This window comes from Kitasatospora cineracea, assembly GCF_003751605.1.
Lineage (GTDB): Bacteria > Actinomycetota > Actinomycetes > Streptomycetales > Streptomycetaceae > Kitasatospora > Kitasatospora cineracea.
The window spans coordinates 114377-229719 of record NZ_RJVJ01000001.1 but is presented as its reverse complement, the minus strand read 5'-3'; the positions used below and the strand labels follow the sequence as shown (position 1 = coordinate 229719).

87 protein-coding genes and 1 riboswitch (2 of these 88 running past the window's edge) are annotated in these 115343 nt (G+C 73.3%); of the genes, 58 read left to right on the top strand and 29 right to left on the bottom strand.

The window, feature by feature from the left end; all coding sequences use genetic code 11:
* On the bottom strand, nucleotides 1–4145 hold the 5' portion of the coding sequence (locus EDD39_RS00975) for a hypothetical protein (protein ID WP_123552857.1). It extends 238 nt beyond the left edge of the window; only the first 4145 of its 4383 coding nucleotides appear in the window; its start codon is at nucleotides 4143–4145; the stop codon falls past the left edge of the window.
* A gap of 348 nt (nucleotides 4146–4493) precedes the next feature.
* Nucleotides 4494–4928: a methylmalonyl-CoA epimerase gene (gene mce, locus EDD39_RS00970; RefSeq protein WP_123552855.1), complete on the bottom strand. Its 435-nt coding sequence runs from the start codon at nucleotides 4926–4928 to the stop codon at nucleotides 4494–4496.
* Nucleotides 4929–5171: 243 nt separating this feature from the next.
* Here mce and EDD39_RS00965 point away from each other — a divergent pair, with 243 nt between their 5' ends.
* Nucleotides 5172–6362 carry an acetyl-CoA C-acetyltransferase gene (locus tag EDD39_RS00965; RefSeq protein WP_123552853.1) on the top strand — a complete coding sequence of 397 codons (1191 nt, stop codon included), beginning with the start codon at nucleotides 5172–5174 and terminating at the stop codon, nucleotides 6360–6362.
* 91 nt (nucleotides 6363–6453) lie between these two features.
* A complete protein-coding gene (meaB, locus tag EDD39_RS00960; protein ID WP_123552851.1) occupies nucleotides 6454–7407 on the top strand; it encodes a methylmalonyl Co-A mutase-associated GTPase MeaB in 954 nt (317 codons plus the stop codon).
* 8 nt (nucleotides 7408–7415) lie between these two features.
* On the opposite strand, the gene EDD39_RS00955 is transcribed toward meaB, so the two are convergent.
* Entirely contained in the window at nucleotides 7416–7937 is a 522-nt protein-coding gene (locus tag EDD39_RS00955) for a MarR family winged helix-turn-helix transcriptional regulator (protein WP_123552849.1), read from the bottom strand.
* A 190-nt stretch (nucleotides 7938–8127) separates the two neighbouring features.
* On the opposite strand from EDD39_RS00955, the gene EDD39_RS00950 reads away from it, so the two are divergent.
* From EDD39_RS00950 to EDD39_RS00925, 6 genes are all read left to right on the top strand, one after another.
* The gene (locus EDD39_RS00950) at nucleotides 8128–9108 is read left to right on the top strand and encodes an MBL fold metallo-hydrolase (protein WP_123552847.1); all 981 of its coding nucleotides are present in this window, start codon (nucleotides 8128–8130) and stop codon (nucleotides 9106–9108) included.
* Nucleotides 9109–9159: 51 nt separating this feature from the next.
* Complete coding sequence (locus EDD39_RS00945) at nucleotides 9160–10557, top strand: ATP-binding protein (RefSeq protein WP_123552845.1); 1398 nt, start codon at nucleotides 9160–9162, stop codon at nucleotides 10555–10557.
* Nucleotides 10554–10973 carry a roadblock/LC7 domain-containing protein gene (locus tag EDD39_RS00940; protein WP_030457694.1) on the top strand — a complete coding sequence of 140 codons (420 nt, stop codon included), beginning with the start codon at nucleotides 10554–10556 and terminating at the stop codon, nucleotides 10971–10973. Before EDD39_RS00945 ends, EDD39_RS00940 begins: the two co-directional genes overlap by 4 nt.
* Nucleotides 10970–11338, top strand: a complete 369-nt coding sequence (locus tag EDD39_RS00935) for a DUF742 domain-containing protein (protein WP_123552843.1) — start codon at nucleotides 10970–10972, stop codon at nucleotides 11336–11338. Before EDD39_RS00940 ends, EDD39_RS00935 begins: the two co-directional genes overlap by 4 nt.
* 70 nt (nucleotides 11339–11408) lie before the next feature.
* Nucleotides 11409–11957, top strand: coding sequence for a GTP-binding protein (locus tag EDD39_RS00930; protein ID WP_123560016.1), 549 nt, complete (start codon nucleotides 11409–11411; stop codon nucleotides 11955–11957).
* Entirely contained in the window at nucleotides 11954–13132 is a 1179-nt protein-coding gene (locus EDD39_RS00925; protein WP_123552841.1) for a cytochrome P450 family protein, read from the top strand. The genes EDD39_RS00930 and EDD39_RS00925 overlap by 4 nt, the downstream gene beginning before the upstream one ends.
* A 193-nt stretch (nucleotides 13133–13325) precedes the next feature.
* Here the strand turns inward: EDD39_RS00925 and EDD39_RS00920 are convergent, their stop codons facing one another.
* The 4 genes from EDD39_RS00920 to EDD39_RS00905 form a co-directional block, all read right to left on the bottom strand.
* Nucleotides 13326–14114 carry an AIM24 family protein gene (locus tag EDD39_RS00920; protein WP_244257075.1) on the bottom strand — a complete coding sequence of 263 codons (789 nt, stop codon included), beginning with the start codon at nucleotides 14112–14114 and terminating at the stop codon, nucleotides 13326–13328.
* 215 nt (nucleotides 14115–14329) lie between these two features.
* Nucleotides 14330–14980 (bottom strand): AIM24 family protein, encoded by a 651-nt coding sequence (locus tag EDD39_RS00915; protein WP_123552839.1) that lies wholly within the window; start codon nucleotides 14978–14980, stop codon nucleotides 14330–14332.
* The gene (locus EDD39_RS00910) at nucleotides 14980–15618 is read right to left on the bottom strand and encodes an AIM24 family protein (protein WP_030457688.1); all 639 of its coding nucleotides are present in this window, start codon (nucleotides 15616–15618) and stop codon (nucleotides 14980–14982) included. The genes EDD39_RS00915 and EDD39_RS00910 overlap by 1 nt, the downstream gene beginning before the upstream one ends.
* A 125-nt stretch (nucleotides 15619–15743) precedes the next feature.
* Complete coding sequence (locus EDD39_RS00905; protein WP_123560012.1) at nucleotides 15744–16517, bottom strand: DUF2127 domain-containing protein; 774 nt, start codon at nucleotides 16515–16517, stop codon at nucleotides 15744–15746.
* Between the two features lie 161 nt (nucleotides 16518–16678).
* Here EDD39_RS00905 and EDD39_RS00900 point away from each other — a divergent pair, with 161 nt between their 5' ends.
* Nucleotides 16679–17008: a DUF3817 domain-containing protein gene (locus tag EDD39_RS00900; protein ID WP_035953674.1), complete on the top strand. Its 330-nt coding sequence runs from the start codon at nucleotides 16679–16681 to the stop codon at nucleotides 17006–17008.
* A 79-nt stretch (nucleotides 17009–17087) separates the two neighbouring features.
* Here EDD39_RS00900 and EDD39_RS00895 read toward each other — a convergent pair whose 3' ends face one another.
* Nucleotides 17088–18722, bottom strand: a complete 1635-nt coding sequence (locus EDD39_RS00895) for a M4 family metallopeptidase (protein WP_123552837.1) — start codon at nucleotides 18720–18722, stop codon at nucleotides 17088–17090.
* Nucleotides 18723–19182: 460 nt separating this feature from the next.
* Here EDD39_RS00895 and EDD39_RS00890 point away from each other — a divergent pair, with 460 nt between their 5' ends.
* The 3 genes from EDD39_RS00890 to icmA all read left to right on the top strand — a co-directional run bounded on the left by EDD39_RS00890 (nucleotide 19183) and on the right by icmA (nucleotide 21936).
* A complete protein-coding gene (locus EDD39_RS00890) occupies nucleotides 19183–19722 on the top strand; it encodes a MarR family winged helix-turn-helix transcriptional regulator (protein WP_030909611.1) in 540 nt (179 codons plus the stop codon).
* Nucleotides 19723–19742: 20 nt separating this feature from the next.
* Nucleotides 19743–20075, top strand: coding sequence for a DUF3817 domain-containing protein (locus EDD39_RS00885; RefSeq protein ID WP_123552835.1), 333 nt, complete (start codon nucleotides 19743–19745; stop codon nucleotides 20073–20075).
* 175 nt (nucleotides 20076–20250) lie between these two features.
* Nucleotides 20251–21936 carry a coenzyme B12-dependent isobutyryl-CoA mutase large subunit gene (icmA, locus tag EDD39_RS00880; RefSeq protein ID WP_123552833.1) on the top strand — a complete coding sequence of 562 codons (1686 nt, stop codon included), beginning with the start codon at nucleotides 20251–20253 and terminating at the stop codon, nucleotides 21934–21936.
* Between the two features lie 79 nt (nucleotides 21937–22015).
* On the opposite strand, the gene EDD39_RS00875 is transcribed toward icmA, so the two are convergent.
* Complete coding sequence (locus tag EDD39_RS00875) at nucleotides 22016–22708, bottom strand: TetR/AcrR family transcriptional regulator (protein ID WP_208765440.1); 693 nt, start codon at nucleotides 22706–22708, stop codon at nucleotides 22016–22018.
* Nucleotides 22709–23046: 338 nt separating this feature from the next.
* Between EDD39_RS00875 and trxA the strand changes: the two genes are divergently transcribed.
* The 4 genes from trxA to EDD39_RS39195 all read left to right on the top strand — a co-directional run bounded on the left by trxA (nucleotide 23047) and on the right by EDD39_RS39195 (nucleotide 27235).
* On the top strand, nucleotides 23047–24030 hold the full coding sequence (gene trxA / locus EDD39_RS00870; protein ID WP_123552831.1) for a thioredoxin: 984 nt from the start codon (nucleotides 23047–23049) through the stop codon (nucleotides 24028–24030).
* Nucleotides 24031–24621: 591 nt separating this feature from the next.
* On the top strand, nucleotides 24622–25275 hold the full coding sequence (locus EDD39_RS00865) for a DUF6230 family protein (RefSeq protein ID WP_123552829.1): 654 nt from the start codon (nucleotides 24622–24624) through the stop codon (nucleotides 25273–25275).
* 146 nt (nucleotides 25276–25421) lie between these two features.
* Nucleotides 25422–25988 carry a DUF6114 domain-containing protein gene (locus EDD39_RS00860; protein WP_123552827.1) on the top strand — a complete coding sequence of 189 codons (567 nt, stop codon included), beginning with the start codon at nucleotides 25422–25424 and terminating at the stop codon, nucleotides 25986–25988.
* On the top strand, nucleotides 25985–27235 hold the full coding sequence (locus tag EDD39_RS39195; protein ID WP_162869911.1) for a hypothetical protein: 1251 nt from the start codon (nucleotides 25985–25987) through the stop codon (nucleotides 27233–27235). The genes EDD39_RS00860 and EDD39_RS39195 overlap by 4 nt, the downstream gene beginning before the upstream one ends.
* 88 nt (nucleotides 27236–27323) lie before the next feature.
* Here EDD39_RS39195 and pyk read toward each other — a convergent pair whose 3' ends face one another.
* From pyk to EDD39_RS00815, 8 genes are all read right to left on the bottom strand, one after another.
* Entirely contained in the window at nucleotides 27324–28754 is a 1431-nt protein-coding gene (pyk, locus tag EDD39_RS00850; RefSeq protein ID WP_030457676.1) for a pyruvate kinase, read from the bottom strand.
* Between the two features lie 112 nt (nucleotides 28755–28866).
* Nucleotides 28867–30072: an acetate/propionate family kinase gene (locus EDD39_RS00845; RefSeq protein WP_030457675.1), complete on the bottom strand. Its 1206-nt coding sequence runs from the start codon at nucleotides 30070–30072 to the stop codon at nucleotides 28867–28869.
* Nucleotides 30069–32207 (bottom strand): phosphate acetyltransferase, encoded by a 2139-nt coding sequence (gene pta / locus EDD39_RS00840; protein WP_123560008.1) that lies wholly within the window; start codon nucleotides 32205–32207, stop codon nucleotides 30069–30071. The genes EDD39_RS00845 and pta overlap by 4 nt, the downstream gene beginning before the upstream one ends.
* A 113-nt stretch (nucleotides 32208–32320) precedes the next feature.
* A complete protein-coding gene (locus tag EDD39_RS40515; RefSeq protein ID WP_341869272.1) occupies nucleotides 32321–32605 on the bottom strand; it encodes a hypothetical protein in 285 nt (94 codons plus the stop codon).
* A gap of 396 nt (nucleotides 32606–33001) precedes the next feature.
* On the bottom strand, nucleotides 33002–35443 hold the full coding sequence (glgB, locus tag EDD39_RS00830; protein ID WP_123552825.1) for a 1,4-alpha-glucan branching protein GlgB: 2442 nt from the start codon (nucleotides 35441–35443) through the stop codon (nucleotides 33002–33004).
* Nucleotides 35444–35613: 170 nt separating this feature from the next.
* Complete coding sequence (locus EDD39_RS00825) at nucleotides 35614–37104, bottom strand: maltokinase N-terminal cap-like domain-containing protein (RefSeq protein ID WP_425269626.1); 1491 nt, start codon at nucleotides 37102–37104, stop codon at nucleotides 35614–35616.
* Between the two features lie 270 nt (nucleotides 37105–37374).
* A complete protein-coding gene (gene treS / locus EDD39_RS00820) occupies nucleotides 37375–39093 on the bottom strand; it encodes a maltose alpha-D-glucosyltransferase (RefSeq protein WP_123552821.1) in 1719 nt (572 codons plus the stop codon).
* Entirely contained in the window at nucleotides 39090–41045 is a 1956-nt protein-coding gene (locus EDD39_RS00815; protein WP_030460879.1) for an alpha-1,4-glucan--maltose-1-phosphate maltosyltransferase, read from the bottom strand. The genes treS and EDD39_RS00815 overlap by 4 nt, the downstream gene beginning before the upstream one ends.
* 1068 nt (nucleotides 41046–42113) lie before the next feature.
* On the opposite strand from EDD39_RS00815, the gene glgP reads away from it, so the two are divergent.
* Nucleotides 42114–44798, top strand: a complete 2685-nt coding sequence (gene glgP, locus EDD39_RS00810) for an alpha-glucan family phosphorylase (RefSeq protein WP_123552819.1) — start codon at nucleotides 42114–42116, stop codon at nucleotides 44796–44798.
* A gap of 61 nt (nucleotides 44799–44859) precedes the next feature.
* Here the strand turns inward: glgP and EDD39_RS00805 are convergent, their stop codons facing one another.
* The 5 genes from EDD39_RS00805 to EDD39_RS00785 all read right to left on the bottom strand — a co-directional run bounded on the left by EDD39_RS00805 (nucleotide 44860) and on the right by EDD39_RS00785 (nucleotide 54248).
* Nucleotides 44860–46593, bottom strand: a complete 1734-nt coding sequence (locus EDD39_RS00805; protein WP_123552817.1) for an ABC transporter ATP-binding protein — start codon at nucleotides 46591–46593, stop codon at nucleotides 44860–44862.
* Nucleotides 46590–48311, bottom strand: a complete 1722-nt coding sequence (locus EDD39_RS00800) for an ABC transporter transmembrane domain-containing protein (RefSeq protein ID WP_123552814.1) — start codon at nucleotides 48309–48311, stop codon at nucleotides 46590–46592. The genes EDD39_RS00805 and EDD39_RS00800 overlap by 4 nt, the downstream gene beginning before the upstream one ends.
* 155 nt (nucleotides 48312–48466) lie before the next feature.
* On the bottom strand, nucleotides 48467–50428 hold the full coding sequence (locus tag EDD39_RS00795; protein WP_123552812.1) for a discoidin domain-containing protein: 1962 nt from the start codon (nucleotides 50426–50428) through the stop codon (nucleotides 48467–48469).
* Nucleotides 50429–50574: 146 nt separating this feature from the next.
* The gene (locus EDD39_RS00790) at nucleotides 50575–52407 is read right to left on the bottom strand and encodes an ABC transporter ATP-binding protein (RefSeq protein WP_123552810.1); all 1833 of its coding nucleotides are present in this window, start codon (nucleotides 52405–52407) and stop codon (nucleotides 50575–50577) included.
* Nucleotides 52404–54248 (bottom strand): ABC transporter ATP-binding protein, encoded by a 1845-nt coding sequence (locus EDD39_RS00785; RefSeq protein ID WP_123552807.1) that lies wholly within the window; start codon nucleotides 54246–54248, stop codon nucleotides 52404–52406. The genes EDD39_RS00790 and EDD39_RS00785 overlap by 4 nt, the downstream gene beginning before the upstream one ends.
* Before the next feature lie 324 nt (nucleotides 54249–54572).
* On the opposite strand from EDD39_RS00785, the gene EDD39_RS00780 reads away from it, so the two are divergent.
* Nucleotides 54573–55982: a family 2B encapsulin nanocompartment shell protein gene (locus EDD39_RS00780; RefSeq protein WP_123552805.1), complete on the top strand. Its 1410-nt coding sequence runs from the start codon at nucleotides 54573–54575 to the stop codon at nucleotides 55980–55982.
* A gap of 46 nt (nucleotides 55983–56028) precedes the next feature.
* On the opposite strand, the gene glgX is transcribed toward EDD39_RS00780, so the two are convergent.
* Nucleotides 56029–58230: a glycogen debranching protein GlgX gene (glgX, locus tag EDD39_RS00775; RefSeq protein ID WP_123552803.1), complete on the bottom strand. Its 2202-nt coding sequence runs from the start codon at nucleotides 58228–58230 to the stop codon at nucleotides 56029–56031.
* A 214-nt stretch (nucleotides 58231–58444) separates the two neighbouring features.
* Between glgX and EDD39_RS00770 the strand changes: the two genes are divergently transcribed.
* The 7 genes from EDD39_RS00770 (at nucleotide 58445) to EDD39_RS00735 (ending at nucleotide 65963) form a co-directional block, all read left to right on the top strand.
* Entirely contained in the window at nucleotides 58445–59677 is a 1233-nt protein-coding gene (locus EDD39_RS00770; RefSeq protein ID WP_123552802.1) for a L,D-transpeptidase, read from the top strand.
* Nucleotides 59678–59975: 298 nt separating this feature from the next.
* The gene (locus tag EDD39_RS00765) at nucleotides 59976–61229 is read left to right on the top strand and encodes a L,D-transpeptidase (protein ID WP_123552800.1); all 1254 of its coding nucleotides are present in this window, start codon (nucleotides 59976–59978) and stop codon (nucleotides 61227–61229) included.
* Between the two features lie 175 nt (nucleotides 61230–61404).
* Nucleotides 61405–62607: a L,D-transpeptidase gene (locus tag EDD39_RS00760; RefSeq protein WP_244256551.1), complete on the top strand. Its 1203-nt coding sequence runs from the start codon at nucleotides 61405–61407 to the stop codon at nucleotides 62605–62607.
* A gap of 187 nt (nucleotides 62608–62794) precedes the next feature.
* Entirely contained in the window at nucleotides 62795–63277 is a 483-nt protein-coding gene (locus EDD39_RS00755; protein ID WP_425269625.1) for an ATP-binding protein, read from the top strand.
* Nucleotides 63278–63893: 616 nt separating this feature from the next.
* Entirely contained in the window at nucleotides 63894–64718 is an 825-nt protein-coding gene (locus tag EDD39_RS00750; protein WP_148089373.1) for a hypothetical protein, read from the top strand.
* A gap of 416 nt (nucleotides 64719–65134) precedes the next feature.
* Nucleotides 65135–65464, top strand: a complete 330-nt coding sequence (locus tag EDD39_RS00740) for a hypothetical protein (RefSeq protein ID WP_123552793.1) — start codon at nucleotides 65135–65137, stop codon at nucleotides 65462–65464.
* Nucleotides 65465–65693: 229 nt separating this feature from the next.
* On the top strand, nucleotides 65694–65963 hold the full coding sequence (locus EDD39_RS00735) for a hypothetical protein (protein WP_123552791.1): 270 nt from the start codon (nucleotides 65694–65696) through the stop codon (nucleotides 65961–65963).
* Between the two features lie 385 nt (nucleotides 65964–66348).
* Here EDD39_RS00735 and EDD39_RS00730 read toward each other — a convergent pair whose 3' ends face one another.
* From EDD39_RS00730 to gcvT, 4 genes are all read right to left on the bottom strand, one after another.
* Complete coding sequence (locus tag EDD39_RS00730; RefSeq protein ID WP_123552789.1) at nucleotides 66349–67716, bottom strand: L-serine ammonia-lyase; 1368 nt, start codon at nucleotides 67714–67716, stop codon at nucleotides 66349–66351.
* Nucleotides 67717–67875: 159 nt separating this feature from the next.
* Nucleotides 67876–69144 carry a serine hydroxymethyltransferase gene (gene glyA, locus EDD39_RS00725; RefSeq protein WP_123552786.1) on the bottom strand — a complete coding sequence of 423 codons (1269 nt, stop codon included), beginning with the start codon at nucleotides 69142–69144 and terminating at the stop codon, nucleotides 67876–67878.
* A 15-nt stretch (nucleotides 69145–69159) separates the two neighbouring features.
* On the bottom strand, nucleotides 69160–69534 hold the full coding sequence (gene gcvH, locus EDD39_RS00720; protein ID WP_030919412.1) for a glycine cleavage system protein GcvH: 375 nt from the start codon (nucleotides 69532–69534) through the stop codon (nucleotides 69160–69162).
* Between the two features lie 81 nt (nucleotides 69535–69615).
* A complete protein-coding gene (gene gcvT / locus EDD39_RS00715; RefSeq protein WP_123552784.1) occupies nucleotides 69616–70734 on the bottom strand; it encodes a glycine cleavage system aminomethyltransferase GcvT in 1119 nt (372 codons plus the stop codon).
* A 151-nt stretch (nucleotides 70735–70885) separates the two neighbouring features.
* Nucleotides 70886–70989, bottom strand: a riboswitch (glycine riboswitch).
* Between the two features lie 139 nt (nucleotides 70990–71128).
* Between gcvT and EDD39_RS00710 the strand changes: the two genes are divergently transcribed.
* From EDD39_RS00710 to EDD39_RS00665, 10 genes are all read left to right on the top strand, one after another.
* The gene (locus EDD39_RS00710) at nucleotides 71129–71896 is read left to right on the top strand and encodes an enhanced serine sensitivity protein SseB (protein WP_123552782.1); all 768 of its coding nucleotides are present in this window, start codon (nucleotides 71129–71131) and stop codon (nucleotides 71894–71896) included.
* A gap of 117 nt (nucleotides 71897–72013) precedes the next feature.
* Nucleotides 72014–72838 (top strand): enhanced serine sensitivity protein SseB C-terminal domain-containing protein, encoded by an 825-nt coding sequence (locus EDD39_RS00705; RefSeq protein ID WP_123552780.1) that lies wholly within the window; start codon nucleotides 72014–72016, stop codon nucleotides 72836–72838.
* Between the two features lie 589 nt (nucleotides 72839–73427).
* A complete protein-coding gene (locus EDD39_RS00700; protein ID WP_030460860.1) occupies nucleotides 73428–74426 on the top strand; it encodes an ABC transporter permease in 999 nt (332 codons plus the stop codon).
* 28 nt (nucleotides 74427–74454) lie between these two features.
* The gene (locus tag EDD39_RS00695) at nucleotides 74455–76230 is read left to right on the top strand and encodes an ABC transporter substrate-binding protein (protein ID WP_123552778.1); all 1776 of its coding nucleotides are present in this window, start codon (nucleotides 74455–74457) and stop codon (nucleotides 76228–76230) included.
* Between the two features lie 115 nt (nucleotides 76231–76345).
* Complete coding sequence (locus EDD39_RS00690; protein WP_123552776.1) at nucleotides 76346–77344, top strand: ABC transporter permease; 999 nt, start codon at nucleotides 76346–76348, stop codon at nucleotides 77342–77344.
* Nucleotides 77341–78405 carry an ABC transporter ATP-binding protein gene (locus EDD39_RS00685; protein WP_123552774.1) on the top strand — a complete coding sequence of 355 codons (1065 nt, stop codon included), beginning with the start codon at nucleotides 77341–77343 and terminating at the stop codon, nucleotides 78403–78405. The genes EDD39_RS00690 and EDD39_RS00685 overlap by 4 nt, the downstream gene beginning before the upstream one ends.
* Before the next feature lie 28 nt (nucleotides 78406–78433).
* Nucleotides 78434–79483 (top strand): ABC transporter ATP-binding protein, encoded by a 1050-nt coding sequence (locus tag EDD39_RS00680; RefSeq protein ID WP_123552772.1) that lies wholly within the window; start codon nucleotides 78434–78436, stop codon nucleotides 79481–79483.
* 106 nt (nucleotides 79484–79589) lie between these two features.
* Nucleotides 79590–80501 carry a DUF6891 domain-containing protein gene (locus EDD39_RS00675; protein WP_123552770.1) on the top strand — a complete coding sequence of 304 codons (912 nt, stop codon included), beginning with the start codon at nucleotides 79590–79592 and terminating at the stop codon, nucleotides 80499–80501.
* A gap of 162 nt (nucleotides 80502–80663) precedes the next feature.
* Nucleotides 80664–81443, top strand: a complete 780-nt coding sequence (locus EDD39_RS00670; RefSeq protein ID WP_123552768.1) for a ferritin-like domain-containing protein — start codon at nucleotides 80664–80666, stop codon at nucleotides 81441–81443.
* Nucleotides 81444–81488: 45 nt separating this feature from the next.
* Nucleotides 81489–82148, top strand: a complete 660-nt coding sequence (locus tag EDD39_RS00665) for a trimeric intracellular cation channel family protein (protein ID WP_162869910.1) — start codon at nucleotides 81489–81491, stop codon at nucleotides 82146–82148.
* Here EDD39_RS00665 and EDD39_RS00660 read toward each other — a convergent pair.
* On the bottom strand, nucleotides 82084–82905 hold the full coding sequence (locus EDD39_RS00660; protein WP_123552764.1) for an IclR family transcriptional regulator: 822 nt from the start codon (nucleotides 82903–82905) through the stop codon (nucleotides 82084–82086). The genes EDD39_RS00665 and EDD39_RS00660 overlap by 65 nt on opposite strands.
* 102 nt (nucleotides 82906–83007) lie before the next feature.
* Between EDD39_RS00660 and EDD39_RS00655 the strand changes: the two genes are divergently transcribed.
* The 4 genes from EDD39_RS00655 to mnmA all read left to right on the top strand — a co-directional run bounded on the left by EDD39_RS00655 (nucleotide 83008) and on the right by mnmA (nucleotide 87417).
* Nucleotides 83008–84189: a cysteine desulfurase family protein gene (locus tag EDD39_RS00655; protein ID WP_123552762.1), complete on the top strand. Its 1182-nt coding sequence runs from the start codon at nucleotides 83008–83010 to the stop codon at nucleotides 84187–84189.
* A gap of 54 nt (nucleotides 84190–84243) precedes the next feature.
* The gene (locus EDD39_RS00650) at nucleotides 84244–84735 is read left to right on the top strand and encodes a MarR family winged helix-turn-helix transcriptional regulator (RefSeq protein ID WP_123552760.1); all 492 of its coding nucleotides are present in this window, start codon (nucleotides 84244–84246) and stop codon (nucleotides 84733–84735) included.
* Between the two features lie 94 nt (nucleotides 84736–84829).
* Nucleotides 84830–86242, top strand: coding sequence for an MFS transporter (locus tag EDD39_RS00645; RefSeq protein ID WP_123552758.1), 1413 nt, complete (start codon nucleotides 84830–84832; stop codon nucleotides 86240–86242).
* Between the two features lie 41 nt (nucleotides 86243–86283).
* Nucleotides 86284–87417, top strand: a complete 1134-nt coding sequence (gene mnmA, locus EDD39_RS00640; protein WP_123552756.1) for a tRNA 2-thiouridine(34) synthase MnmA — start codon at nucleotides 86284–86286, stop codon at nucleotides 87415–87417.
* Between the two features lie 6 nt (nucleotides 87418–87423).
* On the opposite strand, the gene EDD39_RS00635 is transcribed toward mnmA, so the two are convergent.
* Entirely contained in the window at nucleotides 87424–89052 is a 1629-nt protein-coding gene (locus EDD39_RS00635) for a hypothetical protein (protein ID WP_148089372.1), read from the bottom strand.
* 127 nt (nucleotides 89053–89179) lie between these two features.
* On the opposite strand from EDD39_RS00635, the gene EDD39_RS00630 reads away from it, so the two are divergent.
* The 19 genes from EDD39_RS00630 to EDD39_RS39185 form a co-directional block, all read left to right on the top strand.
* On the top strand, nucleotides 89180–89527 hold the full coding sequence (locus EDD39_RS00630; RefSeq protein WP_123552751.1) for a hypothetical protein: 348 nt from the start codon (nucleotides 89180–89182) through the stop codon (nucleotides 89525–89527).
* A 46-nt stretch (nucleotides 89528–89573) separates the two neighbouring features.
* Nucleotides 89574–90110, top strand: coding sequence for an LOG family protein (locus tag EDD39_RS00625; protein WP_030919470.1), 537 nt, complete (start codon nucleotides 89574–89576; stop codon nucleotides 90108–90110).
* Nucleotides 90111–90121: 11 nt separating this feature from the next.
* On the top strand, nucleotides 90122–90811 hold the full coding sequence (locus EDD39_RS00620) for an SDR family oxidoreductase (RefSeq protein ID WP_123552749.1): 690 nt from the start codon (nucleotides 90122–90124) through the stop codon (nucleotides 90809–90811).
* Nucleotides 90812–90931: 120 nt separating this feature from the next.
* Nucleotides 90932–91903 carry a methionine synthase gene (locus tag EDD39_RS00615; protein WP_244257069.1) on the top strand — a complete coding sequence of 324 codons (972 nt, stop codon included), beginning with the start codon at nucleotides 90932–90934 and terminating at the stop codon, nucleotides 91901–91903.
* Nucleotides 91900–94257, top strand: coding sequence for an NAD-dependent DNA ligase LigA (gene ligA, locus EDD39_RS00610; protein ID WP_244256550.1), 2358 nt, complete (start codon nucleotides 91900–91902; stop codon nucleotides 94255–94257). Before EDD39_RS00615 ends, ligA begins: the two co-directional genes overlap by 4 nt.
* Before the next feature lie 302 nt (nucleotides 94258–94559).
* Nucleotides 94560–96149 (top strand): putative bifunctional diguanylate cyclase/phosphodiesterase, encoded by a 1590-nt coding sequence (locus EDD39_RS00605; RefSeq protein WP_123552746.1) that lies wholly within the window; start codon nucleotides 94560–94562, stop codon nucleotides 96147–96149.
* A gap of 192 nt (nucleotides 96150–96341) precedes the next feature.
* Nucleotides 96342–96638 (top strand): Asp-tRNA(Asn)/Glu-tRNA(Gln) amidotransferase subunit GatC, encoded by a 297-nt coding sequence (gatC, locus tag EDD39_RS00600; protein WP_030460841.1) that lies wholly within the window; start codon nucleotides 96342–96344, stop codon nucleotides 96636–96638.
* A 5-nt stretch (nucleotides 96639–96643) separates the two neighbouring features.
* On the top strand, nucleotides 96644–98137 hold the full coding sequence (gene gatA, locus EDD39_RS00595; RefSeq protein ID WP_123552744.1) for an Asp-tRNA(Asn)/Glu-tRNA(Gln) amidotransferase subunit GatA: 1494 nt from the start codon (nucleotides 96644–96646) through the stop codon (nucleotides 98135–98137).
* Nucleotides 98134–98373 (top strand): hypothetical protein, encoded by a 240-nt coding sequence (locus tag EDD39_RS00590; RefSeq protein WP_030919494.1) that lies wholly within the window; start codon nucleotides 98134–98136, stop codon nucleotides 98371–98373. Before gatA ends, EDD39_RS00590 begins: the two co-directional genes overlap by 4 nt.
* A gap of 27 nt (nucleotides 98374–98400) precedes the next feature.
* Nucleotides 98401–99900, top strand: coding sequence for an Asp-tRNA(Asn)/Glu-tRNA(Gln) amidotransferase subunit GatB (gatB, locus tag EDD39_RS00585; RefSeq protein ID WP_123552742.1), 1500 nt, complete (start codon nucleotides 98401–98403; stop codon nucleotides 99898–99900).
* A 192-nt stretch (nucleotides 99901–100092) separates the two neighbouring features.
* Nucleotides 100093–100296, top strand: a complete 204-nt coding sequence (locus EDD39_RS00580) for a hypothetical protein (RefSeq protein WP_123552740.1) — start codon at nucleotides 100093–100095, stop codon at nucleotides 100294–100296.
* A gap of 74 nt (nucleotides 100297–100370) precedes the next feature.
* On the top strand, nucleotides 100371–103406 hold the full coding sequence (locus EDD39_RS00575) for a helix-turn-helix transcriptional regulator (RefSeq protein ID WP_244256549.1): 3036 nt from the start codon (nucleotides 100371–100373) through the stop codon (nucleotides 103404–103406).
* A gap of 277 nt (nucleotides 103407–103683) precedes the next feature.
* The gene (locus EDD39_RS00570) at nucleotides 103684–106692 is read left to right on the top strand and encodes a putative bifunctional diguanylate cyclase/phosphodiesterase (RefSeq protein WP_123552736.1); all 3009 of its coding nucleotides are present in this window, start codon (nucleotides 103684–103686) and stop codon (nucleotides 106690–106692) included.
* A 275-nt stretch (nucleotides 106693–106967) separates the two neighbouring features.
* Nucleotides 106968–108818 carry an acetolactate synthase large subunit gene (locus tag EDD39_RS00565; protein WP_123552734.1) on the top strand — a complete coding sequence of 617 codons (1851 nt, stop codon included), beginning with the start codon at nucleotides 106968–106970 and terminating at the stop codon, nucleotides 108816–108818.
* Between the two features lie 31 nt (nucleotides 108819–108849).
* Entirely contained in the window at nucleotides 108850–109374 is a 525-nt protein-coding gene (ilvN, locus tag EDD39_RS00560) for an acetolactate synthase small subunit (protein WP_030460834.1), read from the top strand.
* A gap of 110 nt (nucleotides 109375–109484) precedes the next feature.
* Nucleotides 109485–110483, top strand: coding sequence for a ketol-acid reductoisomerase (gene ilvC / locus EDD39_RS00555; RefSeq protein WP_030460833.1), 999 nt, complete (start codon nucleotides 109485–109487; stop codon nucleotides 110481–110483).
* A 214-nt stretch (nucleotides 110484–110697) separates the two neighbouring features.
* Nucleotides 110698–112278: a phosphoglycerate dehydrogenase gene (gene serA / locus EDD39_RS00550; protein WP_123552732.1), complete on the top strand. Its 1581-nt coding sequence runs from the start codon at nucleotides 110698–110700 to the stop codon at nucleotides 112276–112278.
* A gap of 279 nt (nucleotides 112279–112557) precedes the next feature.
* Nucleotides 112558–112728: a hypothetical protein gene (locus tag EDD39_RS39190; RefSeq protein ID WP_162869909.1), complete on the top strand. Its 171-nt coding sequence runs from the start codon at nucleotides 112558–112560 to the stop codon at nucleotides 112726–112728.
* A 95-nt stretch (nucleotides 112729–112823) separates the two neighbouring features.
* On the top strand, nucleotides 112824–115343 hold the 5' portion of the coding sequence (locus EDD39_RS39185; protein WP_162869908.1) for a S8 family peptidase. 576 nt of this gene lie beyond the right edge of the window; the window shows 2520 of its 3096 coding nt (coding positions 1–2520); its start codon is at nucleotides 112824–112826; the stop codon falls past the right edge of the window.

Here is a 115343-nt window from a genome sequence, read left to right as displayed (position 1 = left end):
TTGGCCTCGGACTTCGCCTCGGCGAGGATCCGCTCGCTCTCCTCCGCGGCCAGCCGCAGCTGCTCCTCGGCGTCCGAACCGGCCCGGCGGATCCGCTTCTCGGCCTCCTCGTCGGCGCGCTTGAGCCGGGACGCGGCCTCGTCGGCCGCCGCCTCCAACTGCTCCTCGGACTCCATCTCGGCGGCCTTGAGCTTCGCCTCCGCCTTGATGATCAGCGCCTCGGCCCGGGTGGTGGAGTCGGCCAGCTTGTTCTCGGCCTCCTTGAGCAGCGTCTCGGCCTTGCGCACCGCGGAGATCCGCACCCGGCCCGCCTCCGCGGACGCCTCCGACGTCAGCTCGGACACCCGGGACTCGGCCGCCGCGATCAGCTCCGCCGCCCGCTCCTCGGCCTCCGCGACCTGCGCCTGCGCCTGCTCCTCGGCCTCGGTCAGCTGCTCCTGGGCCGCCGTCACCAGCGCGTCCACCCGCTCGCCGGCGGACTTCATCGCCTGCGCGTTCTCCTTGCGGGCCCGCTCGTGCAGCGCCTCGATCTCGGCGTCGGTGCGCTCGCGCAGCTCCTCGGCCCGCTCGCGGATCGCCGTGGAGTCCCGCCGGGCCTCCGAGAGCAGCGCGTCCGCGTCCGAACGGGCCTTCTCCACCGCGGACTTGCCCCGCGCCTCGGCCTCGGCGCGCAGCCGCTCCGCCTCCTGGCGGGCCGCCGACACCATCGCGTCGGACTGCTCCTCGGCGGCCGCGGCCACCGCCAGCGCCTCCGCCTGGGCCTCCTCGCCGAGCTGCTCGGCGTCCGCGAACGCCTTCTCCAGCACCGACTTCGCCTGCTCGCGGGTCGCCTTGTCGTACGCCTCGGCGGCCTCCCGGGTCTCCCGGTCGAAGGACTCGGCCCGGGCGCGGATGTCCGCGTCGAAGTCCTCCGCCAGTGTCCGGGTCGCCAGCGCGTACTCCTCGGCGTCCGACCGCAGCGCGGCCGACCGGTCCTCGGCCTCCGCCAGCGCCGCCGCCGCCAGCTCCTCCGCCTCGGCCAGCACGCGCTGCCCGGCGGCCTCCGCCTCGGCCCGCTGCTGCTGCACGAACTCCGCGACCGCGGCCCGCAGTTCGGCGCTCTCCCGCTCCGCGGTGGCGCGCAGCTCGCGGTCGTACGCCTCGGCGCTCTCGCGCAGCTCGGCGCTCTCCCGCTCGGCCGCGGCCCGCAGCTCGGCGATCTGCCCGGTGGCCTTCTCGTGCATGCCCGCCACCGACTGGCGGACCTCGGCGGCCTCCTGCTCGGCCGCCGCGACCAGCTCGGCGGCCCGCGCCTCGCCGTTCGCCCGCAGCTGCTCGGCGGCGTGCTCGGCCCGCTCGCGCAGCTCCGCGGTCTCCCGCTCGGCGCTCGCCCGCAGCTCGCGGTCGTACGCCTCGGCGCTCTCCCGCAGCTCGGTGCTCTCGCGCTCCGCGGTGGCGCGCAGCTCGGTGGTCTCGCGGTCGGCGGCGGCCCGCAGTTCGCGGTCGTACGCCTCGGCGGCCGTGCGCTGCTCGGTGGTCTCCCGCTCGGCCCGCTCGCGCAGTTCGGTGCTCTCGCGCTCGGCGGTGGCGCGCAGTTCGGTGCTCTCGCGCTCGGCGGCGGCCCGCAGTTCGCGGTCGTAGCCCTCGGCCTCCTCGCGCAGCCGGGCCGCCTCGGCCCGGTCGGCGGCGGCCTCGGTGCCCAGGGCGGCGGCCTCCGCGCGGGCGGCGGCCAGGGTCTGCTCGGCCTCGGTGCGCAGCCGCTCGGCGTCCTGCTCGGCGTCGGCGCGGGCCCGGGCGGCGTCGGTGGCGGCGCTCTCGCGCAGCGCGGCGGCCTCGGTGCGGGCGGCCTCGCGGACCTGCTCGGCCTCGCCGTCGGCGGCCTCCCGGACGGCGGCGGCCTCGGCCAGCTTCTCGGCGGCCTGCGCCTGGTCGCGCTCCAGGTCGGCACGGGCGGCCTCGCGGGCGGCGGCGGCCTCCTCGCGCAGCGCCTCGGCGGCGGCCTCGGCCCGCTGGGCGACGGCGCGGGCGGCGTCCTCGGCGTCGGCGCGGAGGATCCGGCCGGCCTCCTCGGCCTCGGCGCGGTGCTGCTCGGCCCACTGGGCGGTGTCGGCCCGCAGCGCCTCGGCGGCGGCGTCGGCCTCGGCCCGGACGGTGGCGGCCGCGGCGGCGGCCTGCTCGCGCAGTTCGGCGCCGTGCCGTTCGGCGGCGGCCCGGGTCTCCTCGGCGGCGGCCTCGGCCGCGGCCAGCTCCTCGGCGCGGGCCTGCTCGGCGGCGGCGGTGATCTTCTCGCCCTCGGCGCGGGCCCGGGCCAGGGTCTGCTCGGCCCGGCCCTGGACGGCGGCGGCCTGCTCGCGGGCCTCGGTGCGCAGCCGCTCGACCTCCTCGCCGGCGCCCGAACGCAGCGCGTCCGCGTCGGACTTGGCGCTGGTCAGCAGCTCCTCGGCCTGCTTCGCGGACTCCTCGATCTGCACCGCGGCCTGCCGGCGGGCCTCGGCCCGGACCCGTTCGGCCTCGGCCTCGGCGGTGGAGCGCTGCTCCTCGGCCTGCTCGCGGGCCCGGGCGGCGTCGGCCTGCATCCGCTCCAGCTGCTCGCGGATCGAGGCGGCGTCCTCCATGGCGGCGTTCTGCGCCTGCTCGACGGCCTCGCGGGCCTGTTCCAGCAGGGTGCCGGCCTCGGACTTGGCGTGCTCGACCAGCCGTTCGGCCTCGGCGGCGGCCTCGCCGCGGGTGGACTCGGCGTCGTTGCCCGCCCGGGTGAGCACCTCCTCGGCCTGCTTGGCGGCCCGGGCCAGCCGCAGCGCGGCGTCCTTGGCGCCCTCGGCCCGGCCGGCCTCCTCGGCCTCGGCGCGGATCCGGGCGGCCTCGGCGGCGGCCTCCTCGCGCAGCCGGGCGGCCTCGGCCTCGGTGGCGGCCCGGCGCTCGGCGATCTCCGCCTCGGCCTCGGCGCGCAGCCCGCTCGCGACCGCCTCGGCGGCGCCGCGCAGGCGCTCGCTCTCCTCGCGGGCGGCGGCCTTGGCGGCGTCCGCCTCGGCCTGCACGGTGGCGGCGGCGGAGCGGATCAGCTCGGCCTCGCGGGTGGCGGCGGCCACCATCTTGGCGATCTCGGCGCGGGCGGTGGCGGAGCGCTGCTCGCTGGCGGCGGCGCCGTCGGCGACCTTGCGCTCGGCCTCGCTGGTGGCCTCGGCCTGCAGGCGCTGGGCGGCGGCGGTGGCCTCCTCGCGCATCCGGGCGGCCTCGGCGCGGGCCCGCTCGGTCTCGGCCAGGGCCTCGGCGCGCAGCCGCTCTATCTCGGCCTGGGCGCCGGCCAGGGCGGCCTCGGCACGCTCCTGGTCGGCGCGGGCCTGCTGCTTGAGGGTGGTGATCTCGGCCTCGGCGGCGGCCAGCTTCTGCTCGGCGGCGGCGTGCGCGTCGGCGAGCTGCTGCTGGGCGGCGCCGAGGGCGGCGGCGCGGTGCTCCTCGGCCTGGGCACCGGTCTGCTGGGCCTGCTCGGAGGCGGCGCGCAGCAGGCGCTCGGCGTCGGTCTGGGCGCGCAGCAGGGCGGCCTCGGCCTGGGCCTGGGCCTCGCCGCGGGCGGCGTCCACGTCGGCGGCGGTCTGGGCGCGGGCCTGGTCGGCGAGGGCGGCGGCCTCGGCGCGGACGGCGGCCATCATCCGGTCGGCCTCGGCGCGGGCCTCCTGCAGCAGGCGCTGGGCCTCCTGCTCGGTGCCGGCGCGGGTCTGCTCCGCCCAGTTGACGTTCTCGTTGACGTGGCGCTCGGCGGCGGCCCGGAACTCGGCGAGCTCCTCCTCCAGCCGGCGGCGCCGGGCGTTGAACTCGGCCTCCAGCTGGGCGGTGCGCTCGGCGGCCTCGGCCAGCATCCGCTGGGTGGCGGCCTGCGACTCGCGCACGGCGCGCTCGGCGTCCGCGCGCAGCGCCTCGGCCTGCATCTCGGCGTTGCGCAGGACCTGTTCGGCCTGGCCGGAGACGGAGTCGAAGGCGCGCGGCTGGGCGAGCTGCCGGCGGGCCTCGTGCAGCTTGGCCCGGAGGACCTCCACCTGGTAGGCGAGGTCGTCGGCGTGCTCGATGGTCTTGTCCCGCTCCTTGCGGGCCTTCTCCAGCTCGGCCTCGAACTTGGAGAGGTGATCCTCAGCCTCGTAGCGGTCGTAGCCCCGCACTCCGCGGTCCATCCATCTCCTGGTCGCGTCCTCGACCGGGCCGCTCCGCCCCCGTGGTCCACGGGCGGATCGGTTGGTCCTTGCCATCGCTCCGCCGTCCGGGTGGACTCGGGAGCGAAATGTTGCCTCTGGAGAATGGTGACAGATCCGAACGGCGACCGTCCGGCCGTGCCCGCGTCGTGGACTCCCCTGCGGTGCGCGGACCGGCGGTACCAGCGCACCTGGGCATTGTAGTGGGAGCCGCTCCCGGGGGAATGGGGGCGAGGTGCTTTTCGGAAGTTACCGACCGGTTCGTTACCGGCCGGACGGCCCCCGGACCCGCCCCGTACCCGGTGCGTACCCGCGCTCGGCCGGCTCCGGTCAGTGCTCGGACGGCTCCGCGCCGGTGACCAGTTCGGTCAGCACGCCGCCGCAGTCCTTGGGGTGCAGGAAGGTGATCCGGGAGCCCATCGACCCCCGCCGCGGCTCGTCGTACAGCACCCGCACGCCCTTGCCCGCGATCGCGGCCGCGTCGGCGTCCACGTCGGCGGTGCCGAACGCGATGTGGTGCACGCCCTCGCCGTTCTTGGCCAGCCACTTGGCCACCGTGGAGTCCTCCCGGGTCGGCTCCAGCAGCTGCAGGTAGGAGGCCCCGCCGTCCCCGGTGTCGTTGATCTTCAGCATGGCCTCGCGCACCCCCTGCTCCTCGTTGACCTCGCTGTGGAACACCTCGAAGCCGTACGCGGAGCGGTAGAACTCGACCGTCCGGTCCAGGTCGAAGCAGGCGATGCCGATGTGGTCGATGCGGGTCAGCACGGTGTCCTCCGGAGGGTGCGGACGGTGAGGGATGGCACCCAGTGCAGCGCATCGCGCCGACCGGACGCCAGCGGGCCGCGCTGCGAGCCTGCTCACACGTCCCTGCCCGGATCCGGCACGGTGTTCACTGGTAAGTGCCAGTAGCGCTGATCACATCGTCCCGGCGGTGACGCAGAGGTGACCGATCAGTACATTGACCGCATCCCCCGTACCCTCTGGTCCGACGCGCGAAGGGGCTCGTCCATGACTACTTCTGTGATCGTCGCAGGTGCCCGCACCCCGATGGGGCGGCTGCTCGGCTCGCTCAAGGGATTCTCCGGCGCCGAGTTGGGCGGCTTCGCCATCAAGGCCGCGCTGGAGCGGGCCGGGATCACCGGCGGGCAGGTGCAGTACGTGATCATGGGGCAGGTGCTGCAGGCCGGCGCGGGGCAGATCCCGGCGCGGCAGGCGGCGGTCAAGGCCGGCATCCCGATGAGCGTCCCGGCACTGAGCATCAACAAGGTCTGCCTCTCCGGGCTGGACGCGATCGCGCTGGCCGACCAGCTGATCCGGGCCGGCGAGTTCGACATCGTGGTGGCCGGCGGCCAGGAGTCGATGACCAACGCCCCGCACCTGCTGCCCAAGTCCCGCGAGGGCTTCAAGTACGGCGCGATCGGCATGCTCGACGCGATGGCGCACGACGGCCTGACCGACGCCTACGAGAACATCCCGATGGGCGAGTCCACCGAGAAGCACAACACCCGCCTGGGCATCGCCCGGGACGTGCAGGACGCCATCGCGGCCGCCTCCCACCAGCGGGCCGCCAAGGCCCAGGCCGACGGCGTGTTCGAGGCCGAGATCACCCCGGTGCCGGTCCCGCAGCGCAAGGGCGACCCGGTGATGTTCTCCCAGGACGAGGGCATCCGGGCCGACACCACGGTCGAGGGCCTGGCCAAGCTGCGCCCCGCCTTCGCCAAGGACGGCACGATCACGGCCGGCACCTCCTCGCAGATCTCCGACGGCGCCGCCGCGGTCGTGGTGATGAGCCGGGCCAAGGCCGAGGAGCTGGGCCTGAGCTGGATCGCCGAGATCGGCGCGCACGGCAACGTCGCGGGCCCGGACAACTCGCTGCAGTCGCAGCCGTCCAACGCGATCAAGCACGCCCTCGCCAAGGAGGGACTGGAGGTCGGCGACCTCGACCTGATCGAGATCAACGAGGCGTTCGCCGCGGTCGCCCACCAGTCGATGAAGGACCTCGGCGTGGACGACTCGATCGTCAACGTCAACGGCGGCGCGATCGCGCTCGGCCACCCGATCGGCATGTCCGGCGCCCGCGTGGTGCTGCACCTGGCGCTGGAGCTGCAGCGCCGCGGCGGCGGGGTCGGCGCGGCCGCGCTGTGCGGCGGCGGCGGCCAGGGCGACGCGCTGATCGTCAAGGTCCCCGCGCAGGGCTGACCTGAACCCCGGGAAACCCCAGGACCCCCGTCGGGCCGTGTCACGCGGCCCGGCGGGGCGTCCGTCTTTCTGCTGCGAGGAGCGATTTTCGATGGCCGATGTGGCGACGCTGGTCGAGCAGGCCCGGCAGGGCCGTCCCCGGGCGGTGGCCCGGCTGATCACGCTGGTGGAGAACGCCGCGCCCGAACTGCGCGAGGTGATGGCGGCGCTCGCCCCGTACAGCGGGCGGGCCTACACGGTGGGCCTGACCGGCTCGCCCGGGGTGGGCAAGTCCACCTCCACCTCGGCGCTGGTGAGCGCCTACCGCCGGCTCGGCAAGCGAGTCGGGGTGCTGGCCGTCGACCCGTCCTCGCCGTTCTCCGGCGGGGCGCTGCTCGGCGACCGGGTGCGGATGCAGGAGCACGCCACCGACCCGGAGGTGTTCATCCGCTCGATGGCCACCCGCGGCCACCTCGGCGGCCTGGCCTGGGCCGCCCCGCAGGCGCTGCGGGTGCTGGACGGGGCCGGCTGCGACGTGATCCTGGTGGAGACCGTCGGCGTCGGGCAGTCCGAGGTGGAGGTCGCCGCGCAGGCCGACACCTCGGTGGTGCTGCTGGCCCCCGGCATGGGCGACGGCATCCAGGCCGCCAAGGCGGGCATCCTGGAGATCGGCGACGTGTTCGTGGTCAACAAGGCCGACCGGGACGGCGCGGACGCCACCGCCCGCGAGCTCAACCACATGCTCGGCCTGGGGGAGTCCCGGCAGGCGGGCGACTGGCGGCCGCCGATCGTCAAGACCGTGGCGGCCCGCGGCGAGGGCGTGGACGAGCTCGTCGAGGCGCTGGAGAAGCACCGCGGCTGGCTGGCCGAGACCGGCGAGCTGGACGCCCGCCGCCGGCGCCGGGCCGCCCAGGAGGTCGAGGCGATCGCGCTGGCCGCGCTGCGCGCCCGGATCGGCGACCTGCGCGGCGACCGGCACCTGGACGCGCTGGCCGGGCAGGTCGCGGCGGGCGAGCTCGACCCGTACGCGGCGGCCGACCGGCTGGTGGCCGAACTGACCTCCTGAGGCTGCCGTCAGCCCCGGCCGCGGAGCCCGCGCAGGTGCTCGGCGATCGGGGCCAGGGCCGCGTACAGCGCGTCCAGCTGCTCGTCGGTGAGCCGGTCGATGAAGTGCTCGCGGACGCTGCGGACGTGGTCCGGGGCGACCTTGCGGAGCGTCTCCCAGCCGTGCTCGGTCAGGTGCGCGTACAGGCCGCGGCGGTCGCCCGGGCACTCCTGGCGCAGCACCAGGCCGGCCGTCTCCATCCGGGTGATCTGGTGCGAGAGCCGGCTCTTGGACTGCAGGGTGGCGGTGGCCAGGTCGGTCATCCGCATCCGGCGGTCCGGGGACTCGGAGAGCACCACCAGGATCTCGTAGTCGTTGATGGCGAGGTTGTGCGCCTGCAGTTCCCGGCTCAGCTGGTGGTCGAGCAGCTTGCCGACCTCCAGGTGGGCGCGCCAGAACCGCTGCTCACGGGCGTCGAGCCACGGGGCGTCCGCCTCCCCGTCCCGGCGGGAGGCGGGGACCGCGGGCGCTTCGGTCACAGGGTTGTCCATGCGGCCGAGTATAGCCGAAGTTGTTCAATGTTGTACGAATTCACCGTCCGGACCACCGCGCTCGACCGGGGTCCGAGCCGACTGCTCCGCCCACGCACCACCGTCACCGCGGGCGGCCGGATCCGGCCGCCCGTGGCCAATTCCCGGCCCGGAGTCAAACGGTGACACAGAGTTGGGCATAATCGCGCCCATGACGACGCGGAGCGCGCACTTCCATTCGATAGCCGACGGTATATACGCATGGCAGCCGCAGCAACGCGGCTGGGGACTGGCCAACTGCGGCCTGGTCACCGCCGGCGGCTCCGCGCTGTGGATCGACACCCCCTACGACCGCACCCTGGCCGGCGAGTTCCTGGAGCGCACCCGCGCCGTCCTCGCCCCCGGCACCGAGGTCGGCCGGATCGTGGTCACCCACGCCAACGGCGACCACCTCTGGGGCGCCGGCGTCCTGCCCGACGCCGAGGTCATCACCACCCGCGAGGCCCTGCACCACATCGCCTACGAGCCGACCCCCGAGCAGCAGCACGCCCTGCTGCAGAACCTCGACAAGGACGACGACACCGGCGCCTACCTGCACGAGCACTTCGGCTGCTTCGACTGGGCCGACACCCCGCCGGTCGTCCCCGACACCGTCTTCACCGGCGAACTCGAACTGCGCGTCGGCGACATCCCGGTGCAGATCAGCAGCCTCCCGCCGGCCCACACCAGCGGCGACCTGATCGTCCACCTGCCCACCCGCTCCACCGTCTTCACCGGCGACATCGTCTTCGGCTCCACCGCCGAGAGCCCCGGCGACCACCCCGTGCACTGGGCCGGCCCGCTCGGCAACGTCATCGACGCCGTCGAACGGCTGCTCGACACCGGCGCCGAGACCGTCGTCCCCGGCCACGGCCCGCTGCTCACCCGCGCCGACCTGCGCACCCACGCCGGCTACCTGCGCTACGTCCGCGACCGCGCACACGCCCTGCACGCCGCCGGCCGCACCGCCGCCGAAGCCGCCCGGGCCGTCATCGACGAGGCCCGCTACCCCGAACTCGGCCTCCCCGAACGGCTGCTGGTCACCATCGGCACCGAGTACCGGCACCTCGACGGCGCCGAACCCCCCGCCATGCTCGAGGTCGTCGGCCGGATGGCCGGCCTGGCCCGGCAGCGCGCCGCCCGCACCGCCTGAACCGACCCCAGCACCCCCTCCGACCCCAGCGACGACTTCCCCGAGGACCCCATGGTCGAGATCGTGCTCGCCCTGCTGGCCGGTGCCGCGCTGACCGCAGGACCCCTGCTCTGGTCGGCCCGGCGGGCCACCCGCACCGCCCGGGCCGCCACCCAGCGCGCCACCGAGGCCGAGACCCGCGCCCAGGGCGCCGAGGTCCGCGCCCGGGCCGCCGAGGACCGCGCCCGCACCGGCGAGGACCGCGCCCGCACGGCCGACGGCCGGGCCCACGCCGCCGAGGCCCGGCACACCCTCGCCGAAGCCCGGCTGGCCACCGCCGTCCGCGAACTCACCCACCTCGCGCACGAACGCCTGCCCGCCGCCGCCACCGCGCTCACCCACCCCCGCACCCCCGTCCCCGGCCCGCTCGACACCGGCACCGGCCACGAGGAACTGCACCGCGCCCTGGACGCCGTCCTGGGCACCGCCGTCCGCGCCGCGCTCGCCGAACGCGAACGCACCGACGCCGCCGCCCGGGCCGCCCTGCGCGGCGCCGCCTCCAAGATCCAGGCGCTGCTGATCCAGGTCCGCTCGCTGCTGGAGGAGCTCCAGCTCACCGTCGACGACCCCCGGATGCTCGCCCTCGACTTCCGCAACGAACTCACCCTGCGCCGGGTGCAGTCCCTCGCCGTGCTCTCCGGCGCCTGGCCCGGCATGACCCGGGAGGACTCCCCGCTCGCCGAACTCTGCGTCGGCGCGCAGTCCCGGGTGGCCGGCTACGCCCGCGTCGAGATCACCAACCACCTGCGCGAACCCCGGCTCGCGGTGGCCGCCCGGGCCGCCGAACCCGTCGCCATCGCGCTCGCCGAGATCCTCGGCAACGCCACCGCCTACTCGCACCCCGAGACCCGGGTCGTGGTCTCCGTCGAACAGGGCAGCTCCGGCGCCCTGGTCGTGGTCGACGACATGGGCGTCGGCATGGAGCCCGACCAGCTCGAACGGGCCCGCGACCTGCTCGACGGCCAGGCCGAGGTGCTGCTCACCGAACTCGGCGACCCGCCGCAGGCCGGCTTCGCGGTGATCGGCCTGCTCTGCCGCCAGTTCGGCTTCGGCTGCCGGGTCGAACCCTCCCCGTACGGCGGCGTCCGCGCCATCCTGCGGCTGCCCGCCGACCTGCTCACCCTCACCGACCCGGCCGCCCCGCTCTCCGCCCTGGCCCCCCGCCCGATCACCCAGACCGCCCCGGTGTTCGACGCGGGCGACGCCCTGCCCACCCGCAAGCGCCGCGCCCCCCGCGTCCCGCACCAGGACGCGCCGTCCCCCCTCCCCGCCCCGGCGGGCACCAGCCCCGACCGGGCCCGCAGCGCGTGGTCGGCCCTCCAGTCCGGCACCGCCGCCGGACGCAGCGCCGCCGACCGGCCGGCGCGCCCCGCCGGACCCGCCGCACCCGAAGGAGTCGAAACCCCGTGACCGCCCAGCTCCGCCGCCACACCGAGGACCTCTCCTGGGTCCTCACCCCGCTGCTCGACCTGCCCGGCGTCCAGAACGCCGTCATCGCCACCGGCGACGGCCTGGTCACCGGCCACTCCGCCGACCTCGGCCGGGACGGCGCCGACCGGGTCGCCGCCATGACCGCCTCGCTGCACGCCGCCGCCCGCGCCTTCACCACCGCCTTCACCGGCGCCGAGAAGGTCAAGCTCAACCAGACCGTGGTCGAGTCCGAGCACGGCTACGCCGTGGTCACCCCGGCCGGCGAGAACTCCTCGCTGGCCGTCTTCGCCCTCCCCGGCGCCGACCTCGGCACCATCGCCTACCAGATGCAGGTCCAGGTCGCCGCGCTCGCCCGGGCCCTGGCCAGCCCCGCCCGGGAAGCGAGCCACACATGACCGCCTCCCCCCGCCCGCAGGGCCCCCGCCGCCGTCTGGTGCCCGCCTACCTCGCCACCCAGGGCCGCACCGCCGCGGCCGGCACCCACCGCCTGGAACGGCTCAGCGTGCTGCACGCCGCCGCCGACCTCCCGGCCGGACTCGGCGGCGAACACCGCCAGTTATGGGAACTCGTCCGCCCCGGCGCCCTGACCGTCGCCGAGGCCGCCGCCCACCTGCGGCTGCCCGTCAGCGCGACCGTCTTCATCGCCGCCGACCTGGCCGAACGCGGCGCCCTGGCGGTCCGCGCGCCGATCCCCTCCGCCCAGCCGGTCAACCGGGACCTCGCCGAAAGGCTCCTCAGTGGACTTCGCGCCCTCAAGTAGCACCGTCACCCTGCCCGGTGACGGACCCTCGGGGGCCCCGGCCTACCTGCCCCCCACCGACCCGATCCTGATGAAACTCATGGTCACCGGGCCCTTCGGGGTCGGCAAGACCACCTTCGTGCGCACCCTGTCGGAGATCCCGACGCTGCACACCGAGGAGACCATGACCGCCGCCGGCGCCCCCGTCGACGACACCAGCCGCACCCCCGGCAAGACCGCCACCACCGTCGCCGTCGACTTCGGCCGACTCACCCTCTCCGCGGGCGAGTTCGTCCTCTACCTGTTCGGCACCCCCGGCCAGCGCCGCTTCCTCCCGCTCTGGGAGGACCTCGCCCGCGGCGCCCTCGGCGCCCTCGTGCTGGCCGACACCCGCCGGCTCGCCGACGCCTTCGACGCCATGGACCTGATCGAGGAAGCCGGCCTGCCCTACGCCGTCGCCGTCAACCGCTTCCCCGACACCCCGCCGATCGCCCTCGACGCGATCCGCGCCGCCCTCGACCTCGACCCCGCCACCCCGCTGGTCGAGGTCGACGCCCGCGAACGCGAAGGCTGCGTCGACGCCCTGATCGCCCTCACCGAGCACGTCCTGGACCGCCTCCCCCAGGAGACCTCCCCGTGACCCCCCGCACCGCCCTCTACGGGCCCCAGTTCGCCGCCGACCCGCACGCCCACTACGCCCGGCTGCGCGACCGCGGACCGCTCGCCCCCGTCGAACTCGCCCCCGGCGTCGACGCCTGGCTGGTCACCGACTACCACGTCGCCCTCGAAGTCCTCCGCGACACCGACACCTGGACCCGCGACCCGCGCCGCTGGCAGGCCACCCAGCCCGCCGACTCCCCGCTGCTCCCGCTGTTCGGCTGGCGCCCCACCGCCCTCTTCTCCGACGGCCCCGCCCACACCCGCTACCGCCAGGTCATCACCGACAGCGTCGGCATCCTCGAACCCCACCTGCTGCAACGCGACACCACCGCCGTCGCCGAACAGCTCATCGCCGAGTTCGCCGGCAGCGGCAAGGCCGACCTGCTCGCCCAGTACGCCTACCGGCTCCCGCTGCTCATCCTCACCTCCTGGTACGGCGTCCCCGACCCGGACATCGACCGGATCAGCACCGCGATGAACCGCTCCTTCGAAACCTCCACCGGCGCCGCCGCCGCGTACGCCGACCTGGTCGCCGTCATCACCGAACAGGTCGCCGACCGCCGCACCGCGCCCCGGCACGACCTGATCTCCGCCTTCCTCGGCCACCCCGCGAAGCTCGCCGACGACGAGGTCGTCCGGCACATCACCCTCACCCTGATGGCCGGCCACGAACCCACCGCCAACCTGATCGCCAACGCGCTGCTGCGGATGCTCTCCGACGACCGCTACGCCGGCTCGCTGCACAGCGGCGCGATGACCGCCCACGACGCGGTCAACGAGGTGCTCTGGAACGACCCCCCGCTGTCCAACTTCTCCCCGCACTACCCCCGGCACGAGATCGTCTTCCACGGCACCCCGCTCACCCCCGAGCAGCCCGTCCTGGTCTCCTACGCCTCCGCCAACGCGCAGGCCGTGCTCACCCCCGCCGAGAGCGAGTCCCTCGGCGGCTCCTACGCCCACCTCGCCTGGGGCGCCGGCCCGCACCGCTGCCCGGCCCGCCAACCCGCCGTCCTGATGGCCGTCACCGCCGTCGAGTACCTGATCAGCCGCCTCACCGACCTCCGCCTCGCCGTCCCCACCCCGGACGTCTTCTGGCGCCCGGGCCCCATTCACCGGGCCCTGGTCTCCCTCCCGGTGGAGTTCACACCCGTGTGAGAGCGCTGCTCGCGCCCCGCCAGATCACGCACCGCCAGATCGCGCACTGGCAGGGGCGCGGGGAACTGCGCGGCCGAGCGAGCACGCACAGCCAGACCGCCTCGCAGGACAGTGTGCTGCACTGTCTCGCGACCTCGCTGACGCGCTCCTCCGCTGCGCGCAGTTCCCCGCGCCCCTGCTTTCGCATCCCCACCTACAGCCCGAAGCGCCGCCCCAGGTCTCCCAGGTTGCCGAGCCCCGCCGCCCCGCCGCCGTGCTGCTGCTGCGGGACGTTCGCGCCGGGGATGCCCGGCTCCGCGCCGACCACGCCGACGGACCTCTCGGCCATCAGCGTCTCGGAGGACTGCATCAGCACCTGCCCGGCCCCGATGAACTCGAACTGGTGCTCCTCGCCGCTGGCGCCGCCGATCCCGGTCAGGTGCCGCAGGCCGCCGAGGACGCCGTGCAGGTAGCTGTGGTCGTAGTGGTGGCAGGGCGCGGGGCAGTCGGCCCAGCCGACCAGGGCCTGCGGGTCGACCCGGATCGGGGGTTCGACGAAGTGCACCGGCCCGTTGGACGCGGCGACGAACTTGCCGGTGCCGATCAGGGTCAGGAACCCGGGGATGATCGACTGCTTGAGCCGCAGGGTGGGCTCGAAGGCGAGCAGGTTGCCGGAGCGGACGGTCAGGTTGCCGTCCTCCAGGTCGTACGAGTTGAGGTCGTACGAGCGGTCGGCGAGCAGCAGTTTGCCGCGGCCCTCGGCGACGACCCAGTCGGCGGCGTGCAGCGGGGAGTTGAAGTTCTGCTCCAGGACGCGGTCGAGCGCGCCGCGGCCGATCCCGGAGAAGCGCATCTCGCCGTAGTAGGCGATCATCTTGCCCTTCTGCAGGTAGTACGCGCCGTTCAGGTCGACCGAGAAGCAGTACGGGTTGACGTTGTCGTTGGCGGGCAGCGTGCCGGCGTCCCAGACCTGCGGGCCGTCGCCGCCGGGCGGCTGGAACACCGGCGCGCCGAACTGCCCGGCGGGGGGCGCCTGGTGGGGCGGCGGGGGGACGTGCATCCCGGCCTGGGTGGCCTGGTGGGACTGCTCGTACTGCTGCTGGGAGTACCCGGGCGGGGGGCCCTGCGGCGGGTACGGCTGGGGCTGCTGGCCGTACGGCTGCTGCCCGTACGGCTGCTGGCCGTAGGGCGACTGCGGGGGCTGCGGGGGGTAGGACATCAGAGCTTCACCTCGCTGGCCTGCACGTACACCGTGCCCTGCCCGGACAGTTCGAGCTGGAACGCCTCGCCGGAGCCGCGGCCGACCATGTCGCGCCAGCCGAGGGCGGTGGAGAGCTTGTTGGTGACCTCGCCGCGGTGCGCGACGTAGGCCTGCGGGTCGACGTGGACGGACTGGCCGGGGAAGATCGGGAGTTCGATCACCCCGCCGTGGGCCATCACGGCGACCGCGCCCTTGCCGGTGAGCTTGGTGGTGAACAGGCCCTGGCCGGTCACCTGGCCGCGGACCACGCCCATCAGGCCGCCCTGCTGGCCCATGAACATGGTGGACTGCTGCAGGCTGCCCTCGAAGGCGAGCAGCCGGTCGGCCTCCACGTACAGGGTGTCGCCGACGAGGTCGATCACGTGCACGTGGTGGCCGCCGTGGCCGAACATCACGGTGCCGTGGCCCTCGACGGTCATCAGCGGGGTGTCCTCGTTGGCGACCCGGCGGCCGATCATCGACATCACGCCGCCCTGGCCGCCCATCAGGTTGGGCTGGAAGGAGACCTCGCCGGTGTAGCCGAGCATCGAGCCGCGCTGGGAGAGGACCCGCTGGCCGGGCACGATCTGCGCGGAGATCATCTTGCTGTTGATCCGGGTGAAGGCCATCAGACCTCGCCTCCCAGCGTCCTGCGCTCGGAGGGCTGGACGTAGACCAGGCCCTCGCCGGTGAACTCGACCTGCATGGCCTCGCCGCCGCCCTCGCCGATCAGGGTGGTCCAGCCGGCCCCGGACTTGAGCGCCCGCTGCAGGTTGCCGGTGTGGGCGATGTACGCGCCCGGGTCGACCCGCAGCGGCAGCCCCTGGGAGACCCGGAGGATCACTGCGGGGCCGTCCGAGGTGACCGCGGCCCAGCCCTGGCCCTCGACCTTGGTGGTGAACAGGCCGTTGCCGCTGGCCATGCCGTTCAGGCCGGTGAAGGAGGTGCCGGTGCGCAGCGTCGCCTCGGTGGCGAGCAGGTTGTCGGACTCGACGAACAGCGTCTCGCCGTTCAGCCGGACCAGGTTGATCTCGGTGGCCTTGTCGGCGAAGTAGCAGGTGCCCTGCCCCTTCACCTCCATGACCTCCATGCGTTCGCCGGTGAGCCGGCGGGTGACCATGCCGCGCAGGCCGTCGCCGCCGCCGGTGAGCTTCTTGAAGCCCATCTGCCCGGTGTAGGCGACCATCGAGCCGTTGCGTGCCTTGACGGTGTCCCCGGCGAGATCGACGGCGAGGACTCTGGACCCCTGGAGTCGGAACTGTGCCACGTCCGGGAATCTAGCGGCCCCCTCCCCGGCTGGGGAGGGGAACCGGGCGGGCTGGTACCCGTTCGGTACGAAACCCGTACATCGGACATACCGTCAGGCGGACATACCGGACGAATTGCCGGCGGTCAGACCGCCTGCGGCAGCGCCCCCGCGGAGACCTCGACCTCCAGCAGCGAGGCCGAGTGCCGCTCGGCCTCGAACGCGGCGCGGCCGCCGCGCAGGCCGAACAGGCGCTTGGAGAGCATGATCCAGAGCACCGCGGCGATGTTCAGCAGCAGCGTGCAGATCTTCAGCGCGCTGACGTGCTCGGTGAGTTCGTAGCCCTCCAGCGGCAGGAACGCGGCGGTGGCGACCACGGTCAGGTACTCGGCCCAGCGGTGGCCCCACCACAGGCCGAACGCCTCGACGATCTCGATCAGCGCGTACACCACCAGCGCCGCGGCCACGTAGACCAGGGTGGAGTGCTTGTAGTCGAAGGTCTTGCGGATGGTGTCGACGATCGGCGAGTGCTCCAGGTCGAAGTGGAAGTGGTCGGTGACCGGCTTGAAGACGGTCAGGTTCTCGTCGAAGATCCGGCGCACCGCGTCCTGGCTGTTGGAGAACTTCCACACGCCCCAGGCGACGATCACGATCAGCAGGCCGCGCAGCAGCCGCTCGACGGCCAGGAAGCGCAGGATGAACAGGTCGCGCAGCGCCTTGCCGCGGGGCACCAGCGGCGCGTCCCCGGCCGGGCCGGAGCCGTGCGGGGCGCCGAGGGCGAAGTCGCCGCAGCGCAGGCAGCGCCAGGCGGTGCCGACGGCGGTGGCGGTGTGCAGGCGCTCGCGCAGCTCGGGTTCGTCGGGCGCGTAGGTGATGTGGCCGCGCTTGGCGCAGGTGTGCCGGTCCCAGTCCCGTTTCAGCATGGTGCGTTCCCCCGTGGGTCTGCGCGGCCCGGCGGTCGGGTCGCGCGCAGCACAGCAGAATAGGGGGTCCGCGGTCGGGGGCGGCGTCGGGTCGGTGATAATAGTCCCGGCTTGTGCATCCGTTCACAAACCCGCCGCCCGTCCTGCCCCCGTGAGGAATCCCCGTGAAGAGCGTCGCCGCCGTCCACCGCCTGCGCCTGGTCTCCGGCCCCGAGGGCCTGTCGTTCCTGCTGCTGCTGGTCTGCTCGGTGCTGAAGCGCACCACGAGCTTCAACGCCGTCCCGGTGATGGGCACGGTGCACGGCGTGCTGTTCATCCTCTACCTGGTGTTCCTGGTCCAGGCGTACCAGGCCCGCCGCTGGGAGCCGAAGCGCGGCCTGCTGCTGTTCGTGCTGTCGGTGCTGCCGACCGGCGGCTTCTTCGCCGAGCGGATGCTGGCCAAGGAGGAGCGCGGCGAGCTGGACGGGGCGGCGCCGGCCGCCGCCTGACCCCGGACGTGGTGCGCGGCGGCCGGGCCTCTTCGTGGGAGGCCCGGCCGCCGCGGGCTTTTCTGCTACCGGGTCGGCGTCAGCTGACGTTCACCGCGGTCCACGCGGCCGCGACCGCGTTGTACTCGGCCGAGCCGGAGCCGTACAGGTCCTTCGCCGCGTTCAGGGTCGCGGTGCGGGCGGCCTTGTAGTTGGTGGTCGAGGTCATGTAGACGCTCAGCGCCCGGTACCAGACCTGGGCGGCCTTGTCCCGGCCGATGCCGGTGACGGCCGCGCCGTTGTAGGTGGGCGAGTTGTAGCTGACGCCGTTGACGGTCTTGGCGCCGCTGCCCTCGGCCAGCAGGTAGAAGAAGTGGTTGGCGACGCCCGAGGAGTAGTGGACGTCCTTGCTGCCGACGGTGGAGGACCAGTAGTCGGCGGACGCGCCGTCCTTGGAGGGCTTGTCCATGTAACGGAGCGGCGTGCCGTTGCCGTTGATGTCGATCAGCTCGCCGATGAGGTAGTCCGGGTTGTCCTTCGGCAGGTTCGCGTAGAACTCGACCATGGTGCCGAAGATGTCGGAGGTGGCCTCGTTCAGGCCGCCGGACTCGCCCGAGTAGTTGAGGCCCGCGGTGTTGGAGGTCACACCGTGGCTCATCTCGTGGCCGGAGACGTCGAGCTCGGTCAGCGGGTGGCTGTTGGAGGCGCCGTCGCCGTAGGTCATGCAGAAGCAGCTGTCGTCCCAGAACGCGTTGACGTAGTTGCGCCCGTAGTGGACCCGGCTGTACGCGCCGACGCCGTCGCCGCGGATGCCGGCCCGGCCGAAGGTGTTCTTGTAGAAGTCCCAGGTGACGGCCGCGCCGTACTGGGCGTCGACGGCCGCGGACTCGCCGTTGGAGGCCAGGCCGTTGCCCCAGGTGTTGGTGGACTTCGAGTAGAGGGTGCCCTTGCCCGAGGTCTTGTTGGCCAGCGTGGTGGTGTACTGGCCGCCGCGGGTGGCGTCCTTCAACTGGTACGCGGTGCCGGTGTAGTTGGTGGTCAGCGGGACGCTGCCGACGAAGACGCCGTTGCCGGTGCCGGTCGCGTTGGCGGTCTGGATCTCCTCGTGGGTGGAGAGCACCGCGCCGGTGTCCGCGTCGGTGACCAGCAGCTGGCGGCTCGGGGTGCCGTCCGCCCGCAGGCCCTCCACGGTGGTGCGGTAGGCCAGGCGCGGGGCGCCGTCGGCGGCCCAGACCACCAGCTGGGCGTCGCCGCTGGCGCCGGAGACCGAGGTGAGGGCGGACTCGTCGGCGTCCTTGGCGATGCCGACGGTGGCCTGCACCGCGCCGGTCGCCTTGCCGGCGGCCTGGCCGGCCGTCAGCTTCGGGCTCAGCGAGGCGGGGGCCAGGCTGCCGGCGACGGCCTTGTCGGTGGACTTGAGCTTGCCGTTGGCGGCCTGGTGCACGACCAGGTCGCCGCCGAGCACCGGCAGCCCGTTGTAGGTGCGCTCGTAGCGGAAGTGGCGGGTGCCGTCGGCGTCGACGACGACGTCCTTGACGACCAGCTTCTCCTGGGCGCCGAGGCCCAGGGCCTTGGCGGCGGCGGGGGCCTGGGCGGCGGCCAGCGCGAGCTGGTCGCCGCGGTTGAGGGAGGCGGGGTTGGGTGCGGCGTACGCCATGCCGGCGCTCACCTGGATCGCACCGGCCAGCAGGGCCGAGGCAGAGAGAACGGCGCCGACAGCGAGCTTTCGCTTCACGTACGGGTTCCTTCCGGATCAACCGCGTCTGTGCGGTCGCACCGCGCTCCGGGGCACCGGGGTCAGTGCCTGCTGGGGCGGAACGGGTGCTGACGTGCAGCTCCGTGCGGTCAGATGACAGGCGCCGGTGGGGTGGGCCGGCGGTGTCGAACGGGGCTGGCCAGAAGCATGACGACGCGGAGAATCCCGGAACAGCGGTTCGGCAACTATTGGCAAACTCTCGCCAGCGGACCGGCAATGGGGGTGCCGGGAAATCGGAGGTTTCGCTGCGAACCACGCGGTGCGGGCTGGGCGAAGGCCCAACTCCATTGAAAACACTGAATATTGCCGGAATATGCACGGTAAAGGGCGGCCAACGGGCTGCCCCCGTCTGTTTGGCGTGATCCCGCCAAGGGGGCCGGGTTGTCCACCATCGTGGACACCTGCTACCCCCGCCCGGCCCCGCGGGTACGGTGGGGGCGTGCCCAAGCCCCTCGCCCTCGACTTCGACCCGATCGCCCGCGCCGACGAGCTCTGGACCCGCCGCTGGGGCAAGGTGCCGTCCATGGCGGCGATCACCTCGGTGATGCGCGCCCACCAGATCCTGCTCGGCCGGGTCGACGCCGTGGTCAAGCCCTACGGCCTCACCTTCGCCCGCTACGAGGCCCTGGTGCTGCTGACCTTCAGCCGCTCCGGCGAACTCCCGCTCTCCAAGATCGGCGAGCGCCTGATGGTCCACCCCACCAGCGTCACCAACACCGTCGACCGCCTGGAGCGCTCCGGCCTGGTCACCCGCCGCCCCAACCCGCTCGACGGCCGCGGCGTGCTGGCCGCCATCACCGACCGCGGCCGCCGGGTCGTCGAGCAGGCCACCCGCGAACTCGTCGCCGTCGAGTTCGGCCTGGACGGCTACGACGCCGACGCCTGCCACGAGGTGTTCGAACTGCTCCGCCCGCTGCGGGTCGCCGCCGGCGACTTCGAGCCCCCCGCCGAGGAGGGCCCCGACCGGGGCGACGCGTAGGGGCGGTTACCCTCGACTGCATGAAGCAGAGTGTGCTGACCCGCTACCGCGCCATGGCCTACCTCACCGGTGTGCTCCTGATCCTGCTCACCCTCGGGGTGATCGCCAAGTACGCCCTCGACATCTCGGGCGCGGCGGGCTTCACCACCGCGGTCGGCATCGCGCACGGCTGGCTGTACGTGGTCTACCTGGCGTTCGCCTTCGACCTGGGCACCAAGGCCAAGTGGCCGATGGGCAAGCTCGCCTGGACGCTGCTGGCCGGCACCGTCCCCACCGCCGTGTTCTTCGTCGAGCGCCGGGTCACCCGCGAGGTCGCCCCGCTGATCGTCACGCCGGAGCCGGTCGCCGCCTGACCGCGCCCGCACCAGCGCTCTGCCGGGGCGCCCCTTCCGCCGGAAGGGGCGCCCCTCGCGTGTCCGGGGGTCGCCATCGACAGGTACTAGGACGTCCGAGTAAATTACTAGGACATCCAAGCAGTTCTTCCGCCGCCCCCACCGGAGCGGCCGTACGGAGCGGGAGTCGGAGCCGATGGACGCCGAGCAGATCGAGGCCGGCCGGCAGCGCTGGCAGCAGCGGTACGACAAGGCGCGCAAGCGCGACGCGGACTTCACCACGCTGAGCGGCGAGGACGTCGACCCGGTCTACGGCCCGCCCGCCGGCCAGGACGTCGAGGGCTTCGAGCGGATCGGCTGGCCCGGCGAGTACCCCTACACCCGCGGCCTGCACCCCACCGGCTACCGCGGCCGGGCCTGGACCATCCGCCAGTTCGCCGGCTTCGGCAACGCCGAGCAGACCAACGAGCGCTACCGGATGATCCTGGAGGCCGGCGGCGGCGGCCTCTCGGTGGCCTTCGACATGCCGACCCTGATGGGCTACGACTCCGACGACGACCGCTCGCTCGGCGAGGTCGGCCACTGCGGCGTCGCCATCGACTCCGCCGCCGACATGGAGGTGCTGTTCCGCGGCATCCCGCTCGGCGAGGTCACCACCTCGATGACCATCAGCGGCCCGGCCGTCCCGGTCTTCTGCATGTACCTGGTGGCCGCCGAGCGCCAGGGCGTCGACCCCGGCGTGCTCAACGGCACCCTGCAGACCGACATCTTCAAGGAGTACATCGCGCAGAAGGAGTGGCTCTTCGCCCCCGAGCCGCACCTGCGCCTGATCGGCGACCTGATGGAGCACTGCGCCGCCGGCATCCCCGCCTACAAGCCGCTCTCGGTCTCCGGCTACCACATCCGCGAGGCCGGGGCCACGGCCGCCCAGGAGCTCGCCTACACGCTGGCCGACGGCCTCGCCTACGTCGAACTCGGCCTCTCCCGCGGTCTGGACGTCGACGTGTTCGCCCCCGGCCTGTCCTTCTTCTTCGACGCCCACCTCGACTTCTTCGAGGAGATCGCCAAGTTCCGCGCCGCCCGCCGGATCTGGGCCCGCTGGATGCGCGACCACTTCGGCGCGAAGACCGAGAAGGCGCAGTGGCTGCGCTTCCACACCCAGACCGCGGGCGTCTCGCTGACCGCCCAGCAGCCGTACAACAACGTGGTCCGCACCGCGGTCGAGGCGCTGTCCGCCGTCCTCGGCGGCACCAACTCGCTGCACACCAACGCCCTCGACGAGACCCTCGCGCTGCCCAGCGAGCAGGCCGCCGAGATCGCCCTGCGCACCCAGCAGGTGATCATGGAGGAGACCGGCGTCACCAACGTCGCCGACCCGCTCGGCGGCTCCTGGTACGTCGAGGCGCTCACCGACCGGATCGAGGCCCAGACCGAGGAGATCTTCCGGCGGATCCTCGACAAGGGCAGCGCCGAGCACCCGATCGGACCGATGACCTCCGGCATCCTGCGCGGCATCGAGGAGGGCTGGTTCACCGGCGAGATCGCCGAGGCCGCGTTCCGCTACCAGCAGGGCGTCGAGAAGGGCGACAAGCGGGTGGTCGGCGTCAACTGCCACCCCCGCAGCGTCACCCCCGAACTGGAGATCCTCCGGGTCAGCCACGAGGTCGAACGCGAGCAGGTCCGGGTCCTGCGCGAGCGCAAGTCGCACCGCGACGAGGCCGCCGTCCGGGCCGGCCTGGACGCGATGCTCGAAGCCGCCCGCTCCGGCACCAACATGATCGAGCCGATGCTCCGGGCGGTCCGCGCCGAGGCCACCCTCGGCGAGATCTGCCATGCCCTGCGCGAGGAGTGGGGGACCTACCGGGAGAACGCCAGCTTCTGACCCCGTCCGCCCGGCAGCCCCCTTCCCCGCGCCGGACCGGAGCCGCCGGCCCGACGGCCGGTCGGGCCCCGGCGGCCGGTCAGGCTTCGGCGGCCGGGCGGTGCAGCAGCCCCGGGAAGGGGCCCAGCAGCAGGGTGGTGAAGCGGCGGATCCACTCGGGGGTGACGGGTTCGCCGCTCACCAGCAGCCGGTGCTCGACGGTGCCGGCGATGGTGTCGAAGATGATGCCGATCTCCTCGTCGGCGGCGGCCGGGTCCCGGTCCGGGTCCATCTCGCCGCGGGCCTGGGCGTTGGCCCGGCCGAGCTCGACCAGCACCTTCTGCGGCTGGACGATCCGCTCCCGGATCCGCCGGCGCAGCTGCGGGTCGCGGGAGCCCTCGGCGAACAGGGCGAGCAGCGCGGCCTGGGTCTCGGGCAGGGTGAGCAGTTCGGCGAAGCGGGCGACCACGGCCTCGATGTCGGCCTGCAGGCTGCCGCGGTCGGCGCACTCCAGCTGGTCGAAGAGGCTGGCGATGGCGTCGACGACCAGTTCGCTCTTGGACGGCCAGCGCCGGTAGAGGGTGGTCTTGGCGACGCCGGCCCGCTGGGCGACGTCGCCCATGGTGAGGCCGCCCCAGCCGAGTTCGGCGAGCGCCTCGCGGGTGGCGTCGAGGATGGCCTGGTCGGCGGCGGCGCTGCGCGGGCGGCCCTTGCCGCGGGCGGCGGGGGAGGCCGGGGCGTCCGCGGCGGGCGGGTCCTGGTGCTCGGCGGGCTGCCGGGTGGTGGGGGCCACCGCGCCTCCTGGCTTGTTTACTCAGAAGTAACTTGGTGGTCCCACGGTAGCGACATGCCGTGGTGACCGGCACCCGCCGCGCGGTGGAAAGTGGGGCAGCTCACGCTCCGGGAGGGGGCGCGGGGCTTGCGGGGGGAGCCCGGGAGGCAGATACGCTACGACCAGTAGCGAAAGAGCGACGACCAATCGCGCCCGGCCCCTGGGATCGGGCGGGCGCGCGGTGCGGGTGGGGACCCGCGCCGGACGGTCCGGGCCCCGCCGGGGAGGCGGACGGCCCGCTCCGGGTTTTTCCGGGCGGATGGCGCCCGGCACCGGCTCCGACGGGGGAGGATAGAGCCATGCAGTCACGGAATTCGCGTCTCAACAGCTCCGCCCTGCGCGGTGCGGTGGACCTCGCCGCGGTGAAGGCGGCCGGAGAGGCCGCCCAGAAGGCCGAGCAGACCCGGGCCGAGCGGGCCCGGCAGGCGGCGACGGGCGACGGCCCGGCGCTCGCGGACTACCCCCTGGTGCTGGACGTCACCGAGGAGACCTTCGAGTCCGAGGTGGTCCAGCGCTCGGCCGAGGTCCCGGTGGTGGTGGACTTCTGGGCCGAGTGGTGCGGCCCGTGCAAGCAGCTCAGCCCGATCCTCGAGCGCCTGGCCGAGGAGTACGCGGGCCGGATCGTGCTCGCCAAGATCGACGTGGACGCCAACCAGCTGATCGCCCAGCAGTTCGGCATCCAGGGCATCCCGGCCGTGATGGCCGTGGTGGCGGGCCAGCTGGTGCCGCTGTTCCAGGGCGCCGAGAACGAGGCCAACGTCCGCAAGATCCTGGACCAGCTGATCGCGGTGGCCGAGCAGCGCTTCGGCATCGTCGGCGGCCGGGCGGGCGGCGGCGGCGAGGACGCGGCGGCCGAGCCGCGGGTGCCGGCCGACCCGGCGCTGGAGGCGGCGCACGAGGCGCTGGACCGGGGCGACCTGGCCGGCGCGGTGCGGGCGTACCAGAACGTGCTGAGCGAGCGCCCCGGCCACGTCGAGGCCAAGCTGGGCCTGGCCCAGGCGCAGCTGCTGCACCGGGTGGAGCAGCTCGACCCGCAGCAGGTGCGGGCCGACGCGGCGGGCGACCCGAAGGACGTGCCGGCCCAGCTGCGGGCCGCCGACCTGGACCTGGTCGGCGGGCACGTGGAGGACGCCTTCGGACGCCTGGTCGACACCGTCGCCCGGACGTTCGGCGACGACCGGGACGCGGCCCGGGTGCGGCTGCTGGAGCTGTTCGAGGTGATCGGCCCGGAGGACCCGCGCACGGTGGCGGCCCGTCAGGCGCTGGCCCGGGTGCTGTTCTGACCGGCGGTCCGGGCGTCGCCGGGCGGCGTCCCGGCGGCACCCGGTGACACCTCGGGTGACCTGCGGTGTCGTCGGCGATTTGACGACTTTCGAGTGCCGTTCCGGCGCGTTTACCAAATCTTGATAACACCCCTCCGCGGTCACGGCTCGTGACCGCGGAGGGGTGTTTCGTCGGTGTTTCCACGGGTCGGAATCGGCCGTGCGAGCGATTTCGGTCACACTCCGTTGCGGAGCCTTCGATTCCATGATCGACCCCGTTCACTGTTGGATTACCCGTCAGTAACGGACCTCTTGTGCTCCGCCCCGGTTTGGACAACGATCGGCGACGCCCGGTCCCTCGGCGACGAGGGGTCCCCACCGGGTGAGGACAGGGGGGTAACCGCAGATCCCACGCGGCGGTTCCTGACCTCGAAACGGTCGCGCGGCCCGCGCGGCCGCCTGGTTGTCGCTCGGGGGTGATCGCCGGCGCCGTCCCCACGGCAGCAGGCGCTCTCCGCTACCGAGGACGTAGCTCTCTCCCATCCCGGGCCGGACCACGTGCGGGACGCACCGGACCGGCCGGAGATGTACGTCCTAGAAGGAGGACCACGCATGTCCCAGTCCTACGGCAAGACCCGCTGGAAGCGCTTCGCCCTGGTGATGGTGCCCAGCATCGCGGCCACCGCCGCGATCGGCGTCTCGCTGGCCAACTCCGCGCTGGCGGCCTCGTTCTCGGTCTCCGGCCAGCAGTTCAAGGTCACCGTCGACGACCTGCAGGGCGAGGGCTTCTCGCAGTTCGGCAGTGTGGACGCCGAGAAGAACGGCACCCTGCACCCGGTGGCGGTCTCGGCCTTCGACCACGCGACGCTGAAGAACCTGTGCCAGTCGGTCGTCACCGACCTCTCCGGCGTCGGGCTCGGCAAGTGGACCCTGGTCCTGCGGGCCGGCCAGAGCGACGACAAGGCGAAGCAGGTCGACGCCCAGCAGCTGCTGATCGACCTCGACCAGCTGAACGCGGACGCCGAGTTCAAGAACATCAACATCGGCCAGGACGCGGGCACCCTCAAGGGCTCCGCGGTCGACAAGCTCCAGCACGACGGCGGCAAGCTGCCGAGCGGCGCCCAGGGCTTCGCCCAGGCCGCCGAGTCCGCGCACCTGCAGCACGTCCAGCAGACCGCGTGGGCCACCTCGGCCGGCACCTTCACGCTCAACGGTCTGAAGCTCAACATCAACAAGGGCTCGGGCGACGGCGTCGAGTGCTACTAGTCCGCGGCTAGCGCGGGCCCGCAGGCCGGGCCCGCCAGCGGACCACGGGTCCGGGGAGGCGGCCGAGCGCCGTCTCCCCGGACCGCACCCGGCACACCCGGGGCCATCCGTCTTTCCCCTCGGACCCACCATCGAGGAGTCGCACCATGTCCAGCGCAACCGTCGAGGCCTGGCCCGAGGGCCAGGTCGGCTTCGCCAGCCGAGTCCGGCGGGGGTTCCGCAACTGGCGGCGCACCCGGCCGTTCTGGGGTGGGCTGATTGCGATGATCGCGGGCGTCCCGATCCTGTACTTCCCCTACGCGCACCTCAGCCTGGGCGGCCTGACGGTGGCGATGGCCACCACCGCCGGCGCCGGCTCGATGATCATCGGCCTGCTGATGATCTCGCTCGGGCTGACCGCCTGGTTCCAGCCGATGGTGCGGATCTTCTGCGGCGTGGCGACCACCATCCTGGCGCTGATCTCCATCCCGGTCTCCAACCTCGGCGGGTTCGGCATGGGCCTGGTGACCGGCCTGGTCGCCGGCGGCCTGCTGGTCTCCTGGGCCCCGCTGCCGCCGAAGCCGGCCGCCGAGGGCGCCGACCCGGGCACCGCCGAGTCCGTCGTCGCACCGGACGGCGCGCCCACCGCGCAGCTGCCCGCCCAGGCCGCGGCCGAGCCGCCGCTGGAGCACGGCACCGCCCCGCACACACCCGCCGAGGAGGAGCAGCGGTGACCGGATCCGAGAAACCGACCGTCCCCGGCCCGCGGCACGCCGTGCCCCGGGAAGGGGTGCGCTCCCGGCTGCGGGGCCGGGCGCTGGCGATCGCCGCGGTGCCGACCGCGCTGCTGGTCGGCGCGGCCTACACGCCGACGCTGGCGGCGGCCGCCGACCCGCAGCAGGCCGGGAACTGCGCTCCGGACAGGGTGCTGAAGGAGACGCCCGTCCCGAAGAGCGAGATCAAGGTGCTGCCGGACTCCTCGGTCCAGCAGGCCGCGGCGCTGCGGCAGTCCGAGGCCGGGCAGGCGCCCGCGGGCAGCGCGGCCGCGGTGCCCGCCGTGTACACCGGGGGCGCCGCCGCGCAGTCCGCCGTGTACACGGTGCCGAAGGCGGCCGCCGCGCCCGGCGGCACGGTGCAGCAGGCCGGGGTGATCGACGACCTGTGGAACAACCTGTTCCACCCGGGCGCGAGCGCCTCGCCGTCCCCGACGCCCACGCCCGCGCCGACCGCGAAGCCCGGCACCGCCGCGCCGACCACGGCCCCCGCGGCCACCCCCGCCCCGTCCGGCGCCCCCCGCTCCGCCACCACCGCGCCCGCCACGACGCCCGCGCCGACCCCCTCGGCCGGCGCCACCGCGTCCAAGGGCGCCGCGGCCAAGCCCACCGCCGCGCCGTCCGCCTCGTCCTCGCCCTCGCCGTCCGCCGCCGCCTCGGCGAACCCGAACTGCCTGGTGAGCACCAAGGGCCTGGCCGCGAAGGCGGCCCCGTCGGGGCACGTGGTGCCGGACCAGAACTGGGTGCTGCACTCGACCCGGCTGGCGCTGCACGGCTCGGTGTTCAACGGCGTCTACGACGTCACCACGGAGAGCGGCACCAAGCGGGTGCTGAAGTTCACCACCGACAGCGTCGACATCGAGAACCTCGACATGTCGACCATCCAGATCCCCGGGCTGACCTTCCACGTGAAGAGCCGCGAGGGGTCGACCTCGACCATGCGCAACGGCCCGGTCACCATGTACGTGGAGAGCCTGTCGGGCAACCTGGCGGCGGTCTACGGCCTGCCGATCCTGATCGACCTGGGGCAGATCACGCTCACCCCGGACACCCTGCCGAAGTGGCTGTGGGACCTGCTGGGCGCGGTGCCGATCCCGCTGGACCTGACCCTGACCAACGCCAAGGCGGTGCAGGCGGGCCAGTTCGGCGGCGACCTGACCATCCCCGGCATGCGGCTGTTCAACGACAAGACGCCGTACGACGGCTGACCCTGAGCCGCCGCCACCGAACGCCGCAGGGGCGGGACCCGGTCCTCGGGTCCCGCCCCTGCGGCGTTCAGGCGTCCGTGCGGGGGGCTCAGCCCTCCGAGCGGGCGCCCAGGTGGTGCACCTGCACCATGTTGGTGGTGCCGGGGATGCCGACCGGCACGCCGGCCGTGACGATCACGGTGTCGCCCTCGGCGAGGCGGTTCATCTTGAGCAGCTCGCGGTCGACCTGCTCGACCATCTCGTCGGTGGTGGCCACCTGCTCCGAGACGTACGCCTCGACGCCCCAGCTCAGCGAGAGCTGGTTGCGGGTGGCGACGTCCGGGGTGAAGGCGATCACCGGGATCGGCGAGCGGTAGCGGGACAGGCGGCGCGCGGTGTCACCGGACTTGGTGAACGCGACCAGCGCCTTGCCGTCGAGGAAGTCGCCCAGCTCGCACGCGGCGCGGGCGACCGAGCCGCCCTGGGTGCGCGGCTTGCGGCCCGGGTTGAGCGGCTGGAGGCCCTGCGAGAGCAGCTCCTCCTCGGCCTTCTCGGCGATCCGGCTCATGGTCTTGACGGTCTCGACCGGGTACTTGCCGACGCTCGACTCGGCGGACAGCATGACCGCGTCCGTGCCGTCCAGGATGGCGTTGGCGACGTCGGAGACCTCGGCGCGGGTCGGGCGCGAGGCGTGGATCATCGACTCCATCATCTGGGTGGCGACGATGACCGGCTTGGCGTTGCGGCGGGCCAGGGTGACCAGCTGCTTCTGGACCAGCGGCACCTTCTCCAGCGGGTACTCGACCGCGAGGTCGCCGCGGGCCACCATGATCGCGTCGAAGGCGAGGACGATCTCCTCCATCGCCTCGACGGCCTGCGGCTTCTCGATCTTGGCGATGACCGGCACCCGGATGCCGACCTCGTCCATGACCTTGTGCACGTCGTCGATGTCCGCGGCGTTGCGGACGAAGGACAGCGCGACCATGTCGACGCCCAGCTGCAGGGCGAAGCGCAGGTCGTCCTTGTCCTTCTCGGACAGCGCGGGGACGTTGACCGCCGCGCCGGGCAGGTTGATGCCCTTGTTGTTGGAGAGCACACCGCCCTCGACCACCACGGTCTTCACCCGCGGGCCGTCGACGCTGACGACCTCCAGGGCGATGACGCCGTCGTTGATCAGGATCGGGTCGCCGGGCTTCACGTCGCCGGGCAGGCCCTTGTAGGTGGTGCCGCAGATGTGCTGGTCACCGGGGACGTCCTCGGTGGTGATGGTGAACGTGTCGCCGTTGTCAACGGTCACCGGGCCGTTGGCGAAGGTCGCCAGACGGATCTTGGGGCCCTGCAGGTCGGCCAGCACGCCGATGGTGCGGCCGGTGTCCTCCGAGACCTGGCGGACGCGGCGGTACCGGTCCTCGTGCTCGGCGTGGGAGCCGTGGCTCATGTTGAGGCGGGCGACGTTCATGCCCGCTTCGACGATGGCCTTCAGCTGTTCGTAGGAGTCCGTCGCGGGACCCAGGGTGCAGACAATTTTCGCTCGGCGCATATCCGTCAGTCTATCCGTTCGTGTTATCGGTACATTCAGCTCGAATCGTCAGATATCGCCAACGAACATTCCGAGGGGTGGGATACTGACGGGTAGTCATCCCGCGCGGGACCTACACCTCGTGGACCAGCGCGAACGTCTGCTGGGCGATCTCCAGCTCCTCGTCGGTCGGCACCACCGCGACGGTGACCCGCGAGTAGGACGGCGAGACCGTCCGGGCGTCCCGGGAACGCACCGCGTTCAGCTCCGGATCGACCGAAATGCCCAGCTCCTCCAGATTGGCACAGACCGCGGCCCGCACCTCGGCGGAGTTCTCCCCGACACCCGCGGTGAACGCCACCGCGTCCACCCGCCCCAGCACCGCGTAGTAGCCGCCCAGGTAGCGCCGGATCCGGTGCACGTACGAGTCGAACGCCAGCTTGGCGTCCTCCTCCCCCTCCTGGGCCCGGCGGACCACCTCGCGCATGTCGTTGTCCCCGCACAGGCCCAGCAGGCCGCTGCGCCGGTTCAGCAGGTCGTCGATCTGGTCGATGCTCATCCCGCCGACCCGGTGCAGGTGGAACACCAGGCCCGGGTCCACGTCGCCGGAGCGGGTGCCCATCACCAGGCCCTCCAGCGGGGTCAGCCCCATCGAGGTCTCCACGCACACCCCGCCCGCCACCGCCGAGGCCGAGGCGCCGTTGCCCAGGTGCAGCACGATCACGTTCAGCTCCGCCGGGTCCCGGCCGAGCAGCCGGGCGGTGGCCCGCGAGACGTACTGGTGCGAGGTGCCGTGGAAGCCGTAGCGGCGCACCCGGTGCTCGTCGGCGGTCCTCCGGTCGATCGCGTAGCGGGCCGCGTGCTCGGGCAGCGTGGCGTGGAACGCGGTGTCGAACACCGCGACCTGCGGCAGGTCCGGGCGCAGCGCCCGGGCCACCTCGATGCCGGTGATGTTCGCCGGGTTGTGCAGCGGCGCGACCGGGATCAGCCGGCGGATCTCGGCCAGGACCGCGTCGGTGACCAGCGTCGGCCGGGTGAAGCGCAGCCCGCCGTGCACCACCCGGTGGCCGATCGCCGCCAGCTCCGGCGAGTCCAGGCCCATCAGGTCCTTCGCCAGCTCGTCGGCCACCGCCCGCAGCGCCACGTCGTGCCCGTCGAAGCGCCGCAGCGTCTCGCGCGGCTCCCCGGTCAGCGGCAGGTGCAGCAGCCGGCCGGCCTCCTCGCCGATCCGCTCCACCAGGCCGGAGGCCAGCCGGGAGCCGTCCAGCATGTCGATCAGCTGGTACTTCACCGAGGACGACCCGGCGTTCAGCACCAGGACACGGGTACCGGCGGTCACTGGGCGCCTCCTGCGGCGGGGGTCTCGGCGGCGGGCTGGGACTGGATCGCGGTGATCGCCACGGTGGAGACGATGTCCTCCACCAGGGCGCCCCGGGACAGGTCGTTCACCGGCTTGTTCAGGCCCTGCAGCACCGGGCCGACCGCGATCGCCCCGGCCGAGCGCTGCACCGCCTTGTAGGTGTTGTTGCCGGTGTTCAGGTCCGGGAAGATCAGCACGGTGGCCCGGCCGGCCACCGCCGAGCCCGGCAGCTTGGTCGCCGCGACGCGCGCGTCCACCGCCGCGTCGTACTGGATCGGCCCCTCCACCAGCAGGTCCGGGCGCAGCTCGCGGACCAGCTCGGTGGCCTTGCGGACCTTGTCCACGTCCGCGCCCGAGCCCGAGGCGCCGGTCGAGTACGACAGCATCGCCACCCGCGGCTCCACCCCGAACTGGGCCGCGGTCTCCGCCGACTGGACCGCGATGTCGGCCAGCTGCCGGGCGTCCGGGTCCGGGTTGACCGCGCAGTCGCCGTACACCAGCACCTTGTCGGCCAGGCACATGAAGAACACCGAGGAGACGATCGCCGCCCCCGGCGAGGTCTTGATCACCTCGAAGGCCGGGCGGATGGTCGCCGCCGTCGAGTGCACCGCGCCCGAGACCATGCCGTCCGCGATGCCCTCCTGCACCATCAGGGTGCCGAAGTACGAGACGTCGGTGACCACGTCCAGCGCCCGCTCCACCGTCATGCCCTTGTGCGCCCGGGCCTTCGCGTACAGCTCGGCGAACTGCTGGCGCAGCGGGCTGGCCGCCGGGTCGACGATCCGCAGCTGCGCGCCCGCGTCGCCGGCCTGCGGGAGCTCGATGCCGAGCGCGGCCAGCTTGCGGTGCACCTCGTCCGGGGCGCCGAGCAGGGTCAGGTCGCAGATGTTGCGGCGCAGCAGCACCTCGGCGGCGCGCAGCACCCGGTCCTCGGTGCCCTCCGGCAGGACGATGTGCCGGCGGTCCGCGCGGGCCCGCTCCAGCAGGGCGTGCTCGAACATCATCGGGGTGACCCGCTCGGACCGGCTCAGCTCGATCCGGCTGGTCAACTCGACGGTGTCCACGTGCAGTTCGAACAGGCCGAGGGCGATCTCGGCCTTCCGCGGGCTGTTCGGGCCGATCCGGCCCTCCAGGTGGGTGAGGGCCGCCGCGGTCAGCCAGGAGCCCTCGGTCACCTCGGCCACCGGGGTGCCCGGGGCCAGCCGGGAGGCCAGCGCCATCACGTTCGGGCCCGGGTGCTGGCCGAGCGTCAGCAGCACGCCGGCGATCGGCGGGGAGCCCGCCGCGTGCGCCGCCAGCGACCCGATCACCAGGTCCGCCCGGTCGCCCGGGGTCACCACCAGCGCGCCCTCGGTCAGCGCGTCCAGGAAGGTCGGCAGCATCGCCCCGCCGAACACGAAGTTCCGCACGTCCCGGGAGAGCCCCGCCGCGTCGCCCAGCAGCACCGTCGCGCCGGTCGCCTCCACCAGCTGCGCCACCGTCGGCGCGGCCAGCGCGGGCTCCTCCGGGATCACGTACACCGGTACCGGCAGCTTCTCGGTCAGCGCCCGCTGCACCTGCTGCTTGGCCCCCGGCCGGACCCGGTTGGCCACCATCGCCAGGATCGAGCACCCCAGGTCCCGGTACGCCCGGTGCGCGTTGCGCACCTCCGCGACCACCGCCTGCGGGTCCTCGTGCCGGCCGCCGACCACCGGCAGCACGCCCGCCCCGAACTCGTTCGCCAGCCGGGCGTTGAAGGCCAGCTCGTCCGGGATGTTGGTGTCCGAGAAGTCGGTGCCCAGCACCAGCACCGCCTGGCAGCGCCGCTCCAGCTGGTGGAAGCGCTCCACCAGCGCCGAGACCAGCTCGTCCTGCCCGCTGGCCGCCTGCAGCGCCGCCGCCTCGTCGTACGTCAGCCCGTACAGCTCGGAGACCGGCAGGTCCAGCCGGTACCGGCCGCGCAGCAGTTCCACCACGTGGTCGCCGGCCGCCCCACCGCCGTCCGCGGCGTGCACCAGCGGACGGAACACGCCCACCCGGTCCACCTGGCGGGTGAGCAGTTCCATGACCCCGAGCTCCACGGCCTGCCGGCCGTCCCCCCGGTCGATCCCGGTCACGTACACGCTGCGCGCCACGGTGGAGCTCTCCGTCCGGTCGTCCCAGGCTGCGGTCACACCGACCATACCGTCGTACAACACGGGCACCGTGCTGCGGCACCGGCGCTACCGCCGGACGGGGCGTCAGACGTTCAGGTAGACCGGGCAGCCGAGGCCGGCCAGGGCGCAGGAGGCGGCGAAGGGGGTGAGGCTGCGGGTCTCGAAGTACGTTGGTGAGGAAGCGGACGGAGGCGTAGCCAGCCAGGAAGGCGGCCGGCGAGCCAGCCGGTGCCGCCGCGCTTGAGGCGCTCGGCGGTGTAGAGGACCAGGCTGTTGAGGGCGAGGAAGAACGCGGCCGGGTTCGGCTTGCCGAGGGCGTCGCGCAGCAGGTGGTCCAGGGCCGGTCCGGCGGTGCCGACCGGGACGGTGGGCAGCACGAGCAGCCGGGCGAGCTTCTGCTCGGGGGTGGCGATCTCGCGCCGGGTGGGCGAGGAGAACAGGCCGCCGACGATCCGGATCCAGCCGCGGCGGAAGTGGCCGACCAGGACGGCCGGGTAGGGGGAGTTGTCGGCGGTGACGTCCAGTCGTGCCGGGTCCGGCCGCCGATCAGCGCCGGCACCAGGACGGCGTGGCCGAGGCTGGAGACCGGGAAGAGCTCGGTGGCGCCCTGGAGCAGGCCGATGCCGATGGATTCGGGATAGGTCAGGGACGGCGACATCGCACTCTTCTCGGCGGCTGCGGCTGCGGCGGGCGGCCGGCGAGCGCGAACCTATTACAGCGCTGTAGACGAGTGCGATGCCGGAAGTCGACCTCTTACCTGATGTTCAGCACGGTCAGCGGGCCGGCCGCAGCCAGAGCGTGGCCAGCGGCGGCAGCACCAGCTCGACCGAGCGCGGCTGGGCGTCCCACGGCTCGGCCTCCGACTTCACCGGGCCCGGGTTGCCGACCCCGCTGCCGCCGTACTCCTCGGCATCGGTGTTCAGCACCTCCTCCCAGACCTGCTCCGCGCCCTCCAGCCGGGGCAGGCCGACCCGGAAGCCGTGCCGCACCACCGGGGAGAAGTTGGAGACCGCGACCAGCGGGCCGCCGTCGGCGGCGAACCGGACGAAGGACAGCACGTTGTCCTCGGCCGCCCCGCCGTCCAGCCAGCGGAAGCCGTCGGGGACGGTGTCCTGCTCCCACAGCGCCGGGGTGTCCCGGTAGACCCGGTTGAGCGCGCCGACCAGCCGCTGCACGCCGCGGTGGTCGCCGTGCGCCGGCCAGCCCTCGTCCAGCACCCACCACTGCGGGCCGTGCTCGTGGTCCCACTCCGCGCCCTGGGCGAACTCCTGCCCCATGAACAGGAGTTGCTTGCCGGGGTGGGCCCACATGAAGCCCAGGTAGGCGCGGTGGTTGGCGCGCTGCTGCCACCAGTCGCCGGGCATCTTGGAGACCAGCGCCTGCTTGCCGTGCACCACCTCGTCGTGCGAGATCGGCAGGATGTAGTTCTCCGAGTAGGCGTACACCATCGAGAAGGTCATCTCGTTGTGGTGGTACTTGCGGTGCACCGGCTCCTTGGCGATGTACACCAGCGAGTCGTGCATCCAGCCCATGTTCCACTTCAGGCCGAAGCCCAGGCCGCCGCTGTCGGTGGGGCGGGTGACCCCGTCCCAGGCGGTGGACTCCTCGGCCACCGTCAGCACGCCCGGGCAGCGCCGGTAGACGGTGGCGTTCATCTCCTGCAGGAAGGAGGCCGCGTCCAGGTTCTCCCGGCCGCCGTACTGGTTGGGCGTCCAGGCGCCGCCCTCGCGCGAGTAGTCGAGGTAGAGCATGGAGGCGACGGCGTCGACGCGCAGGCCGTCGACGTGGAACTCCTCGCACCAGTACACCGCGTTGGCGACCAGGAAGTTGCGGACCTCGGTGCGGCCGTAGTCGAACTCCAGCGTCCCCCAGTCCGGGTGCTCGGCGCGCAGCGGGTCGGCCGGCTCGTACAGCGGCTCGCCGTCGAAGCGGGCCAGGGCGAAGTCGTCCTTCGGGAAGTGCGCGGGCACCCAGTCGACCAGCACGCCGATGCCGTGCCGGTGCAGGGCGTCGACCAGGAAGCGGAAGTCGTCGGGGGTGCCGAGACGGGCCGTGGGGGCGTAGAAGCCGGAGACCTGGTAGCCCCAGGAGCCGCCGAACGGGTGCTCCATCACCGGCATGAACTCGACGTGGGTGAAGCCTAGTTCGGCCAAGTAGCCGGGCAGCACCTCGGCGATCTCCCGGTAGGACGTCAGCTCCGGCCGCCAGGACGCGAGGTGCAGCTCGTAGACCGACATCGGGGCGCGGTGGTGCACGGTGCGGGCGCGCCGCTCCATCCACTCGGCGTCCTGCCACTCGTAGCGGGAGGTGGTGACGACGGAGGCGGTGTCGGGGGGGCACTGGGTGGCGCGGGCCAGCGGGTCGGCCTTCTCCAGGCGGTGCCCGTGCCGGGTGAGGATCTGGTACTTGTAGCGGTCGCCCTCGCCGACGTCGGGCAGGAACACCTCCCACACGCCCGAGGAGCCCAGCGAGCGCATCGGGTGCGCGGTGCCGTCCCAGTGGTTGAACGAGCCGATCACCCGCACCCCGACCGCGTTCGGCGCCCACACCGCGAACGCGGTGCCGGCCACGCCGTCCACGGTGCGCAGGTGCGAGCCCAGTACCGTCCACAGCTGCTCGTGGCGGCCCTCGCGGATCAGGTGCAGGTCCAGCTCGCCCAGCGTCGGGGCCAACCGGTAGCCGTCCTCCTGCACCAGCGGCTCACCGCCCGGGTACGTCACCCGCAGGGTGTAGCGCGGGAAGCTCTGACCGGTCAGCAGGCCGGTGAACAGGCCGCCCTGCTGGTGCGTCAGCTCCGCCGGGCCCAGTTCGGTCTCCACCACCACCCGCTCCGCGAACGGCCGCAGCACCCGGATCGCGGTGCCCGTCGGCAGCTCGTGCGCGCCCAGCAGGGCGTGCGGATCGTGGTGCGCGCCGGACACCAGCCGCTCCACCTCGGCCGGCGGCAGCGGGGCCTCCGGCAGCCGCAGCGCGCCCCCGGCGCCCGCCGGCCGCGCCGCGGCCGGGGCGGCACCCGCCGCACCCGCCCGGGCGGCCGGCTGCTTCGCCGCGGCGGACTTCGCGGGCGCCTTCGCGGGCGCCTTGGCCGGGGCCTTCGCGGCGGACTTCGCAGCGGGCCGCCCGGCGGTGGCCTTGCTGCGCGGACCGCTCCGGAACGTGGCCGGGACGGCCGGTTGGCGGTCGGCGGACGGGTCGAGCGGACCGAGCGGGGTCACGGCGGAATCCTCCAGGATCGGGTGCCTTGCGCGGGGACGCGGGGGAACTGGCTTGCTGGATGAGGGAGTTGGAGGTGCGACAGGTGCGACAGGTGCGACAGGTGCGACAGGTGCGACAGGTGCGGGGGAGAGGCGGCTCGCCCGGCCGCCGGAGGGCGGCCGGGCGCGGGTCAGACGGAGTCGGCCAGGCGGTTGATCGCGGCCAGCGGGATCGGCAGCCAGCTCGGCCGGTGCCGGGCCTCGTACACCACCTCGTACACCGCCTTGTCGATCTCCAGCGCGCGCATCAGCTCCGGCGCGCCGGTCGGGTCGACGCCGCCGCCCGCGGTGTAGCCCGCGCAGTACGCGGCCCGGTTGCGGGAGGCCCAGGCGGAGGCCAGCAGGGCGAGCTCCGGGTCCTGGCCGGGGGCGCCGGCCAGCAGGTGGGCGGCCGCGTAGTCGAAGGAGCGGAGCATCGCGGCGACGTCCCGCAGCGCGGGCTGCGGCAGGCGGCGCTCGGCCAGCGGCTTGGCCGGCTCGCCCTCGAAGTCCAGCAGCACCCAGCCCTGCGGGGTGCGCATCGCCTGGCCCAGGTGCAGGTCGCCGTGGATCCGCTGGACCAGCAGGCCGTCCAGGTGGGCCTCGGTGAGCTGCTGGAACGCGGCGCGCAGCGCCGGGCGGTAGCGCATCAGGCCGGGCACGGCGGCGACCGCGGAGTCCAGCCGGCCGGACATCGCGTCGGCGAGTTCGGCGATCCGGGCCCGGTCCAGCCGGGCGGTCGGCATGGTGCGGGCCAGCACCCGGTGCACCTCGGCGGTGGCCCGGCCGAGCCGGTGCGCCTCGATGGCGAAGTTGCCGGGCGAGGGGTCGCCCTTGAGCCGGGCGACCTGGTCGAGGGCCAGCTCCCAGCCGTCCTCGGCGTCGGCCAGGTAGCGCTGCAGCAGGCCCAGGGTGGCGGGCTCGGAGCGCTCCAGCCGGCACTCGAACCAGGCGGCGACCCGGGGGATGCGGGTCGAGCCGGCCCGGGACAGCGCCAGGGACAGCTCCAGGTCGGGGTTGGTGCCCGGACTGATCCGGCGGAACAGCTTGAGGATGAACGCGGTGTCGTAGATCACCGAGGAGTTGGACTGCTCGGCGGTCGACGCCCGCCCCGGCAGGTTGCCCGGCAGGCCGGGGCCGGGGGTGCGGCGGAAGGACAGCGAGCCGAACCGGTCGCCGGTGGCCAGGTGCTCCAGCAGCCGGCCGGTCAGCTCCGGGTCGTGCACCGCGTCGTACAGCGTCGCGCCGTCGTAGGTGCCGCCCGTCAACTGGCCCAGCACCGCCATCGGGCCGACCGTGGCCGGCTGCTCCGAGCGGATGCCCAGCAGCAGCTGGTAGACGTCCCCCGGCCCGGCGGAGGCGCCGCCGTGCTCGACCCGCAGCAGCAGGTGCAGCAGGGCGGGGTCGCCGACCTGCAGCGGGGTGCCGACCACCGGGGTGAGCGCGGCGATCGGCCGGCCCTTCCCGGCGTACCAGCGCTGGGTGGGCAGCCACTCGGCGATCAGCGGCAGCGCCGCCTGGACCAGTTCGCCGACTCCGGCGGCGGTTCTCCGGACCCCCGGTGTGCGCGTTCCGACCGGCCCGGTGGCGGTGTCGGAGGGCTCACGGTGCACGTGGGCTTGAGAACGGGAGGGTTCGGACATGACTCCCTTTCCCCGGAAGCGGGCGGACGCCCGACGAATCGTGGCCGGGCCCAGCAGTCTTCCGGATTTCGGCGGCGCGGCGGCGACGGCACGCGAGCAGCGACTCGGTGTCACGCCTTCGTGTGGGTGGCCGTTGGGCTGTTCTCCGTACGCGGTGGTGCGAAGACCTCCGGGGGCGCGCGGGAATTCCCGCGCGCCCGGCGGAGGGAGACGTCCCGTTCGGGGCCTGAGGGATCGTTACTTCGTGGACGTGCTGAGGCGTTCCGGCCGCTACCGGGACCCGGACGGCTTCGTCCGGGACTGGCGCAACTGGAACCAGTAGAACCCGTGGCCGGCCAGCGTCAGCAGGTACGGCCATTCGCCGATGGTGGGAAAGCGCACGCCACCGATCAGCTCGACCGGGTACCGCCCCCCGAACTGCCGCAGGTCGAGTTCGGTCGGCTGCGCGAACCGCGAGAAGTTGTTCACGCACATGACCAGGTCGCCCTCGTACTCGCGCACGAAGGCCAGCACCGCGGGGTTGCTGGAGGGCAGCTCGGTGTAGCTGCCGAGGCCGAACGCGGGATTGAGCTTTCGGATCTCGATCATGCGACGCGTCCAGTGCAGCAGCGAACTCGAACTGCTCTGCTGCGCCTCGACGTTGGTCACCTGAAAGCCGTACACCGGATCCATGATGGGCGGCAGACTGAGCCTGCCCGGGTCGGCGGACGAGAAACCCGCGTTGCGGTCCGGCGTCCACTGCATCGGGGTGCGCACGCCGTCCCGGTCGCCGAGCCAGATGTTGTCGCCCATGCCGATCTCGTCGCCGTAGTACAGCACCGGCGAGCCGGGCAGCGAGAGCAGCAGCGCGGTGAACAGCTCGACCTGGTTGCGGTCGTTCTCCAGCAGCGGGGAGAGCCGGCGGCGGATGCCCACGTTGGCCCGCATCCGCGGGTCCTTCGCGTACTCCGCGTACATGTAGTCGCGCTCCTCGTCGGTGACCATCTCCAGGGTCAGCTCGTCGTGGTTGCGCAGGAAGATGCCCCACTGGCAGCCCGAGGGGATCTCCGGGGTCTTCGCCAGGATCTCGGAGACCGGGTAGCGGGACTCCCGGCGGACCGCCATGAAGATCCGCGGCATCACCGGGAAGTGGAACGCCATGTGGCACTCGTCGCCGCCGGAGCCGAAGTCGCCGAAGTAGTCGACCACGTCCTCCGGCCACTGGTTGGCCTCGGCCAGCAGCACGGTGTCGGGGTAGTTGGCGTCGATCTCCTTGCGGACCCGCCGCAGGAAGTCGTGGGTCTCCGGCAGGTTCTCGCAGTTGGTGCCCTCGCGGGCGTACAGGTACGGCACCGCGTCGAGGCGGAAGCCGTCGATGCCGAGGTCCAGCCAGAACTTCAGCGCGGCCATCACCTCCTCCTGCACCCGCGGGTTGTCGTAGTTCAGGTCCGGCTGGTGGCTGAAGAAGCGGTGCCAGTAGTACTGCTTGCGGACCGGGTCGAAGGTCCAGTTCGAGGACTCGGTGTCGACGAAGATGATCCGGGCGTCCGGGTACTGCTTGTCGTCGTCGGCCCACATGTAGAAGTCGCCGTACGGGCCGTCCGGGTCGTTGCGGGACGCCTGGAACCACGCGTGCTGGTCGCTGGTGTGGTTGACCACGAAGTCGATGATCACCCGCATGCCGCGGGCGTGCGCCGCGTCGACGAACTCCACGAAGTCGGCCAGGTTGCCGAACTCGGGGAGCACCGACTGGTAGTCCGAGACGTCGTAACCGCCGTCCCGCAGGGGGGAGTTCATGAACGGGGGCAGCCAGAGGCAGTCCACCCCCAGCCACTGGAGGTAGTCGAGCCGCGAGGTGAGCCCCTTGAGGTCGCCCACGCCGTCGCCGTTGCTGTCCTGGAACGAGCGCACCAGCACTTCGTAGAAGACCGCGCGTTTGAACCACTCGGGGTCGCGGTCCCGGGCGGGGGTGTCGGCGAAGGTGTCGGGGACGGGCTCGTTGACTGTCACTGCGGGTTCCTCCGAACCGTGAGGAGGTGGGCCGGCCCGGAAGAGGGATCGAGCCGGACGTAGTTGTGACGGCCCCAGGCGTAGGTGGCGCCGGTCAGCTCGTCGTGCACCGTCAGCGGCCCCGGCGCGTCGAGCGTCACCGTGGCCTCCTGGACGTGGTGCGGGTCCAGGTTGACCACGCAGATCACCCGGTCCTCCAGGCCGTCCTCGGTGACGGCGGTCTTGGAGAACGCGATGATCCGCTCGTTGTCCACGGGGTGGAAGCGCAGGTCCCGCAGCTGCTGGAGCGCGGGGTGGCGGCGGCGCAGCCGGTTCAGGGCGGTCAGCAGCGGCGCGAGCGAGTCCTGCCGGGACCAGTCGCGCGGGCGCAGCTCGTACTTCTCCGAGTGCAAGTACTCCTCCGAGCCGGGCGCCGCGGCCTCGCCCTCGAACAGCTCGAAGCCCGCGTACACCCCGAAGGTCGGCGACAGCGCGGCCGCCAGCACGGCGCGCACCGCGAACGCGGCCGGGCCGCCGTGCTGCAGGTACTCGGGCAGGATGTCCGGGGTGTTGGCGAAGAAGTTCGGCCGCATGTACGCGGCGGCCTCGCCGGTCAGCTCGGTCAGGTACTCGGTCAGCTCGGCCTTGGTGTTCCGCCAGGTGAAGTACGTGTAGGACTGGTGGAAGCCGATCTTGCCCAGGGTGTGCATCATCGCCGGGCGGGTGAACGCCTCGGCCAGGAACAGCACGTCCGGGTCGGTGCGGGCGATGTCCGCGAGCACCTTCTCCCAGAAGTTGACCGGCTTGGTGTGCGGGTTGTCGACCCGGAAGATCCGCACCCCGTGGCCCATCCAGAACCGCAGGATCCGCACCGTCTCGCGGACGATCCCGTCGAAGTCCTGGTCGAAGTTGACCGGATAGATGTCCTGGTACTTCTTCGGCGGGTTCTCCGCGTACGCGATGGTGCCGTCCGCGCGGTGGCTGAACCACTCCGGGTGCTTGTGCACCCACGGGTGGTCCGGCGAGCACTGCAGCGCGAAGTCCAGCGCCACCTCCAGGCCCAGCGCGCCCGCCTCGGCCACGAAGTGGTCGAAGTCCTCGATGGTGCCCAGGTCCGGGTGGACGGCGTCGTGCCCGCCCTCCGGCGAGCCGATCGCCCACGGCGAGCCGACGTCCCGCGGACCGGCCGTCAGCGCGTTGTCCGGGCCCTTGCGGTGGGCCCGGCCGATCGGGTGGACCGGCGGCAGGTAGACCACGTCGAAGCCCATCGCGGCCACCGCGGGCAGCCGCTCGGCGGCCGTCCGGAAGGTGCCCGACACCGGCGGCTCGACGCCCGACGGGTCGACCACCGCGCCCTCCGAGCGCGGGAAGAACTCGTACCAGGAGCCGAACAGCGCCCGCTTGCGGTCCACCTGCAGCGGCTGCGAACGGGTGGCCGAAACCAGCTCCCGCAGCGGGTGGCGGGCCAGCAGCGCCGTCACCTCCGGGTCCAGCGCCGCCGCGTAGCGGCTCAGCGGCGGCAGGCCGGTGTCGCGCAGCGCGTCCACCGCCGCCAGCACCTGGGCCCGGCCGTCCTTCTTCGGCACCCCGGCGGCCGCCCGCTCCAGCAGCTGCGCGCCCTCCTCCAGCACCAGCGCGGTGTCGATCCCGGCCGGGAGCTTCACCGCCGCGTGCTTGCGCCAGGTCGCCACCGGGTCGGACCACGCCTCCACCAGGTACGACCAGCGGCCCGGGGCGGTCGGCGTGACGTACGCGCCCCAGCGGTCGCTGCCCTCGGACAGCTCGCGCATCGGCGTCCACGGGCCGGAGCGCCCGCGCGGGTCGCGCAGTACCACGTTGGCGCCGACCGCGTCGTGGCCCTCGCGGAACACCGTGGCCGAGACCAGGAAGCGCTCCCCCTCCACGGCCTTGGCCGGCCGCCGGCCGGCGTCGACCAGGGGGGACACGTCAAGCACGGGGATGCGGCCGATCACGGTGTCGCTCTCTGTCGTCTTGCGGGCGGGACGGGCGGCGGCGCGCTTGGCGGCCGGACGCGCGGGGGGTTCGGTGCCGGTCTCGGCGGTGGATCCGGTGGATCCGGTGGTCTTCCGGGTGGTCCTCTTCCGGGCGGTACCGGCCGACGGGCCGTCAGCGGCCGTCGCGGTGACGGCTTCCGCGACGGCTCCCGCAGCGGCTTCCGCGGCGGCCGACTCGGCGGCCGCGGTGCCGGTGGACCGGACGGTGGTGGTCCGTTTCGCCGCGGCCTTGCGGGGGGTGCCCGCGGCCCGCTTCACGGCCGGTTCGGCGGCCTTCCGGCGGGCCGCGCCGATGCGCGGGGCCGGTACCGGGGGCTCCCCGGCCGACGGGGTGTCGGGTGTGTGGTCCGTCGGCACCGTGGACTGGTCCCGCGTGTCGCCGTGCATGCCAATGCTCCTGCCCGAGATCGGCGGCAGCTCCCGCGGCGCGGCGCCGGGGGAGTGCCGGGAGGACTACTGGGTGAGGAAGGACGTGCGGTCGGAGCCTGTCCGTACGGACGGACCCGGCAACTCCGCCCACCGGCCGCGGCCACCCGGCGGCGCGCCGAGCCGGACGCACGTGTCCCGGCGCGCGTCGCTCGATGCACGCCCCCTGCGTGACCCAACCCATCGGAAAAACGACCCGGCAGGGAACAAGGACACGCGAAGTAGCGGCGACTGGGGCCGAATGGGCTAAGGAGTGTGAGGGTTCGTCGAACAGGACATGCAGCGGCCGAGGCAGCAGGGGCGACCACCCGATCGCGCACCAGCGGCACTCACGACCTTGTTGCATCCTCGCACCACCGGCAAGGGCTGTGCGCGGGTTGGCGCGCTCTTTAAGCCGCTATGTCGCAGTGCGGAAGCCACCCGCAACACCTCCGTTCCCAGAAGTTCACACCTGACGGCGCGTCTTTTCCCAGCGTGCGCCCCCCGCGCGCCGGTATTTGCCACCACGCGCCCGGAACGATCTCAACGCTGCTCCGAACGGGTGTGCCGCCCGCCAGTTGACGCCCCGTCAGGCGCGTGACCGGGGCTACGCTCCATGCCGTGAAGGCAATCCGCAGGTTCACCGTCCGCACTGTCCTGCCCGAACAACTGCAGCCACTGCACGAGCTCGCGCTGAACCTCCGCTGGTCCTGGCACCCCGAGACGAGGGAGCTGTTCCGCTCCGTCGACCCGGACGTCTGGGCCGCCGTCGGAGAGGACCCGGTCCGACTGCTCGGCGAAGTCCCCGCCGCCAGACTCGCCGCGCTGGCCGGCGACCGGCGCTTCCTGCGCCGCCTCGGCGACCTGTCCGACGAACTGCGCGACTACCTCACCGGCCCGCGCTGGTACCAGGGCGCGAGCGACCCCGCAGGTCCGGACGGCGAGCTGCCCGCCGCCGTCGCCTACTTCTCCCCCGAGTACGGCATCGCCGCGGCCCTGCCGCAGTACTCCGGAGGCCTCGGCATCCTGGCCGGCGACCACCTCAAGGCGGCCTCCGACCTCGGCGTGCCGCTCGTCGGCGTCGGCCTGTTCTACCGGCACGGCTACTTCCGGCAGTCCCTCGACCGGGACGGCTGGCAGCAGGAGCGCTACCCGCTGCTCGACCCCGACGCGCTCGCCGTCACCCTGCTCCGCGAGCCCGACGGCACCCCCTGCCGGATCGACCTCGCCCTCCCCGGCGGCCGCACCCTGGCCGCCCAGGTCTGGCGGGCCCAGGTCGGCCGGGTCCCGCTGCTGCTGCTCGACTCCGACGTCGAGGCCAACAGCCCCGCCGAACGCGACGTCACCGACCGGCTCTACGGCGGCGGCAGCGAGCACCGGCTGCTGCAGGAAATACTGCTGGGCATCGGCGGCGTCCGCGCCGTCCGCACCTACTGCCGGCTCACCGGCCACCCCGAACCCGAGGTCTTCCACACCAACGAGGGCCACGCCGGCTTCCTCGGCCTGGAACGGATCGGCGAACTCACCGCCGCCCACCCCGGGCTCGGCTTCGCCGACGCACTGGAGGCCGTCCGGGCCGGCACCGTGTTCACCACCCACACCCCGGTGCCCGCCGGCATCGACCGCTTCGACCGCGAGCTGGTCGCCCGGCACTTCGGCGGCGACGCCGCGCTGCCCGGCGTCCCGGTCGACCGGGTGCTCGCGCTCGGCGCGGAGAGCTGGAGCGGCGGCGACCCCAAGCTGTTCAACATGGCCGCGATGGGCCTGCGCCTGGCCCAGCGCGCCAACGGCGTCTCCACCCTGCACGGCGCCGTCAGCCGGGAGATGTTCCGCGGCCTGTGGCCCGGCTTCGACGCGCCCGAGGTCCCGATCACCTCGATCACCAACGGCGTGCACGCCCCCACCTGGATCGACCCCGCCGTCGTCCGGCTCGGCGCCACCGAGATCGGCCAGGAGCGCGCCGAGCACGCGATGGCCGTCGGCACCGCCGAGCAGTGGACCGGCCTGGAGCGGATCGGCAACGCCGAGGTCTGGGAGCTGCGCCGCTCGCTGCGCGCCCAGCTGGTCGACGAGGCCCGCCGCCGGCTGCGCGCCTCCTGGCAGCAACGCGGCGCCGGGGAAGCCGAGTTGGGCTGGACGAACAGCGTCCTCGACCCCGACGTGCTGACCATCGGCTTCGCCCGCCGGGTCCCCTCGTACAAGCGGCTCACCCTGATGCTGCGCGACCCGGCCCGGCTGCGGGCGCTGCTGCTCGACCCCGAGCGGCCGGTGCAGATCGTCATCGCGGGCAAGGCGCACCCGGCCGACGACGGCGGCAAGCGGCTGATCCAGCAGCTGGTTGCGTTCGCCGACGACCCCGCGGTGCGGCACCGGATCGTCTTCCTGCCGGACTACGACATGGCGATGGCCAAGACGCTGTACCCCGGCTGCGACGTCTGGCTGAACAACCCGCTGCGCCCGCTGGAGGCCTGCGGCACCTCCGGGATGAAGGCCGCGCTGAACGGCTGCCTCAACCTGTCCATCCTCGACGGGTGGTGGGACGAGTGGTACGACGGCCAGAACGGCTGGGCCATCCCCACCGCCGACGGCGGCACCGGGGAGGGCGTGGTCGACCCGGAGAGCAAGGAGGCCGAGCGGCGCGACGACATCGAGGCCGCCGCGCTCTACGACCTGATCGAGCACCAGGTCGCCGCCCGGTTCTACGACCGCGGCGCGGACGCCCTCCCGCACCGGTGGATCTCCATGGTCCGGCACACCCTGGTCACCCTCGGCCCGAAGGTGCTGGCCGGGCGGATGGTCCGCGAGTACGTCGAGCGGCTGTACGCCCCGGCGGCCGCGGCCAAGCGGCGGCTGGAGGGCGACGCGGGCGACTACGCCGCGGCGAAGGACCTGGCGGGTTGGAAGGCCGGCGTCCGGGAGGCGTGGCCCGCGGTGCGGGTCGAGCACGTCGAGGCGGACGGGGCGGGCGAGGCGCAGGAGCTCGGCGCGACGCTGGCCCTGCGGGTCCAGGTCAACCTCGGCCGGCTGCGGCCCGAGGACGTCGAGGTGCAGGTCGTCTCCGGGCGGGTCGACGAGAGCGACCGGATCTCCGAGGCCGGCACGCTCGCCCTCAAGCCCGCGGGCGGCGGCACCGACCTGGACGGCCGGATCCGCTACGAGGGCCACCTCGAACTCGCCCGCACCGGCCCCTTCGGCTACACCGTCCGGATCCTGCCCACCCACCCCCGGCTCGCCTCGGTCGCCGAACTCGGCCTGCTGGCCGTCCCGGTGGAGGCCGGCGGGCTGGACGCGGGGGTGCTCAGGTAGCCGACCGGGTACCGGCAGGGGGCCGGGAAGCGGCCGACCGCCGCTCCCCGGCCCCGCGCTGCTACGTGGTGCGCCAGGTGTGCCAGAGCGCGGCGTAGGGGCCCTCGGCGGCGAGCAGGGCCTCGTGCGGGCCCAGGTCGGTGAGGCGGCCGTGGGCGAGGACGGCCACCCGGTCGGCGTCGTGGGCGGTGTGCAGCCGGTGGGCGATGGCGATCACGGTGCGGCCGGTGAGGGTGGCGGCCAGCGCCCGCTCGGTGTGGCGGGCGGTGGCGGGGTCGAGCAGGGCGGTGGCCTCGTCCAGGACCAGGGTGTGCGGGTCGGCGAGGATGACCCGGGCCAGGGCGAGCTGCTGGGCCCGGGCGCCGTCCAGGCGGGTCGCGGCGGGGCCCAGCTCGGTGTCGAGGCCGGCCGGCAGGTCGTGCTGCCAGCCGACCGCGTCGAGCGCCGCGGTCAGGGCGGCGTCGTCGGCCGCGGGGGCGGCGATCCGCAGGTTGTCGCGGAGGGTGCCGAGGAAGACGTGGTGCTCCTGGGTGACCAGGACGACCTGGCGGCGCAGCCGCTCGGGGGAGAGGTCGGCGAGCGGGACGCCGCCGACCGTGACGGTGCCGGCCCGGGGGCGGTCCAGGCCGGCCAGCAGGCGGCCGAGGGTGGTCTTGCCGGAGCCGGACGGGCCGACCACGGCGAGCCGCTCGCCGGGCGTCAGGTCCAGGTCGAGGCCGTGCAGCACGTCCGGCCCGTCGGGGTAGGCGTGGTGCACGCCGGTGACCCTGATCCGGTCGTCGGCCGGTTCGCGCTGCTCGGCGCGGGCCTGCGCGGGGACGGGGGCGGCGGCCAGGCCCTCGACCCGGGCGTACGCGGCGGTGCTGCTCTGCAGGGACTCCAGCAGCACGACGATGTTGTCGAGCGGGTCGACGACGCGCTGCAGGTACAGCGCGGTGGAGACGGCCGCGCCGAGGGTGACGGCGTGATGGGCGACCAGGACGGCGCCCAGCGGGAGGACCAGCACGCTCGGCAGCGTGTAGGACAGGTTGATGCCGGCGAAGTAGCGCAGCCGCAGGTACAGGGTGCGCATCCGGGCCCGGTGGGCGGTGCCGACCGCCCCGGCCCCGGCGGCCAGCCGCTGCTCGCGCAGCCCGAGGGCGTCGACGGTGCGGGCGCCGTGCGCGGTGGCGGCGAGGACCTCGGCGAGGTCGGCGGTCGCGGCCCGGTCGGCCAGGTAGGCGGGGCGGGAGCGGCGCAGGTACCAGCGGGAGCCGAGGGCGATGCCGAACACCCCGATCAGCCCGCAACTGCCCAGCAGCGGGCTGACGGTGAGGATCGCGCCGAGGATGAACAGCACCTGCGCGCCGGCCACCAGCAGCTCGGGGGCGGCGTCCCGGAGGGTCTCGCCGACGGCGGCGGAGTCGGCGGTGCCGCGGGCGGTGAGGTCGCCGGTGCCGGCCCGTTCGGCGGTGGCGGCGGGCAGTGCCAGGACCCGGTCGAGCAGCTGCTCGCGGACCTTGGCGGCGGAGCGCTCGCCGAACCGGTGCGCCAGGTAGCGGGCCTGGCGGCCGGTCAGCAGCTGGGCCAGGGCGCAGCCGAGCAGCAGCAGGCCGAGCCGGTCGACGTCGGAGGTGGTGGCCCCGTCGGCGACCCGGTCGATGATCCGGCCCAGCAGCCAGGGGCCGGCCAGGCCGAGCAGGGCGGCCGCGGCGTTGAGCGCCAGGACGGCGGCGAAGGCCCGGCCGTCGGCCCGGACCAGGGCGGTGGCGGCCCGCCGGACCTGGCGGGTGGTGGCGATCGGCAGGGTGCTCAACTCGGCTCCTCGGCGAGGGTCTCGGTGTCGCGGGCGACCAGGGCGCGGTAGTCGGGCCGGTCGTGCAGCAGCGCGCGGTGGGTGCCGGTGGCGGCGACCTTGCCGTCGACCAGGTAGTGGACGGTGTCGGCCCGGTCGAGCAGCAGCGGGGAGGTGCTGGTGACCAGGGTGGTGCGGCCGGAGCGGGCGGCGCGCAGGCCGTCGGCCATCGCGGCCTCGGTGTGGGCGTCCACCGCGGAGGTCGGCTCGACGGCCAGCAGCACCTCCGGGTCGGCGGTCAACGCCCTTGCCAGCCGCAGGCGTTGGCGCTGGCCGCCGGAGAGGTTGCGGCCGTCGGCGGCGACCGGGGCGTCCAGGCCGCCGGGCAGCGCGTCGTGCACGTCGCGGGCGGCGGCGGCGTCGATCGCGGCCAGCAGGACGGCGTCGTCGGCCCCGGTGCGGCCGCGGACGGTCTCGCGCAGGGTGCCGGCGAACAGCGCGGCCTCGTTCTCGGCGAGCGCGATCCGGTCGCGGACGGCGGCCAGCGGCAGCTCGGTGAGCGGGGTGCCGCCGAGCTCGGCGGCGGTGGCGGCGTCGAGCCGGGCCAGGCGTTCGGCGACGGCGGCGCTGTCGGCCGGGCGGGCCGAGGCCAGCGCGGTCAGCTCGCCGGGGGCGAGCCGGACGCCGGACTCCGGGTCGGTCAACCCGGCTCCCCGCGCAGGCGGTTGCGCGGTGCCGGTGTCCGGCTCGGGGGCGAGCGCGAGGAAGTCGACGACCCGGCGGGCGCAGACCAGGGCGCGGCTGATGTCCTGGCTGCTCTCCAGCAGGAAGTACACTGGGGCGACCAGCACGGCCGCGTACCCGAAGACCGCGGCGAGCTGGCCGGGCGTCAGCTGCCCCGCGACCGCGAGCCGGGCGCCGATCCAGGTGACGGCGGCCAGCAGCAGCACGGGCAGGCCGGAGCCGAGGGCCTGGATCCAGCTGGTGACCGCGCCGACCCGGTAGCCCTCGGCGCGCAGTCGCTGCGAGTCGGCCCGGTAGCGGGCGGCGTACACGTCCTTGCCGCCGAGGCCGTTCAGCACCCGCAGCCCGCCGGCCAGGTCCGCGAAGCGGGCGGTGAGGAGGCCCTGCCGCTCCCGGTAGTCGGTCTCGACCCGCTGCTGGCGGGCGAGCAGCGGGCGCACGACCAGGCCGAGCAGCGGCAGGCCGAGCAGCACCACCAGGGCCAGCAGCGGGGAGAGGGTGAGCAGGATCGCGGCGACGGCCAGGTAGCAGACCACCGCGCCGACCCCGGGCCCGACGAAGGTCAGCGCCAGGGACATCCGGACCACGTCGGAGATGCCGATGGTGACCACCTCGCCCGCGGACACCTGCCGGGGCAGCGCCGCGCCCAGCCGGGTGCTGTGCCGCAGCACCACGCGGACGGTGCGGAAGGTGGCGTCGTTGCGGACCAGCGTCATGGTGCGGTGCCGGCACCAGGCGAGCACCAGGGAGAGCAGGCCGAAACCGAGCATCGCGGCGGCCCAGCCGAGCACGGTGCCGGTCCGCCCGGTGCGCAGGCCGTCGTCCACCGCGCGGGAGAGCAGGTAGGGCTGGACGGTCAGGCCGAGCATCCAGGCGGTGCCGTAGCAGGTGCCGGCCAGCGAGCGGCGCAGCTGGCTGGTGGCCAGCCACACCAGGTAGCGCAACGGACTGCGGACGTCGGGTTCGCCGGGGTCGCCGGCCGTCGGATCGTTCACGGAGCGTGAGGCTAGCGGCCCGGTGCGGGGCCGGGCGATCGAATTCGCCGCCGACGGGCCCGTTCCGGCCGCGCCGGAGGCCCGTGCGGAACCGCCCTCCCCTCCGCACCGGCGCCACTGTCACGCTGGTGCGGGGGGCTCCGCCGGGGGCCGGACTACGCGGCGTAGACCTGGAGTTCGGCGACCTGGCCGGCCGGCCAGCCGGTGTTCGCGGTGAACACCAGGCGCAGGTGGCGGGTGTTCGTTCCGGCGGGGAGGGTGAGCGTCGCGGTGTTGCCGCTCGCCGGGTCGAAGAGGTGTCCGGCGGGCGGCAGCAGGCGGGTGAAGGTGGTTCCGTCGGTGCTGCCCTGGAGTTCCACGGTCTGGGTGCGGGCGGCCCAGGCGGCGGCGGGCGGGACGGAGAGGACGACCCGGCGCACCGGCAGGGCCGAGCCGAGGTCGGTCTGCAGCCACTGCGGGAAGGCGTTGTTGGCGCTCTCCCAGTAGCTGTTCGGGTCGCCGTCCACCGCGTTGCCCGCGGCGTAGCCCTGGGTGTGGCTGCTCTCCGCGGCGGGCCGGTGCAGCGCCAGGTTGCCGGTGGGGACGGTGGCGGCGGAGGTGGTCGCGGTGACCTGGCCGGAGGGGGCGGAGGCGTTGCCCGCCGCGTCCAGGGCCTGCACGTCGAAGGTGTAGGCGGTGGCGGGGGAGAGGCCGGTGACGGTGCACGAGGTCGCCGTGGCGGTGGCCGCGGCCGTGCCGCCGACCCGGACCCGGTAGCCGGTGACGCCGACGTCGTCGGTGGCGGCGTTCCAGGCCAGCGCCACCGTGGTGTCGCTCTGCCCGGTGACGCGCAGGCCGCCCGGCGCGCTCGGGGCGGTGGTGTCCGGGGCGTTCGGGAACGGCGGGGTCGGGCGGGCCGCCGTCACCGGCAGCTGCCCCTTGAGCATCCGGCCGCCGTCGCCGGTCAGCCGCAGGTAGTAGTCCGAGGAGCAGGCCGTGCCGTCCTCGTCCAGCGCCAGGAACCCGGACCCGGCCGGGACCCAGGCCCGGGACTCGGCGGTCTTGGCGATCTGGTTGCCCTCGTTGTACTCGTCGAACATCGAGACGTAGGCGGACGCCACCCCGGCGCGGGCCATGTTGTAGAACTGCCGCCACATGAAGTCGCCGTGCGCCCGCTGCCGGTCGCCCACCCCGCCGGGCAGCACGCACGGCTGGTAGTCGATGCCGTGCGCGTTGCACTCCGCCAGGTCCGGGACGGTCGCCACGGTGTAGAAGTTGTCGGCGTCCGCCGCGCTGCCGATCCGGCCGACCAGCCACGGCGAGAGCATGTCGAAGGCGTGGTAGACGTCCGAGAAGCCGGCCCGGGAGTCCCGGTCGCCGGTGCGCCACCAGGTCGGCACCCCGCCGATCACGTAACAGCCCTGCGCCTTGAACCAGTTGAGCACGTCCAGGCACTGCTCCGGGGTGAACGGGCGCTGGTTGTCGTTGAAGCCGAAGCCCCAGATGCACACCACCGGTTTGCCGTTCTGCCGGGCGTACGCGGGCGAGGCGGTGTGGGCGCGCATCTTGCCCGTCCAGTCGGCCTTGATGTCGGACTGCATGGTGGTCCAGTCCGAGACGTCGTACATGACGTAGAACTTGACGCCCTGCGACTCCGCGGCGCTGCGCACCCTGCCGGCCATCGCGTCCCGGGTCGGGCCCTCGCCGCCGGTCGGGTTGAAGCGCTGCAGGGCGGCGGTGTCGATGCCGTACTGCTTCATCCAGCGGAAGTGCACGTCGACGGTGGACTGGTCGTAGGACGAGAACAGGGAAGCCTGCTGGCCGTTGTTCAGGTTCGCGAAGGCGGTGGGGTACGCCTTCGGGTAGTCGCGGACGTCCGGCCAGGCGACGATCGCGCTGTTCGACGGGGAGGGGGCGGCGCCCCAGTTCCGGGCCCAGTGCCACCAGCCGTTGATCGGCGCGCCGTCGCCCGGGCAGGCGAACCAGCCCTGGTAGCCGACCGTCACCTTGCCGACCACGTCGCCCGGCGCGCTCGCGGCGTGCGCCGTGCCCGCGCCGGGGCCGAGGCCCAGGCCCGTCGCCCCGAGTGCGCCGGCCGCCGTCGCCGCCTGCAGGAACGTCCGTCGGGATACCACCATGCCGTTGCCTCCGCCCGGTTGACCGACACCTTGTCAGGTCCTCGACCCAACGGACCGGGAGCGTAACGGCGTTGACACCGGGCAGCAATATGTTCGACGTCTATTGCAAAAAACTGACGTCTACGTGGAAGAGTGGCGCGGAGGGCTCAGACCAGGCTGTCCCGCCAGGTCCGGTGCAGGGTGGCGAAGCGGCCCTCGCCCGCGATCAGGGCGGCGGGGGTGCCGTCCTCGATCACCCGGCCCTGGTCCATCACCAGCACCCGGTCGGCGATCTCGACGGTGGACAGGCGGTGGGCGATGATCACCGCGGTCCGCCCGGCCAGCACCGTGCGCATGGCGTGCTGGACGGCCTGCTCGCCGGGGACGTCCAGCGAGGAGGTGGCCTCGTCCAGGATCAGCACGGCCGGGTCGGCGAGCAGGGCGCGGGCGAAGGCGACCAGCTGGCGCTGGCCGGCCGAGATCCGGCCGCCGCGCTTGCGGACGTCGGTGTCGTAGCCGTCGGGCAGGGCGGCGATGAAGGCGTGGGCGCCGATCGCCCGGGCCGCGGCCTCGATCTCGGCGCGGGTGGCGTCGGGCTTGCCGACGGCGATGTTCTCGGCGACCGTCCCGGAGAACAGGAAGGACTCCTGGGTCACCATCACGACGTTGGCCCGCAGCTCGTCGGTGGAGAGCTCGCGCAGGTCGACGCCGTCGAGGGCGACGGAGCCGGAGGTGGGGTCGTAGAAGCGGGCGAGCAGCTTGGCCAGGGTGGACTTGCCCGCGCCGGTGGCGCCGACCACGGCGGTGGTCCGCCCGGCGGGGAGCACCAGGTCGAACGGCGGGAGCACCTGCTTGCCGTTGGCGTAGGCGAAGGAGACCGAGCGGAAGCCGACCTCGCGGCCCTTGCCCGCGGCGGCGGGCAGTTCGGCCGGTTCGGCGGGCTCGGGGACGGACGGCTCGTGGGCGAGCAGGCCGGCCATCTTCTCCAGCGCGGCGGCCGCGGACTGGTAGCTGTTGAGGAACATCGCCAGCTGGTCGATCGGGTCGTACAGGCGGCGCAGGTAGAGCACGAAGGCGGTCAGCACGCCGAGTTCGAGGCTGCCGTCGGTGACCAGGAAGGCGCCGAGCACGACCACGCCGGTGATCCAGACGTTGGCCGTCAGCCGGGAGAGGAAGACGTACCGGGCCATCTCCAGCAGGCCGTCCGCGGTGGCGGTGGCGGACTGCCGGTTGACGGTGGCGAACGCCTTGTCGTTGGCGGCCTCGCGGCGGAACGCCTGCACCGGGCGGATGCCGTTCATGGTCTCGGTGAAGCGGACGATCAGCGAGGCGACGGCGGTGCGGGAGCGCCGGTAGACCTGCTGGGAGCGGCGCCGGAAGGACCGGACGACCAGGTACATCGGCAGGAAGGAGACCAGCGCGGCCAGGCCCAGGCGCCAGTCCACCACCACCAGCACGACCGTGATGTAGCCGACCGACAGGCAGACCATCAGCAGTTCCTGCAGGCCCTCGGCGAGCAGCTCGCGCAGGGTGTCCACGTCGCTGGTGGCGCGCGAGATGATCCGGCCGGAGGTGTAGCGCTCGTGGAAGTCGAGGCTGAGCCGCTGGGCGTGCCGGAAGATCCGGCCGCGCAGGTCCAGCAGGACGTCCTGGTTGATCCGGGCGGCGACCCGGATGAACGCCCGCTGCAGCAGGGTGGCGAGCAGCGCGCAGCCCAGGTACGAGGCGGTGACGGCGATCAGCGGGCCGGCGTCGTGGCCGCGCAGCGCCGGGATGCCGCGGTCGATGGCGTAGGCGACCAGCAGCGGCCCGGCCTGCAGGGCGGCCTGCTGGAGCAGCACGGCGAGCACCGCGACCGCGATCCGGCGGCGGTGCGGGGCCAGCAGCGAGCCGAGCAGGGCGCGCGGGGCGCCGGGCGGGACGGGGATGTCCTGGTCGTCGGCGGCCTCCAGGAGCAGGTCGTCCTCGTCGGCGGCGGGTTCGGCGACGGCGGTGGTCATCGGGCCAGCGCCCCTTCCAGCTCGGGCTCGCCGGACATCAGGGCCCGGTAGGCGGGACAGGAGCGCAGCAGCTCCTGGTGGGTGCCGACGGCGGCGATCCGGCCGTCGGCGAGCAGCGCGACCCGGTCGGCGAGCAGCACCGTGGACGGGCGGTGCGCGACGACCAGGGCGGTGGTGTCGGCCAGGACCTGCCGCAGGGCGCGCTCGACCAGCGCCTCGGTGTGCACGTCGAGCGCGGACAGCGGGTCGTCCAGGACCAGGAAGCGGGGCTCGCCGACCACGGCGCGGGCCAGCGCCAGGCGCTGGCGCTGGCCGCCGGACAGGCTCAGGCCCTGCTCGCCGACCTCGGTGTCCAGGCCCGCGGGGAGCTTGTCGACGAAGCCGGCCTGCGCGGTGGCCAGGGCGGCGGCGACCTGCCCGGGGCCGGCGCCGGGGGCGCCCATCAGGACGTTCTCCCGGACGGTGGCGGAGAACAGCGTCGGCTCCTCGAACGCGACGGCGACCTCGCGGCGCAGCTCGGCGCGGTCGAGGTCGCGGATGTCGGTGCCGTCCAGGGTGATCGAGCCGGCGGTGGGCTCGTACAGCCGGGGGAGCAGCGCGGTGAGGGTGGTCTTGCCGCTGCCGGTGGCGCCGACCAGGGCGAGCGTCTCGCCGGGGCGGACGTGCAGGTCGACGCCGGCCAGCAGGTCGGGGGTGCCGGCGGGCGCGTCGGGGTAGCGGAAGCGGACGCCGGTGAAGCGGATGCCGCGGTCGTCGGCCGGGGCGGTGCCGGACGGGGGGTCGGCCGGCTCCGGTTCGTCCATCACCTCGAAGTAGCGGTTGGCGGCGCTGGCGGCCTCGGCGGCGAAGCCGAGCAGCCAGCCGATCGACTCGACCGGCCAGCGCAGGGCCAGCGCGGTGGACAGGAAGGCGACCAGGGTGCCGACCGAGAGCTGGTCGTGGGCGACCAGGACGGCGCCGGCGGCCAGGGCGCCGCCGAGGGCGAGCTCGGGCAGGCCGACGATGACCGCCCACAGGTTGCCGAGCAGGCCGGCCTTGCGCAGCTCGGTCTCGCGCAGGTCGGCGCTGTGGCGGCGGAACTCCTCGGCCATGGTGCGGTGCCGGCCGAACGCCTTGAGGATCCGGATGCCGAGCACCGACTCCTCGACCACGGTGGCGAGGTCCCCGTTCTGGTCCTGGGCGAGCCGGGAGGCGGCCGAGTACCCGGCCTCGAAGCGGCGGGTGAAGAACATCAGCGGGATCGCCGGGAGCAGGGTGATCAGGGCGAGCCGCCAGTCCAGCACGAACATCAGTGCGGTGCCGGTCAGGAAGACGGTGGAGTTGACGACCAGGAAGACCAGCGGGAAGGCCAGGAACAGCCGCAGCACGAACAGGTCCGAGGTGGCCCGGGAGAGCAGCTGGCCGGACGGCCAGCGGTCGTGGAAGGAGATCGGCAGCCGCTGCAGCTTGGCGAACAGCTCGCCGCGCAGCCTGGTCTCCACCTTCGCCAGCGGGCGGGCCACGATCACCCGGCGGACGCCGAACAGCACGGCCTCGGCGACGCCGAGCAGCAGCAGGGCGCCGGCCAGCGGCCACAGGCCGGACATGCTGCGGTGGGCGACCGGGCCGTCGACGATCCGGCGCAGCACGATCGGGACGGCCAGCACGCTGAGCGAGGCGAGCCCGGCGGCGGCCATCGAGCCGAAGATCCGCCAGCGGGCCTCGCGCGCGTAGGGCCACAGGCGCAGCAGCGAGCGCACCGCGGACCGGGGTACCGGTCCGGGCGAACCTGAGGCGCCGTCGGTTGACGGGGTGTTCGAATCCGCGGGGGTGGGCGGAGCGGGGTTCTGGTTCTCGGCCATCGCCGAGAGGGTAGGCCGGTCCGCCGACATTTCTCATCCGGTTTTTTGCCCCTGTCAGCGAGAACCGGCCAGGCCGGAGGCGGCGCGTCCGCCCACCCGCCCGACCGGGTGCGCCCACCCGCGCGTCCGGCGTGCCCCCCGGCCCGCCCGGGCCCGCCGCCGGACCGGGGCGCACGCCGGACGCGCGGGGCGCGCCCGGGCATAAACATCCGAATGTCGTGCGCCCTTCCGAGCCTTGCAGGCCCCCCGTGCCGGAGGTGTCTGATCCCCGGTGAGTGATCGCGCCGGATCAGCCGGATCACCGGAGAGCAGCAGGAGACCCGCATGTCGGTCGAGACCGAGCCCGCCCCCGAAGCCCAGGCCGCGCCGCAGCAGAGCCTGAGCACCACGGCCGCGCGCAACCTCGCCACCACGACCAAGTCCAAGCCGCAGATGCAGGAGATCAGCTCCCGCTGGCTGCTGCGCAAGCTCCCGTGGGTGCACGTCTCCGGCGGCACCTACCGGCTCAACCGGCGCCTGTCGTACGCGGTCGGCCGCGGCCGGGTCGGCTTCGCGCAGACCGGCTCGGACGTCCGGGTGGTGCCGCCGACCCTGCGCGAGGTCCCGGTGCTGCGCGGCTTCGAGGACGACGCGGTGCTGGAGCAGCTCGCCGAGCGCTTCGTGCGGCGCGAGTTCACCGCCGGCGAGGTGCTGGTGCGCGAGGGCGACCCGATCGCCGAGGTGTTCCTGATCGCGCACGGCAAGGTCGAGCGGATCGGCACCGGCAAGTACGGCGACCCCACCGTGCTGGCCGTGCACGCCGACGGCGACCACGTCGGCGACGAGGCGCTCACCGCCCCCGACGGCCGCTGGCCCTACGGCGTCAAGGCCGCCACCGCGGGCACCGCGATGTCGCTGCCCCGGCCCGCCTTCCAGGAGGTGCTGGACCGCTCCCCGGCCCTGCGGGCGCAGCTCGCCGCCCACCTGGCCGGGCACGCCGCCGCGCAGAACCAGCACGGCGAGGCCGAGATCCGCCTGTCGGCCGGCCACGAGGGCGAGCACGACCTGCCGACCGCCTTCGTCGACTACGAACTCGCCCCGCGCGAGTACGAGTTGAGCGTCGCCCAGACCGTGCTGCGGGTGCACAGCCGGGTCGCCGACCTGTACAGCAAGCCGATGGACCAGACCGAGCACCAGCTCCGGCTCACCGTCGAGGCGCTGCGCGAGCGCCAGGAGCACGAGATCGTCAACAACCCGGAGTTCGGCCTGCTCGCCAACTGCGCCTTCGACCAGCGGATCCACACCCGCTCCGGCGCGCCCACCCCGGACGACCTGGACGAACTGCTGGCGATGCGCCGCGACACCGACTACCTGTTCGCCCACCCGAAGGCGATCGCCGCGTTCGGCCGGGAGGCCAACCGGCGCGGCGTCTACTTCTCCACCGCGGAGTTCGGCGGCCACCGCGTCCCGGCCTGGCGCGGCGTGCCGCTGCTGCCCTGCGGCAAGATCCCGGTCCGCTCCGGCGCCACCTCGATCATCGCGATGCGCACCGGCGAGGAGAACCAGGGCGTGGTCGGCCTCACCCAGGTCGGCATCCCCGACGAGGTCGAACCCGGCCTGAACGCCCGCTTCATGGGCATCGACGAGAAGGCCGTGGTCAACTACCTGGTCTCGGCGTACTACTCGGCCGCGGTCCTGGTCCCGGACGCGCTGGGCGTGCTGGAGAACGTCGAGGTCGACCACCCGGTGTCCTGAGAGCGGCCGCCGGGGCCCGGGCCGCGCGGCCCGGGCCCCGACGCGTTCAGCGGGCCGTCAGCAGCACCGCCGAACGGCCCGTCAGCAGCACCTCCGTCACCTCGGCCGGCTCCGGGTCCCCGGCCAGCGCGGTGTCCAGCAGCGGGACGTGCGGGGCGGGCAGGGTGAAGCGCCGCGGCTCGGGGGCGGCGTTCAGCAGCAGCAGGAAGCTCGCGTCGCGCAGCTCCCGCCCCCGCTGGTCGCGCTCGGACATCGCGCTGCCGGACAGCCGCACCGCCAGCGCCTGCCCCGGCGAGAACCAGTCCGCGTCCGTCATCTCCCGGCCCGCCGGGGTCAGCCAGGCCAGGTCCCGCTGCCCGTCCGGCCCGGCCGGGCGGCCGGAGAAGAACGCCCGCTGCCGCAGCACCGGGTGCGCCCGGCGCAGGTGCACCAGCTTGGCGGTCAGCTCGGCCAGCGAGCGCCAGCCGGGGTCGTCCAGCAGCGACCAGTCCAGCCAGCTCGTCGCGTTGTCCTGGCAGTACGCGTTGTTGTTGCCGCCCTGGGTGCGCCCCATCTCGTCGCCCGCGGTCAGCATCGGCACCCCGCTGGAGAGCAGCAGCGTGGTCAGCAGGTTGCGCAGCTGGCGCAGCCGCAGCGCGCGGACGGCCGGGTCGTCGCTCTCGCCCTCCGCGCCGTGGTTCCAGGACCGGTTGTCGTCGGTGCCGTCCCGGTTGTCCTCGCCGTTGGCCCCGTTGTGCTTGCGGTCGTAACTGACCAGGTCGCGCAGCGTGAAGCCGTCGTGCGCGGTGACGAAGTTGACCGAGGCGTACGGGCGGCGCCCGCCGCGCTGGTACAGGTCGGAGGAACCGGACAGCCGGGTGGCCAGCTCGCGGACGTCCGGCCGGGCGCCGCGCCAGAAGTCCCGGACGGTGTCCCGGTAGTGGTCGTTCCACTCGCCCCACAGCGGCGGGAAGCCGCCCACCTGGTAGCCGCCCGGACCGACGTCCCACGGCTCGGCGATCAGCTTGACCCGGCTGAGCAGCGGGTCCTGCGAGACCGCGGCCAGGAACGGGTGCTCCATCTCCACGCCGTCCCCGCCGCGGGCCAGCGCGGCCGCCAGGTCGAAGCGGAAGCCGTCCACGCCCATCTCGGCGACCCAGTACCGCAGCGAGTCGGTGATCAGCCGGATCACCTGCGGCCGCCGGGTGTCCAGCGTGTTGCCGCAGCCGGTGTAGTCGGCGTAGCCGCGGCGGGAGCGGTCCGGCCGGTAGTAGCCCGCGTTGTCGATGCCGCGGAAGGACAGCATCGGGCCCATCACGCCCTGCTCGGCGGTGTGGTTGTAGACCACGTCGAGGATCACCTCGATGCCCGCCGCGTGCAGCGCCCGCACCATCCGCTTGAACTCGCCGACCTGCTGGCCCCGGCTGCCGGTGGCCGCGTAGCCCGCGTGCGGGGCGAAGTAGCCGAGCGTGTTGTAGCCCCAGTAGTTGACCAGCCCGCGGGCCTGCAGGTGGTCCTCGCTGACGTGGTGGTGCACCGGCAGCAGCTCCACCGCCGTCACCCCCAGCCGCACCAGGTGCCCGACCGCCGCCGGGTGCGCCAGCCCCGCGTAGGTGCCGCGCAGCTCCGGCGGCACCTCCGGGTGGCGCATGGTGAAGCCGCGCACGTGCAGCTCGTACAGCACCGTCTCGGCCCACGGGGTCTTCGGCCGCTGGTCGTCGTACCAGTCGTCGGCGTCGTCCACCACCACGGCCTTGGGCACGTACGGCGCGGAGTCCCGGTCGTCCCGGACGGTGTCCGCCACGTCCCGCTCGGGCCAGTTGCGGACGGCCGCGCAGGTCGCGTCGTGCGCGGTGTAGGCGCCGTCGATGGCCCGGGCGTACGGGTCGAGCAGCAGCTTGGCGGGATTGTGCCGGGCGCCGGTCCACGGGTCCCACCGGCCGTGGACCCGGAAGCCGTAGCGGGTGCCGGGCAGCACGCCGGGCAGGTAGCCGTGCCAGGTCTGGTACGTCTGCTCGGCCAGCCGGTGCCGGCTCTCCCGGCCGCGCTCGTCGAACAGGCACAGGTCGACGGCCTCGGCGTTCGGCGCCCAGAGCGCGAAGTTGGTGCCCCGGCCCCCCTCCGGGTCGGTGCGGAACCGGGCCCCCAGCGGCTGCCAGCTGCCCGGCCACGGCGGATCGGCGTCGGGCCGGGGCGCCGAGCCGTTCCACCGGGCCGCCGGCCGCTCCTGACGGCCCGCGCCCGCACCCAGCTCCTGCCACGCCGTCATGGCGACCCTCCCAGCAATCCGGGGGCCCGTCCCCGTTCTTCCGGTTGTTCCCTGTCCGACGGCCCTCGTCACCCCAGGTCGGGCGGCGTGACGCACCGTGATCGATCATGTGCCCAGCGGAGCCGGGTGCGGAAACCATTCGGTCGTGTCCGACCGGCGGAACCGCTCGTTGTGACGGGTGACGGGTGGTGGCGGAGGAACGCGGGAGGACGGCATGCGCGCCGCGGTACGGCTCTGGGTGCGGCGGACGGCGGCGGTGGCCGGCCTGGTGCTGCTGGCGGGCTGCTCCGGCGGGGGCGGCGGCGGGGCCGACCGGCATCCGGGGGACGTGGCGGCCGCCCCGCCGGTCTCCCGGGCCCGGCTCTCGGTGCGGCCCGGCGACGGCGCGCAGGACGTCCCGGCCGACGGCCCGGTCGAGGTCGCGGTCGCCGAGGGCCGGCTGCTGGCCGTCCGGCTCGCCGACGACCGCGGCACCGCCGTCCCCGGCACGCTCAGCGCCGACGGCGCCCGCTGGACGCCCGACCGCCGGCTGGCCACCGCCACCGCCTACACCCTGGACGCGGTCGCCGAGGACGCCGCCGGCCTGCGCGCCGCCCAGCACGCCGCCTTCGCCACCGCCGCCCCCGCGCACACCTTCGCCGGCTTCTTCACCCCCGAGGACGGCTCCACCGTCGGCGTCGGCATGCCGGTCTCGCTGCGCTTCTCGCACCCGATCGCCGACCGGGCCGTGGTCGAGAAGGCCGTCGCGGTGGTCGCCGACCCGCCGCTGGAGGTCGCCGCGCACTGGTTCGGCGACCAGCGGCTGGACTTCCGCCCCGAGGAGTACTGGCCGGCCGGGACGAAGGTCACCCTGCTGCTGCGGCTCAAGGACGTCGAGGGCGCGCCCGGCTACCTCGGCACCCAGGACAAGGACGTGCACTTCACCGTCGGCCGCGCGCTGGTGGCCGCCGTCGACCTGGACGCGCACACCATGACCGTCCGCCGGGACGGCGAGGTGCTGCGGGTGCTGCCGGTCAGCGCCGGCAGCCCCGAGCACGGCACCTACCTGGGCACCATGGTGGTCTCCGAGCGCCACGAGGTGACCCGGATGAACTCGCAGACCGTCGGCCTCGGCGACGAGTACGACATCAAGGACGTCCCGCACGCGCTGCGGCTGACCGCCTCCGGCACCTTCGTGCACGGCAACTACTGGAGCGACCCCGCGGTGTTCGGCGCCGCCAACACCAGCCACGGCTGCATCGGCCTGCCCGACACCAAGGGCGGCTCCGCCGACTCCCCGGCCGGCTGGCTCTACCGGCACACCATCACCGGGGACGTGGTGGAGGTCCGCGGCTCCCGCGGCGAGCGGGTCGCCCCCGACAACGGCCTCTCCGACTGGAACCTGCGCTGGTCGCAGTGGACGGCGGGGAGCGCGTTGCGGACCGGCCGGCATCCGGGGGGTGGGTGAAGGAAACGGGGTGAGGGCCGAGTCCGGGCGGTGCCGACGAGGGAGCCACGGCGACCGAGGAGAAGCGGTCCGGGCGGGAGCCGTCGGCCCGCGACGCCGCCCCCCGGATGCCGGCCGGTCCGAGTTCACTGAACCGGCACCCGGCTCCCGCCGAAGTTTCACTCAGACTCGCCGGTTATCCTGACCGCGCGCGACCGGGGCCGAGGCGACGAAGCGCCCGGACCGCGATCGGCCCGGGGCGACGGATCCCGGGCGCAGCACGGGTATTCGCCGGTGGTACCGGGAGGGGAGCAGCGCGGTGGAGACGGTTGGCAAGTCCTGGGCGGTGGCGGGGCACGGGCGCCGGGCCGGGCGGTCGGCGGCGGCCCTGCTGGTCGGTGGTGCGCTGCTGCTGGGCACCGCGGCCTGCAACGACGGTGGCGGCGCCACCGGTTCGACGGACGCCAAGGGGTCGGCGAGCGCCGGGAGCTCGTCCTCGACCGACGCCGCCCCGAAGGTCTCGGCCGCCCAGCTGACCGTCACCCCGGCCGACGGGGCCACCGACGTGCAGCCCAAGGACGGCCTGCAGGTCGCGGTGGCCGGCGGCAAGCTCACCACGGTCGAGGTGACCGACAAGAACGGCAAGGCGGTGGACGGCAGCATCTCCGCCGACGGCCTGAGCTGGAAGCCGGCCGGCCAGCTGGCGGTCGGCACCACCTACACCGTCGCCGCGCAGGCGGTCGACCCGGCGGGCCTGGTGGCCGCCTCGACCACCAGCTTCACCACGCTGACCCCGGCGAAGACCGCCTCGACCAACGACAACATCGCCGACAACGGCAACTACGGCGTCGGCATGATCGTCTCGGTCCGGTTCGGCAAGGCGATCAAGAACAAGGACGCGGTGCTGGGCGGCGTCACCGTCACCGGCTCCGACGGCACGGTGGCCAAGGGCCACTGGTTCGGCGACAGCCGGCTGGACTTCCGGCCGGAGAACTTCTGGACGCCGGGCACCAAGGTGACGGTCAAGTACCGCCTGAAGAACGTCGAGGTGGCACCCGGCGTGTACGGCGACATCGACAAGGACGAGCCGTTCACCATCGGCCGCTACCAGGTCTCCACGGTGGACGCGGCGGCCCACACCATGACGGTGGACCGGGGCAACGGCAAGACCGAGACCGTCCCGATCACCGCGGGCAACGACCAGAACGCCTCCTGGAACGGCACCATGGTGATCTCCTCCAAGGAGAAGGTCACCCGGATGAACTCGGCGACCGTCTCCAACGTCAAGGGCGACGAGTACGACGTCCCGGACGTGCCGCACGCGATGCGCCTGACCACCAGCGGCACCTACGTGCACGGCAACTACTGGAGCAGCGCCTTCGGCAAGTCCAACGCCAGCCACGGCTGCATCGGCGTGGCCGACGCCAAGGGCGGCAGCGACAGCTCGGCGGCGGGCAAGTTCTTCAACTCCTCGATCGTCGGGGACGTGGTGCGGATCAAGAACTCCAAGGGCCAGACCGTCTCCGGCGACAACGGCTGGAGCGGCTGGACCATCCCGTGGAGCAAGTGGTAGGCACCGGCGCGCGCGCCGTGACGGCCCGGTGGTCACCCGACCGCCGGGCCGTGGTCCGTTCGTGACCGTACCGGGACACTTCCCCCGCAACGTTTGACCGCCCCGGCCCGTCATATCAAACGAAAGCCCTGTCAGCCGACAGGCGGGTGCGTGGGGAGAGCGGAACGTGAAGGCGATGCGCGGGGGATACGTGGTGGGGGCGCTCGCGGGTGCCCTGGTGCTGATGGCCACGGCCGGCTGCAGCTCCGGCGCGACCGGGTCGGACGACGCGAAGGGCGCCGCGGCCAGCGCCGGCGCGACGGCCGGTGACACCAAGCCGGCCGCGTCGACCGCCACCATCGCCATCGCCCCCGCCGACGGCACCACCGGGGTGAAGCCGACCGGCGAGGTCAAGGTGACGGCCGGCAACGGCAAGCTCACCTCGGTCAAGGTCACCGGCCCGGACGGCGTCGAGGTGCCCGGCCAGCTCGGCGCCGACGGCAGCTGGGCCCCCACCGGCACCCTCCAGGTGGCCACCGCCTACACCGTGGACGCGCTCGCCGAGGACGCCAAGGGCGCGGTCGCCAACGCGCGCTCCGGCTTCACCACCCTCACCCCCGACAAGGAGGCCGGCACCAGCGACAACATCGCCGACAACGGGGAGTACGGCGTCGGCATGATCGTCTCGGTGACCTTCAAGCGGGCGGTGAAGAACAAGGACGCGGTGCTGGGCGGCATCACCTTCGAGGCCTCCGACGGCACGACGGTCAAGGGCCACTGGTTCGGCGACAAGCGGGTCGACTTCCGGCCGGAGAGCTACTGGAAGCCCGGCACCAAGGTCACCATCCACTACAAGCTGAAGAACGTGGAGACCTCGCCCGGCGTCTACGGCGACGTGGACAAGGACGAGCCGTTCACCATCGGCCGCTCGCAGATCTCCACCGTCGACGTCAACACCCACAAGATGGCGGTCGTCCGGGACGGCCAGCAGGTCGACACCGTCGAGTTCACCGCCGGCAAGGCCGGCTACGACACCTGGAACGGCGTCATGGTGGTGGAGGCCAAGGAGGGCACCACCCGGATGACCTCGGCCGGCGTCACCAAGGAGGGCTCCGGCGACGAGTACGACCTGGTGGTTCCGCACGCCATGAGGTTGACGGACTCGGGCACCTACGTGCACGGCAACTCGTGGAGCGCGGGCGTGATCGGGCACTCCAACGGCAGCCACGGCTGCATCGGCGTGACCGACACCAAGACCGGCAGCGCGAGCGCCCCGGCGGGCAAGCTCTACGACTCCAGCCTGGTCGGGGACGTGTTCAAGGTGGTCAACTCCAAGGGCAAGACGGTCGACCCGTCCAACGGCCTGAGCGGCTGGAACACCCCCTGGGCGCAGTGGTGACGCTCGGGCGCCCGTTCGGTTGCTGACGGCATATGCCAAATGAATAGTGATCGTTTGCTCATTGTCCGTACGCACCTGCTCGCGTTCCGCAATGATGGGGCGCATGGCGGCATGGGGCGAAGCAGACCGGTCATCACTTCCACCGGCCGGCAACCGTGGTGACGATCCGTCAGGGATCGGCGCCGGCGTGGTGCTGGCCGACCTGGAGCGGCTGACGCCGGAGGAGATGGAGCACCTCTTCTTCGGCGTGCTCAGCGATCCCGACGCCGCCGAGGAAGTCCGGCTGCCCTCCCGCCCGGAGTCGGCCGGGGTGGCCCGGCGGCTGGTGCTCTCGGTGTTACGGACGTGGAAACTCCACCAGCTGCTGGAGGCGGGGGAGTTGCTCACGGGTGAACTGGTGGCCAACGCCATCCGGCACACCGGCGGTCGGATGATCGGACTGAAGGTGACCCGTCGCCCCGGCTGGCTCCGGGTCGAGGTCCGGGACTCCTCGCGCGCCCTGCCCTGCCTGATCGTCGCCCCCGAGGTCGGCTACCAGAACGGCAACGGCCTGCGCCTGGTGGAGTCGCTCGCCGACCGCTGGGGCGCCGACCTGCTGCCGCGCGGCAAGGGCGTCTGGTTCGAGATGAAGATCCGCGAACGGGCCGCCGCCGTCGCAGCCGCCCGCTGAACCCCCGCCCGGCCCGCCGCCTGGCATGTGAAGGTGAACTGAGCCACACGCCTTGGTTTCGATTTTGTTCGCCGGTTCATAGCGTGCGATAGTCATGCAAGTCGGGCAGCACAACCCGACACCCTCCCTCCGCCGGCACGCACCCCCTTGGCCGCCGGAGGACGCACAGGGGCCCCGGACCGCGAACAACCGCGGACAGGGGCCCCGTACCGTTTCCGGGGGCGATCGAAGACTCGGCGCCCGATGACGTTCACGGTGAGGCCGCCGCAGCCCCTTGCCCGCGAGCCCACCCGATTTAATGCGGGGGCGCCTGGCGCCGGCAGTCGCTATGTTCATGCCTCGATCATCGTCCTGTTGGTAGAAGTTGAAGGCGAGTGGCATGGCTTCGTTGCTGTTCGAGACGTACCCAGGAGTCATCGGTGCTGGATTCACAACTGTCCTCGTTTTGGCCGGGGCCGGCTCAGGAGTGTTGGCGGGTGGAATACGGCGTAGAGGATTTTTTCTCGTTCGCCGAAATGTTTTCCAGCAACGGGCTCGTCGCCGCTCGGAGGAGTTGTATGAGCGAGCCAAGCGAGCTGCCGAGGAGGCTGGAGTAGAAGCCCCTGATTGCTCAGTGATGGACCAATTGGACGCATGGGCCATCGCCGCAAAGGAGCAGGTGCTGCTTGGCGTGCCGGTAGCACTACTGGCGTTCGCGGCACTGGGTATGGGCGTCGCTGAGGCGTTGGCTGTCGGTGTGTCCAGGGCGGCATTTCTCTGGGGAGTAATGCCGGCAGTTGCGCTGGCCGTGTTGTCCACCCTGCCGCTGCGGCTGGACGACATCGCGCTGCGCCGCGGCCATAGTTCGGACCTCGTGGCCTTGGCGGCAGTGCAACTCTTGGCAGCCTGTGATCGGCATCGTGACCACCCCAGTTCGGAAACGACCGTGAGGCTGGACGACAGTGTGGTCCGATTGAACAGTGCTCTGGGATTGTTCGCGCGGTTCGGTGTGACGCGTTCGAGTTCGCGGAGGCGTCGATTGATTGGGCAAGCAGCCGCAATGGGAATGGAGCTGGATGAGGCTCTGGAGGCGGTGTACCGTGACCGCTTGCAACTGGCGGCGCTTGTGGAAAAGGTCGTCCACCTTCTCTCGTCGATGAAGGACCAGAGCATCTTCGCCATGGTGGGTGAGGAAGCCGGACGGCGGCATGAGCACGAGGAGGCAGGGCGGAGGATTCCCTGGGGATATATCGCGGCGCACGTCATGTCATTTGTGATCGGCTGTGGGCTGCTGGTCGTCGTGAGATCGCTCGATCTCAGCACCGAGTTGGTGACCGTTGTGGTGCTTCCGGTGGTGGTGCTGGTGATGCGGATTCCGTACGTGCTGATTCACCACCAGGTGGCGGGCTTGCGTCGACTACCGGACTTCCGGCCGAGGGCTGATCCGGCTGGACCTGAGTAGCCGACGACCAGAGAGGTCAGTTCGCCTTCAGTGGCCAGGTCCTGCAGGTGTCCGGGAGACACCTCGGCCGTGAGTGCTTCTCGCTAGAGTGGAGCTGGTCGGCATGTGCACCCGGCGAAACTGTTGGCCACAGCGCAGTAGGAGGAGTCGATGACCGCGCAGCCTGATGAGCCCTACCGCGCGCACCCTCGAACGCAGGACGAGGTCGGTGCTGCGCTGCCACCTTCCCAGCGGATGGCGTTCTATCGCGAAATGGGAACTGCGGGCGAGGACGAGATCGCCGGCGTGCTACGTCGTTGGCGGCTACGGCTGGAGATCTACAACGACCCTGCCACGCCCCGCGTGCACGCCGCTGTCCAGCAGGGGACGGCCCCTGGGCGGGCCCTGTCGGCAGTCCTGAGGGAGAGCGGGTCGCGGTGAGCGACTGGGACGACCCGTACGACGGCGACGAAGAGCACGACCCGGTCACCTTGTCGCCGCAGGTTCAGGAAGTGTTCGACTACGGGGTGACACCGCCGGACGTAGTCTCGGCGATTGCCGCGTTCCTGGTCGGTCTGCGTGAGACGTTGGACAGCGGAGGGCACCCGGAGCACGCCGAGGAGATCCCAGGTTTGCCAGGCGCTTTCCTGGCTCCGCTGGTGCGCGATCTCGGGCTGGTTCAGTACCACGCGACCGAGACCCCGTACGGACCGGGGTTCTACGTCGCCAGGGTTGTGCGCACGGACGACTACCCTGAGGGCTTCTGAAGCCGGCTGTGTCCTGGGTGAGAACGGAGGCGCAGTACTTGCCGTTGCTTGCTCGCCTTGCGGACTGATCGCAACCGCTTCGGGAAACTGTCGGCCCAGATCGGCCGGATGACTCGCCTGCCCCCGCGGTTCGGTCAGGATACTCGCAGGAGACCGAAGGGGGAGCGCCCTGCGAAGGGCACAGGTACACCTGTCGAGCGCATGCGGGCGCTGGATCATCTCAGCCCACGTGAAGCGGCCAAGGCGCGGGGAAGTCCCCAAGGCGGGGCTGACCAACGCCGCTGAGCAGATCAAGCAGATCCGCGCCGGCACCGACCGGTCGCCTGCCCAAGACCGGCCGCGCGGTCCGGAGCCGTTTACCTCGTTCTACGGTTTCCTTTGCAAGGTTCCGGTCGAGGCGGACATGGAGGTCTGCTACCAGCACCGGCGAGTCAAGGTGAAGCCTGCGGCGGATGTTGTGACCTACGTGCTTGCTGCCTTTCAGAACCATAAGAGTTAGGAGCAAGTTCGCGAGCGCTTCTGGAACTTGGACAAGCGAGCGTTGCGGCGTGAGCGGCTTCGACTGCCCCGTGAACTTGAGGCTGGCGTCTCGCTTACCGAGGAGGATCTTGAGCAGATCGTGAAGGACACCTACCGGCCGAGCAATGGGAGGACCCGACACGGCAGACGCTGACTCGGCCGCTGTCTGACACAGGTACAGGAAGACCAGGCGTAGCCGTGTCTGTCGGGCTGCTCCAGGGCTTCGCCGCGAGACCGGAAACCCCTGGTCGGTGTTCTGCCGACCAGGGGTTCGCCAGGGGCTTTTCAGGAACTTTCCGTTGCGTAAGCAGGAAAGAATCCGGCAGCCCCAAAAGGGAGAATGCCGCAGGTCAGGGCTTATTTTCCTAGCACTCGATGACGTTCACGGCGAGGCCTCCGCGCGAGGTCTCCTTGTACTTGACCTTCATGTCGGCGCCGGTCTCCTTCATGGTCTTGATCGCCTTGTCGAGCGAGACGTGGTGCCGGCCGTCGCCGCGCAGGGCCATCCGGGCGGCGGTGACGGCCTTCACGGAGGCCATGCCGTTGCGCTCGATGCAGGGGATCTGGACCAGGCCGCCGACCGGGTCGCAGGTGAGGCCGAGGTTGTGCTCGATGCCGATCTCGGCGGCGTTCTCGACCTGTTCGGGGCTCCCGCCGAGGACCTCGGCGAGGCCGCCGGCGGCCATCGAGCAGGCGGAGCCGACCTCGCCCTGGCAGCCGACCTCGGCACCGGAGATGGAGGCGTTCTCCTTGAAGAGCATGCCGATCGCGCCCGCGGCGAGCAGGAAGCGGACGATGCCGTCCTCGTCGGCGCCCGGGATGAAGTTCAGGTAGTAGTGCAGGACGGCCGGGATGATGCCGGCGGCGCCGTTGGTGGGGGCGGTGACGACGCGGCGGCCGGAGGCGTTCTCCTCGTTGACGGCCATCGCGTAGAGGGTGACCCACTCCATCGCGTTGCCCGGCCCGATGCCCTCGGCGCGCAGCGCGCGGGCCGCGCTCGCGGCCCGGCGGCGGACCTTGAGCCCGCCGGGGAGGATGCCCTCGCGGGACATGCCGGCCGCGACGCACTCCTTCATGACGGCCCAGATCTCCAGCAGCCCGGCCCGGATCTCGGCCTCGGTGCGCCAGGCCTTCTCGTTCTCCAGCATCAGGCCGGAGATGGACAGCCCGGTCTCCCGGGTCAGGCGCAGCAGTTCCTCGCCGGTGCGGAAGGGGTGGCGCAGGGCGGTGTCGTCGGGCTTGACCCGGGCCTCGCCGATGGCGTCCTCGTCCACCACGAAGCCGCCGCCGACCGAGTAGTAGGTCTTCTCCAGCAGCGTCTCGCCGGAGGCGTCGTAGGCCCACAGGGCCATGCCGTTGGCGTGGTAGGGGAGGGCCTTGCGGCGGTGCAGGACCAGGTCGTGGTCCGGGTCGAACGGGATCTCGTGGCGGCCGAGCAGGCTGAGCCGCTTCTCGGCGCGGATCCGTTCGACGTCGAGGTCGGCGCGGTCGACGTCGACCGTGCGGGGGGAGTGGTTCTCCAGGCCGAGCAGGACGGCCTTGGGGGTGCCGTGGCCGTGCCCGGTGGCGCCGAGCGAGCCGTACAGCTCGGCGCGGACGGTGGCGACCCGCTCCAGCAGGCCCTCGGAGTTGAGGCGGCGGGCGAACATCCGGGCCGCGCGCATCGGGCCCACGGTGTGCGAGGAGGAGGGGCCGATGCCGATGGAGAAGAGGTCGAAGACGCTGATGGCCACGGGGTGACGTCCTTGTCCGGTCTCGTGGTGGGGTGCGGGTGCCCGCCCGGTCGGGGCGGGGCGCGCATGGAACGGGGCACCGCGCGCACGTCTTCCAGTGTGCGCGGTGCCCCGGGGTTGCTCGGTGGACCGCCGGTCGGCGGCCGGACGAGCGGGGTCTTACAGCTCCGGGTAGAGCGGGTGCTTGGCGGCGAGCGCGCTCACCCGGGCCTTGAGGGCCTCGGCCTTCTCGCCGTCGAAGCCGGGCTTGAGGGCCTCGGCGATGACGTCGGCGACCTCGCGGAAGTCCGCGGCGTCGAAGCCGCGGGTGGCCAGCGCCGGGGTGCCGATGCGCAGGCCGGAGGTGACCATCGGCGGGCGCGGGTCGTTCGGGACGGCGTTGCGGTTGACCGTGATGCCGACCTCGTGCAGGCGGTCCTCGGCGTCCTGGCCGTTGAGCTCGCTGTTGCGCAGGTCGACCAGGACCAGGTGCACGTCGGTGCCGCCGGACAGCACGGAGACGCCGGAGGCGGTCACGTCGTCCTGGAGCAGGCGCTCGGCGAGGATCTTGGCGCCTTCCAGGGTGCGCTGCTGGCGCTCCTTGAACTCCTCGGAGGCCGCGACCTTGAACGCGACGGCCTTGGCGGCGATCACGTGCTCGAGCGGGCCGCCCTGCTGGCCGGGGAAGACCGCGGAGTTGATCTTCTTGGCCCACTCGGCCTTGGAGAGGATGACGCCGCCGCGCGGGCCGCCCAGGGTCTTGTGGGTGGTGGTGGTGACCACGTCCGCGTACGGCACCGGGGAGGGGTGCAGGCCGGCGGCGACCAGGCCGGCGAAGTGCGCCATGTCGACCATCAGCAGGGCGCCGACCTCGTCCGCGACCCGGCGGAACTCGGCGAAGTCCAGCTGGCGGGGGTAGGCGGACCAGCCGGCGATGATCAGCTTGGGCTGGTGCTCCTTGGCGAGGCGCTCGACCTCGGCCATGTCGACCTGGCCGGTCTTCTCGTCCACGTGGTACGCGGCCACGTTGTAGAGCTTGCCGGAGAAGTTGATCTTCATGCCGTGGGTCAGGTGGCCGCCGTGGGCCAGGTTCAGGCCCAGGATGGTGTCGCCCGGCTGGATCAGCGCGAACATCGCCGCGGCGTTCGCCTGCGCGCCGGAGTGCGGCTGCACGTTGGCGTGCTCGGCGCCGAACAGCTCCTTGATCCGGTCGATGGCGATCTGCTCGACCACGTCGACGTGCTCGCAGCCGCCGTAGTAGCGGCGGCCGGGGTAGCCCTCGGCGTACTTGTTGGTGAGCACCGAGCCCTGGGCCTCCATGACCGCCACCGGGGCGAAGTTCTCGGAGGCGATCATTTCCAGGGTGGTCTGCTGGCGGTGCAGCTCGGCGTCGACCGCGGCGGCGATCTCCGGGTCGAGCGCGTGGAGGGACTGGTTCAGGACCGTCATGAGGGGGTCTCCCGGTCAGGCGCCGGTGAAGGCGGTGTAGCCGTCGGCGTCGAGCAGCTCGTCGGTCGCCTCGACCCGGACCTTGAACAGCCAACCGCCCTCGAAGGGCTCCGAGTTGACCAGGGCCGGCTCGTCGATGACGGCCTGGTTGACCTCGGTGACCTCGCCGGTGGCGGGGGAGAAGAGGTCGCTGACCGACTTGGTGGACTCAAGCTCGCCACAGGTCTCACCCGCGGTGACGGTGTCACCCACCGCAGGGAGCTGGACGTAGACGATGTCGCCGAGGGCGTCGGCCGCGTGCGCGGTGATGCCGACCGTCGACACCCCGTCCACGGCGGCGGTCAGCCACTCGTGCTCCTTGGTGTACTGCAGGTGCGTGGGGTTGCTCATGACGTCATTCTCCAGGATCGCGGGAGGGGAGGGCGCGGCCGTCCGCTGGGCGGACGAACCGGAAAAGGACTGCGGGGAGGGTCAGCGGGCGCGCTTGTAGAACGGCAGCGCGACGACCTCGACCGGCTCGGCCTTGCCGCGCACGTCCACCGCGACGGCGGTGCCCGGCTCGGCGTGCGCGGCGTCCACGTACGCGATGGCGATCGGCTTGCCCAGGGTCGGGGACGGCGAGCCGGAGGTGATCCGGCCGATCACGGCGCCCTCGGCGTCCACCACGGAGTACTCGGCGCGCGGGACGCGCTTGCCCTCGGAGACCAAGCCGACCAGCTTGCGCGGCGCCTTGGCCTCGGCCGCGGCGGCGGCCTCCTCCAGGGCCTTGCGGCCGACGAAGGCGCCGCCGTTGGTGGTCTTGTCGAAGCGCACCACCCGGCCGAGGCCCGCGTCGAACGGGGTCAGCCCGGTGGACAGCTCGTGCCCGTACAGCGGCATGCCCGCCTCCAGGCGCAGCGTGTCGCGGCAGGACAGGCCGCACGGGACCAGGCCCTCGGCGGTGCCGGCCTCGGTCAGCGCGGTCCACAGGTGCTCGGCGTCGGCGGGGGCGCAGAACACCTCGAAGCCGTCCTCGCCGGTGTAGCCGGTGCGGGCCAGCCAGACCTGGCGGCCGGCCACGGTGGCGGGCAGCAGGGCGTAGTACTTGAGGCCGGGCAGGTCGGCGTCGGTCAGCTTGGCCAGGATGCCGTTCGCCTCCGGGCCCTGGACGGCGAGCAGCGCGTAGGCGTCCCGGTCGTCGCGGACGGCGGCGTCGAAGCCGGCCGCGCGCTCGGTCAGCGCGTCCAGCACCACCTGGGCGTTGGAGGCGTTGGCGACCACCAGGTACTCGTCCTCGGCGGTGCGGTAGACGATCAGGTCGTCCAGGATGCCGCCGTCCTCGCGGCAGATCATGGTGTAGCGGGCGCGCAGCACGCCGAGCGCCGAGATGAAGCCGACCAGCGCGTGGTCGAGCAGCTCGCCGGCCTGCGGGCCGGAGACGGTGATCTCGCCCATGTGCGAGAGGTCGAACAGGCCGGCCCGGGTGCGGACCGCGAGGTGCTCCTCGCGCTCGCTGCCGTAGCGCAGCGGCATGTCCCAGCCCGCGAAGTCGGTCATGGTGGCGCCGAGCGAGCGGTGCAGCGCGTCGAGCGCGGTCAGGCGGAGGGACACGGCGGGACTCCCGGGATCTGGAAACGGGCAGGCTGGGGCGAATCTCCCCCATCTGTCGTCGAACCTGAGAGCTTCGCCGCCTCCTGACAAGGATGGCGGCTTGCACCGTGGGTGGGCGCACGGCGCGGCCGTGTCCACTTTCCAGATCTGCCTAGCCCGGGCGGTAGGGGTGCCTGAGAGATTCCGGGGAGGACTTGCTCCTTCGGCGCCGGTCGCGGCCTGAGCAGGCCGTTCCGGCTCTCCCGCGCGGGTTCGAGCGGCCGGTATGAAGTTTGGGCGGGCCCATCATGGCATGCCGGGGGCACCCGGTGGGAGAGGGGCCCGGTCACACCTCCGCACGGGGGGCGCCCGCGCGCCGCTAACCTGATCGCAACCGCGGATGTGGAGGGGCGAGATGGGGTTCCCGCTGGACGGGGTGCTGGAGGGCGGGGCCTGGCCGGCCAACGAGCTGGAGCAGGTGCTGACGGCCGCGCTCGGCGACCCCGGGGCGACGCCCCGGGTGATCGAGGTGCTGGCCCGCAGCCAGGTGTGGATCCCGCTGCCGTCCGGCACCGCGCCGGACGCCGACTCGCTGGACCTGCCGACGCTGGAGCTGGCCGGTGCGCCGTACGTCCCGGTGTACTCCTCGCAGGAGCAGTACCTGCAGCACTGCCCGGGCATCCCGTTCGCGATCGCCCCGATGTGGGAGTTCGCCCGCGGGCTGCCGCTGGGCATCGGCATCGCGGTCAACCCGGAGGCGCCGGTGGGCATCCCGGTGCCGCCGGAGGGCGTCGGCGAGCTGCGGCGCGGGCCGCGCGGCGAGCAGTGGGAGGCGCAGGGGGTGGCCGAGGGCGCCCGGGTCGCGCTCAAGGAGCCCGAGCCGCACCAGGAGCCGTACGCCTTCCTGGCCGCCGCGACCGGCGAACTCGTCGCGCTGCCGGGCGTCCTGACGGCCCGTCGGGCACTGGCCCGGGTGGAGGGCGAGCCGACCCTGCTGTACGTCGGCGTGCAGCTGGACCCGGCGGCCCCCGCCGACCCGGCCGAGGTGAACACCGCGCTGGGCCGGGCGCTCGGAACCGCGCCGCCCAGCTGGGGCGTCCACCTGGTGCTGCTCGACCTGGTGGCCGACCCGGTGGTGGAGTGGATGCTGGGGCGGGTGCAGCCCTTCTACGTGCGGCCGTGACGGCGGATCCGGCCCGGCGCGCGGGGCCGGCGGCATGACGGCCGCCGGGTCCGCCCCATAGGGTTGCCCGGTACACCGGAGCACGGCGGAACGGACGACAGAGAGTAGGGCGGCGACGTGACGGGAGCGGTCGGCGACCCGGGGGCGGTCGAGCGCGCCCTCGCAGCAGTCGCGCCGGAACGCTGGGAGGCGTACGAGGGGCTGCTGCGCGCCCTGGCCGGCGGACAGGTCTGGATGCTGCTGTGGCACGGCAGCCCCGGCAGCCCGGACGCCCAGTACGGGAACATGGACGTCGGCGGGCACGGCTACGCGCCCTGCGCGACCTCCCCCGGGCAGCTCGCCGCCAGCGGCTGGACGCGCGCCCACGAGGTGGTCTCCGGGCCGGAGATCGCCGCCTCGCTGTACCGCTCGCGCTGGGGCCTGTGGCTCGACCCGCACCGCCCCGGCGGCGGCGTCGGCGTGCCCTGGGCCGACCTGCGGCGGATCGCGCTCGGCCTGGACCGGCTGCCGGCCGGCCCGCTGCGGATCTCCGAACCCCCGGTGCAGGGCTCGCCGTTCTTCTCCGTGCTGGAGCAGCAGGCGGGCGAGGTGCGGCCGCTGCGCTCGCTGCGCCGGGCCTGGGTGCAGCCGGTGCTGGGCGAGGGCTACCTGGCGATCGGGCTGGACCTGTACGACGCCTCGCCGCCGTCCGTGGAGGCGGCCCGGGCGCTGGTGCAGCGGGCCGCCGCGCAGGCGCCCGACGGGCCCGGCGTGTCCACCGTGATGATGGCGGACGAGTACGACCCGGTGGCGATGTGGATGTGGGCCAACGCCCGGCCGTTCTTCGACCGGCAGGGCGCCCCGCAGGCCCAGCCCACCGGCTTCGGTTACGCAGCGCAACCGCCGGCCGGGCCCGCCCAGGGGTGGCCGCAGGCGCCCTGGCCGGGTTATCCGGGCCGTTGAACCTACCCTGACGCTCCGTCGAAAAACCCCCGCCCCGACCTTTTCCCCGGTCGGCGGGGGTTTTTTGCCACCTCATGATCTACGCGCGCCATCCCTTGTGCCACCTGGCGTTTTCCCGCCAGTGGCGGGGTGTCGTCAGTGCGCCCCTTGACGGACGCGTAACAGCTGTGTGAAGAGCGATATGCGCTCGCAACGGAAGTGCATGCGGACAGATCACAGTTAGGCATCCTTCGGCATGGGGGTCTTCCGCCGGGTACGTCCCATGACAGAGAGTGCTGCGCAATGCGGGGCGCGAGCCGAACCTCACGAAGGTGAACGCGCCCCCGCCAGAGCATGAACCGCACGACGCGTTTCTCCGTGCGGCAGCACCGTGCACTTCGGAGTCCCTCCCCGCCGGGGAGCGGCCCCGCTCGGCGACCTCCGACCGGGAGGCGACCCGGGGGAACCCGCACCACCAGCAACGCCCTGCTTGCTCAACGCACTTCTGCACCGCCGCATCGGCGTCCGGCACCACCGAACCGCTCTGCACTTCCGCACCGCACGCGACTCCGTGGGCCGGCCACCGTCGGCGAGGGGAACGAACTGACTCATGACCACACCCACCGAGACCTCGGGTCCGGCGGCCGGCGCGCAGCCTGACGGCTCGTCAACCACCGAGCCGCCCAAGAAGATCGAGGGACGCTCACCCGGCCGCATCGCCTGGGAGCGCCTCAAGCGCGACAAGGTCGCCCTGGCCGGCGGCGCCGTGGTGATCCTGCTGATCCTGGCGGCCGTCCTGGCACCGGTGCTCACCGCGCTGTTCGGACACCCGGTCGACGAGCCGCACCCGGACCAGATCAACCCCGACCTGGGCCTGCCCAAGGGCTCGTTCGGCGGCATCAGCGGCGACTACCTGCTGGGCGTCGACCCGACCTTCGGCCGCGACGTGTTCTCCCGGATCCTCTACGGCGCCCGGATCTCGCTGCTGGTCGCGCTCGGCGCGGCCGTGGTGGCGATCACCATCGGCGTGGTGCTGGGCATCATGGCCGGCTACTTCGGCGGCTGGGTGGACTCGGTGATCAGCCGGGTGATGGACGTCCTGCTGGCCTTCCCGCAGCTGCTGTTCAGCATCGCGCTGGTGTCGGTGATCCCCAACTCGGTGCTGGGGCTGGGCGACACGACCGTGCGCGTGATGGTGCTGATGACGGTGATCGGCTTCTTCGGCTGGCCGTACATCGGACGCATCGTCAGAGGCCAGGCGATGTCCCTGCGCGAACGCGAGTTCGTCGACGCCGCCCGCAGCCTCGGTGCCGGCCGCGCGCACATCCTGTTCCGCGAACTGCTGCCCAACCTGGTGGCGCCGATCCTGGTCTACACGACCCTGATCATCCCCACCAACATCCTGAACGAGGCGGCGCTCAGCTTCCTCGGGGCCGGCGTCCGGCCGCCCACCCCGTCCTGGGGGCAGATGCTCTCGGACGCGGTGGGGATCTACCAGGCGGATCCCACCTACATGGTGATCCCCGGTCTCGCCATCTTCATCACCGTGCTCGCCTTCAACCTCTTCGGTGACGGCCTGCGTGACGCTCTCGACCCCAAGGGCAACTGAGCCCGCAACTCTGGAGGTTCCCCAACCCATGAAGCGAAACAGGACGCTCGCGGCCGCCGCGCTGGTGGCCACCCTCGCCCTCACCACCGCCGCGTGCGGCGGCAGCAAGGGCGGCGGCACGGGCGGCGACAACGCCTCCGGCAAGGCCGGTGCGGCGGGCTTCAACGCGGCGGCCGAGAAGGTGGTGAACCCGTCCACCACCAAGGGCGGCACCCTCAACCTCTGGACCACCACCGACGTGGACTCGCTCGACCCCGGTCGCGCGTACTACGCCTCGGTGTGGAACTACGAGCGCTTCTACACCCGCACCCTGCTCGCCTTCGACGGCAAGCCGGGCAAGGACGGCCTGCAGCTCGTCCCCGACCTGGCCTCGGCCAAGCCGGAGATCTCCGCCGACGGCAAGACCTACACCTTCAAGCTGAAGCCGGGCCTGAAGTTCGAGGACGGCTCGGTCATCACCTCGAAGGACATCAAGTACGGCATCGAGCGCATCTTCGCGCAGGACGTCGTCTCCGGCGGCCCGACCTACCTGATCAACGAGCTGGACCAGGGCCAGGACTACAAGGGCCCCTACACCGACACCGACCCGAACAAGCTCGGCCTCAAGTCGGTGCAGACCCCGGACGACACCACCATCGTCTTCACCCTGGCCAAGCCGAACTCCGACTTCCCGTACCTGCTGGCCATGGGCTCCGCCGCCCCGGTCCCGCAGAAGCTGGACACCGGTGCCCAGTACGGCCAGAAGCCGGTCTCCTCCGGCCCGTACAAGTTCAAGTCGGTCGAGCCGGGCAAGGAGTACGAGCTCGTCCGCAACGAGAACTGGGACCCGGCCTCCGACCCGTTCCGCAAGGCGCTGCCGGACACCGTCAAGCTGACCGTCACCACCAACGCGGACGACATGGACTCCCGCCTGCTGGCCGGCACCGCCGACCTCGACTGGGCCCAGACCGGCCTGTCGCAGGCCGCCCAGGTCAAGGTGCTCCAGGACCAGTCGCTCAAGGCCAACACCGACGACCCGTACAACGGCTTCATCCGGTACGTCACGATGGCCCCGTCGGTCGCCCCGTTCGACAACCAGCACTGCCGCAACGCGGTGCTGTACGCGGCCGACACCACCGCCCTGCAGACCGCCCGCGGCGGCTCGGTCTCCGGCTCGCTGTTCGGCTCGATGCTGCCCCCGAACATCCTCGGCTCCGACGACTACGACCCGTTCGGCCTGACCAAGGGCAAGCCGAACCTGGACAAGGCGAAGGAGGAGCTGAAGGCCTGCGGCAAGCCGGACGGCTTCAAGACCACCATCGCGGTGCGCGGCAACAAGCCGAAGGAGGTCAACTCCGCGGTGGCGCTGCAGACCGCGCTGAAGGCCGTCAACATCGACGTCACCGTCGACCAGTACGACGGCAAGCTGATCTCCTCGGTGATCGGCGCGCCCGACGTGGTCAAGTCCAAGGGCTACGGCCTGATCGTGATGGGCTGGGGCGCCGACTACCCGACCGGCTCCGGCTTCCTGCAGCCGCTGGTCGACGGCCGCTTCATCGCCCAGAACGGCAACAACAACTACGCCGAGATCAACGACCCGGAGATCAACGGCTGGTTCGACCAGGCCGCCCAGGAGACCGACCCGGCCAAGGCCGCCGACCTCTACAAGAAGATCAACCACAAGGTGGTCGACGGCGCCTACTACCTGCCGATGGTCGCCGACAAGGCCCTGAACTGGCGCAACCCGCGCCTGACCAACGTCTACATCTCCGACGCCTTCGGCGAGGTGGACTTCCAGGCGCTCGGCGTCTCCGACGGCAAGTGACCTGACCTCCCCCTAGTTCGCACCGCTAGTCCGAAGGGCAGGTGAAGGCCCTGCCCGGGCCGGCCGCGGCGCCCCCACCGGGGCGTCCGGCCGGCCCGCGGCAGGGCCGACCGCAGTGCTCGTGTATCTCGTCAGGCGACTGATCAACGTCGCCTTCATGCTGTTGGTGGTCGCCGCGGTGACCTTCGGCATCTTCTTCATGGTGCCGAAACTCACCGGAACCGATCCCGCGATGCTCTACGTGGGCAAGATCGCGGACAAGGCGGCGGTCGAGGGAATCCGCCACAAGATGGGCCTCGACAAGTCGATCATCGAACAGTTCTGGCTCTTCCTGCGCGGGGTGTTCGCCGGCCGCGACTACAACGCCGGCACCGACATGACCCACTGCGCGGCCCCCTGCCTGGGCTACTCGTTCAAGACCGAGCAGGCGGTCTGGCCGCTCCTGCTCAACCGGGTCGGCGTCGACGTCTCGCTCGCGGTCGGGGCCTCCGTGCTCTGGCTGGTGTTCGGCACCGCCACCGGCGTCATCTCGGCGCTGCGCCGCGGCACCGCGCTGGACCGCATCACCATGACCGTCGCGCTGGCCGGCGTCTCGCTGCCGATGTACTTCACCGGCCTGGTCGCGCTCGCGCTGTTCGTCAACCAGCTCGGCTGGTTCCCCAACAACTACACCGACTTCGCGGACGATCCGGTCTCCTGGTTCCAGGGGCTGGTGCTGCCGTGGGTGACCCTGGCGTTCCTGTTCGCCGCGACGTACGCCCGACTCAGTCGGGCCACCCTGCTGGACGTCCTGGGCGAGGACTACATCCGCACCGCGCGGGCCAAGGGCCTCAAGGAACCGGTGGTCATCGGCAAGCACGCCATGCGCTCCACGCTGACCCCGATCCTGACCATCTTCGGCATGGACCTCGGCGGCCTGCTCGGCGGCGCGGTGCTCACCGAGAAGACCTTCAACCTGCGCGGACTCGGCTACGAGGCGGTCACCTCGATCCAGTCCAGCGACCTCCCGGTGATCATGGGCGTGACCCTGTTCGCCGCGTTCTTCATCATCATGGCCAACCTCGTGGTGGACATGCTGTACGCCGTCGTCGACCCCCGGGTGAGGCTGACATGAGCAACACCGACAAGCCCAGCCCGGCAGACAAGAGCTTCCTGTCTGTCCGCGACCTGAAGGTGCACTTCCCGACCGACGACGGACTGGTCAAGTCCGTCAACGGGCTCAGCTTCGACCTGGAGCGCGGCAAGACCCTCGGCATCGTCGGCGAGTCCGGCTCCGGGAAGTCCGTCACCTCGCTGTCGATCATGGGACTGCACCGCACCGGCACCAAGCGCGGCGCCCCGCAGATCACCGGCGAGATCTGGCTCGACGGCGAGGAGCTGATCGCGGCCGGCCCCGACCGGGTGCGCAAGCTGCGCGGCCAGAAGATGGCGATGATCTTCCAGGACCCGCTGACCGCGATGCACCCGTACTTCACGGTCGGCGCCCAGATCGTCGAGGGCTACCGGGCCCACCACCCCGGCGCCTCCAAGAAGGAGGCCCGCACCCGGGCGGTCGAGATGCTCGACCGGGTCGGCATCCCGCAGCCCGACAAGCGGGTCGACAACTACCCGCACGAGTTCTCCGGCGGCATGCGCCAGCGCGCCATGATCGCCATGGCACTGGTCAACGACCCCGCGCTGCTGATCGCCGACGAGCCGACCACCGCCCTCGACGTCACCGTCCAGGCGCAGATCCTCGACCTGATCCGCGACCTGCAGAAGGAGTTCGGCTCGGCGGTCGTCATCATCACCCACGACCTGGGCGTGGTCGCCGAACTCGCCGACGACATCCTGGTCATGTACGGCGGCAAGCCCGTCGAGCGCGGCCCCGCCGCGACCATCTTCGAATCCCCCGAGCACCCCTACACCTGGGGCCTGCTCGGCTCGATGCCCCGCCTCGACCGGGAGCTCCAGGACCGGCTGATCCCGGTCAAGGGCACCCCGCCGAGCCTGATCAACGTGCCGTCCGGCTGCGCCTTCCACCCGCGCTGCCCGTACGCCGAGCTCACCGGCGGCCGCTCCACCAGCGAGGTGCCCGTGCTCGCCGAGGCCGCGCCCCGGCACCACGCCGCCTGCCACCTGCCGATCGCCGAACGCCACCGGATCTTCACCGAAGAGATCGCGCCCCGGCTGTGAGCACGTACCACCCATTTGGAGAGCAGCGATGACGGACAGTCAGGCGGCGGTGCCGCAGCTCGAGAAGGTGCCGGCCCAGGCGCCCGGGCCCGACCGCGAACCCCTGCTGAGGGTCACCGGACTGACCCGGCACTTCCCGGTCACCAAGGGCCTGCTGAAGCGCCAGGTCGGCGCGGTGCGGGCGGTCGACGGCATCGACTTCACGGTCAACGCCGGCGAGACCCTCGGCGTGGTCGGCGAGTCCGGCTGCGGCAAGTCCACCATGGGGCGCCTGGTCACCCGGCTCGACGAACCCACCGGCGGGAAGGTCGAGTTCGACGGCAGCGACATCACCCACCTGGGCGTCGCGGCGATGCGCCCGTACCGCCGCGACATCCAGATGATCTTCCAGGACCCGTACTCCTCGCTGAACCCCCGGCACACCATCGGCACCATCGTCGGCGCGCCCTTCCGGCTGCAGAAGATCAGCACCGAGCACGGCGTCAAGCGGGCCGTCCAGGACCTGCTGGAGCTCTGCGGCCTCAGCCCCGAGCACTACAACCGCTACCCGCACGAGTTCTCCGGCGGCCAGCGCCAGCGCATCGGCATCGCCCGCGCCCTGGCGCTGCGCCCCAAGATGATCGTGGCCGACGAGCCGGTCTCCGCGCTGGACGTCTCCATCCAGGCCCAGGTGGTCAACCTGCTGGACGACCTCCAGAAGGAGCTCGGCCTCACCTACCTGATCATCGCGCACGACCTCTCGGTGGTCCGGCACGTCTCCGACCGGGTCGCGGTGATGTACCTCGGCAAGGTGGTGGAGATCGCCGACCGGGACGCCCTCTACGCCCGGCCGATGCACCCCTACACCAACGCCCTGATGTCCGCGGTGCCGGTGCCCGACCCGCGCCGCAAGGAGCGCCGCGAGCGCATCCTGCTCACCGGCGACGTGCCCTCCCCGCTCAACCCGCCGTCCGGCTGCCGCTTCCGCACCCGCTGCTGGAAGGCCCAGGACGTCTGCGCGAGCGAGCAGCCGCCGCTGGCCGCGGTGTCCACCGGGCACCAGGTGGCCTGCCACTTCCCGGAGAACGCGGGCGAGTAGCTCCTCGTTCGGGAGTCCGTCCGGCGAGGGGTCCCCCTCCGCCGGGCGGACTCCGTCGTTCGGGCGGGCCGGCGGGACTGACGGTGGCGGGTGGCAGGGTGGGGGCATGCTGCAGATCACGGTCAGGGACCAGGACGACGTCGTGCGGGTACGGGTGCCGGAGGGCGAACTCGTCGACCTGGTACGGGACATGGCCCAGTGGGAGGGCGCCTTCCTGGTCCTCCAGCGGGTCCCCGACCTGCCGGACACCTACGCCCAGGCCTGCCCGGAGGACGGCTCCTGGACGGTCGAGCACCGGGACGGCGCGCAGTCCCGGCACTTCGGGGCGCGGGTGACCGAACTGGAGCGGGTCGCCGAACTGCTGGTCGGCTGGGCCCGGCAGGACGCGGACTGGGCGGCGGGCGAGGAGTGGGAGCGGATCGACTTCGGGCCGGACCCGGAGCCCGCGCCGCTCGACCTGCCGGAGGAGGACGAGGAGAGCCTGCTGGTCGAGCTGCGGCGCCAACTGGTCGGCGGGTACGCCACCTTGGACGGGCTGGCCGAGACCGCGCAGGAGTACCTGGTCCGGGACGGGCACCGGCCGGTCGGCGCGGAGCAGGCCAAGCAGCTGGCCGACCGGCTCTGGCTGGAGCGGGTCGCCGAGCAGCGCACCTGGACCGGCGAGACCGACCCGGAGCGGCTGGCCCGGGCGTTCGGCGCGCTGGAGGCGGCCGGGATCACCGCCCGGGAGAACTTCACCTGCTGCCACAGCTGCGGCAACAGCGAGATCGGCGCGGAGGACCCGGAGGCCCGCGGCTTCGTCTACTTCCACTCCCAGAGCACCGGCCACGCCGCCGAGGGCCACGGCCTGTCGCTGCACTACGGCGGCTTCGACGGCTCGTCCGAGACCACCGCCGCGGTCGGCCACGAGGTGGCGGCCGCCCTGCGCGCCGTCGGCCTGACGGTCGGCTGGGACGGCGACCCGTCGCGGGCCGTCGAGGTGACCGGCCTGGACTGGCGGCGCCGGCTGGTCGGCTAGGCCGGTACCGGGCCGGCGCCGGGCCGGGCGTCGCGGCAGCGGCCTCCGCAGGCCAGGCTGTCCTTCGTCCGGCGCAGCCCCCGGCCGGAGCTGTTGCCGGGGGCGGGGGCGGTGCCTTGACTGGAGCGGAATGTCCCGGCTCCCGCGCGAGGGTAGGTCACCATGCTGTCGGCCAGCAGTCTGTTCCAGGAGATCCACGACGACGACCAGGCGTTCCGGCTGTTCTGCTCGATCGCCGCGAAGGGCGAGGACCAGGGCGGCTGGGAGAACGGCCGGATCGCCCGGCTGGTGCCCGACCCGGAGCTGGCGCCCAAGGTGGCCCGGCACGGCGCCGACGAGGACAAGCACGGCCGGATCTTCAAGGCGCTGATGCACAAGCGCGGCCTGACCGAGCGGGACGTCCCGGACGACACCGACTACACGATGATCCTGGAGCGGCAGGGCATCGGCCTGGCGCACACCCGGCTGCGCCGCGACGAGCCGCTGACCGAGCAGGACGTGATCACGTACCTGGCGCACAGCCGGGTCACCGAACAGCGGGCGTCCGAGCAGATGCTGATGCTGAAGCGGATCTTCGGCGACCACCCGGAGCTGGGCCGGGCGGTGCGGATGATCTCCAACGACGAGGACAACCACCTGGCGTTCTGCCACGAGGAGCTGCTGCGGCTGGCGCACCACGGGCACGGGCGGGCGATCCTGGACACCCTGCAGTCCACCGCCCGGGCGGAGATCCGCACCTACCGGGACGTCAGCCTGGCCGTGATGGCGCACCTCGGGGAGCTGCTGCGCTGGCCGCGGGCGAAGTCGGCGGCGCTGGCGGCGGGCATCCACGCGGTGTACGCGTACGAGCGGGCGGGCGGCTGGCGGCGGATGACCACGCTGCGGATGCCGACCCGGCTGAACGCGCTGGGCGGGCCCGCGCCGCACGAGCAGTTCGCCTGACCGCCCGGCGGCGGGCGGCGGGAGGCCGGTGTGCACACTGACCAGGTGACCTCCGAGATCTTCCCGCACAACGTCCAGCAGACCCTCGACCTGGTGGGCATCTTCGTGTTCGCGCTGTCCGGCGGCCTGATGGCGGTCCGCAAGAACATGGACATCTTCGGCATCTGCGTGCTGGCCGAGGCCACCGCGCTGGGCGGCGGCATCCTGCGGGACCTGGTGATCGGGGCGCTGCCGGTGGCCGCGTTCACCAGCTTCGGGTACTTCCCCACCCCGCTGGTGGCGGGGGTGGTGGTGTTCTTCCTGCACCCCGAGGTGGAGCGGATCACCCGGGCGGTGATGGTGCTGGACGCCGCGGGCCTGGGCCTGTTCTGCGTCACCGGCACCATCAAGGCGCACACCTACGGCCTGGGCGCCGTCCCCTCGGTGGCCTGCGGCATGCTGACCGCCGCGGGCGGCGGCGTGATCCGCGACCTGCTGGCGATGGAGCCGCCCTCGCTGCTGCGCTGGGACCGCGAGATCTACGCCGTCCCGGCGCTGGTCGGCTCCGCCGTGGTGGCGGTGCTGATCGCGGCCGGGGAGCTGACCCCGCTGAACGCCGCGCTGGCCGCCGTGGTCGCGTTCACCATGCGGATGCTGGCGCTCAAGTACGGCTGGCGCGCACCTCGTGCTTGGCACCGCAACGGTTCTCGCACCAGCGAGGAGTAGGCGAGCCGCCGTACGCCAGCGAGATCGCCTCGACCGTGCAGAGCAGCTCCGGCAGCAGCTTGCTGAGCTCGGTCACCGAGGCGATCCGGACCGGGGCGGAGATCGAGCAGGCGGCGATCGCGGTGCCCTCGGTGCCGGCGATCGGGGCGGCGATGCAGTTCACCGACTCCTGGTACTCGGCCTGGTCCACCGCCCAGCCGCGGCGGCGCACCTCGGCCAGCTCGGCCCGGAACTCCTCCGGGCCGCGGATCGACTGCGGGGTGCGGGCCGGGAAGTCCGCCGCGTCGAGGAACGCGGCCAGCTTCTCCGCGGGCAGGTCGGCCAGCAGCACCTTGCCCGCCGCGGTGGCCACCGCGGGCGCCCGCTTGCCGATCCGGCTGGCCTCGCCGAGCCAGCTGCGGCCGTGGTCCGGGTACTTGGCCTCGACCTTGTCGAGGTACAGCACCTCGTCCTCCTCCAGCACCGACAGGTGCACGGTGTGCCCGTAGCGCTCGTTCAGCACCGCCAGGTACGGGGCGGCGACCTGCCGGATGTCGATGCCCTCCAGCGCCTGGTGGGCGAGCGCGAACAGCCGGCCGCCGAGCCGGTAGCGCTGGTCGGACTGCCGGTGGACGAAACCGTGCTCCTGCAGGGTGCGCAGCAGCCGCAGCGCGGTGGACTTGTGCACGCCGATCTTCGCGGCGGCCTGCTCCAGCGACGCCGGGCCCTCGCCGAGCGACGCCAGGATGGTCAGCGCGCGGTCGACCGTCTGGGACACGGCCCCTCCCTCTCACATCGGCGTGGCCGGAAGGCTAACGGCGCGTTGCAGAGGGTGCAATGGCCAAATCGTGACTCTGCGGCCGCCTACACTGGTCCCGCTATGGCTTACCTCGACCACGCCGCCACCACCCCGATGCTGCCCGAGGCGATCGCCGCGACGGCGGCGCAGTTCGGGGTGGTCGGCAACGCCTCCTCGCTGCACGCCGCCGGACGGCGGGCCCGCAGAGTGGTCGAGGAGTCCCGGGAGTCGCTCGGCGAGTCGCTGGGCGCCCGCCCCAGCGAGATCGTGCTCACCGGCGGCGGCACCGAGTCCGACAACCTGGCGGTCAAGGGCCTGTACTGGTCCCGGCGGGACGCCGACCCGGCCCGCCGCCGGGTGCTCAGCAGCCCGGTCGAGCACCACGCGGTGCTGGACGCGGTGCACTGGCTGGCCGAGCACGAGGGCGCCGAGGTCGAGTACCTGCCGGTCGACGCGCTCGGCCGGGTGCACCCCGAGGCGCTCCGGGAGGCGATCGAGCGGGCCCCGGAGACGGTCGCGCTGGTCACCGTGATGTGGGCCAACAACGAGGTCGGCACCGTCCAGCCGATCCGCGAACTCGCGGCCGTCGCCGCCGAGTTCGACGTGCCGATGCACTCCGACGCGGTGCAGGCGCTCGGCCAGGTGCCGGTCTCCTTCGCCGACTCCGGGCTGACCGCGCTCACCGTCACCGGCCACAAGGTCGGCGGCCCGTACGGGGTCGGCGCGCTGCTGCTGGCCCGCTCCGCCAAGCCCGTCCCGCTGCTGCACGGCGGCGGCCAGGAGCGCGACGTGCGCTCCGGGACGCTGGACGTGCCCGGCGCGGCCGGGTTCGCGGTGGCCGCCGCGCTGGCCGTCGAGCGGCAGCCCGGCTACGCGGCCGCGGTCGGCGCGCTGCGCGACGAACTGCTCGCGGTGGTCCGCGCGGCCGCGCCCGACGCGGTGCTCAACGGCGACCCGGGCGCCGACGGGCGGCTGCCCGCCAACGCGCACTTCTCCTTCCCCGGCTGCGAGGGCGACGCGCTGCTGATGCTGCTGGACGCGGCCGGCGTGGAGTGCTCCACCGGCTCGGCCTGCTCGGCCGGCGTCCCGCAGCCCAGCCACGTGCTGCTGGCGATGGGCGTCGACCCGGAACTCGCCCGGGCCTCGCTGCGCTTCTCGCTCGGCCACACCTCCACCGCCGCCGACGTGGCGGCGCTGGCCGCCGCACTGCCGGGCGCGGTGGAACGGGCCCGCCGGGCCGGGCTGGTGCGCGCCGCGCGCTGAGGCCGGGTTTCCCTCCCGGGCGGAACCTTCTGTTACCGGACGTATTCTGGGGGCATGGACGCCCCCCTGCCCGAGCGCACCGTCCGCGACCTCACCGGGATGCTGGTGCAGGCCGCGCACGCGATGAACACCCGGCTGTCGCTGGCCCTGGCCGAGATCGACAGCTCCCCGCGCAAGCACTGCGTGCTGGTCCACGCCCTGGAGGGCGGGCGCACCCAGTCGCAGCTGGCCGCGATCGCCGGGCTGGACAAGACCACCATGGTGGTCACCGCCGACGAGCTGGAGCGGGACGGCCTGGCCGAGCGTCACCCGTCCGCGACCGACCGGCGGGTGAAGGTCATCCACGTCACGCCCGCGGGCGCCGAGCTGGTGCGGCGCGGCGAGGTGATCGTCGACCGGGTGCACGGGGAGGCGCTGGGCGAGCTGTCGGCGGGGGAGCGGCAGGTGTTCGTGGACGCGCTGGACCGGCTGCAGCGGTCGGCGGAGCTCCCGGCGGCGGACGAGGCCGGCGGGGTGCGCAAGCCGCGGCGGGCCCGGCGGGGATAGCCGTCCCGTTCAGGATCGTCTACTACAAAACTATCTGCTACGGTCTCTCTTATCGGGGGAGCGCGCCCACGCGTCCCCACGGAGGGGAGAGACCATGCCCGAGAACTCGTCACGCACCCGCTGGCCGGCCCTCGCGGTGGTGTGCGCCGGCATGCTGATGGTGATCCTCGACGGATCGATCACCACCGTCGCGCTGCCCGCCATCCAGACCGACCTGCACGTCGGACCGGCCGGACTGGCCTGGGTGGTGGACGCCTACGTGGTCGCCTTCGGCGGACTGCTGCTGCTCGCCGGACGCCTCGGCGACCTGCTCGGCCGCCGCCGGGTCTACCTCGCCGGGATCGCCGCCTTCACCGCCGCCTCCGTGCTCTGCGGCCTCGCCACCGGCCCCGCGACGCTGATCGCCGCCCGCTTCCTGCAGGGCGTCGGCGGCGCGACGGCCTCCGCCGTCGGCCTCGGCATGGTGGTCGCGCTGTTCCCCGACCCCGCCGAGCGGGCCAAGGCGTTCGGCGTGGTCGGCTTCACCGGCGCCGCGGGCGCCTCGCTCGGCCAGGTGCTCGGCGGCGTCCTCACCGCGGGCCTCGGCTGGCACTGGATCTTCTTCATCAACCTGCCGATCGGCGCCGCCGCCGTCCTGGCCGGACGCCGCCTGCTGGCCGACGACCGCGGCCCCGGCCTCGGCGCCGGCGCCGACGCCCCCGGCGCCGCCCTGGTCACCGGCGGACTGATGCTCGGCGTCTACACCATCGTCGAGGGCGGCCCGGCCGGCTGGACCTCCGCCCGCACCCTCGCCACCGGCGCCGCCTCGCTCGTCCTGCTCGCCGCCTTCCTGCACCGGCAGGCCCGCGCCGCCACCCCGCTGCTGCCGCTGCGGATCCTCGCCCGGCGCACCACCGCCCTCGCCAACCTGGTCCAGATCCTCATGCTGGCCGCGCTGTTCGGCTTCCAGATCCTGCTCGCCCTGTACCTCCAGCAGGTCCAGCACTACGGCGCGCTGGCCACCGGCCTGGCCATGCTGCCCGCCGCCCTCACCATCGGCGCCGTCTCGCTGCTGCTCGCCGCCCGCACCATCGCCCGGATCGGCGAACGCCGCACCCTGCTGCTCGGCCTGGCCCTGCTCACCGTCGGCATCGCCCTGCTCACCCGGCTCCCGGCCGGACACCTCGACTACGCCGCCGACGTGCTGCCCACCCTGCTCAGCGCCGCCGGGTTCGGCCTCGCCGCCACCGCCCTCACCGCCCTCGGCATGGCCGACGCCCGCCCCGAGGACGCCGGACTGCTCTCCGGCCTGCTCAACACCACCCAGCAGGTCGGCGCCGCGCTCGGCGTCGCCGTCCTCACCGCGCTGGCCGCCGGACGCGGCACCGGCGGCTTCCACCTCGCCTTCGGCACCGGCGCCGCGCTGCTGCTCGCCGCGTTCCTGCTGGCCCTCGCACTGCCCCGGCACCGGCCCGCCGCACCGGCCGGGGAGCCCGTCGCCGAGCCGCCCGCCCTGGTCCACGGGTGACGGCCGGGGCGCCGCCCGTCCCCGTTACGCTTGGAGGCACCATGACTGACTTCCCCGGCGCCCCGACCACCCCGTCCACCGGCCGCCTGCGCGTGCTCGCCGCGATGTCCGGCGGCGTCGACTCCGCGGTCGCCGCCGCCCGGGCCGTCGAGGCCGGCCACGAGGTGACCGGCGTCCACCTGGCGCTCGCCAGCAACCCGCAGTCCTTCCGCACCGGCGCCCGCGGCTGCTGCACCCTGGAGGACTCCCGGGACGCCCGCCGCGCCGCCGACGTGATCGGCATCCCGTTCTACGTCTGGGACTTGGCCGAACGCTTCCGCGAGGACGTGATCGAGGACTTCGTCGCCGAGTACGCCGCCGGACGCACCCCCAACCCGTGCCTGCGCTGCAACGAGAAGATCAAGTTCGCCGCGCTGCTCGACAAGGCGATCGCGCTCGGCTTCGACGCCGTCTGCACCGGCCACTACGCCCGGATCGTCGACCACGCCGACGGCACCCGCGAACTGCACCGCGCCGTCGACGCCGCCAAGGACCAGTCGTACGTCCTCGGCGTGCTCGACGCCGAACAGCTCGCGCACTCGCTGTTCCCGCTCGGCGACACCACCAAGGACGTCATCCGGGCGGAGGCCGAGCGGCGCGGCCTGGCCGTCGCCAAGAAGCCCGACAGCCACGACATCTGCTTCATCACCGACGGCGACACCCAGGGCTTCCTGGCCGAACGCCTCGGCACCGCCCCCGGCGACATCCTCGACGCCGACGGCACCAAGCTCGGCGAGCACGACGGCGCGTACGGCTTCACCATCGGCCAGCGCAAGGGCCTGCGGCTCGGCCGCCCCGCCGCCGACGGCAAGCCCCGCTACGTCCTCGACATCTCCCCGGTGAACAACACCGTCACCGTCGGACCGGTCGAGGGACTCGACGTGCACGCCCTGACCGCCATCCGCCCCCGCTGGTGCGGGACCCCCGCCGTCGGCGAGGGCCGCTACACCGCCCAACTGCGGGCCCACGGCGAGGAGGTGCCGGTCACCGCCGTGCTGGGCGACGACCAGCTGCACGTCCGGCTCGACACCCCGGCCCGCGGCATCGCCCCCGGCCAGGCCGTGGTGCTGTACGACGGCACCCGGGTGGTCGGCTCGGCCACCATCGCGAGCACCGAGCGGGCCGTCGGGGTCTAGGGTTCCTCACTCGAAGTCGGCCTGTTCCCAGTGCGACAGCGGCGGCATCACGACCGCCTCGCCGTCCAGGGCGCTGCGCAGGACCTCGCGCAGCCGCTCGTCGTCCAGGACCGCCCGGTAGTCGTGCAGCGGGGAGAGCCGGCGGTCCAGGGACAGCGCGTGCTCCACGGCGGCCCGGACCCCGGGGGAGAGCGGGCCGCGCCGGGACAGCTCGGCGACGGCCGCGACGGCGTCCAGGTACAGGTTCCGGTCTTCCTTGTACCGCCAGGCCGGCGGCACCCGGAGCAGTCCGCGCGCCGCCGTCTCCGGGTCCGAGGGCGGCTTCGGGCCGTCGGCGGTGCCGTCCCAGGCCGCCAGCAGCCGGGCGCCCGGATGGTTCCACGGCCAGGCGTGCGACTCGCCCTCCCTGGCCCACTCCGCGACCTGCGGGCGCAGCACCGCCGCGTGCCCGTGCAGCGGGAGCAGCGCGTCGTACGGTTCGGGGCGGCGCGGGTCGCCGGTGGCGTAGCCCCGGCCGTTCTCCCGCTCCACCGCCGTCAACCGCCGCACCAGGCCGGGCAGGACGCGCGGGTCGCCGATCCGGGCCAGCGCCCAGCGCGCCTGGTCGGCGGTGGTGCCGTCGAGGAACTCGTCACCGTCGGCGTCCGCCAGCAGGGCGTGCAGGGCGTCGGCGTACGGGGCGGCCGCACGGCCCAGCACCGCCAGGACGGCCGCTGCCCGGTGCCGGACCTCCGAGGCGGGCGAGGACAGTAGCGCGCCGGCGGTAGCGGGCCAGAGCGGGCCGGCGGACGGGAGAGCCAGCAGCGGGTGCCAGCCGGCATCCAGCGCAACCTCGCACAGTTCGTGGCGGCCCGCCTCTGCGGCCGCTCGGGCCAGCCGGACGGTGAGGTGCGCCGCGAGGCGCAGCGGCAGGCTGCGGCCGGTCCAGATGATCTCCCGGCCCAGTGTCGCCGGGTGGTCGTCGTCGGGCTCGGTCCACAGCCGCTCGACGGCGGCGGGCGCCGCCGGGTCGAGGACGGCCGCCACCCACTGGTCGGCCCAGCGCTCCGGCTCGGCGGCGTCCAGCGCGGCCAGCCCCCACAGCGCGGCCAGTCGGTGGGCGGCGGCGTCCGGGCCGTCGGCGCCGTTCAGGGTGTCGGTGAGCAGTGCGCGGGCCGCGTCGTCGGCCGGGTCGGCCACCTCGCCCAGACGGATCAACTGCTTTGCTCGAAACCAGGGTTCGCTCTCCTCGGGGATCCGCGCCAGCAGCGGTGCCGCCCGCTCCGTCAGGTGCAGGGCCGTTCGGCGGACCTCCAGGTCCGGGTCGGCCAGCAGCGGTTCCAGGGTGGTGCGGTGTTCGCGCCAGGCGGCGGCCCAACCGGGTGCGATCCGTTCGGCGGCTTCCTGCCGACCGACGCCGACCAGGTGCAGCAAGGTGTTCAGCAGCTCTTCCCGGTTCGGTCGGTCCGGTTCGCGGACCAGGGCGACCAGGAAGGGCAGCGCGGCGGGCGCGGCCGGGTCCATGCCCTTGTCCCAGCGGTACAGCGACAGTTCCCAGGTGGTCGGCTCGTTCCGGGCGGCCCGCCGCAGCTGCTCCAGCACCGGTTCGCCGACCTGGTCGGCCAGCCGCCGCCATGCTTCGTCCACCATCGTCACGCGCGGCATGGTGGCAGGCCGGGAGCCCGGTGGGCCAAGGGTTTTCCGGGGGCGCCGGAGGACTGCCGGGAGGGCGGGGCTCCGCTTAGAATCGGCGTCCCGGGGCGGCGACGGACAGGGGGCCTCGATGAAGGACAGGTACGTTCGCAAGCTGGACGACGGTTCGTACGTCATCAGCGACAGCCCGGGGCCGATGCCGGGCGGGGGGTACGGCAGGAACGAGGGCGGGTCCGACGACGTCTTCGAGTCGGTGTGGTCGATCGCCATCGCCTCGACCATCCTGATGTGGCTGCTGCGGGTGGGGGTCTTCCCGGGCATGCCCGCGGTGGTGTGCTGGGGCCTGTCGGTGCTGCCGGCGGCGGCGATCGCCGTCCGGCTGGCGTTGAAGTTCACCAACCTGTGGGGCCGGTTCCTGTCCTGGGCGAGCGCCGCCGTGCTGCTGGCCGCGTTCGTCTACTGGGGGCTGCTGCTCTAATCGGTTTGACCTGGGCACACGGGCCGGTGGTAGGACTGGGAGCACTATGAACATCACGGTCTTCTGCTCCGCCAACTCCCTCGACGCCAAGTACACCGCCCCGGCGGCCGAGTTCGCCCGGCTGCTCGGTGAGGCCGGGCACACGCTGGTGTGGGGAGGGTCGCACGCCGGGCTGATGGGGCAGCTCGCCGACGGGGTCAAGGCCGCCGGCGGGCGGCTGGTCGGGATCTCGGTGGAGTTCCTGCGGCACAAGGCGTACGAGGGTGCGGACGAGCTGGTGACGATGCCCGACCTGCCGACCCGGAAGGCCGAGCTGCTGGCCCACGGGGACGCGCTGGTGGTGCTGGTCGGCGGGGTCGGGACGCTGGACGAGATCACCGAGGTGCTGGAGCTGAAGAAGCACGGCCTGCACGACAAGCCGGTGGTGGTCCTGGACAGCGAGGGCTTCTACACCGGCCTGCGCCTCCAGTTGGAGCGGATGGACGCCGAGGGCTTCCTGCCCCGTCCGCTCGCCGAGTTGGTGGCCTTCGCGCAGACCCCCGCCGAGGCCCTCGCCCACCTGTCCGCGCACCAGCCCCAGTAAGGAAGACCGTCGTGGGTGTCCACCTGATCACCGGAGCCGGCTCCGGCATCGGCGCCGCCGTCGCCGACAAGCTCACCGCCCGCGGCGAGGAGCTCTGGCTGCTCGTCCGCGACGCCCGCCGGGCCGCCCAGCTGCGCGAGCGCTACCCCGAGGCGAAGACCCTGGTCGGCGACCTGGACGATCCGGCCAAGCTGTCCTGGGCGTTCGGGCACCAGACGCTCCCGGTCGAACTCGACTCGCTGCTGCACGTCGCGGGCGTGGTCGAACTCGGCACCGTCGCGGAGACCCCGGTCAAGGCCTGGCAGCACCAGCTGAACGTCAACGCGGTCGCGCCCGCCGAGCTGACCCGGCTGCTGCTGCCCTCGCTGCGGCTGGCCCGCGGCCACGTGGTGTTCGTCAACTCCGGTGCCGGGCTGCGGGCCGACCCGACCTGGGGCTCGTACGCGGCCAGCAAGTTCGCGGTGCGCGCGCTGGCGGACGCGCTGCGGCAGGAGGAGCACGCCAACGGCGTCCGGGTGACCAGCGTCTACCCGGGCCGGACGGCCACCCCGATGCAGCAGAAGGTCCACCAGCAGGAGGGCGCCGCGTACGACCCGGAGCGCTGGATCGCGCCGGAGTCGGTCGCCACCGCCGTCCTCACCGCGATCGACCTGCCGCGGGACGCCGAGATCACCGAGATCACCGTCCGGCCGGGCAAGTAGCCGGGACGCCGAGGGGCGCGGGCCGTTTCCCGCGCCCCTCGCGCGCCTCGTAGGCTCTCCCCCGTGACTGACGTGGACGTTTTCGCGGAGCTGGCCGGCGCGGCGACCGGGGTCGGGTCGATGCCCGGCACGGACGTGCGGGAGATGGCCCGGGGGGTGCTGGCCGAGCTGGAGCAGCTGCCGCACCTGCCCGAACTGCCCGCGCGCGGGCCGGGCGCCGACATGATCGGGCGCGGCGCCGGGCTGCTGACCGAGCTGTTCGTGCAGACCGAGCCCAGCGGGTGGCGCTTCACCGACCGCCCCGGGCGGGACACCAAGCGGGCGGTGTCCTGGCTCGGCGAGGACCTGGACGCGCTGGAGGAGTACACCCAGGGCTACGCCGGGCCGCTCAAGGTGCAGGCGGTCGGGCCGTGGACGCTGGCCGGCTCGATCGAGCTCCGGCACGGCGAGAAGGCGCTCAGCGACCCCGGCGCCTGCCGCGACATCGCGGGCTCGCTCACCGAGGGCCTGCGCCGCCACCTCGCCGACGTCCGCCGCCGGGTCCCCGGCGCCACCGTGGTGCTGCAGCTCGACGAGCCGCTGCTGCCCGCCGTGCTGGCCGGGTCGGTGAAGACCGCCAGCGGCTTCCAGCGGCTGCGCGCGGTCGACCGCCAACTCGCCGAGCAGGCGCTGCGCGAGCTGATCGGCGGCCTGGACGCGCCCGTCCTGGTGCACAGTTGCGCGCCCGGGGTGCCGATCCCGCTGCTGCGCCGGGCCGGGGCCGCCGGGATCAGCCTGGACTTCGGCCTGCTGACGGAGCGTGACGACGACGACCTGGGCGAGGCGGTCGAGGGCGGCACCCTGCTGCTCGCCGGTGTGGTGCCGTCCACCGACGCGACACCCGCCGAATCAAAAGCGGTGTCGGACCCGGCCGGTAGTGTCCAGGGTGTCAGGACGTTGTGGCGCAGGCTGGGGCTGGCCCCCGAACTGCTGGGCCGCCGGGTGGTGGTGACGCCGACGTGCGGGCTGGCGGGGGCGTCCCCGGCGTACGCGCGACGGGCACTGGCCGTGGCGGTCCGGGCCGCCCGGAGCCTGGTGGACAACCCGGAGTGACGAGCGAGGAGGACGGCGCGGTGGCGGCTGTGGAGGGCTGGGAGGAGATCCCGGCGGAGGTGCGGACGCGGCACGCCGAGCTGGCGACCGAGATCGAGGAGCACCGGGCCCGGTACTACGACCAGGACGCCCCGGTCATCAGCGACGCCGAGTTCGACGTCCTGATGCGGGAGTTGGAGGCGCTGGAGGCCGCGCACCCGGCGCTGGTGACGCCCGACTCGCCGAGCCAGAAGGTCGGCGGCGGGTCGACCGGGCAGTTCGCCCCGGTGGTGCACCGGGAGCGGCTGCTCAGCTTGGACAACGCGATGGACGACGAGGAGCTGGCCGCCTGGGCCGAGCGGGTCGCCACCGAACTGTCCGGCATCGACTACCACTACCTGTGCGAGCTGAAGGTCGACGGCCTGGCCGTCAACCTGACGTACGAGCGCGGCGAGCTGGTGCTGGCCGCCACCCGCGGCACCGGCGTGGTCGGCGACGACATCACCGCCAACGTCCGCACCATCGCGGGCATCCCGCACCGGCTGCACGGCGAGGACGTCCCGGAACTGGTCGAGATCCGCGGCGAGGTGTACTTCCCCACCGAGGAGTTCGACGCGCTGAACGCCTCCTTCGCCGAGGAGAACGAGCGCCGCCGGCAGGAGAACGAGGAGCGCGCCAAGGAGGGCAAGCGGCCCCGGGCGATGATCCGGCTGTTCATGAACCCGCGCAACGCCGCCGCCGGTTCGCTGCGCCAGAAGGACCCGCACGTCACCGCGTCCCGCCCGCTGCGGATGGTGGTGCATGGCATCGGCGCCCGGGTCGGCTTCGACATCGACTGCCAGTCGCACGCCTACCGGCTGCTGCACGACTGGGGCCTGCCCACCGCCCGGCACAACGAGGTGGTCGGCACGCTCGACGAGGTGCGGGCGTTCATCAAGCGCTTCGGCGAGCAGCGGCACTCCGTCGAGCACGAGATCGACGGCGTGGTGGTCAAGGTCGACGAGATCGCCCTGCAGGGCCGGCTCGGCTCCACCTCCAAGTCGCCGCGCTGGGCGATCGCCTGGAAGTACCCGCCGGAGGAGGTCACCGGCAAGCTCGCCGAGATCAAGATCGGCATCGGCCGCACCGGCCGGGCCACCCCGTACGCGGTGCTGGCCGCGCCGGTGAAGGTGGCCGGCTCGATGGTGCAGTACGCCACCCTGCACAACCAGCAGGTGGTCAAGGCCAAGGACGTGCTGCTCGGCGACACCGTGGTGCTGCGCAAGGCCGGCGACGTGATCCCGGAGATCCTCGGCCCGGTCTACGACCTGCGCGACGGCAGCGAGCGGGAGTTCGTGATGCCCGCGCAGTGCCCGGAGTGCGGCAGCGACCTGCGCCCGATGTCCGAGGGCGACATCGACCTGCGCTGCCCCAACGCCCAGCACTGCCCGGCCCAGGTCCGCGAGCGGATCGCCTTCCTCGGCGGCCGCCAGTGCCTGGACGTCGAGGGCCTCGGCTACGTCGCCGCCACCGCGCTCACCCAGCCGCTGGAGCCCGCCGACCCGCCGGTCGGCGACGAGGGCGACATCTTCGGCCTCACCGAGGAACAGCTGCTGCCGATCAAGGTCCTGGTGCGCGACCCGAAGACCGGCATGCCCAAGCCGGACGACAAGACCGGCCTGGAAAAGAAAGTTTCCTTCTTCGCCACCACCTCCGGCGCGCCGAAGAAGAACACCGGCGTCCTGCTGGAGAACCTGGCCGCCGCCAAGGACCGCCCGCTGTGGCGCTTCCTGAACGGCCTGTCGATCCGGCACGTCGGCCCGGTCGCCGCCCAGGCGCTGGCCCGCGAGTTCCGCGACCTGGACCGGATCTTCGCCGCCGACGAGACCGAACTGGCCGCCGTCGAGGGCGTCGGGCCGACCATCGCCCGCGCCGTCAAGGAGTGGCACGCCGAGGACTGGCACCGGGAGATCCTCCGCAAGTGGCGGGAGGCCGGCGTCGCCTTCACCGAGCAGGGCGCCGAGGAACAGGGCGAACGCCCGCTGGAGGGCCTGACCGTGGTGGTCACCGGCACCCTCGCCGGGCACACCCGGGACGGCGCCAAGGAGGCGCTGACCTCGCGCGGAGCCAAGGTCACCGGCTCGGTGTCGAAGAAGACGCACTTCGTGGTGGTCGGCGACAACCCCGGCTCCAAGTACGACAAGGCGGTCCAACTGGGCGTCCCGGTCCTGGACGACGCGGGCTTCACCGTCCTGCTGGAGCAGGGCGCGGACGCCGCCCGGGCGCACCTCGGGCTCGAACCCGCGGACGCGCCGGCGGCCGCCGACGGCGATCCGGACGGAACCGGCGCGGTGGGGGAGAATGCCGGAGAAGAGACGGCGGAGAAGGTTTCCTGACGGGTCGTTATCGTCCTGATGCCGCGTCAGCCGGGTGTTCGAGAAGGAAATCGGGCATTGTGTCACTGAACAACGCGCGGATATGACGTTGCGCTCAGAGGTGGCCCGAAAGTGCGCCCAGGCGGTGCACCCCGGCTTACCCTGGGCGCTACGAACTGTCAGCAGGAGTGTGTGGCGCCGGCCTTCCCGCCGGAGCCCCGGGGACACGCCCTCGTCTGACGTCCACCGGCACCTCTGAGGAGAGGGGTGCCTCACCGTGAGGCGGCCCCGCCGGGGGGTGGGCCCGACGGAGGACTGGGCTTATGGATCGTACGACCGGCGGCGCGCCCACACGCCCGCCGCAGGGGGTGGCAGGGGCGGTCCTGCTGCTCGGCGTGCTGCTGGCCGGGGCCGCGCCGCTCATCCCGCTGGCCGTCCTGGTGTACCGCTACGAACCCGAGCTGCTCCCGCTGTTCGCGGTTCCCCTGGCCGTGCTGGTCGCCGCCTGGCGGATCGCCCGCGACCGGGCCCGGGACCAGCTCACCGACCCGCTCACCGACCTGCCCAACCGGCAGGCCCTGCTGATCGCCACCCAGGAGGCGCTGGCCCGGCACGAGGCCGAACCCGGGTACAGCGTCGGCCTGATCCTGCTCGACCTGGACCGCTTCCGCTCGCTCAACGACGCCCTCGGCCACACCGCGGGCGACCGGCTGCTGGTGCACATCGCCCGCCGGCTGCACCGCGCCCTGCGCACCGGCACCGGCCACCCCCGGGACGGCGAGGACGGCACCGCGCTGCCCCCGCCGCTGCGCCGCGGCGAACGGCCGGTGGTGGCCCGGATGGGCGGCGACGAGTTCGCCGTGCTGCTGCCGGGGGTGGGCAGCCCCGACGTGCTGGAGCGCACCGCGAAGGCGCTGATCGCCGAACTCGCCGCACCGATCCGGCTGGACGGCCTGCTGCTGGTGCTGGAGGCCAGCGCCGGGGTCTGCGTCTACCCCACCCACGCCCAGGACGCAGAATCGCTTCTGCGACGCGCCGACGTGGCGATGGGCCACGCCCAGCACAGCCGCAGCGGCGTCGAGCGCTACGACGAGGCCCGCGACCTCGACACCCCCTACCGGATCGGCCTGCTCGGCGACCTGCGCCGGGCCATCGAGATGAACGAGGTGCAACTGCACTACCAGCCCAAGGTGGCCTTCGACGGCAGCGTCGTCGGCCTGGAGGCGCTGGTGCGCTGGGACCGGCCCGGACAGGGACGGGTCGCGCCGGACGAGTTCATCGCCCTCGCCGAGTCCTCCGGACTGATGCCCCGGCTCACCGACTACGTGCTGGAGAGCGCCGTCGGACAGATCGCCCGCTGGCGCCACCAGGGCCTGATGGTGCCGGTCGCCGTCAACGTCTCGCCGCGCGACGTCCTCAACCCCGGCTTCGCCGCCCGGGTCGCCGGACACCTCACCCGGCACCAGGTGCCCGCCGCCGCCCTCCAACTGGAGATCACCGAACGGCTGCTGCTCGACGACAGCCGGCGCGCCGCCGACACCCTCGCCGAACTGCGCCGCTACGGCGTGCGGATGTCGCTGGACGACTTCGGCACCGGGCACTCCTCGCTGGTGCGGCTGCGCAGCCTGCCGGTCGGCGAACTCAAGATCGACCGCTCCTTCGTCTCCCGGATGGTCGCCGACGACCACGACGCCGCCGTGGTGCGCTGCTCGGTCGAGCTCGCCCACTCGCTGGGGCTCACCGTGGTCGCCGAGGGCGTCGAGGACGACGAGACCTGGGAGCGGCTGCAGGACATGGGCGTCGACGCCGTCCAGGGCTGGCTGGTCTCGGCCGCGCTGCCCGCCGACCAGGCCACCGCCTGGCTGCTGGTGCGGCGCAACGACGCACCGCCGGTGGAGTCGCTGCCGCGCTGAGCGCACCCGCGCGGGGCCCGTCCGGGACGTCCCCGGGCGGGCCCCGCGCCGCGTGTGCGGCGGCCCATGGTGCCCTACGGCAGCCTGTGGTACCCCGCGGTACCCATAGGATGGCCCCTTAGGACCGAAAGGACCGGGCGTGCCCAGCGGGCAAGGCCCGGCCCACCAGAACTCACCCTTGAGGATCGCTGCATGCCTGGCATCACGCGCGAGGAGGTCGCCCACCTCGCCCGGCTGTCGCGTCTGGAGTTGCAGGCGGAGGAGTTGGACCACTTCGCCGAGCAGCTCGACGTGATCATCGGCGCGGTCGCCCGCGTTTCCGAGGTCGCGGGGCAGGACGTCCCGCCGACCTCCCACCCGCTCCCGCTCACCAACGTGATGCGCGCGGACGAGGTGCGACAGTCGCTGACCCCGGAGCAGGCGCTGTCCGGCGCCCCGGCCAGTGAGGACCAGCGTTTCCGCGTGCCGCAGATCCTCGGGGAGGACTGACCGAGATGACCGAGCTGATCAAGTACACGGCGGCCGAGACGGCCACCGCGATCGCCAAGGGCGAGGTCTCGGCCGTCGAGGTCGCCCAGGCCCACCTGGACCGGATCGACGCCGTCGACAAGAAGGTCAACGCCTTCCTGCACGTCGACCGCGAGGGCGCGCTGGCCGCGGCCCGCGCCGTCGACGACAAGCGCGCGGCCGGCGCCGAACTCGGCCCGCTGGCCGGCGTGCCGCTGGCGCTCAAGGACGTGTTCACCACCCGGGGCATGCCGACCACCTGCGGGTCGAAGATGCTCGAGGGCTGGATCCCGCCCTACGACGCCACCCTGACGAAGCGTCTGAAGGACGCCGACGTCGTCATCCTCGGCAAGACCAACATGGACGAGTTCGCGATGGGCTCCTCCACCGAGAACTCCGCCTACGGCCCGACCGGCAACCCGTGGGACCTCACCCGGATCCCCGGCGGCTCCGGCGGCGGCTCGGCGGCCGCGCTGGCCGCCTTCGAGGCGCCGCTCGCCATCGGCACCGACACCGGCGGCTCGATCCGCCAGCCCGGCGCCGTCACCGGCACCGTCGGCGTCAAGCCCACCTACGGCTCGGTGTCCCGCTACGGCCTGGTCGCCTTCTCCTCCTCGCTCGACCAGGGCGGCCCGTGCGCCCGCACCGTGCTCGACACGGCGCTGCTGCACCGGGCGATCGCCGGGCACGACCCGCTCGACTCCACCTCCATCGACGCCCCCGTCCCCGACGTGGTCGCCGCCGCCCGGATGCGCGACGTGCGCGGCATGCGGATCGGCGTGGTCAAGGAGTTCGCCGGCGAGGGCTACCAGGCCGGCGTCATGCAGCGCTTCGAGGAGTCCGTCGAGCTGCTGCGCGAACTGGGCGCCGAGGTCGTCGAGGTCTCCTGCCCGTCGTTCACGCTGGCGCTGCCCGCGTACTACCTGATCGCCCCGTCCGAGTGCTCCTCGAACCTCGCCCGGTTCGACGCCATGCGCTACGGCCTGCGGGTCGGCGACGACGGCACCCGCTCCGCCGAGCAGGTCACCGCGCTCACCCGCGAGGCCGGCTTCGGCTCCGAGGTCAAGCGCCGCATCATCCTGGGCACCTACGCGCTGTCGTCCGGCTACTACGACGCCTACTACGGCTCCGCGCAGAAGGTCCGCACCCTGATCTCCCGGGACTTCGACGCCGCCTTCGCGGGCGTCGACGTGCTGGTCTCCCCGACCACCCCGACCACGGCATTCCCGATCGGCGAGCGGGCAGACGACCCGATGGCGATGTACCTCGCCGACCTGTGCACCATTCCCTCGAACCTGGCGGGCAACGCGGCCATGTCGCTGCCCTGCGGGCTCGCCCCGGAGGACAATCTCCCGGTCGGCCTGCAGATCATCGCCCCCGCGATGGCGGACGACCGCCTCTACCGCGTGGGCGGCGCCGTCGAGGCCGCGCTCAACGACAAGTGGGGCCACGCCCTGCTGGAGGAGGCACCGGCACTATGAGCAAGATCGAGAAGGCCAAGGGCTGGAAGCACTCGAAGCCCGGCCTCTGGCTGTCCATCGGCACCAGCGCCTTCGGCGCCGTCTCCATCGCCAAGGACATCCGCGGCGCCCGCGCCGACAACGACACCCTCAAGCTGATCAACGCCGTGGTCGGCGCCGCCGCCCTGATCACCGGCACCGCGCTCCTCGTCCGCGAGCTCAAGCGTCTCGGCGACGACGACGTCCTGCTCGGCTGAACCTCCCATGACTGAAGAAGGGACGCTGTGAGCGTCATGAGCCTGGTCTCCTACGAGGAGGCTCTCGCCTCGTACGACCCGGTGATGGGCCTTGAGGTCCACGTCGAGCTGGGTACCAAGACCAAGATGTTCTGCGGCTGCTCCACCGAACTCGGTGCGGAGCCCAACTCGCAGACCTGCCCGACCTGCCTCGGCCTGCCCGGTTCGCTGCCGGTGGTCAACGCGGTCGGCGTGGAGTCCGCGATCCGGATCGGGCTCGCGCTGAACTGCGAGATCGCCGAGTGGTGCCGGTTCGCCCGGAAGAACTACTTCTACCCGGACATGCCGAAGAACTTCCAGACCAGCCAGTACGACGAGCCGATCGCCTTCAACGGCTACCTCGACGTGCAGCTGGAGGACGGCGAGGTCTTCCGGGTGGAGATCGAGCGCGCCCACATGGAGGAGGACACCGGCAAGTCCACCCACGTCGGCGGCGCCACCGGCCGGATCCACGGCGCGGAGTACTCGCTGCTGGACTACAACCGGGCCGGCATCCCGCTGATCGAGATCGTCACCAAGCCGATCGAGGGCGCGGGCCACCGGGCCCCCGAGGTCGCCAAGGCGTACGTCGCCGAACTGCGCGAGCTGATCCGGGCGCTGGGCGTCTCCGAGGCCCGGATGGACAAGGGCCAGATGCGCTGCGACGTCAACCTGTCGCTGCGCCCCAACGGCACCGAGACCTTCGGCACCCGCAGCGAGACCAAGAACGTCAACTCGCTGCGCAGCGTCGAGCGGGCCGCCCGGTTCGAGATCCAGCGGCACGCCACGGTGCTCGGCGACGGCGGGACGATCGTCCAGGAGACCCGGCACTTCCACGAGGAGGACGGCTCCACCACGGCCGGCCGGATCAAGGACAACGCCGAGGACTACCGGTACTTCCCCGAGCCCGACCTGGTGCCGGTCGCCCCGGCCCGGGAGTGGGTCGAGGAGCTGCGGGCCTCGCTGCCGGAGCTGCCCCGGGTCCGCCGGGCCCGGCTGCAGGCCGAGTGGAACCTGTCCGACAAGGACATGCAGTCGGTGCTCAACGCCGGTGCGGTGGAGCCGATCTCGGAGACCATCGCGGCCGGCGCCCCCGCCGACCAGGCCCGCAAGTGGTGGATGGGCGAGCTGGCGCGGCGCGCCAACGAGACCGGCACCGAGCTGTCCGAGCAGCCGATCACCCCGGCCCAGGTGGCCCGGGTGTGCGCGCTGGTCGCCGAGGGCAAGCTCAACGACAAGCTGGCCCGCCAGGTCATCGAGGGCGTCCTCGCCGGCGAGGGCGAGCCGGACGACGTGGTCGCCGGGCGCGGCCTCGCCGTGGTCTCGGACGACTCCGCGCTCGGCGCGGCCGTCGACCAGGCGATCGCCGACAACCCGGACGTCGCCGCGAAGATCCGCGACGGCAAGGTGCAGGCGGTCGGCGCGCTGGTCGGCGCGGTGATGAAGACCACCCGCGGGCAGGCGGACGCGGCCCGGGTCAAGGACCTGATCCTGGAGAAGCTGGCCTGAGGTCCCTAAGGCGGTACGGCGGGGCCTAAGGAGGCTGCTTAGGCCCGCCGGGCACGGTGCCCGTCCCCGGGTGGGGGCGGGCACCGGCGTTTTCCCCGCCCGGCGGCCCGCGGAGATCGGGCAGGCTCCCGATGTGGTGCACCCCCCTGGGGGCGGAGGCTGGACACCAGCACGCAACGAGGGGAAAACACCGTGTACGAGTACGAGTTGTTCAAGGTACGGGAACGCGAACTGCACGACCGGGCCGCCGCCGAACGGCTGGCCCGGGAGGCGGCCGGTGCGCGCGCCGGGCTGGTCGGGCGGGTGGTGCGGGCGGTCCGCCGGGAGGCCGCGCCGCGGGTCAAGTCCGGTGCGGAGCAGGGCCGTTCGAGCGCCGTGGCGGGCTGTGCCGGATGACCGGCGGGCCCGGCCGGTCCGACGGGTGGGATAACCGCTCGGCCCTGTTCGAGGGCTGTGGCATGCTCACGGGCATGGAGCAGACAGTCAGCCCGGTCTTCGTCGGACGCGGCCGGGAGAGCGGCCTGCTCGGGGCCGGCCTGGACCGGGCGGGGGCGGGGGAGCCGAAGGCCGTGCTGGTCGGCGGCGAGGCGGGGGTCGGCAAGACCCGGCTGCTGGAGGAGTTCCTGGCCCGGGCCGAGGCGGACGGCGCGGTCACCGCGCTGGGCGCCTGCCTGGAGGTCGGCGCCGAGGGCCTGCCGTACGGGCCGCTCTCGGCCGCGCTGCGCCGCCTGCACCGGCGGCTCGGCCCGGAGCTGGAGCGGGCCGCCGCCGGGCTGGAGGGCCACCTCGCCCGGCTGCTGCCGGACTTCGGCGAGGCCGACGGCGAGGGCAACGACGAGTACGGCCGGGCCCGGCTGTTCGAGCACACCACCCGGCTGTTCGAGCGGCTGGCCGAGGACCGGACGGTGGTGCTGGCCATCGAGGACCTGCACTGGTCGGACCGCTCCACCCGGGAACTGCTCGCCTACCTGGTCCGCACCCTGCACCGCTCCCGGGTGCTGATCGTCGCCACCTACCGCACCGACGACCTGCACCGCCGCCACCCGCTGCGCCCGTTCCTGGCCGAACTCGAACGGCTGCGCACCGTCCAGCGGATCGAACTGGACCGCCTGGACCGGCCCGAGGTGGCCGCCCAACTGGCCGGCATCCTCGGCCCCGAGCCGCTCGGCCGGGACGTGGTGGACCGGATCCACCGCCGCTCCGAGGGCAACCCGTTCTTCGTCGAGGAACTCGCCGCCGCCTACCGGGACGGCTGCCTGGCCTGCGTCACCGAGTCGCTGCGCGACATCCTGCTGGTCCGGGTCGAGGCGCTCCCCGAGGAGACCCAGCGGATCGTCCGGATTGCCGCCGAGGGCGGCTCCCGGATCGAGCACGCCCTGCTCGCCGCCGTCGTCGCCGAGAACGGCCCCGACGGCTCCCGCACCGGCGAGGACCAGCTGATCGCCGCCCTGCGCACCGCCGTCGGCGCCAACATCCTGCGCCCCGACACCGACGGCGAGGGCTACCGGTTCCGGCACGCGCTGGTCCGCGAGGCGGTCTCCGACGACCTGCTGCCCGGCGAACGGCAGGGCATCAACCGGCGGTTCGCCACCGTCCTGGAGGCCGACCCGTCCCTGGTCCGGGCCGAACAGCGCACCGCCCGGCTCGCCGACTACTGGTACCACGCCCACCAGCCCGCCCGGGCGCTGCCCGCCGCCCTCGACGCCGCCCGCGCCGCCCGCCGCCGCAACGCCTTCGCCGAGCAGCTCACCATGCTCGAACGCGCCATCGAGCTCTGGGACACCGTCTCCGAACAGGTCCTCGCCACCACCCTGCGCCCCTACGACTGGGCCGAGACCTACCCGCCCTGCGCCTGCGACGACGGCGAGCACCACGACTGCGAGCGCCTGCAACTCGTCGACGTGCTGGCCGAAGCGGTGGTCGCCGCCCGCCGGGCCGGCGACCGCGACCGCGGCCAGGGCCTGGCCCGCCGCGCCCTCGCCCTGGTCGACGAGACCGGCAACCCGCTGCGCGCCGCCTGGTTCCGGCTCCAGCGCGCCAAGATGCTCGACCAGCTCAAGCGCAGCGGCGGCCTGGAGGAGATCCAGTACGCCCACCGCCTGGTCCGGGGCCTCGGCCCGTCCGCCGTGCAGGCCGAGGCGCTCGCCCTGGAGGCCGCGCACGGCCTGCTCCGCAACCCCGGCCCGGACGCCGTCGCCACCGCCGAACGCGCCGTCGACGTCGCCCGCCGGGCCGGCGAACCCTCCGTCGAGGTGCACGCCCGGGTCACCCTGGCCGGACTGCTCGGCGACTTCGAGGACGCCGAACGGGCCGTCGCCCTGCTCGCCGAGGCCGTCGAACTGGCCCGCCCGCTCGGCAACGGCGACGTCCACACCCGCGGCCTGAACAACCTGGCCAGCCTGCTGCTCTCGGTCGGCCGCGCCGAGGAGGCCGCCACCGCCGCCCGCCAGGGCCTGGAGGCCGCCCGCGGCAGCGGGCTGATGCTCAACACCGGCCCGATCCTCACCGGCAACCTCGCCGAGGCGCTGCTCGCCACCGGCCGCACCGAGGAGGCCGCCGCCGTCCTCGCCGACTGGGACGACAAGCCCGAGGCCGACACCCACGGCGAGTTCATGGACCGGCTGCGCGGCGAACTCGCCCTGCTCCGCGGCGACCTGACCGCGGCCGAGACCCACTGGAACACCGCCCACGCCAGCGGCGGCGGCGGCGCCCAGCCCCAGCACGTGCTGCCCACCGCCTCGCTCGGCGTCCGGCTCGCCATCCGCCTCGGCCGCCCCGAACAGGCCCGCGCCCGGCTCGCCGAAGCCCTCGACGGCACCGTCCTCACCCGGCAGGGCGGCCACCTGCTCCCGCTGCTCACCCACGCCGCCGAGGCCGAGGCCGACCAGCACCCGCGCACCCCCGAGGGCGAGGCCGCGCTGGCCCGGATCGCCGCCGAGGCCGCCCGGATCACCCCGCGCTGCGACCTCGACCGCGGCTGGGCCGCCCTGCTGGCCGGCGAACTCGCCCGCGCCGCCGGCCGCCCCACCGCCGAGCACCGGCAGCGCGCCGTCACCGCGCTGCGCGCCGCCGCCCTGCCCGGCCCGCTCGCGCTGGCCCTGCTGCGCGCCGCCGAGGACAGCGCCGCCGCCGGAGACCGGGAGAGCGCCGCCGCACAGCTCCACGAGGCCGCCGAACTCGCCCGCCGCCGCGGCGACCTGACCACCCGCCGGGACGCCGACCTGCTGGCCGCCCGACTCGGCCCGGTCCGCCGGGCCGCCGCCGACCCCGAGCCCGGCCCCGGCCTCGGCCTCACCCCGCGCGAGCGGGACGTGCTGCGCCAGCTCGCCCTCGGCCGGAGCAACCGGCAGATCGCCGAACAGCTGTTCATCTCGCCGAAGACCGCCAGCGTGCACGTCTCCAACATCCTGGCCAAGCTCGCCGTCACCGGCCGCGGCGAGGCCGCCGCACTGGCCCACCGGCTGCGGCTGTTCCCGGACGAGGAGCCCGCCACCAGCGGCTCCTGACGCCCCGTCGGACCCCGCGCCACCGCCCTCCCGCCCCGCGCCGCAACCCCCGTCGCTCCGGGCCGCAGCCCCTCCCGCCCCCGCGCCGCAGCCCCCGCCGGCGGTCCCCCGCCGCCCGCCCGCCTGCGCCGAACGGGCGATCCCGGTCCCAACCGGCTTCACGCCACCTGCGCTTCATTACTCTAAGTTGAGCGGACGTGCCAGTGCGTGACCGCAGTGGTGTAGGGTCCGAAGCGGGAACACCGGTACGGCCACGGGCCGGAGGGGGAGATGTCGATTGAACTCCACCGAGTCGGTGCTGCCTGCCCGTACCCCGCTCAGCCGGCTGACGGCCGCGCTGCTCGCGGTGCTCTGCGCCGGGTACGCCGCCGGCGCCGCCGTCGGCTGGGGGTCGAGCGAACTCGCACTGGTGATGGGGGACTTCGGTCTCGCCGGGGCGGCCCTCGTGGCCGCCCTGTCCTGTCTGGCGCACGGCGTCGCGGTGGGCGGCCACACCCGGCCGGCCTGGCTGCTGTTCGGGCTCTCCTCGGCGATGGTGGCCTTCGGCAACGGCGCCTGGGGCTGGTACGAGGTGGTGCTCCGGCAGCCGCTGCCGCCGGACTCGATGGCCGACTACGCCTTCCTGCTGTTCGCCCCGCTGGCCATCATCGGCCTGCTGGTGCTGGCCCAGCGCCCGCGCACCCCGGCCGGCTGGCTCTGCCTGCTGCTGGACGGCTGGCTGGTGGCCGGTTCGCTGTTCACGCTCAGCTGGAGCCTGGCGCTCGGCCGGGTCGCGGCCGGCGACGGCGACGACCCGCTGAAGCTCGCCCTCGGCCTCGGCTACCCGGTGCTGGACATCCTGCTGGTCAGCCTGGTGGTCGGGCTGCGCTTCCGGGGCCGGGACGGCAACCGGGCCGCCGTGCACACCGCGATGATCGGCCTGGCGCTGACCGTGGTCTGCGACGCGCTGTTCACCACCCCGCAGTTCCACAGCGACTACCACTCCGGCGAACTGCTGGACGCGGGCTGGTTCGCCGGCTCGCTGCTGCTCGCCTGGGCCCCCTGGCAGCACGGCCGCCACCCGTCCCGCGAGCACCCGTCCGCGCAGGGCTCGCCGCGCCGCCGGGTGGCCTCCACGTTCAGCGCGCTCACCCCGTACGCGGCCGCCGCGGTCTGCACCGCCGGCATCCTCTACAACGCGCTCGGCGGCCGCCCGCTGGACCGGGTGATGCTGGCCGCCGCCAGCACCGTCGGCCTGGCGCTGATCGTCCGGCAGGGCGTGATGCTGCTGGACAACCTCTCGCTGGCGCAGGAACTCGCCACCAAGGAGGCGCACTTCCGCTCCCTGGTGCAGGGCTCCAGCGACGTCATCATGATCGCCGGGCCGTCCGGGGCGCTGTCCTACGTCAGCCCCGCCGCGCTGCGGGTCTACGGCCGGGACCCGGAGGACCTGGTCGGCGGCAACCTGCTCAACCTGGTCCACCCCGAGGACGTCGACCGGGTGCTGGCCGAGGTCCGCCGGATCCTGGCCCGCACCAGGGGCGCCCGGTTCAGCATCGGCGAGCCCTCGGCCCGGGTCGAGTGCCGGATCCGCTCCGGCGAGGGGGAGTGGCTGCACGTGGAGTCCACCGTCAACCCGTACCGGGACGGCCTGATCCTCAACAGCCGGGACATCACCGAACGCGTCCGGCTGCAGGCCCAGTTGCAGCACAACGCGTTCCACGACCCGCTCACCGACCTGCCCAACCGGGCGCTGTTCGCCCAGCGGGTCCGGGCCGCGCTCTCCGCGCAGGGGCCGGTCGGCACCGCCGTCGCGGTGCTCTTCCTCGACCTGGACGGCTTCAAGGCCGTCAACGACACCGCCGGGCACCAGGTCGGCGACGAACTGCTGGTGCAGGCCGCCCGCCGGCTGCAGGCCGCCGTCCGCAGCGAGGACACCGTGGCCCGGTTCGGCGGCGACGAGTTCGCGGTGCTGGTGCGCGGCCGGCTCGGCCACCCGCAGGTCCGCGACCTGGCCGAACGGATCCGCGGCGCGCTCTCCGAGCCGTACTGGATCGGCGGGGCCGAACTCGGCGTCGCCGCCTCGATCGGCATCGCGTTCGGCCCCGACGCCCCGCTGCCGGTGCCCGAACCCGCGCCCGCCGCCCCCGGCGGGCCGGGGAGCGCCGGGAACGGCCCCCGCAAGGACCGCGACGGCGCCGCCGGGCCCGCGGCCTCCGCCGCCTCCGCCGCCGACGAACTGCTGCGCAACGCCGACCTGGCGATGTACCAGGCCAAGTCCCGCGGCAAGGGCCGGGTGGTGCTCTACACCCCGGCGATGCGGGCCGAACTCGACCGCCGCAGCGAACTGGAGGAGCGGCTGCGGGCCGCCGTCCGGGAGGGCTCCTTCACGCTGCTGCACCAGCCCGTGGTCGAGCTCGCGGGCGGCCGGCTCACCGGCGTCGAGGCGCAGGCCCGCTGGCGCTCGGCCGGCGGCCTGCTGCTCACCCCCGCCGAGTTCCTGCGCACCGCCGACTCCGGCGACGCCGCCACCCGGTTCGCCCGCTGGCTGCTCACCGAGGCCGTCGCCGCGGCCGCCCGCCGCCGCGCCGACGGCCCGGCCGCCCCGCCCGTCCCGGTCACCGTCCGACTCGCCGCCGAACGGCTCTGCGCCCCCGGCATGTACGAGACGCTGGCCGCCGCGCTGCGCGACACCGGGCTGCCGCCCGAACTGCTGGTGCTCGAGGTGGCCCGGACCGGGCCGGACGCGCTGGCCGACGAACTCGGCCGCCGGCTGGCCGCGCTGCGCCGCCTCGGGGTGTCCACCGCGCTCGCCGGGTTCGGCGCCGGCGGCGGCTCGCTGGGCGCGCTGGCCCGGCTGCCGTTCGACGCCCTCAAGCTCGACCGCAGCCTGGTCCAGGACGTCGCCGAGTCCACCCTGACCCGGGCACTGGCCGGCCACGCGCTGCGGCTGGCCCGCGACCTCGGCCTGGCCACCGGCGCCGACGGGGTCGACCACCCCCGGCAGGTCGCCGTCCTGCAGGAGCTCGGCTGCCGCCGCGGCCAGGGCCTGGCCTTCGACCGGCCGCTGGACGAACTGCGGCTGCGCCGGGCGCTGCTGCGCCGCGGCTACCCGGTGCCGCGGCAGCCGCAGGGCGGCCCGGGCCGCCGTCCGCTGCTCACCCCCGACCCGCGAACGGGTGGTCTGGCCGAGGCCGCCGGGGCCCGCCCCGGAGCCCCGCACCCCGGTCTCGACCTGCCGCAACGGCACGCGGTGGGCGGTCCGAGCGGTGGCCCGCATGGTGAGACGGCGGTCCCACCAGCTTGACACCCGCCACTGCGTGGGAGGAAGGTCGGTGCCATGACCACCCGAATTCTCGTACTTGGCGGGCGCGTCGGCTGAATCGCAGCCTGACGCGCCTCCCCCTCGCATGCCCTGGGCACGAGGGGTTTTTTGTTGCACGAATGCTGGTCGGCCACTGCACCACCACTGGCCTCAACCACCTGAAATCCGGACGATTGAGGCAGAGCCGGAGACCGGCCCGAACCCCTCCGCCGCCCGGGCCGGCGCCCCCCGAGCAGAACCCGAGAAGAGACAGGCAGATGACTGAGCACGCCGCAACCCCCCGCCGCGGGGACCACCCGGCCGCCCACGCTCCGGGTCCCCAGACCACCGAGACCATGACCGGCGCGCAGTCGCTCATCCGCTCGCTCGAAGCCGTGGGCGCCGACACCGTGTTCGGCATCCCCGGTGGGGCGATCCTCCCCGCGTACGACCCGCTGATGGACTCCACCAAGGTCCGGCACATCCTGGTCCGCCACGAGCAGGGCGCCGGCCACGCCGCGACCGGCTACGCGCAGGCCACCGGCCGGGTCGGCGTCTGCATGGCCACCTCCGGCCCGGGCGCGACCAACCTGGTCACCCCGATCGCCGACGCGTACATGGACTCGGTGCCGATCGTCGCCATCACCGGCCAGGTCGCCTCCAAGGCGATCGGCACGGACGCCTTCCAGGAGGCGGACATCTGCGGCATCACCATGCCGATCACCAAGCACAACTACCTGGTGACCGACCCGGCCGAGATCCCCCGCGTCATCGCCGAGGCGTTCCACATCGCCGCCACCGGCCGCCCCGGCCCGGTCCTGGTCGACATCGCCAAGGACGCCCTGCAGGCGCAGACCGTCTTCCGCTGGCCGGTCGAGACCGCGCTGCCCGGCTACCGCCCGGTCACCAAGCCGCACGCCAAGCAGATCCGCGAGGCCGCCAAGCTGCTGGTGAACGCCAAGCGCCCGGTGCTGTACGTCGGCGGCGGCGTGCTCAAGGCCAACGCGGGCGCCGAACTGCGCATCCTGGCCGAGCTGACCGGCGCGCCCGTGGTCACCACCCTGATGGCGATCGGCGTCTTCCCGGACAGCCACCCGCAGCACCTGGGCATGCCCGGCATGCACGGCTCGGTCCCCGCGGTCACCGCGCTGCAGAAGACCGACCTGCTGTTCACCCTGGGCGCCCGCTTCGACGACCGGGTCACCGGCAAGCTCGACTCCTTCGCCCCGCACGCCAAGGTCGTGCACGCCGACATCGACCCGGCCGAGATCGGCAAGAACCGCCCGGCGGACGTCCCGATCGTCGGCGACGCCCGCGAGGTGCTGGCCGACCTGATCGTCGCCGTCCAGGCCGAGTTCGACGCCGGCCACCGCGGCGACTACACCGAGTGGTGGACCCGGCTGAACGAGTGGAAGAAGACCTACCCGGTCGGCTACGAGCCCGCCCCCGACGGCCGGTTGTCGCCCCAGCAGGTGATCGAGCGGATCGGCCGGCTGGTCGGCCCGGACGCGATCTACGCCGCGGGCGTCGGCCAGCACCAGATGTGGGCCAGCCAGTTCATCCAGTTCGAGAAGCCGGCCACCTGGCTGAACTCCGGCGGCGCCGGGACGATGGGCTACGCCGTCCCCGCCGCGATGGGCGCCAAGGCCGGCAGGCCGGACGTCCCGGTCTGGGCGATCGACGGCGACGGCTGCTTCCAGATGACCAACCAGGAACTGACCACCTGCACCCTGAACAACCTGCCGATCAAGGTCGCGGTCATCAACAACGGCTCGCTGGGCATGGTCCGCCAGTGGCAGACGCTGTTCTACAACCAGCGCTACTCCAACACCGTGCTGCACTCCGGCCCCGGCCACGACGGCATCGAGCCGCCCGCCCAGGGCACCCGGATCCCGGACTTCGTGCTGCTCTCCGAGGCGATGGGCGCGGTCGGCCTGCGCTGCGAGCGCCCCGAGGACCTGGACGCGGTGATCAAGCAGGCGATGGAGATCAACGACCGCCCGGTGGTCATCGACTTCATCGTCCACCAGGACGCGATGGTCTGGCCGATGGTCGCGGCCGGCACCAGCAACGACGAGATCCAGTTCGCCCGGGGCGTGCGCCCCGACTTCGGCGACGACCTGGACTGACGGACCCACGGACCCGAAAGCGATGACCACCATGTCCAAGCACACCCTGTCCGTCCTGGTCGAGAACAAGCCCGGCGTGCTCGCCCGGATCGCCGCGCTGTTCTCCCGCCGCGGCTTCAACATCGACTCGCTCGCGGTCGGCCCGACCGAGCACCCCGACATCTCCCGGATGACCATCGTGGTGAACGTCGAGGAGCTGCCGCTGGAGCAGGTCACCAAGCAGCTCAACAAGCTGGTCAACGTGATCAAGATCGTCGAGCTGGACCAGTCCCAGGCGGTCCAGCGCGAGCTGGTCCTGGTCAAGGTCCGGGCCGACGCGGAGACCCGCTCGCAGGTCACCGAGATCGTCCAGCTGTTCCGCGCCAAGACCGTCGACGTGTCGCCCGACGCGGTGACCATCGAGGCCACCGGCTCCTCGGACAAGCTGGAGGCCATGCTGCGGATGCTGGAGCCTTACGGCATCAAGGAGTTGGTGCAGTCCGGCCTGGTCGCCATCGGCCGGGGCGCCCGCTCCATCACCGACCGCTCGCTGCGCGCGCTGGAGCGCTCCGCCTGACGCGCGCCGCCGCGAGCCGTCCCACAACCTGAGCACTGCCATCGAAGTCCGCCGGGTGGGCCTACCGTAGGAACCCCCGGCACCACCATCACGCAAGGAGATGTGCCCCCGTGGCCGAGCTGTTCTACGAAGACGACGCCGACCTGTCCATCATCCAGGGCCGCAAGGTCGCGGTCATCGGCTACGGCAGCCAGGGCCACGCCCACGCGCTGTCGCTGCGCGACTCGGGCGTGGACGTCCGGGTCGGCCTGCTGGAGGGCTCCAAGTCCCGCGCCGCGGCCGCCGAGGCCGGCCTGCGCGTGGTGACCCCGTCCGAGGCCGCGGCCGAGGCCGACGTCATCATGATCCTGGTGCCGGACCCGATCCAGGCCGACGTCTACAAGGACGCGATCGAGCCGAACCTGAAGGCGGGCGACGCCCTGTTCTTCGGCCACGGCCTGAACATCCGGTTCGGCTTCATCCAGCCGCCGGCCGACGTCGACGTCTGCATGGTCGCCCCGAAGGGCCCGGGCCACCTGGTCCGCCGCCAGTACCAGGAGGGCCGCGGCGTCCCGTGCATCGTGGCCGTCGAGCAGGACGCCACCGGCAAGGCCTTCGACCTGGCGCTGTCGTACGCCAAGGGCATCGGCGGCACCAAGGCCGGCGTCATCAAGACCACCTTCACCGAGGAGACCGAGACCGACCTGTTCGGCGAGCAGGCCGTCCTCTGCGGCGGCACCGCCGCCCTGGTGAAGGCCGGCTTCGAGACCCTGGTCGAGGCGGGCTACCAGCCCGAGATCGCCTACTTCGAGTGCCTGCACGAGCTGAAGCTCATCGTCGACCTGATGTACGAGGGCGGCCTGGAGAAGATGCGCTGGTCGGTCTCCGAGACCGCCGAGTGGGGCGACTACGTGACCGGCCCCCGCATCATCACCGCCGACACCAAGGCCGAGATGAAGAAGGTCCTCACCGAGATCCAGGACGGCACCTTCGCCAACACCTGGATCGCCGAGTACAAGGCCGGTCTGCCGAAGTACAACGAGTACAAGAACGCGGACAGCGAGCACCTGCTGGAGACCACCGGCAAGAAGCTCCGCAAGCTGATGAGCTGGGTGGACCAGGAGGCCTGATCTCCGCCCGTTCCGGTTGTACAACAAGGCTGTTCCCGTCCGGGTGATTTCGCCGGACGGGAGCAGTCCCGGTAGGACCCCGCCGATAGACTCCGAACCACGCGTCAGGCCCACAGCGTCGTGCGTCTAGCTACGCGACATGCCACCTTCCCCCCGCCCTGTGCGCGCCACCTCCGTGCGGCGGGGTGAACCGGACAGTTAAGGACACACTGTCGTGAGCAAATCTGTCGTACTGATCGCCGAAGAGCTGTCGCCCGCCACCGTCGACGCGCTGGGCCCCGACTTCGAGATCCGGCACTGCAACGGCGCCGACCGCACCGAGCTGCTGACCGCGATCGCCGACGTGGACGCCATCCTGATCCGCTCCGCCACCAAGGTGGACGCCGAGGCGCTGGCCGCCGCCAAGAAGCTCAAGGTCGTCGCCCGGGCCGGCGTCGGCCTGGACAACGTGGACGTGGCCGCCTCCACCAAGGCCGGCGTGATGGTCGTCAACGCGCCGACCTCGAACATCGTCACCGCCGCCGAGCTGGCCTGCGGCCTGCTGATCTCGGTCGCCCGCAACATCGCCCCCGCCAACGCCGCGCTCAAGGGCGGCGAGTGGAAGCGCAACAAGTACACCGGCGTCGAGCTGAGCGAGAAGGTGCTCGGCGTGGTCGGCCTCGGCCGGATCGGCGTGCTGGTCGCGCAGCGGATGTCCGCGTTCGGCATGAAGATCGTCGCCTACGACCCCTACATCCAGGCCGCCCGCGCGGCCCAGATGGGCGTCAAGCTGCTCTCCCTGGAGGAGCTGCTGGAGGTCGCGGACTTCATCACCGTCCACCTCCCGAAGACCCCGGAGACCATCGGCCTGATCGGCGACGAGGCGCTGCACAAGGTCAAGCCGAGCGTGCGGATCGTCAACGCCGCCCGCGGCGGCATCGTCGACGAGGAGGCGCTCGTCCGGGCGCTCCAGGAGGGCCGGGTCGCCGGCGCCGGCCTGGACGTCTACTCCAAGGAGCCGTGCACCGACTCCCCGCTGTTCGCCTTCGACAACGTGGTCGCCACCCCGCACCTGGGCGCCTCCACCGACGAGGCGCAGGAGAAGGCCGGCATCGCGGTCGCCAGGTCGGTGCGCCTCGCGCTGGCCGGCGAGCTGGTGCCGGACGCGGTCAACGTCCAGGGCGGCGTGATCGCCGAGGACGTCCGCCCGGGCCTGCCGCTGGCCGAGAAGCTCGGCCGGATCTTCACCGCGCTGGCCGGCGAGGTCGCCGTCCGGCTCGACGTCGAGGTCCGCGGCGAGATCACCCAGCACGACGTCAAGGTGCTCGAACTCTCCGCGCTGAAGGGCGTGTTCGAGGACGTGGTGGCCGAGACGGTGTCGTACGTCAACGCCCCGCTGTTCGCCCAGGAGCGCGGCGTCGAGGTCCGGCTGACCACCTCCAGCGAGTCGCCCGAGCACCGCAACGTGATCACCGTCCGCGGCACCCTGGCCGACGGCGGCGAGGTGTCGATCTCCGGCACGCTCTCCGGCCCGAAGCAGATCCAGAAGATCGTCGGCGTGGACGGCTTCGACGTCGACGTGGCGCTCACCGACCACATGGCGTTCTTCCACTACCAGGACCGCCCCGGCGTGGTCGGCACCCTCGGCCGGATCCTCGGCGACGCGGGCATCAACATCGCCGGCATGCAGGTCGCCCGGGACGGCGACAGCGCGCTCGCCTCGATCACCGTGGACAGCGAGGTCTCCCAGGAGGTGCTGGCCGAGATCGCCGCCGCGATCGGCGCCAAGTTCTCCCGCTCGGTCAACCTCGGCTGACCCACCGGCGACTCCGAACGGCCCTTCCGACCTTGAGGCGGAAGGGCCGTTCGCGTACCCGGGAGTGAACCCCGTCTCAGATACTAGGAAATCCAAGTAAATCTGCTGACCTCGCGGCCTCCCCGTCGTACCGTGGAGTAGTCCTACGGTGCGCCACCCCCACAACTACGGGGAGCGTGGCCCGTACGGGCCCGTACGCGGTGCGGCAGGCGATCCCTGCTCGGCGTACCCCCTCACCCCTCCCGCGCGCCGCTGCGCCCCCGCACCAAGGAGCCCGGTATGCCGTTCGTCGCAGACCGCACCACCGCCCCCACCGCCACCCCCTCCGCCGCTGCCGCCCGCGCCGCGGCCCCGCGCCGCCGCCGCGCCCTCCCGGCCGACCCGCGCACCGCCGCCGCCCTGCAGCGCGCCCTCGACCGGCGCGACAACGGCGCCCCGGCCGCCGACTGACCGCCGACCCCCCTGCTGCGCCGGACGGGTGACGGAGCGTCACCCGGGGGGTGAACCTCCTCGCCCGGCCGGTCGACGGCTCCTACCTTGGGGCCGTGCGCACCCCCCTCGGCCTCCTCGCCGCCCTCGCCCTGCTCGCCCCGGCCGCCCCGGCGGCCGCCGCCCGGCCGCCCCAGGGCCCGAGCACCACCGTGTTCGTCGAACTCACCACCGAGCCCGCCGCCACCGCCTGGCAGCGGGCCCGGGACGACGCCCGCCGCCGACTGCGCACCCCCGACCAGACCCGGCGCGCCGCCGCCACCGCGGGCAGCACCCAACGGGCCGCCGCCGACCGCTCGTTGGACGCGCTCACCGCCGCCCTGCGGCGCGCCGCCCCCGACGCCCGCCCGCTCTACCGCACCCGCACCCTGGCCAGCGGCCTCGCGCTGCGGCTGCCCGCCGCCGAAGTGCCCCGGCTGGCCGCCCTGCCCGGCGTCCGCTCGGTGCGCCCCGTCACGCCCAAGCGGCGCGCCAACGGCTACTCGGTGCCGCTCACCGGCGCCCCGCAGGTCTGGGACGGCCCCGAGGGCCACACCGGCGAGGGCGTCCGGATCGGCATCGTCGACTCCGGCATCGACTACACCCACGCCGACTTCGGCGGCCCCGGCACCGTCGAGGCGTACCGCGCCGTCGACGGCGCCAAGCCCGCCCCCGCCGCCCTGTTCCCGAACGCCAAGGTGATCGGCGGCAAGGACCTGGTCGGCGACGACTACGACCCCGACCCGGCCGCCGACCACTACCAGCCCGACCCGCACCCCGACGACAACCCGCTCGACTGCGCCGCCAACGGCCACGGCACCCACGTGGCCGGCACCGCCGCCGGGTACGGCGTCACCGCCGACGGCAAGCCCTACCGCGGCCCCTACCGGCCCGGCCTGGACCCGGCCGGCTTCGAGGTCGCCCCCGGCGCGGCCCCCGGCGCCCAGCTCTACGCGATCAAGGTGTTCGGCTGCGAGGGCTCCACCGACCAGCTCGCCGCCGCCCTCGACCTGGCCGCCGACCCGAACGGCGACGGCGACCTCTCCGACCGCCTCGACGTGGTCAACCTCTCGCTCGGCAGCCCCTACGGCCGCCCCGGCGACGCCGACGCGCTCGCCGCCGACCGGCTCGCCGCGCTCGGCACCGTGGTGGTCGCCGCCTCCGGCAACGAGGGCGACGTGTACGGCGTCGGCGGCAGCCCCGGCACCGCCGCCCGGGTCCTCACCGCCGCCGCCTCGGTCGACCCGCACGGCGACGCCGACGGCATCACCGTGCTCGCCCCCGCGAACCTGGCCGGCGAAGTCCCCGCGCACTGGAGCAGCAAGTACACCCGCTGGGACAGCGCCGAGGTCAGCGGCCAACTCGCCGTCCCCGCAGACCAGTCGGACGGCTGCCGGCCCTTCACCCCCGCCGACGCCGACCGGCTGCGCGGCAAGGTCGCCGTGCTGCGCTGGACCACCAAGGACCCGGACCGGGCCTGCGGCTCCGCCCCGCGCGCCGACCACGCCGCCGACGCCGGAGCGGTCGGCGCGCTCTACGCCGCCGACGGCGACAACCTCGGCGAGATCGCCGGGGACGACCGGATCCCGGCCGCGATCCTGGCCCGCGCCGACGGCGAGCGGCTGCTGTCCGCCCTCGGCGGCGGCCCGGTCACCGTCCGGCTCGCCACCCCCGGCAACCCGCTGCACGGCGCCGTCCCGCAGGACCAGCCGCAGCGCACCGACACCCTGACCTCCTTCACCTCCCGCGGCATCGGCGTCGACGGCATCGTCAAACCCGACCTGGCCGCCCCCGGCGAGACCATCTGGTCCGCCAAGGCCGGCACCGGCACCGGCGGCATGCGCGAGGACGGCACCTCGATGGCCACCCCGCACCTGTCCGGCCTGGCCGCCCTGGTCCGCTCCGCGCACCCCGACTACGACGCCGCCGAGGTCAAGGCCGCGCTGATGGACACCGCCACCGACACCTACCTGCACGACGGCCGCACCGGCCCGGTGTACGGGCCCGAACGCACCGGCAGCGGCCGGGTCCGGGCCGACGCCGCCGTCCGCACCCCCGTCCTCGCCTACGGCACCCGGACCGAGGGCGCGGTCGGCGTCTCCTTCGGCGTGGTCGAGGCCACCGGCGCGGCCACCGCCACCCGCGAGGTGACCGTCCGCAACCTCGGCGACCGCCCGCTGAGCTACGCCACCGGCTACGCGCCCGCCACCACGCTGCCCGGCGCCGCCTTCGGGATCTCCCCCGCCCGGGTCGACCTGCCGCCGCACGGCAGCGCCACCGTCACCGTCACCCTCCGGCTCGGCCACGACCTCGGCCGCGCCCCCGACCCCACCCTCGACCTGCTCCAGGCCGGCCGCGCCCGCAGCTACCGCGGCGAGCTCTCCGGCCGGCTCACCCTCACCCCCGACGACGGCACCCTCCCGCCGCTGCGCGTCCCGCTGTTCGCCGCCCCGCGCGCCGCCACCGACGCCACCGCGCTCGGCACCGCCGCCACCTTCGCCGTCTCCGGGAACCCCCGCCCCGGCCTGCTCACCGCCCTCCAGCCGGGCGGCGAAGGACCGCGCTGGCCCGACTGCCCCGCCGCCGACACCGACCTC

Excerpts from the sequence above, each read along its gene's own strand:
- EDD39_RS00625 (WP_030919470.1), top strand. The coding sequence starts at position 89,574 with ATGAACATCACGGTCTTCTGCTCCGCCAACTCCCTCGACGCCAAGTAC.
- trxA (WP_123552831.1), top strand. The coding sequence starts at position 23,047 with ATGCAGTCACGGAATTCGCGTCTCAACAGCTCCGCCCTGCGCGGTGCG.
- glgX (WP_123552803.1), bottom strand. The coding sequence starts at position 58,230 with ATGACGGCGTGGCAGGAGCTGGGTGCGGGCGCGGGCCGTCAGGAGCGG.
- EDD39_RS00700 (WP_030460860.1), top strand. The coding sequence starts at position 73,428 with ATGACCACACCCACCGAGACCTCGGGTCCGGCGGCCGGCGCGCAGCCT.
- EDD39_RS00860 (WP_123552827.1), top strand. The coding sequence starts at position 25,422 with ATGTCCAGCGCAACCGTCGAGGCCTGGCCCGAGGGCCAGGTCGGCTTC.
- EDD39_RS00935 (WP_123552843.1), top strand. The coding sequence starts at position 10,970 with ATGACCGCCTCCCCCCGCCCGCAGGGCCCCCGCCGCCGTCTGGTGCCC.
- EDD39_RS00795 (WP_123552812.1), bottom strand. The coding sequence starts at position 50,428 with ATGGTGGTATCCCGACGGACGTTCCTGCAGGCGGCGACGGCGGCCGGC.
- gatA (WP_123552744.1), top strand. The coding sequence starts at position 96,644 with ATGACCGAGCTGATCAAGTACACGGCGGCCGAGACGGCCACCGCGATC.
- gcvH (WP_030919412.1), bottom strand. The coding sequence starts at position 69,534 with ATGAGCAACCCCACGCACCTGCAGTACACCAAGGAGCACGAGTGGCTG.
- EDD39_RS00965 (WP_123552853.1), top strand. The coding sequence starts at position 5,172 with ATGACTACTTCTGTGATCGTCGCAGGTGCCCGCACCCCGATGGGGCGG.
- gatC (WP_030460841.1), top strand. The coding sequence starts at position 96,342 with ATGCCTGGCATCACGCGCGAGGAGGTCGCCCACCTCGCCCGGCTGTCG.
- EDD39_RS00615 (WP_244257069.1), top strand. The coding sequence starts at position 90,932 with ATGCCCGGCACGGACGTGCGGGAGATGGCCCGGGGGGTGCTGGCCGAG.
- EDD39_RS00685 (WP_123552774.1), top strand. The coding sequence starts at position 77,341 with ATGAGCAACACCGACAAGCCCAGCCCGGCAGACAAGAGCTTCCTGTCT.
- EDD39_RS00955 (WP_123552849.1), bottom strand. The coding sequence starts at position 7,937 with ATGGACAACCCTGTGACCGAAGCGCCCGCGGTCCCCGCCTCCCGCCGG.
- pyk (WP_030457676.1), bottom strand. The coding sequence starts at position 28,754 with ATGCGCCGAGCGAAAATTGTCTGCACCCTGGGTCCCGCGACGGACTCC.
- EDD39_RS00650 (WP_123552760.1), top strand. The coding sequence starts at position 84,244 with ATGGACGCCCCCCTGCCCGAGCGCACCGTCCGCGACCTCACCGGGATG.
- EDD39_RS00655 (WP_123552762.1), top strand. The coding sequence starts at position 83,008 with ATGGCTTACCTCGACCACGCCGCCACCACCCCGATGCTGCCCGAGGCG.
- EDD39_RS39190 (WP_162869909.1), top strand. The coding sequence starts at position 112,558 with ATGCCGTTCGTCGCAGACCGCACCACCGCCCCCACCGCCACCCCCTCC.
- EDD39_RS00605 (WP_123552746.1), top strand. The coding sequence starts at position 94,560 with ATGGATCGTACGACCGGCGGCGCGCCCACACGCCCGCCGCAGGGGGTG.
- EDD39_RS00675 (WP_123552770.1), top strand. The coding sequence starts at position 79,590 with ATGCTGCAGATCACGGTCAGGGACCAGGACGACGTCGTGCGGGTACGG.
- EDD39_RS00780 (WP_123552805.1), top strand. The coding sequence starts at position 54,573 with ATGTCGGTCGAGACCGAGCCCGCCCCCGAAGCCCAGGCCGCGCCGCAG.
- EDD39_RS00865 (WP_123552829.1), top strand. The coding sequence starts at position 24,622 with ATGTCCCAGTCCTACGGCAAGACCCGCTGGAAGCGCTTCGCCCTGGTG.
- EDD39_RS00770 (WP_123552802.1), top strand. The coding sequence starts at position 58,445 with ATGCGCGCCGCGGTACGGCTCTGGGTGCGGCGGACGGCGGCGGTGGCC.
- EDD39_RS00950 (WP_123552847.1), top strand. The coding sequence starts at position 8,128 with ATGACGACGCGGAGCGCGCACTTCCATTCGATAGCCGACGGTATATAC.
- EDD39_RS00885 (WP_123552835.1), top strand. The coding sequence starts at position 19,743 with ATGAAGCAGAGTGTGCTGACCCGCTACCGCGCCATGGCCTACCTCACC.
- EDD39_RS00750 (WP_148089373.1), top strand. The coding sequence starts at position 63,894 with ATGGACCAATTGGACGCATGGGCCATCGCCGCAAAGGAGCAGGTGCTG.
- EDD39_RS00695 (WP_123552778.1), top strand. The coding sequence starts at position 74,455 with ATGAAGCGAAACAGGACGCTCGCGGCCGCCGCGCTGGTGGCCACCCTC.
- EDD39_RS00785 (WP_123552807.1), bottom strand. The coding sequence starts at position 54,248 with ATGGCCGAGAACCAGAACCCCGCTCCGCCCACCCCCGCGGATTCGAAC.
- EDD39_RS00575 (WP_244256549.1), top strand. The coding sequence starts at position 100,371 with ATGGAGCAGACAGTCAGCCCGGTCTTCGTCGGACGCGGCCGGGAGAGC.
- EDD39_RS00945 (WP_123552845.1), top strand. The coding sequence starts at position 9,160 with ATGGTCGAGATCGTGCTCGCCCTGCTGGCCGGTGCCGCGCTGACCGCA.
- EDD39_RS00565 (WP_123552734.1), top strand. The coding sequence starts at position 106,968 with ATGACTGAGCACGCCGCAACCCCCCGCCGCGGGGACCACCCGGCCGCC.
- ilvN (WP_030460834.1), top strand. The coding sequence starts at position 108,850 with ATGTCCAAGCACACCCTGTCCGTCCTGGTCGAGAACAAGCCCGGCGTG.
- EDD39_RS00915 (WP_123552839.1), bottom strand. The coding sequence starts at position 14,980 with ATGGCCTTCACCCGGATCAACAGCAAGATGATCTCCGCGCAGATCGTG.
- EDD39_RS00630 (WP_123552751.1), top strand. The coding sequence starts at position 89,180 with ATGAAGGACAGGTACGTTCGCAAGCTGGACGACGGTTCGTACGTCATC.
- EDD39_RS00590 (WP_030919494.1), top strand. The coding sequence starts at position 98,134 with ATGAGCAAGATCGAGAAGGCCAAGGGCTGGAAGCACTCGAAGCCCGGC.
- glyA (WP_123552786.1), bottom strand. The coding sequence starts at position 69,144 with ATGACGGTCCTGAACCAGTCCCTCCACGCGCTCGACCCGGAGATCGCC.
- EDD39_RS00710 (WP_123552782.1), top strand. The coding sequence starts at position 71,129 with ATGGGGTTCCCGCTGGACGGGGTGCTGGAGGGCGGGGCCTGGCCGGCC.
- mnmA (WP_123552756.1), top strand. The coding sequence starts at position 86,284 with ATGACTGACTTCCCCGGCGCCCCGACCACCCCGTCCACCGGCCGCCTG.
- EDD39_RS00670 (WP_123552768.1), top strand. The coding sequence starts at position 80,664 with ATGCTGTCGGCCAGCAGTCTGTTCCAGGAGATCCACGACGACGACCAG.
- EDD39_RS00680 (WP_123552772.1), top strand. The coding sequence starts at position 78,434 with ATGACGGACAGTCAGGCGGCGGTGCCGCAGCTCGAGAAGGTGCCGGCC.
- EDD39_RS00930 (WP_123560016.1), top strand. The coding sequence starts at position 11,409 with ATGAAACTCATGGTCACCGGGCCCTTCGGGGTCGGCAAGACCACCTTC.
- icmA (WP_123552833.1), top strand. The coding sequence starts at position 20,251 with ATGGACGCCGAGCAGATCGAGGCCGGCCGGCAGCGCTGGCAGCAGCGG.
- EDD39_RS00645 (WP_123552758.1), top strand. The coding sequence starts at position 84,830 with ATGCCCGAGAACTCGTCACGCACCCGCTGGCCGGCCCTCGCGGTGGTG.
- EDD39_RS00790 (WP_123552810.1), bottom strand. The coding sequence starts at position 52,407 with ATGACCACCGCCGTCGCCGAACCCGCCGCCGACGAGGACGACCTGCTC.
- EDD39_RS00760 (WP_244256551.1), top strand. The coding sequence starts at position 61,405 with ATGCGCGGGGGATACGTGGTGGGGGCGCTCGCGGGTGCCCTGGTGCTG.
- EDD39_RS00825 (WP_425269626.1), bottom strand. The coding sequence starts at position 37,104 with ATGTCCGAACCCTCCCGTTCTCAAGCCCACGTGCACCGTGAGCCCTCC.
- meaB (WP_123552851.1), top strand. The coding sequence starts at position 6,454 with ATGGCCGATGTGGCGACGCTGGTCGAGCAGGCCCGGCAGGGCCGTCCC.